The 113,531-nt window shown below is 73.4% G+C and carries 101 protein-coding genes (1 of these 101 running past the window's edge); 49 read left to right on the top strand and 52 right to left on the bottom strand.

The genetic code is table 11. The annotated features are described in order from the left end of the window. Window positions 1-187: 187 nt before the first annotated feature. The 16 genes from ACWFNE_RS12280 to ACWFNE_RS12205 form a co-directional block, all read right to left on the bottom strand. Window positions 188-454, bottom strand: a complete 267-nt coding sequence (locus tag ACWFNE_RS12280; protein ID WP_452122694.1) for a hypothetical protein — start codon at window positions 452-454, stop codon at window positions 188-190. Window positions 455-671: 217 nt separating this feature from the next. Then, window positions 672-4,247, bottom strand: coding sequence for a PIN domain-containing protein (locus tag ACWFNE_RS12275; protein ID WP_452122693.1), 3,576 nt, complete (start codon window positions 4,245-4,247; stop codon window positions 672-674). A gap of 436 nt (window positions 4,248-4,683) precedes the next feature. Then, window positions 4,684-5,991, bottom strand: coding sequence for a hypothetical protein (locus tag ACWFNE_RS12270; protein ID WP_452122692.1), 1,308 nt, complete (start codon window positions 5,989-5,991; stop codon window positions 4,684-4,686). A 435-nt stretch (window positions 5,992-6,426) separates the two neighbouring features. After that, entirely contained in the window at window positions 6,427-9,540 is a 3,114-nt protein-coding gene (locus ACWFNE_RS12265; protein WP_452122691.1) for a LysM peptidoglycan-binding domain-containing protein, read from the bottom strand. Further along, the gene (locus ACWFNE_RS12260; RefSeq protein WP_452122690.1) at window positions 9,537-9,983 is read right to left on the bottom strand and encodes a pilus assembly protein TadG-related protein; all 447 of its coding nucleotides are present in this window, start codon (window positions 9,981-9,983) and stop codon (window positions 9,537-9,539) included. Before ACWFNE_RS12260 ends, ACWFNE_RS12265 begins: the two co-directional genes overlap by 4 nt. Next, entirely contained in the window at window positions 9,980-10,411 is a 432-nt protein-coding gene (locus tag ACWFNE_RS12255; protein WP_452122689.1) for a TadE/TadG family type IV pilus assembly protein, read from the bottom strand. Before ACWFNE_RS12255 ends, ACWFNE_RS12260 begins: the two co-directional genes overlap by 4 nt. Continuing rightward, on the bottom strand, window positions 10,408-10,767 hold the full coding sequence (locus ACWFNE_RS12250) for a TadE/TadG family type IV pilus assembly protein (RefSeq protein WP_452122688.1): 360 nt from the start codon (window positions 10,765-10,767) through the stop codon (window positions 10,408-10,410). The genes ACWFNE_RS12255 and ACWFNE_RS12250 overlap by 4 nt, the downstream gene beginning before the upstream one ends. A 110-nt stretch (window positions 10,768-10,877) precedes the next feature. Beyond that, on the bottom strand, window positions 10,878-11,081 hold the full coding sequence (locus tag ACWFNE_RS12245; protein ID WP_452122687.1) for a hypothetical protein: 204 nt from the start codon (window positions 11,079-11,081) through the stop codon (window positions 10,878-10,880). Window positions 11,082-11,102: 21 nt separating this feature from the next. Beyond that, window positions 11,103-12,008 carry a type II secretion system F family protein gene (locus ACWFNE_RS12240; protein WP_452122686.1) on the bottom strand — a complete coding sequence of 302 codons (906 nt, stop codon included), beginning with the start codon at window positions 12,006-12,008 and terminating at the stop codon, window positions 11,103-11,105. Continuing rightward, on the bottom strand, window positions 12,005-12,646 hold the full coding sequence (locus ACWFNE_RS12235) for a type II secretion system F family protein (RefSeq protein WP_452122685.1): 642 nt from the start codon (window positions 12,644-12,646) through the stop codon (window positions 12,005-12,007). Before ACWFNE_RS12235 ends, ACWFNE_RS12240 begins: the two co-directional genes overlap by 4 nt. 224 nt (window positions 12,647-12,870) lie before the next feature. After that, the gene (locus ACWFNE_RS12230; RefSeq protein ID WP_452122684.1) at window positions 12,871-14,331 is read right to left on the bottom strand and encodes a CpaF family protein; all 1,461 of its coding nucleotides are present in this window, start codon (window positions 14,329-14,331) and stop codon (window positions 12,871-12,873) included. Window positions 14,332-14,444: 113 nt separating this feature from the next. After that, window positions 14,445-15,218, bottom strand: a complete 774-nt coding sequence (locus ACWFNE_RS12225) for a hypothetical protein (protein WP_452122683.1) — start codon at window positions 15,216-15,218, stop codon at window positions 14,445-14,447. Further along, a complete protein-coding gene (locus tag ACWFNE_RS12220; protein WP_452122682.1) occupies window positions 15,215-15,787 on the bottom strand; it encodes an SAF domain-containing protein in 573 nt (190 codons plus the stop codon). The genes ACWFNE_RS12225 and ACWFNE_RS12220 overlap by 4 nt, the downstream gene beginning before the upstream one ends. A gap of 149 nt (window positions 15,788-15,936) precedes the next feature. Next, entirely contained in the window at window positions 15,937-16,857 is a 921-nt protein-coding gene (locus tag ACWFNE_RS12215) for a hypothetical protein (protein WP_452122681.1), read from the bottom strand. Further along, window positions 16,851-17,438 (bottom strand): hypothetical protein, encoded by a 588-nt coding sequence (locus tag ACWFNE_RS12210; RefSeq protein ID WP_452122680.1) that lies wholly within the window; start codon window positions 17,436-17,438, stop codon window positions 16,851-16,853. The genes ACWFNE_RS12215 and ACWFNE_RS12210 overlap by 7 nt, the downstream gene beginning before the upstream one ends. Before the next feature lie 239 nt (window positions 17,439-17,677). After that, window positions 17,678-18,613, bottom strand: coding sequence for a hypothetical protein (locus ACWFNE_RS12205; RefSeq protein WP_452122679.1), 936 nt, complete (start codon window positions 18,611-18,613; stop codon window positions 17,678-17,680). Between the two features lie 327 nt (window positions 18,614-18,940). Here ACWFNE_RS12205 and ACWFNE_RS12200 point away from each other — a divergent pair, with 327 nt between their 5' ends. From ACWFNE_RS12200 to ACWFNE_RS12190, 3 genes are all read left to right on the top strand, one after another. Then, window positions 18,941-20,695, top strand: a complete 1,755-nt coding sequence (locus ACWFNE_RS12200; RefSeq protein WP_452122678.1) for a TerD family protein — start codon at window positions 18,941-18,943, stop codon at window positions 20,693-20,695. A gap of 670 nt (window positions 20,696-21,365) precedes the next feature. Continuing rightward, window positions 21,366-21,656 carry a hypothetical protein gene (locus ACWFNE_RS12195; protein WP_452122677.1) on the top strand — a complete coding sequence of 97 codons (291 nt, stop codon included), beginning with the start codon at window positions 21,366-21,368 and terminating at the stop codon, window positions 21,654-21,656. Further along, entirely contained in the window at window positions 21,626-22,609 is a 984-nt protein-coding gene (locus ACWFNE_RS12190; RefSeq protein WP_452122756.1) for a TIM barrel protein, read from the top strand. The genes ACWFNE_RS12195 and ACWFNE_RS12190 overlap by 31 nt, the downstream gene beginning before the upstream one ends. Here ACWFNE_RS12190 and ACWFNE_RS12185 read toward each other — a convergent pair. The 3 genes from ACWFNE_RS12185 to ACWFNE_RS12175 form a co-directional block, all read right to left on the bottom strand. Then, window positions 22,524-24,809, bottom strand: a complete 2,286-nt coding sequence (locus tag ACWFNE_RS12185; RefSeq protein ID WP_452122676.1) for a LamG domain-containing protein — start codon at window positions 24,807-24,809, stop codon at window positions 22,524-22,526. The genes ACWFNE_RS12190 and ACWFNE_RS12185 overlap by 86 nt on opposite strands. A 130-nt stretch (window positions 24,810-24,939) precedes the next feature. Then, on the bottom strand, window positions 24,940-25,476 hold the full coding sequence (locus tag ACWFNE_RS12180) for a signal peptidase I (protein ID WP_452122675.1): 537 nt from the start codon (window positions 25,474-25,476) through the stop codon (window positions 24,940-24,942). A 74-nt stretch (window positions 25,477-25,550) separates the two neighbouring features. Then, window positions 25,551-26,213 (bottom strand): hypothetical protein, encoded by a 663-nt coding sequence (locus ACWFNE_RS12175; protein WP_452122674.1) that lies wholly within the window; start codon window positions 26,211-26,213, stop codon window positions 25,551-25,553. A 180-nt stretch (window positions 26,214-26,393) separates the two neighbouring features. Between ACWFNE_RS12175 and ACWFNE_RS12170 the strand changes: the two genes are divergently transcribed. The 6 genes from ACWFNE_RS12170 to ACWFNE_RS12145 all read left to right on the top strand — a co-directional run bounded on the left by ACWFNE_RS12170 (window position 26,394) and on the right by ACWFNE_RS12145 (window position 31,041). Then, complete coding sequence (locus ACWFNE_RS12170) at window positions 26,394-26,549, top strand: hypothetical protein (protein WP_452122673.1); 156 nt, start codon at window positions 26,394-26,396, stop codon at window positions 26,547-26,549. A gap of 49 nt (window positions 26,550-26,598) precedes the next feature. Then, window positions 26,599-27,399, top strand: coding sequence for a hypothetical protein (locus tag ACWFNE_RS12165; protein ID WP_452122672.1), 801 nt, complete (start codon window positions 26,599-26,601; stop codon window positions 27,397-27,399). Beyond that, window positions 27,396-28,994 carry a diguanylate cyclase gene (locus tag ACWFNE_RS12160; RefSeq protein ID WP_452122671.1) on the top strand — a complete coding sequence of 533 codons (1,599 nt, stop codon included), beginning with the start codon at window positions 27,396-27,398 and terminating at the stop codon, window positions 28,992-28,994. Before ACWFNE_RS12165 ends, ACWFNE_RS12160 begins: the two co-directional genes overlap by 4 nt. A 325-nt stretch (window positions 28,995-29,319) precedes the next feature. Then, window positions 29,320-30,303 carry an IS481 family transposase gene (locus tag ACWFNE_RS12155; protein ID WP_452122670.1) on the top strand — a complete coding sequence of 328 codons (984 nt, stop codon included), beginning with the start codon at window positions 29,320-29,322 and terminating at the stop codon, window positions 30,301-30,303. Further along, window positions 30,284-30,862: a maleylpyruvate isomerase family mycothiol-dependent enzyme gene (locus ACWFNE_RS12150; RefSeq protein WP_452122755.1), complete on the top strand. Its 579-nt coding sequence runs from the start codon at window positions 30,284-30,286 to the stop codon at window positions 30,860-30,862. Before ACWFNE_RS12155 ends, ACWFNE_RS12150 begins: the two co-directional genes overlap by 20 nt. 26 nt (window positions 30,863-30,888) lie before the next feature. Continuing rightward, on the top strand, window positions 30,889-31,041 hold the full coding sequence (locus ACWFNE_RS12145) for a hypothetical protein (RefSeq protein ID WP_452122669.1): 153 nt from the start codon (window positions 30,889-30,891) through the stop codon (window positions 31,039-31,041). A gap of 341 nt (window positions 31,042-31,382) precedes the next feature. Here ACWFNE_RS12145 and ACWFNE_RS12140 read toward each other — a convergent pair whose 3' ends face one another. Continuing rightward, complete coding sequence (locus ACWFNE_RS12140) at window positions 31,383-31,676, bottom strand: helix-turn-helix domain-containing protein (RefSeq protein ID WP_452122668.1); 294 nt, start codon at window positions 31,674-31,676, stop codon at window positions 31,383-31,385. A gap of 93 nt (window positions 31,677-31,769) precedes the next feature. Further along, window positions 31,770-32,996 carry a tyrosine-type recombinase/integrase gene (locus ACWFNE_RS12135; protein WP_452122667.1) on the bottom strand — a complete coding sequence of 409 codons (1,227 nt, stop codon included), beginning with the start codon at window positions 32,994-32,996 and terminating at the stop codon, window positions 31,770-31,772. Window positions 32,997-33,443: 447 nt separating this feature from the next. On the opposite strand from ACWFNE_RS12135, the gene ACWFNE_RS12130 reads away from it, so the two are divergent. Together ACWFNE_RS12130 and ACWFNE_RS12125 are read left to right on the top strand one after the other, a co-directional pair. Continuing rightward, the gene (locus ACWFNE_RS12130) at window positions 33,444-33,737 is read left to right on the top strand and encodes a hypothetical protein (RefSeq protein ID WP_452122666.1); all 294 of its coding nucleotides are present in this window, start codon (window positions 33,444-33,446) and stop codon (window positions 33,735-33,737) included. A 5-nt stretch (window positions 33,738-33,742) separates the two neighbouring features. Next, window positions 33,743-34,348: a hypothetical protein gene (locus ACWFNE_RS12125; RefSeq protein ID WP_452122665.1), complete on the top strand. Its 606-nt coding sequence runs from the start codon at window positions 33,743-33,745 to the stop codon at window positions 34,346-34,348. Here the strand turns inward: ACWFNE_RS12125 and ACWFNE_RS12120 are convergent. Then, window positions 34,333-35,106, bottom strand: a complete 774-nt coding sequence (locus ACWFNE_RS12120) for a DedA family protein (RefSeq protein WP_452122664.1) — start codon at window positions 35,104-35,106, stop codon at window positions 34,333-34,335. The genes ACWFNE_RS12125 and ACWFNE_RS12120 overlap by 16 nt on opposite strands. 288 nt (window positions 35,107-35,394) lie before the next feature. On the opposite strand from ACWFNE_RS12120, the gene ACWFNE_RS12115 reads away from it, so the two are divergent. After that, window positions 35,395-36,813, top strand: coding sequence for an MFS transporter (locus tag ACWFNE_RS12115; RefSeq protein WP_452122663.1), 1,419 nt, complete (start codon window positions 35,395-35,397; stop codon window positions 36,811-36,813). A 69-nt stretch (window positions 36,814-36,882) separates the two neighbouring features. Here ACWFNE_RS12115 and ACWFNE_RS12110 read toward each other — a convergent pair whose 3' ends face one another. Then, window positions 36,883-37,437, bottom strand: coding sequence for an HdeD family acid-resistance protein (locus ACWFNE_RS12110; RefSeq protein WP_452122662.1), 555 nt, complete (start codon window positions 37,435-37,437; stop codon window positions 36,883-36,885). A 304-nt stretch (window positions 37,438-37,741) separates the two neighbouring features. Here ACWFNE_RS12110 and ACWFNE_RS12105 point away from each other — a divergent pair, with 304 nt between their 5' ends. From ACWFNE_RS12105 to ACWFNE_RS12085, 5 genes are all read left to right on the top strand, one after another. Beyond that, a complete protein-coding gene (locus ACWFNE_RS12105; protein WP_452122661.1) occupies window positions 37,742-38,197 on the top strand; it encodes a hypothetical protein in 456 nt (151 codons plus the stop codon). 130 nt (window positions 38,198-38,327) lie between these two features. Next, complete coding sequence (locus ACWFNE_RS12100; protein WP_452122660.1) at window positions 38,328-39,764, top strand: hypothetical protein; 1,437 nt, start codon at window positions 38,328-38,330, stop codon at window positions 39,762-39,764. 17 nt (window positions 39,765-39,781) lie between these two features. After that, entirely contained in the window at window positions 39,782-41,185 is a 1,404-nt protein-coding gene (locus tag ACWFNE_RS12095; protein ID WP_452122659.1) for a DUF2252 domain-containing protein, read from the top strand. Window positions 41,186-41,356: 171 nt separating this feature from the next. Continuing rightward, complete coding sequence (locus ACWFNE_RS12090) at window positions 41,357-42,799, top strand: glucose-6-phosphate dehydrogenase (protein ID WP_452122658.1); 1,443 nt, start codon at window positions 41,357-41,359, stop codon at window positions 42,797-42,799. A gap of 43 nt (window positions 42,800-42,842) precedes the next feature. Continuing rightward, on the top strand, window positions 42,843-43,307 hold the full coding sequence (locus ACWFNE_RS12085) for a hypothetical protein (RefSeq protein WP_452122657.1): 465 nt from the start codon (window positions 42,843-42,845) through the stop codon (window positions 43,305-43,307). 28 nt (window positions 43,308-43,335) lie between these two features. On the opposite strand, the gene ACWFNE_RS12080 is transcribed toward ACWFNE_RS12085, so the two are convergent. The 3 genes from ACWFNE_RS12080 to ACWFNE_RS12070 all read right to left on the bottom strand — a co-directional run bounded on the left by ACWFNE_RS12080 (window position 43,336) and on the right by ACWFNE_RS12070 (window position 46,841). After that, a complete protein-coding gene (locus ACWFNE_RS12080) occupies window positions 43,336-45,012 on the bottom strand; it encodes an LCP family glycopolymer transferase (protein WP_452122656.1) in 1,677 nt (558 codons plus the stop codon). Window positions 45,013-45,177: 165 nt separating this feature from the next. Further along, window positions 45,178-45,987 (bottom strand): class I SAM-dependent methyltransferase, encoded by an 810-nt coding sequence (locus tag ACWFNE_RS12075; RefSeq protein ID WP_452122655.1) that lies wholly within the window; start codon window positions 45,985-45,987, stop codon window positions 45,178-45,180. Between the two features lie 131 nt (window positions 45,988-46,118). Beyond that, entirely contained in the window at window positions 46,119-46,841 is a 723-nt protein-coding gene (locus ACWFNE_RS12070) for an alpha/beta fold hydrolase (RefSeq protein ID WP_452122654.1), read from the bottom strand. A 265-nt stretch (window positions 46,842-47,106) separates the two neighbouring features. On the opposite strand from ACWFNE_RS12070, the gene ACWFNE_RS12065 reads away from it, so the two are divergent. Further along, a complete protein-coding gene (locus ACWFNE_RS12065) occupies window positions 47,107-48,093 on the top strand; it encodes a LacI family DNA-binding transcriptional regulator (protein WP_452122653.1) in 987 nt (328 codons plus the stop codon). Window positions 48,094-48,223: 130 nt separating this feature from the next. Here the strand turns inward: ACWFNE_RS12065 and ACWFNE_RS12060 are convergent, their stop codons facing one another. Then, the gene (locus tag ACWFNE_RS12060; protein ID WP_452122652.1) at window positions 48,224-51,589 is read right to left on the bottom strand and encodes a glycosyl hydrolase; all 3,366 of its coding nucleotides are present in this window, start codon (window positions 51,587-51,589) and stop codon (window positions 48,224-48,226) included. 567 nt (window positions 51,590-52,156) lie between these two features. On the opposite strand from ACWFNE_RS12060, the gene ACWFNE_RS12055 reads away from it, so the two are divergent. Continuing rightward, a complete protein-coding gene (locus tag ACWFNE_RS12055; protein ID WP_452122651.1) occupies window positions 52,157-52,441 on the top strand; it encodes a hypothetical protein in 285 nt (94 codons plus the stop codon). Between the two features lie 149 nt (window positions 52,442-52,590). Further along, window positions 52,591-54,303, top strand: coding sequence for a metallophosphoesterase (locus tag ACWFNE_RS12050; protein ID WP_452122650.1), 1,713 nt, complete (start codon window positions 52,591-52,593; stop codon window positions 54,301-54,303). 73 nt (window positions 54,304-54,376) lie between these two features. Here ACWFNE_RS12050 and ACWFNE_RS12045 read toward each other — a convergent pair whose 3' ends face one another. From ACWFNE_RS12045 to ACWFNE_RS12030, 4 genes are all read right to left on the bottom strand, one after another. Next, window positions 54,377-54,769: an ATP-binding protein gene (locus ACWFNE_RS12045; protein WP_452122649.1), complete on the bottom strand. Its 393-nt coding sequence runs from the start codon at window positions 54,767-54,769 to the stop codon at window positions 54,377-54,379. After that, window positions 54,766-56,946: a SpoIIE family protein phosphatase gene (locus tag ACWFNE_RS12040; RefSeq protein ID WP_452122648.1), complete on the bottom strand. Its 2,181-nt coding sequence runs from the start codon at window positions 56,944-56,946 to the stop codon at window positions 54,766-54,768. The genes ACWFNE_RS12045 and ACWFNE_RS12040 overlap by 4 nt, the downstream gene beginning before the upstream one ends. 160 nt (window positions 56,947-57,106) lie before the next feature. Then, window positions 57,107-57,634 carry a hypothetical protein gene (locus ACWFNE_RS12035; RefSeq protein ID WP_452122647.1) on the bottom strand — a complete coding sequence of 176 codons (528 nt, stop codon included), beginning with the start codon at window positions 57,632-57,634 and terminating at the stop codon, window positions 57,107-57,109. Beyond that, on the bottom strand, window positions 57,631-59,193 hold the full coding sequence (locus tag ACWFNE_RS12030; protein WP_452122646.1) for a protein kinase domain-containing protein: 1,563 nt from the start codon (window positions 59,191-59,193) through the stop codon (window positions 57,631-57,633). Before ACWFNE_RS12030 ends, ACWFNE_RS12035 begins: the two co-directional genes overlap by 4 nt. Window positions 59,194-59,506: 313 nt before the next feature. Between ACWFNE_RS12030 and ACWFNE_RS12025 the strand changes: the two genes are divergently transcribed. Beyond that, window positions 59,507-60,205: a hypothetical protein gene (locus ACWFNE_RS12025; protein WP_452122645.1), complete on the top strand. Its 699-nt coding sequence runs from the start codon at window positions 59,507-59,509 to the stop codon at window positions 60,203-60,205. 162 nt (window positions 60,206-60,367) lie between these two features. Beyond that, the gene (locus tag ACWFNE_RS12020; RefSeq protein ID WP_452122644.1) at window positions 60,368-61,228 is read left to right on the top strand and encodes a hypothetical protein; all 861 of its coding nucleotides are present in this window, start codon (window positions 60,368-60,370) and stop codon (window positions 61,226-61,228) included. Between the two features lie 7 nt (window positions 61,229-61,235). Here the strand turns inward: ACWFNE_RS12020 and ACWFNE_RS12015 are convergent, their stop codons facing one another. Continuing rightward, window positions 61,236-62,294 carry a LacI family DNA-binding transcriptional regulator gene (locus ACWFNE_RS12015; RefSeq protein ID WP_452122643.1) on the bottom strand — a complete coding sequence of 353 codons (1,059 nt, stop codon included), beginning with the start codon at window positions 62,292-62,294 and terminating at the stop codon, window positions 61,236-61,238. Window positions 62,295-62,406: 112 nt separating this feature from the next. Here ACWFNE_RS12015 and ACWFNE_RS12010 point away from each other — a divergent pair, with 112 nt between their 5' ends. From ACWFNE_RS12010 to ACWFNE_RS11980, 7 genes are all read left to right on the top strand, one after another. Beyond that, the gene (locus tag ACWFNE_RS12010; protein ID WP_452122642.1) at window positions 62,407-63,702 is read left to right on the top strand and encodes an extracellular solute-binding protein; all 1,296 of its coding nucleotides are present in this window, start codon (window positions 62,407-62,409) and stop codon (window positions 63,700-63,702) included. A 17-nt stretch (window positions 63,703-63,719) separates the two neighbouring features. Further along, the gene (locus ACWFNE_RS12005; protein WP_452122641.1) at window positions 63,720-64,712 is read left to right on the top strand and encodes a carbohydrate ABC transporter permease; all 993 of its coding nucleotides are present in this window, start codon (window positions 63,720-63,722) and stop codon (window positions 64,710-64,712) included. Beyond that, window positions 64,709-65,602 carry a carbohydrate ABC transporter permease gene (locus ACWFNE_RS12000; protein ID WP_452122640.1) on the top strand — a complete coding sequence of 298 codons (894 nt, stop codon included), beginning with the start codon at window positions 64,709-64,711 and terminating at the stop codon, window positions 65,600-65,602. The genes ACWFNE_RS12005 and ACWFNE_RS12000 overlap by 4 nt, the downstream gene beginning before the upstream one ends. Window positions 65,603-65,734: 132 nt before the next feature. Further along, the gene (locus tag ACWFNE_RS11995; protein WP_452122754.1) at window positions 65,735-68,056 is read left to right on the top strand and encodes a beta-xylosidase/alpha-l-arabinosidase; all 2,322 of its coding nucleotides are present in this window, start codon (window positions 65,735-65,737) and stop codon (window positions 68,054-68,056) included. Between the two features lie 172 nt (window positions 68,057-68,228). Then, window positions 68,229-68,582, top strand: coding sequence for an L-rhamnose mutarotase (locus ACWFNE_RS11990; protein WP_452122639.1), 354 nt, complete (start codon window positions 68,229-68,231; stop codon window positions 68,580-68,582). Window positions 68,583-68,736: 154 nt separating this feature from the next. Continuing rightward, the gene (locus tag ACWFNE_RS11985; RefSeq protein ID WP_452122638.1) at window positions 68,737-71,025 is read left to right on the top strand and encodes an esterase-like activity of phytase family protein; all 2,289 of its coding nucleotides are present in this window, start codon (window positions 68,737-68,739) and stop codon (window positions 71,023-71,025) included. Window positions 71,026-71,221: 196 nt separating this feature from the next. After that, window positions 71,222-71,458: a helix-turn-helix domain-containing protein gene (locus ACWFNE_RS11980; RefSeq protein WP_034629589.1), complete on the top strand. Its 237-nt coding sequence runs from the start codon at window positions 71,222-71,224 to the stop codon at window positions 71,456-71,458. Between the two features lie 50 nt (window positions 71,459-71,508). Here ACWFNE_RS11980 and ACWFNE_RS11975 read toward each other — a convergent pair whose 3' ends face one another. Next, entirely contained in the window at window positions 71,509-71,664 is a 156-nt protein-coding gene (locus ACWFNE_RS11975; RefSeq protein ID WP_452122637.1) for a hypothetical protein, read from the bottom strand. A 227-nt stretch (window positions 71,665-71,891) separates the two neighbouring features. On the opposite strand from ACWFNE_RS11975, the gene ACWFNE_RS11970 reads away from it, so the two are divergent. Then, window positions 71,892-72,380 (top strand): hypothetical protein, encoded by a 489-nt coding sequence (locus ACWFNE_RS11970; protein ID WP_452122636.1) that lies wholly within the window; start codon window positions 71,892-71,894, stop codon window positions 72,378-72,380. Between the two features lie 94 nt (window positions 72,381-72,474). Continuing rightward, complete coding sequence (locus ACWFNE_RS11965) at window positions 72,475-74,625, top strand: SpoIIE family protein phosphatase (RefSeq protein ID WP_452122635.1); 2,151 nt, start codon at window positions 72,475-72,477, stop codon at window positions 74,623-74,625. 56 nt (window positions 74,626-74,681) lie between these two features. Here the strand turns inward: ACWFNE_RS11965 and ACWFNE_RS11960 are convergent, their stop codons facing one another. The 8 genes from ACWFNE_RS11960 to ACWFNE_RS11925 all read right to left on the bottom strand — a co-directional run bounded on the left by ACWFNE_RS11960 (window position 74,682) and on the right by ACWFNE_RS11925 (window position 84,510). Continuing rightward, complete coding sequence (locus tag ACWFNE_RS11960) at window positions 74,682-76,025, bottom strand: hypothetical protein (RefSeq protein WP_452122634.1); 1,344 nt, start codon at window positions 76,023-76,025, stop codon at window positions 74,682-74,684. Window positions 76,026-76,035: 10 nt separating this feature from the next. Further along, the gene (locus tag ACWFNE_RS11955) at window positions 76,036-76,824 is read right to left on the bottom strand and encodes an amino acid ABC transporter ATP-binding protein (RefSeq protein WP_452122633.1); all 789 of its coding nucleotides are present in this window, start codon (window positions 76,822-76,824) and stop codon (window positions 76,036-76,038) included. Beyond that, window positions 76,811-77,479, bottom strand: a complete 669-nt coding sequence (locus ACWFNE_RS11950) for an amino acid ABC transporter permease (RefSeq protein ID WP_452122632.1) — start codon at window positions 77,477-77,479, stop codon at window positions 76,811-76,813. Before ACWFNE_RS11950 ends, ACWFNE_RS11955 begins: the two co-directional genes overlap by 14 nt. 34 nt (window positions 77,480-77,513) lie before the next feature. Continuing rightward, on the bottom strand, window positions 77,514-78,344 hold the full coding sequence (locus ACWFNE_RS11945; protein ID WP_452122631.1) for an amino acid ABC transporter substrate-binding protein: 831 nt from the start codon (window positions 78,342-78,344) through the stop codon (window positions 77,514-77,516). Between the two features lie 100 nt (window positions 78,345-78,444). Further along, a complete protein-coding gene (uca, locus tag ACWFNE_RS11940) occupies window positions 78,445-82,023 on the bottom strand; it encodes an urea carboxylase (RefSeq protein ID WP_452122630.1) in 3,579 nt (1,192 codons plus the stop codon). Window positions 82,024-82,026: 3 nt separating this feature from the next. Next, window positions 82,027-82,740 (bottom strand): urea amidolyase associated protein UAAP2, encoded by a 714-nt coding sequence (locus ACWFNE_RS11935; protein WP_452122629.1) that lies wholly within the window; start codon window positions 82,738-82,740, stop codon window positions 82,027-82,029. Then, complete coding sequence (locus ACWFNE_RS11930; RefSeq protein ID WP_452122628.1) at window positions 82,737-83,606, bottom strand: urea amidolyase associated protein UAAP1; 870 nt, start codon at window positions 83,604-83,606, stop codon at window positions 82,737-82,739. Before ACWFNE_RS11930 ends, ACWFNE_RS11935 begins: the two co-directional genes overlap by 4 nt. Before the next feature lie 139 nt (window positions 83,607-83,745). Continuing rightward, on the bottom strand, window positions 83,746-84,510 hold the full coding sequence (locus tag ACWFNE_RS11925; RefSeq protein ID WP_452122627.1) for a TetR/AcrR family transcriptional regulator: 765 nt from the start codon (window positions 84,508-84,510) through the stop codon (window positions 83,746-83,748). A 189-nt stretch (window positions 84,511-84,699) separates the two neighbouring features. Here ACWFNE_RS11925 and ACWFNE_RS11920 point away from each other — a divergent pair, with 189 nt between their 5' ends. Next, window positions 84,700-86,235, top strand: coding sequence for a sodium:solute symporter family protein (locus ACWFNE_RS11920; protein WP_452122626.1), 1,536 nt, complete (start codon window positions 84,700-84,702; stop codon window positions 86,233-86,235). Between the two features lie 222 nt (window positions 86,236-86,457). Here the strand turns inward: ACWFNE_RS11920 and ACWFNE_RS11915 are convergent, their stop codons facing one another. Beyond that, window positions 86,458-87,867 carry an endo-1,4-beta-xylanase gene (locus ACWFNE_RS11915; protein ID WP_452122625.1) on the bottom strand — a complete coding sequence of 470 codons (1,410 nt, stop codon included), beginning with the start codon at window positions 87,865-87,867 and terminating at the stop codon, window positions 86,458-86,460. A gap of 338 nt (window positions 87,868-88,205) precedes the next feature. Then, entirely contained in the window at window positions 88,206-88,883 is a 678-nt protein-coding gene (locus ACWFNE_RS11910; RefSeq protein WP_452122624.1) for an SDR family oxidoreductase, read from the bottom strand. Between the two features lie 69 nt (window positions 88,884-88,952). Here ACWFNE_RS11910 and ACWFNE_RS11905 point away from each other — a divergent pair, with 69 nt between their 5' ends. Together ACWFNE_RS11905 and ACWFNE_RS11900 are read left to right on the top strand one after the other, a co-directional pair. Further along, window positions 88,953-89,840 (top strand): pentapeptide repeat-containing protein, encoded by an 888-nt coding sequence (locus tag ACWFNE_RS11905; RefSeq protein ID WP_452122623.1) that lies wholly within the window; start codon window positions 88,953-88,955, stop codon window positions 89,838-89,840. 21 nt (window positions 89,841-89,861) lie between these two features. After that, on the top strand, window positions 89,862-91,166 hold the full coding sequence (locus ACWFNE_RS11900) for a cation:proton antiporter (RefSeq protein ID WP_452122622.1): 1,305 nt from the start codon (window positions 89,862-89,864) through the stop codon (window positions 91,164-91,166). Window positions 91,167-91,326: 160 nt separating this feature from the next. On the opposite strand, the gene ACWFNE_RS11895 is transcribed toward ACWFNE_RS11900, so the two are convergent. Next, window positions 91,327-91,989 (bottom strand): DUF1684 domain-containing protein, encoded by a 663-nt coding sequence (locus ACWFNE_RS11895; RefSeq protein WP_452122753.1) that lies wholly within the window; start codon window positions 91,987-91,989, stop codon window positions 91,327-91,329. A 625-nt stretch (window positions 91,990-92,614) separates the two neighbouring features. On the opposite strand from ACWFNE_RS11895, the gene ACWFNE_RS11890 reads away from it, so the two are divergent. Next, window positions 92,615-93,073 carry an NUDIX domain-containing protein gene (locus ACWFNE_RS11890; protein ID WP_452122621.1) on the top strand — a complete coding sequence of 153 codons (459 nt, stop codon included), beginning with the start codon at window positions 92,615-92,617 and terminating at the stop codon, window positions 93,071-93,073. A 27-nt stretch (window positions 93,074-93,100) separates the two neighbouring features. On the opposite strand, the gene ACWFNE_RS11885 is transcribed toward ACWFNE_RS11890, so the two are convergent. The 4 genes from ACWFNE_RS11885 to ACWFNE_RS11870 all read right to left on the bottom strand — a co-directional run bounded on the left by ACWFNE_RS11885 (window position 93,101) and on the right by ACWFNE_RS11870 (window position 96,147). Then, on the bottom strand, window positions 93,101-93,847 hold the full coding sequence (locus ACWFNE_RS11885; protein ID WP_452122620.1) for an MBL fold metallo-hydrolase: 747 nt from the start codon (window positions 93,845-93,847) through the stop codon (window positions 93,101-93,103). Next, a complete protein-coding gene (locus ACWFNE_RS11880) occupies window positions 93,844-94,014 on the bottom strand; it encodes a hypothetical protein (protein ID WP_452122619.1) in 171 nt (56 codons plus the stop codon). Before ACWFNE_RS11880 ends, ACWFNE_RS11885 begins: the two co-directional genes overlap by 4 nt. Window positions 94,015-94,231: 217 nt before the next feature. After that, a complete protein-coding gene (locus ACWFNE_RS11875) occupies window positions 94,232-95,248 on the bottom strand; it encodes a magnesium and cobalt transport protein CorA (protein WP_452122618.1) in 1,017 nt (338 codons plus the stop codon). A 113-nt stretch (window positions 95,249-95,361) separates the two neighbouring features. Continuing rightward, the gene (locus ACWFNE_RS11870; protein ID WP_452122617.1) at window positions 95,362-96,147 is read right to left on the bottom strand and encodes a class I SAM-dependent methyltransferase; all 786 of its coding nucleotides are present in this window, start codon (window positions 96,145-96,147) and stop codon (window positions 95,362-95,364) included. Between the two features lie 188 nt (window positions 96,148-96,335). On the opposite strand from ACWFNE_RS11870, the gene ACWFNE_RS11865 reads away from it, so the two are divergent. From ACWFNE_RS11865 to ACWFNE_RS11845, 5 genes are all read left to right on the top strand, one after another. Further along, window positions 96,336-97,997, top strand: coding sequence for an ABC transporter substrate-binding protein (locus ACWFNE_RS11865; protein ID WP_452122616.1), 1,662 nt, complete (start codon window positions 96,336-96,338; stop codon window positions 97,995-97,997). A 79-nt stretch (window positions 97,998-98,076) separates the two neighbouring features. Beyond that, window positions 98,077-98,901, top strand: a complete 825-nt coding sequence (locus ACWFNE_RS11860; RefSeq protein WP_452122615.1) for an ABC transporter ATP-binding protein — start codon at window positions 98,077-98,079, stop codon at window positions 98,899-98,901. Further along, window positions 98,898-99,707, top strand: a complete 810-nt coding sequence (locus tag ACWFNE_RS11855; protein WP_452122614.1) for an ABC transporter ATP-binding protein — start codon at window positions 98,898-98,900, stop codon at window positions 99,705-99,707. The genes ACWFNE_RS11860 and ACWFNE_RS11855 overlap by 4 nt, the downstream gene beginning before the upstream one ends. Then, window positions 99,704-100,777: an ABC transporter permease gene (locus ACWFNE_RS11850; RefSeq protein WP_452122613.1), complete on the top strand. Its 1,074-nt coding sequence runs from the start codon at window positions 99,704-99,706 to the stop codon at window positions 100,775-100,777. The genes ACWFNE_RS11855 and ACWFNE_RS11850 overlap by 4 nt, the downstream gene beginning before the upstream one ends. 3 nt (window positions 100,778-100,780) lie before the next feature. Beyond that, window positions 100,781-101,797, top strand: coding sequence for an ABC transporter permease (locus ACWFNE_RS11845; protein WP_452122612.1), 1,017 nt, complete (start codon window positions 100,781-100,783; stop codon window positions 101,795-101,797). 60 nt (window positions 101,798-101,857) lie between these two features. Here ACWFNE_RS11845 and ACWFNE_RS11840 read toward each other — a convergent pair whose 3' ends face one another. Further along, window positions 101,858-102,310, bottom strand: coding sequence for a fibronectin type III-like domain-contianing protein (locus tag ACWFNE_RS11840; protein ID WP_452122611.1), 453 nt, complete (start codon window positions 102,308-102,310; stop codon window positions 101,858-101,860). A gap of 101 nt (window positions 102,311-102,411) precedes the next feature. On the opposite strand from ACWFNE_RS11840, the gene ACWFNE_RS11835 reads away from it, so the two are divergent. Next, window positions 102,412-103,053, top strand: a complete 642-nt coding sequence (locus ACWFNE_RS11835) for a TetR/AcrR family transcriptional regulator (protein ID WP_452122610.1) — start codon at window positions 102,412-102,414, stop codon at window positions 103,051-103,053. Between the two features lie 137 nt (window positions 103,054-103,190). Here the strand turns inward: ACWFNE_RS11835 and ACWFNE_RS11830 are convergent, their stop codons facing one another. Then, on the bottom strand, window positions 103,191-103,700 hold the full coding sequence (locus ACWFNE_RS11830; protein ID WP_452122609.1) for a metallophosphoesterase family protein: 510 nt from the start codon (window positions 103,698-103,700) through the stop codon (window positions 103,191-103,193). Between the two features lie 50 nt (window positions 103,701-103,750). After that, the gene (locus ACWFNE_RS11825) at window positions 103,751-104,878 is read right to left on the bottom strand and encodes a YihY/virulence factor BrkB family protein (RefSeq protein WP_452122608.1); all 1,128 of its coding nucleotides are present in this window, start codon (window positions 104,876-104,878) and stop codon (window positions 103,751-103,753) included. A gap of 282 nt (window positions 104,879-105,160) precedes the next feature. Here ACWFNE_RS11825 and ACWFNE_RS11820 point away from each other — a divergent pair, with 282 nt between their 5' ends. From ACWFNE_RS11820 to ACWFNE_RS11810, 3 genes are read left to right on the top strand one after another with little or no spacing between them, the layout of a single operon-like run. Then, the gene (locus ACWFNE_RS11820; RefSeq protein WP_452122607.1) at window positions 105,161-105,883 is read left to right on the top strand and encodes a TetR family transcriptional regulator; all 723 of its coding nucleotides are present in this window, start codon (window positions 105,161-105,163) and stop codon (window positions 105,881-105,883) included. 18 nt (window positions 105,884-105,901) lie between these two features. After that, window positions 105,902-106,888, top strand: a complete 987-nt coding sequence (locus ACWFNE_RS11815) for an ABC transporter ATP-binding protein (RefSeq protein ID WP_452122606.1) — start codon at window positions 105,902-105,904, stop codon at window positions 106,886-106,888. Then, window positions 106,885-108,522, top strand: a complete 1,638-nt coding sequence (locus ACWFNE_RS11810) for an ABC transporter permease (RefSeq protein WP_452122605.1) — start codon at window positions 106,885-106,887, stop codon at window positions 108,520-108,522. The genes ACWFNE_RS11815 and ACWFNE_RS11810 overlap by 4 nt, the downstream gene beginning before the upstream one ends. A 42-nt stretch (window positions 108,523-108,564) precedes the next feature. Here the strand turns inward: ACWFNE_RS11810 and nhaA are convergent, their stop codons facing one another. Then, window positions 108,565-109,875: a Na+/H+ antiporter NhaA gene (gene nhaA / locus ACWFNE_RS11805; protein ID WP_452122604.1), complete on the bottom strand. Its 1,311-nt coding sequence runs from the start codon at window positions 109,873-109,875 to the stop codon at window positions 108,565-108,567. Window positions 109,876-110,199: 324 nt separating this feature from the next. Between nhaA and ACWFNE_RS11800 the strand changes: the two genes are divergently transcribed. The 5 genes from ACWFNE_RS11800 to ACWFNE_RS11780 all read left to right on the top strand — a co-directional run. Then, window positions 110,200-111,042, top strand: coding sequence for a hypothetical protein (locus ACWFNE_RS11800; RefSeq protein ID WP_452122603.1), 843 nt, complete (start codon window positions 110,200-110,202; stop codon window positions 111,040-111,042). After that, window positions 111,039-111,476, top strand: a complete 438-nt coding sequence (locus ACWFNE_RS11795; RefSeq protein WP_452122602.1) for a phage holin family protein — start codon at window positions 111,039-111,041, stop codon at window positions 111,474-111,476. Before ACWFNE_RS11800 ends, ACWFNE_RS11795 begins: the two co-directional genes overlap by 4 nt. Further along, the gene (locus ACWFNE_RS11790; RefSeq protein WP_452122601.1) at window positions 111,473-112,126 is read left to right on the top strand and encodes a DUF3618 domain-containing protein; all 654 of its coding nucleotides are present in this window, start codon (window positions 111,473-111,475) and stop codon (window positions 112,124-112,126) included. The genes ACWFNE_RS11795 and ACWFNE_RS11790 overlap by 4 nt, the downstream gene beginning before the upstream one ends. A gap of 282 nt (window positions 112,127-112,408) precedes the next feature. Then, on the top strand, window positions 112,409-113,008 hold the full coding sequence (locus ACWFNE_RS11785; RefSeq protein WP_452122600.1) for a DUF2231 domain-containing protein: 600 nt from the start codon (window positions 112,409-112,411) through the stop codon (window positions 113,006-113,008). A 164-nt stretch (window positions 113,009-113,172) separates the two neighbouring features. Next, window positions 113,173-113,531 carry the 5' portion of a nitroreductase family deazaflavin-dependent oxidoreductase gene (locus ACWFNE_RS11780; protein WP_452122599.1) on the top strand. 46 nt of this gene lie beyond the right edge of the window, so 359 of the gene's 405 nt are visible here — the first part of the coding sequence; the start codon lies at window positions 113,173-113,175; its stop codon lies off the right edge, out of view.

The following is a 113,531-nucleotide window of genomic DNA, read 5'->3' as shown; positions in this document are numbered from 1 at the left end:
TGAGCTCCACGAGCCCGTCGAGCACCTTCCCCATCGGAACCACCTGGCTCTCCGGGCCGGCCCTGTGCCGACCGCTGCTGGAATGTCGCACCCGGCACCCACGCCCGAACCCCGAACGGCGCAACGGCAGGGGCTGTTCGGAGGCGGCGCAGCGGCCAGGTCGGGTGGTCTGCGAGAGCGAGTGCGCTCAGCGAGGGGCGTCGAGAGGCACCGCGTCGCCCGCGCGGATCCAGGCGTTCCAGGGCTCCTGGCCGTCGCGCGGCTGGGCGACGAGCACGTGCCCGGGGGCGCGGGCGACGACGTCGAGCTCGAGCATGACGGTCTCGCCGCGGTAGTTCTTCGCGGTGACCCGCGCGCGCCGCGGCGGGCGCAGGAGTTCCGGTTTCCCCTGGGGGTCCCCCACGGTGACGACGAGGTCGTACCAGTCCGGCTCGGGAGTCGAGTCGCTGGTCACGCGCCACAGCATCCCGCACACCGGCGCACGGCTCCGCCCGTGCCGGGCCCAGCGCACGTCGCTGACCGGCACGCCCTGGCTCGATGGAGCGGAAAGACCGTCCTCATTCGCAGCTTGTCGCTATGAAACTCGCTCTACCGCGGGTGCGCCGGTCTCGTCGCGCCGGCGCTCGTCCACCGCGTCAATCTGCCTTTGCCGCCACTGCGAGATTGGCCGTCTAATCAGCGGTAAGCACGACTCGGGCCGCAACTGCCTTGTCGGAATCGGAGGCATATTGGAGGAGGCCTAATAGAAGTATGTGCGCCACCTGGTGTCCGTGCTTGGCTACTAGCGCAACGTGGAGATCTCGTAGTGTCGCTTCTAGCGGGTCTGCGATACCCGGCTTTTGCGCGATCGGAGCGCGGATGCCACTCAGAACCATCGGCACTTGTTCGAGTCTCACCGAGGGCTGAGCGAGGAGTCGCCTTAGCAGGATCTGAAGATTTGACGAAGCCGCGTCATCCGGAAGGTCGGAGGCAACCCCGAGTGCGGCGGCGGTCACCCAACCTTCAAGAATTGCAAGGTCAGGAGCGCGCGCAACGGCCGTCTCGACAAAAGTGATAACGCCATCAGGTTCAACCCACGTCTGCGAACGCGTCAGGGCGAACGCGGAGCCTTCAATCCGCCAACTCGCCAGCTCCGCAGCGTGAATGGCGACGTCTGAGCGGAAGCCGAGATCGACAAAATAGTTGTGCAGAAGTTGCGCTTCAATCGTGTCGGCGATGTCTGTGCTGTAGTCGCCAACAAGTCGGAGATGGCGCACCAGGTCGACGGTGGTGAACACCTGTACGCCCGTCGAGGCCGCGACTCGCGCCAGGACGATATCGTCGCACCAGAGGGGTTGACCGAGATTCGCCGCGAGATCGGCCGGACCCAACCAGACGTGGGCGCTGTCGTGGTCATTCAGTTGCGCGAAAGTAGTGAGGGGTGGCTGCGTCCGCCGACGTGTGCGATGTAGCAGTTCTACCAATCGATCAGCTCGACTAGACAAGGCGCTAGCCGCGGATTCACTGATCGTGCTGACCCGAGGCTGCTCCGTGGCTGGGTCCCAGCCGACGGACATGGTCGAACGCATCGCCAAAGAAGTCTGCGCGGACAGCGCGTCATGGAAGACGGCGTGCGTGCTAATGAGCTCGCTGAAGCGAGCACGCAGATCGTTCACGGTTGCCTGGTCGAGTAAAGTCAAGGTAGCCAGCGCAGTTGCGTCGATCAAGCACGGTCCATTGATAGCAGCCGCTGCGGCAGTTGCTCGTGACTCTTCGCCCAGGCTCGAGAATCCGAAAACTTTACCGGCGAGTCGCCGAAGTAGCGCCTCACTCACCGATCCCGTCTCGGCCGTGAGCATGCCCACCGGGAGTTCACCGTTCGCGACGCGGGTATGAAGTTCAGCAAGCGACTCGTGCCGACGCTTAAGCACAGGCTTCATCTCGCGCAGCGGGTCATCATCGGGGCCGACAGGGATGGCCTGAAGTGTTGGGGAGTCCGAGTGCCGGTCGAGCAAGTCGGCCACTACGGTTCTCACCGCTTCGACGTCCGCATCGTCGAGAGGGTCCGGAAGCAATGTTGTCAGGCCCATCACGAACGCGGGCGTGATCTCAGGAGTATCGGCCCACGTACGCACCACGCTCAATACGCGGGTAGTCAACGACGCCGCCCGCGGGGAGCGCACCACAAGTTGGAGCCAGAGCCTTGCTTCGCTCGGTGTGCGAGGGTCGATCGGCTCGCCGGAGTTCGTCAAAGCAGTCCACGCGCCGCTGATGTCGCCGAGCTGCACCAGTGTCTGCGTCAGCGCCCAAGTTGCCGATGCGTCGGTTGGATCGAGTCCCACGAGAGCTCGCGCCTGCTGCAGAGAATCTTCGGATCTGCCATCGGCTTGGAGAGCCTCAAACATGCAGGCGCGGGCCGTAAACTCCCCGGGCCAACCATTCCCCGCCATCGCGATTGCTGCTTCGCAAAGGCGTATTGCATCCGAAGGTTCACCGTTCTTCATCCGGGTGTTCGCTGATGCGACGAGGAGCCTAGGGAGTGCGAAGTTTCGGCCTGCACGTTCCAGGACCGTCGCAGCCTCTTCAAGTGATCCCTGCGCCGTACACACCTCAGCCAACGTCACGGCGATTGCGGGGTCGTCATCTTGGTGTGACCGAAGGCGTGTTAACCGGTCAGTCCCAGGGGCGAGTACAGCGTGCAGTTTTCGAAGGTCCCGCACTGCGTCCGGGAAGCGTGACTCGAGTTCAGAAAGATCAGGCAGCGTGTCGCTGTGCTCCGATAGAAGGCGTCCAACTCGGAGGCGCTGCATGTCGTCATCAGCCAACTTGTACGCGTCGAGAAGAAGTTCGGCGCCGCGAGATTCATTCGACTCGTTGATGGCAACTATGCCGCTAGCGAGCGCGATCGCGTGCGGGTCGCTCAGACTTCGGATCGCGGCTCGAGCCATCTCCGGTGGTGCCGTCATCGCAAGGAGGACGGCACGCTCCTGACTCACGGTGGGATCCGCCGACTCCGCCGGAGTCGCTTCGCCGTCGGGCTGGGCTGTCACCAGTCCAAGGGCAACTCCGATATCGCCATAGAGCACGATTATCCCCGCTGCAAGCACGACCGCTGCTGCGCTGTCGCCGCCCCATGATCGTCGTGCATTGCGCGCTTGGATAGCGAGACGAAAGGCCACGTCAAGATCGTGGTAAGGGGTCGCGGTCTCTCCAAGGCGGGCACGCCGGGCCAATAGTGCCGCCGCTGACATCGCGGGTCCCGAGGCGTACGGATCGGCAGCGGCTGCTTGACTGAGTACCTCGATCGCATGATCTTGCTCATCGAGCTGGATCAACGACCTCGCCAGTAAGATCGCTTTAAGGGCCACGTCATGAGGTGCCGTGGGATTCCATTCGCGGACCGTTGCTGAAGCGGTCGAATCATCGCCGGCTCGAAGCAGAGTAAGAGTTGCGCTGAGCGGTTCGGAACTTTGCGCAGCGTCGAGTAGCGAATCTGCTCTCGCATCATCGATTCCATCAAGCGCCATAGCGGCACGCGCTAAGACATAGCCTTGCGGCGTTGCTCCTGCTTCGATCGCTTCGTTGAAAAAGTAGGCCGCAGCGTTACCTGCCTTATAGTCGGCAGCGACCCTACCTAGCCACAAGAATCCGCCAGCCCCGGCGTCTTCTAGAATGCGTGGGCGCGAGTCCGCCCATTCGCCGAGGGTCCTCGCCGGATCAGGCGACTCAGCGATTGCTTGCACCATTTCTGCAATCCTGGGCCAAGCTTCTCGAAGCGCGGCAGCCTCAGTCGCTCGCCACGGATGGAGTTGGCGACTGTTCTGATCAAACTTGCTGGCCGGAGAGTAAGCTTGGGCGACCGTCTGACGCGTCGCCTCGTTCTCCTTCACGATCTGGGCCGAGAGTCGGCTCTCGAGATCGGCTAACGCTTCGTTTAACTCCAGCGCGATCGTCGTCTCCCGAATGATGATCGGTAGCAAGCGTTCCGCGTCGGCGCCGCGGTTGCCGCCGCTTATTCGGCGGGACAGGTCGTCAAGCGCTGCGGGGAATGATGAGCTCTGCCCGGTCTGGAGAAGGGTGCGAGTGTCGGGCCGACCGAGCCATCCAAATATTCCACGCACCGTCACACCGATGCCAGCACTTTGCGCTAGGGACGCCGACCGTCGAGCCACGCGCAAGCGGAAGGTTCTCTTACCAACCTCTCGCTTTGCTGGATTGGCCGCGATGGCGGAGAGCAGTCTGATGAGGGTCGGGTCAGGCACGAACACTGATTTCTCCCCTTACTTCGTGCGAGCGAAGGCGGCTCGCCCGTACGCGTAGCGCCGAAGGGTGGTGGGCTGACAGTCGGAGGCCGCCAGATCGCGCAGGAACAGTGGGGCGCCTTCGTGCTCTGCGTCCGGGAACACCACGCGGAAGCGCAGCCCACTGCTCGACTCGACGACCCGCCCCAAGGTGTTCACCACCACGGCACGGTCCCACACGAACCGGACATCCTGGGTCCGACACCCGCAGTCCCAGTCAGACGTCACCGTCCAGTCCCCTCCCGAGTGCTGCCCTCGGCCTCTTGGTCGAGCGCGACCGAACGCGCCCGGATGAAGGAGTTGGGCGGCAGATCTATGCGTCAGTGAGGACGACCACGACGTCCGAGGCGGACCATAGCTCCGCCTGCCTAGCGCCGGCTGCGCCGTAGAGCTCCGACCCGCGTCACGTCGAGGGTCGCCAGACCGCGGCTGTGATGCGGGCCGCGGTTTGGTGGAGATCGACGTCTGAGAGAGAGGCGGTCTCACTGGCTCCGCGCTGAGGCATCTGCAAGGGGGTCACTCCGGGTGGAGCATTGAGGTCGAGGCGCCACCAGTCGAGCACGTCAGCCTCGATAGCGAGTGCCTCATGGCCGTCGGCGACGTCCCAAACGGTGAGGATCGTCTGGTAGGTGGTGGGCAGCCAGCCGTGGCGTGCGTGGTCGGCGAGTCGGGTCGATTTCTGGCTGGTGACGCCGACCTTCACGGCCCCGAGTCTCGGAGAGGTGAGGAGGTAGACGATCGAGGGTGCCTCGACGTTGAATCCGGAGGGTGCGCAGGCGCGGCAGCCGCCTTGGCCGCCGCGAATGCCCGCGTAGCGAGGGCTGACGCGTGCCTCGCAGGTCGTGCACAGGCACGGCCATGGGGTCTTACTGTTGCCTGGATAGGGCACAAGTGGTTCAAGGTTGGCGGCGCGCATGAGGTCGGCGGCGCGCTCGGGGTCGACGATCTGCTCGGCGCAGTGTCCGCAGCCGCGGTGGCCGCGTTGCACGTTGTTGTAGGCGGGGGCCACGGATGCGCCGCAGCGCAGGCAGACGCCGGGCCAGGGCTTGTCGGCCCCGGGCCACGACCCAGTGACGAGGACGCCAGCACGCTCACGCATGAGCTCACGTGCCTCGTCGACGTGGACGGCTCGGCCGCTGCAGTACTTGCAAGGGCCCTGGCCGGCTCGGACGGCTGTGTAGGTCGGCCTAACCTCTCGGGCGCAGCGTTGGCACCGGCTCGGCCATGGGTCGTTGGCCCGCTGGTACGGCTGCTGAGGGTCGACGCCTGCGCGACGCATCAGCGCGGCGGCCTCGAGTGGGTCGACCCTGTTCCCCGCGCAGTACCCGCACGCACCTTGCCCGGACCGCACGCCGTGGTGGGTCGGGGTGACGATCCGGCCGCAGCGCAGACATTCGCATCGCCATCGTTTCTCTGTGCCCGCGTAGCGCTCCAGGGGCCGGGCGCCTGCCGCGAGCATGACCGCCGAGGCCGCCTCGTGCGTGATGCGCTTCTGCTGCGCGCGTCGCCCGATGCCGCACGGCGCGCACCCGCCCGGCTTGCCGCCCAGCTGCTGGATGGTGTTGTACAGCGGGGTGACGACACGGCTGCATGTGTCGCAGCGGCATCGCCAGGGGGTCTTGCTGCCAGGGTAGTCCTCGAGGGGCGTGAGTCCGGCCGCTCGCATGACCTGGACCCGTGCGTCCTTCGGGTTCACCACCTGACCATCCATGTCTCTACCTCTCGCTGCGTCCCGTCCGTGGCGCCGCGCAACGTAGCAGCACCGTCCCACAGCGTGGGCCAGCCTTTCCGGGCGACGTCCTTGGCGAGCCGGCGGGGTCAGCCGAGCCTTTACTGAACCTCTGACTGTGGAGGTCTTGTGACTATGCCAAGAGGAGCGTGGTGGTCGAGGGAGTCGCGTTCTGCACCGCTGACGTCACGGCTGGCGTTCCCAGCCGTGCGCTGCAGGGCTTGCAGGCGATGCGCGCGGAAGCGGGCGACAGCGGTGGGCGCGCTCACCGTCAGATCCTGGCGCCTTGCGGTGTCCCAAGCGTGCATGTCCCCCCTGTCCTGACGTCACTTCAGCATCGATGGCCCGGCACCAATCAGAGGCGGGCCCCGGGGCAGCAGCGAGGGCATCATTGGTGCCTCTGAGGAGTGCTCGTGATCATGACGCGTACTCGGGATCGAGCGCTTCGAGGGTGGCTTGCAGCCGGTCTGATAGGCGGTCTGCTTCGTCCTCCGCTCCTGAGGCTTGTGCAGCTCGGATGGCGTCGTAGTACAGCGTCTCGGAGCATGCTTCGGCTAGCAGACCACGCGTCGCGGCGAGGATCGCGCCCTGCGAGTCGCCGGCGGCGAGGAACTGCCCTGACAGCACGTGCGCGATGTCGACGATCGCGGCGATCATCTGCTGCGCGTCGTGTTCGGCCCAGATGTACTCGTTCCCGGCGATTCCGCAGAGGGGGCGGTCCCGCACGAGTGCGAGCGCCTCGCGCAGCGCCTTGTGGGCGCCGGTGTCCGTCGCGAGCCCTTCTTCCGCGAGATGCCGGAAGTCGCCCCAGTCACAGGCCACGTCAGGGCCGAGGTGGTAGTGGCCGTCGGCGTCGACGGGTGGGAGGTTGTGTGCTCCGACGCGTTGGCGGGTGCGGTAGATGAGGCTGTTGCGGGTTTGATTGTCGACGCGTCGGCCGTGCCAGAGGACGTCGTCGAGCTCGGGGCCGGTGGCTTTGCCGCGCAGGGCGAGGTAGACGAGGAGCTCTGTGGAGCGCTTGCCGAGTGGGCGCGTTCCGGTGGGTAGTCCGAGTACCTCGATGGGGCCGAGGACATTGATGCGCAACCCTGTGCCTTTCCCGACGCCCGTACGGGCGGAGGCGTCCGGGGCCGAGATTGCTGCCAGGGCGCGGGCGGGTTCGTCCTGATCGACGTCGTCGGTCGTCTTTGAGCCGGGCTCCGATCGCGAGGCCGTCTCCGCTTCTGCCGTCGCCAGCAGGTCGGTGATGCGGCTCAAGTCGTCCGCTGTCAATCGAGGCGCCGTGAGCTCTGTCCCCGCTGGCTCGAGCGCGGCGGAGCCGTCGGCCCCCACCGTCAGCGTCCAGGAGCCGTCGAGTGAGCTTGTGGTGAGCAGGACCGAGCCGGACCAGGGCGTCGGTGGGTGCCATCCTGCGTGTCCGAGGGGGGTGTCCAGGTACACGACGGGCAGCCATGTGTCGATGGCGGTGCGGTCCGACCGGGCTTGGAGGGTGTCGTCGATGCCGTTGGCTCCCAGCACCGCTGCGATCGACCGGGCTCGGTCGGCGTGCTCCGCGGGGAGCGCTGTCGTATCGGCGCACTGCAGGCGTGCGGGGTCGGAGGCGGCGGCGAGGCCTGCGAACTCGGGTCCGGTGAGGATAGCGACGCGGCCGGTGAGGTCGCTCGTGGCGAGCTCGGTGATGATCGCGCGGAGGGTGTCGTGGGCGGCGTCCGGGTCGCCGGTGACGGCGAGGGTGCCAGCGGCTTCGAGGTTGGCGATCACGGTGGCGTCGTCGGTATGTCCGAGGGTGACCAGTGCCGGGTAGGGCTCAGGGCGGTCGGGGTCGTCGTCGAGCGGGACGTCGCCCACCAACGCGGCGGTGCTAGCCCTCCAGACGCGGGGTTCGTCTGCGGTGAAGGGTTCAAGTGGTTCGGGGTCGTCGTCGGCGAGGTGGAGCTCGAGGCGCGTGCCGCTCAGGTGGAGCGTGGTGATGCGGGGGAGGTCGCGCTCGGCGCGGTAGGCGCGGGTAGCGAGGTTGAGCAGGGCGGTCTTGAGCTGAGGGATCGACATCGCAGCGGTGGCCGTGCGGAGCGTCCGCTCGGCCGCGTCGGCTGGGCTTCCAGGGGCCGGGAGCGGGATGCGTTCGCCGGTGCGCCGTCGGCGGTGTTGAAGGCGGCGGCGCCGAGTGAGTTCCCCGATGACGCCGGCGGCAGCCAGTCCGGTGAGGCCCAGGACGAGTTTGGTGACCGACGCGGCAGGCTCCGCCTCATCGGTCACACCGTCAGTCTCCGGGGCGTGACCCACTCGGATCTCGTCGCCCTGTACGGCCGGTTCTTCCTCTGTCGGCGGGGTTGAGTCGGGCGACGGGACACCGTCCGCTCCCCGCTGTTGCTGATCGTGCGGTGGTGGCTGGTCGCTTGCGTGCGCCGGCGGTTCGGCGGCCGGAACTCGCGCTGCCACGGCGGATGCGGGCGCCTCGCTGGGCGCAAGGTCCTGTGCCGGCAGGAGGAGTTGCCAGCCGGGGTGGATGAGGTCGGGGTCGGTCAGGGTGCGGCCGTCGTCTTGCGGGACTCCGGCGTTCATGTCGAAGACCGCGGGGTACTGCGCTCCGTCGCCCAACTGCATGGCGGCGATGTCCCACAGCGTGTCGCCGGGGACGACCTCGTAAGGCGTCGGCGCTGCGGCGGGGAAACCGCCGCCCGTCTGCGTCCCCGTCGCGTCGACGGGGAGGTTGACGGCGTCGGCGGGGAGGCGCAGGCGCCAGCCGGGGTAGATCCAGTGGCTGTCGGTGAGGGTCTGTCCGTCGGGTTGGGATAGGCCGAGGTTGAGGTCACGGATTTCGGTATAGCGGTGCCCGGAGGACAGGTGACGCTCGGCGAGGGACCACAGGGTGTCACCGCGCTCGACGATGACGACCGGGTAGTTCGGCGCGTGCCCGGCGCTGATCTCCTCCTGGATCGCAGCGGCCGGTGCTGTCGGCGCCGGCCGCGTCGGTGCGTCCGTGGCCGAAGCCGTCATCGTGGAGCCCGGTTCCGTTGCTGCCCGGTCCGAACCCGTCATCGCCGTTGAGGAACCCGTCATCGAGGAGTCGTGGGTGTCCTGCACTGAGTCGGGTGCGGTCGCGATGACGGGTGGCGTGGCGGTGCTGGAGCCGATGACGGGTGCGGCGGTGGTGAGCAGCAGCCCGGCGGTCGTTACTAGCGTGCCGGCGAGGTGCTGCGCCCAGCTGAGCATCGGCAGTGACGGTGCGGGGACGTGGCGCAGGCTCGCGGCGGCTTCGATGACGGCGCTGCCCGTGAATGCGGCCCAGCCGGTCCACGCGATGATGGCCAGGAGCCCGAGCAGCAGTGACCCGTCATCCGGGCGCATGAGCGCTTCGCTCACGGCGGTCCAGGTGGGCCAGGTCTGCGGGAGGCGCAGCGGGGCGATGACGGCCAGCAGGAGCGGCACGCCGATGACGAACCCGGCCAGCGCGGCGGCCGCGGCGAGGCCGCGGGCGAGGTCGCCGGCGCTTCGGGGTCGGGGAGGGGTGGGCGCGTAGGTGGGGGTCATGGCTGCTCCGCGGAGATGCGGTGGATGAGGCGGGCCTCGCTGTAGCCGGTGGCGGTCACGCTCGGGATGCCGATGAGCGAGACGAACACGGTGGGCGCGGTCGTGGTCACGGTGACCTCGACGGTGGTGCCGTCGGGGCTAATCTGCACGCTGCCGGACTCGCCGGCGGTGGCGAGGTAGGCGTTCGCTGCGTTCACCGCGGCGTTCCGATCGACCCCCACGGTCTGCGTTCCGACGACCGCGGAGAGTGCGACTTCTTGGCCGGCGGCGCGGGCGGCCTCTGCGGCGACGGTGTCGGCGCGTTGCGCGGCGCGGATCTTGACGCCGCCGTCGACGACGAGGCCGATGAGGACCAGGAGCCCGAGCGAGGCGACGGCGACGAACACGCTGATCGACCCGGCCTCCCGGTCGGGGTGTTGGGCGTGGCGCGGGTGGGTGGTCATCGTGCGCGGAACCGGTCGAGCGGCGAGGTGGCCGTGGCGGTCAGGGTCCGCGCACCGGGCAGCCCGGGCAGTGCGAGGTCGGCGAACGACACGGTGCACGTCAGGTGAACGGCGACCGTGGCGGGCTGCCCGACGCGGCGCGTGAGCCCGGAGGTGTCCACCGTCGTGCTGGTCGCTGCGCAGCGCAGGTCCTGCCCGTCGAGCTCGCGCGCGGCGGCGGCGGTGGCTGCGGCGTGCGCCGCGGTGCCGGTGCGCATGAGGGAGGCCTCGCGTGCCGCGGTCGACGCGGCGTGCTCGACGGCGCCCGACGCGACCTGGACGCGGCCACCGACGACGACCAGCCCGAGCACGAGCAGGAGCGCGGGGGTGATGATCGCCAGTTCGAGCGTGGCGCTCCCGCGCTCGCGATCCTGACTCGGCGCCCTCATGGTGTGCCCGCTGTGGTGAAGCGTTCGATCGGAGCCTCGGCGGCCTGCCGGACCGCCGGCCCGGGGACACCGGGGAGGATCGAGATGGCGCGACCGGTGACCTCGACCCCAACTTCGCCGGGGCCTGGGCTCATCGGGGTGGTGGCGACATCGACGAGGGTGTCGGCGCCGTGCGCGTCGACGAACGCTCGCGCCGCGGCGGGCGCCGTGCTGTGGTCGGCGTCGTAGGTGCGGGCGACGCTGACGCCGTGTTGTGCCGCGGCGAGTGCGAGCGAGCGGGCGTGGAACCAGAGCCCGTACTGGACGAGCGAGGTGACCACCAGCAGCAGCGCGGGGAACAGCAGCGCGAGCTCCACGCTCGCCGACCCCCGCTCGGACCCGCTCGCGAAGGCGCGTTGCAGTCGCCTCGACGGCAGGGCCGCCGGGATCACCGGTGCGCGCAGTGTCGTCATCGGGGCGGGGGCGTTCAGGTGATCTGGTCGACGCGTCGCTGCACGGCGGCCGTGACGGCGACGACCAGGAGGGTCGCCACGGCGATCAGGCCGAGGGTGATGATGACGAGCTCGAGCGTCGTGGCGCCGAGCTCGGCATCGGGGACGCGCTCACGGGCGCGCCGGCGGGCGCCGGCGACGTAGCCGTTGAGGATGATCAGGGCGGCGAAGGTGTGCACGGTTCCCTCCTGGTGGTGCGGTCAGCCGAACAGGATGCGGACGAACGCCGGGTAGGCGAGCAGGGCCATGAACGCGACCCCGAGAAGCGTGGTCGGGACGACCATGTGCTCCGAGGCGGCGTTGGCCTTGGCGGTCGCGGCCGTGAGCAGCTGCGTGCGCAGCGAGGCCGCGCGGGCGCGCAGGGTGGCGTAGACGGCCGCGCCGTCGTGACCGGCGAGCGCCATGATGTCGGCGAGGTCGCCGAGCTCGGGGACACCGGTGGCCTCGGCGAGGTCGGCCAGGCCCTGCCAGGAGGGCCGTCCGGTGAGCTCGGCGCGCAGGAGTGCGTCGCGGATGCGGGTGAACTCACGGGTGGTGCCGATGCTGGCAGCGCGGTCGAGGGCCTCGGTGATGCCGGCGTCGGCGGCTCGCTCGAGTGCGACGAGCTCGAGGTACACGCAGGTGGCGCGGCGCAGGTCCGCTCGCGCGATCGCTGCACGGCGCCGCAGGTCGAGGTCGGGAACGACGAAGAGCAGCGCGCCCAGCGCCAGAGCCGCCACCGCCGGGATCACGACGGGCGACCGGACCCCGAGGAGCGCTGCGGCGAGGGTCAGGACCACGGGGAAGGCAACACCGAGGACCGCATGGCCGACCTTGCGCGCCGCGAGCTGTTCGGGTGTCTCGTCGAGCATCCGCAGGTCCGCGGTGAACCGGCGCAGGCCGAGGGTCTCGACGAGGCGTGGGAGCAGTCGACGCTCGAGCTCGCCGGTGAGCCGTGCACCGACTCGCCGCACCGCCGGCCCATCGGGCCGAGACGCAGCAGCCCGAGGGTCGAGCCTGGCGAGGGCGGCGTGCAGGTTCGGCGGCGCCGGTGCGAGGGCCGCGACGAGAGTGATGAGCCCGACGCCGAGGAGGGCGCCGGTGAGCAGGACGGGCCACACGCTCATCGGGCCGCCTCCGTGCGTGCGGTGAGGAACCGCGGCTCGGGCGCCGAGAGCGTCAGGGCGCGCATCCAGGCGAGGCAGCCGACGAACGCCGCTGCGATGAGGGCCAGTACGAGCTGGCCCAGGGGGTCGGCGTACGGGGCGAGATACGTGCCGTTGAACGCCCCGTACGCCAGGACGCCCACGGTGATGAGAGTGATCGCGCGGGCGGTCGTGCGGGGCTTCGCCCGTTCGGCTTCCACCTTGCGTTGAACTGCGACGTCCTCGGCGACGGAGTCGGCCACCGCGGTGAGCACCCGGGCCAGGCCGGGACCGTGGCGGCGCGAGGCGAGCACCAAGGCGGCCACCACGAGGTCGGCGGAGGCGTCGTCGACGTCGTCGGCGAACGCCCGCAACGCCGGCTCGGCGGGCCAGCGCGCCGACAGGCGGGCGACGAGTGCGGTGACCTCCGGCTGGAGCGCCGGTGGGCAGGTGCGCAGGCTCGCGGTGATCGCCTGCTCGAGCCCGACCCCGGCGACGAGGATGTCCGCGAGCCGGCGCGCCCACTCCTCGATCGCCTCCACGCGCGCGATCCGCCGCGCGGCGAGCTTGCTCGTCCCCAGCAGGACCGGCAGGCCGACGACGGCGATCGTCAGCAGCACCCCAGCGACCGGCCATCCCGTGATCGCCCACGCCAGCACGCCGGCCGCGCCCCCGATCGGCCACCGCCACCGCGCCCACCCCGCCCGAGCTCCGCGTGCCGGGCCGTGACGCCAGCGGCGCCGCGACGCGCTTTCGACCGGGACAGCGGTGCGGCGTGCGCCAAGGACGACGAGGAGCAGCCCGGTGAGCGTGCACGCGCCGGCGACCGCGGCCAGGAGGGTTTTCATTGGGTCCTCCGGTCGTCGATGCCGATGGTCCACGTGCCGGCGGTGTGGTCGAGGAATGCCGGGTCGAAGCCGGCGCGGACGAGGTCGTCGAGGCATGCGGGTCGGTGCAGCGGGACCGCGCGCCCGTCCGGACCGGGGCCGAACACCTTGGTCGTCGTAGGTCGCAAGCCTTCGCCGAGTCCGCTGATCTCGACGACCTGGGACACGAACCGGTGCTTCGGCCCACCCGTCGCGGACCGGTCGAGCAGCGTGAGGTGCACGAGCAGGTCGACCGACCCGGCCAGGAGCCGGTAGGCGAAGGCCTCCGTCATGGACACCCCCGCGGACAGGCACAGGGTGACGATGCGGTCGATGGCGTGCTGTGCGGTGCGGGCGTGCAGCGTGCACAGCGACCCGTCGCCGGTGGACATCGCCTCGAGCATGGGCAGGACCTCGGGGCCGCGGACCTCGCCGACGATGATCCGGCGCAGGTTCATCCGCAGGGCGTCGGTGACGAGGTCGGTCAGGGTGATCTCACCGGCTCGGCGCCCGTGGGCGTCCTTCTCGGCTGACCCCTCGCGGGCTTCCATCGCGACGACGCGGGGGTGGCGGTGGGGGAGGTCGTGCAGGTGGAGCTCGTACTCCTTCTCGATCGTGGCGAACCGTTCCATCGGCGGGAACTCGTTGGCCAGCGCGCGGATGAGTGTTGTCTTCCCGGCGTTCTGCAGCCCGGTGACCACGATGTTCTTACCCGCGCCGATCGCGGCCCGCAGGAACGCGGCCAGTGCCGTGTCGAGGGTGCCGAGGCGGACGAGGTCGTCGAGGTCGACGTCGCGGACGCGGTGCCGGCGGATGACCAGGTGCGGGCGCGGGGTCACCCAGGCGATCGCCGCGAGGCGGGAGCCGTCGTCGAGGCGCAGGTGCAGGGCCGGGTGGGCGGAGGAGAAGGTGCGCTCGGCCGACCCGTGGTGCGCTGCGAGGAGCTGCACGATCTCGATGAGCTCGTCGTCGGACTCGGCGACCGGCGCGGCCTGTCGGTCGTGGCCGTCGGCGTAGGACACCCACACGGACTCGTGCCCGTCGACCTCGATGTTCTCCACGTCCGGGTCGTCGATGAGCGGCTGCAGTCGTCCGAGGCCGAACAGTGCGGCCATGACGGCGCGCGCCATGGCCATCTCCGCCTCCACCGGCCACGGGTCCGCGCCCTCACGGACCCGCCGCCGGGCGTGCTCGGCGAGCTCGTCGGCGACCAGCGCCCGCGCCAGCTCGCGCCGGGCGGTGTGGTCGGTGACCTGCTCGACCTGCAGGCGCGCGGCCAGGCGCTCCGCGACGGACCGGCGCACCTGGCGCACGACAGCCGGGTCCGGCGCCGCAGGGCCAGCCTCGACCGAGCCGCTCTCCGGCTCGCTCAGTGACCTCGGGATCGCCGTGGCCGCACCTTCGGCGTCCCGCGTGGCGCCGTTGCGCTGATCTCCCACGCGAGACGAAGCCAGGTCGGCCAGCTCAGCGACCCGAGAGTGGCCGTTCACGGCGGCGGTGCCGTTCGCCGGTCGCGCCACGTGAGGGTCTGGTCCCCACCAGTCCTGCGGACTCATGACCCGACCGCCGACGGCACTGTCGTGGGCGCGATGCGCAGGTGCTGGGCCAGGTCACGGGCCGAGCGCAGCAGGGCTGAGCGCTCGAACCTCCAGCCCGTCGACCCGGCCTCCGCCAGCGCACCCGCCGCCCACCGATCGACCGCGACCGGCGGCAGCGGCTCGAGCTCGAGCTCGGTGCTGATCTCACGCGTCGAGTACGGCCGCCGCTCGCCCACCACCACGGCTGTCGTCCGCGACCCCGGCCCACGGGACGCACGCAGGTCGCGCAGCGCGGCAGCGGTCGTCGTCACGGCACGGAGGCTCGAGGCCAGCACGACCGCGACGGCGTCGGCAGCCTGGAGCAGGACGGCCGGTTCGTAGCGGTGGCCCAGGCGACCGGCATCCACCACCACGTCCACGCCGGCCGCGTCCAACACACGAGCCGCATCGGTCAGCGCCTCCCACACCGGCGTGACTGCCCGAGCCTGCGCGGTCGAGGTGAACCCCAGCAGCACCATACGACTGGCTCCCGGGTCCAGCGCGAGTGCCTCATCGAGGAACGCATTTGGTCCGGGGCGGCTCCGCTCGGCGGCGAGCGCCAGGACACCACCGCCCGCGACGACCCCGGCATGCAGGTAGCCCGGAAGTACCCCGGACCCGGCGGGGTCGGCGTCCACGACGAGCACCCGCCGCTCGGGGTGCACCAGCGGCCAGACCCACCCCAGCCCGAGGGCCGTGGTCGTCACTCCCGGCGCCCCGGACGCCGAGCAGAGCACGAGCAACGTCATCGCTCCTCCCCAGCAGGAAGGATGACGAGCGCGAACCGGCCTGTCGCTGCCCGAGCGGCCAGAGCGGGGCCGTCCTCGGTCGCGGCGACGAGGTCGACGACGACAACACCATTGAGGTCCGGCGCACCGACACGGGCGACGCTCGCCTCGAGCGTCACCGGTGTGCCGTTCGGCGGTTCGGCCTGCGCCGCTGGGGTGTCCACGACCAGCACCCGGTCGCCCGCGGTCAGCCCGCCAGCTGGCATACGAGCCGGCTCGAGGGGGAGCGGGACGAGCACCTCCCCGGGGAGCGGCGGACCGACCGGCTGCACCTGCGCGGGCGCCAGCACCGAGCCGGTCACCAGCGTCGCGCCCGCAACCTCCCCCACGAGCCCCTCGAGCTGGTCAGCGGGGATCGACTCGATCGTCGGGTCCAGCGCCACATCGGCCACGGTCAGGTCCTGTTCGGTCAACGTCGCGCCGTACGGGACGTCGCGCGCCAGGACGACCACTGCGGTGCGGTCGCTGGCCGATGCGACCAGCCACGCCGCCCCGAGTGCGCCGACCAGGGCGAGCACGATGCCGGCCACCATCAGCCCGGGGCGGCGCCGCGCTCTCGGCGGGATGAGGACGGGTGCGCGCAGGGGAGCGGTCGTCCGGCCGTTCGTGGCCGTGGAGGTTGGGGTGGTGCCTGTCGTCATGGTGGTGCTCCGATGACGTGCCCGCGTGGGAGAGGGTCTCAACCGGTGACGAGCACTTGAAGCTCGCCGATGCGCACCGTCGTCGAGGACGAGCGCGTGAGCGTCAGGGATCCGGACGCGCCTCCACCGCTCCAGGTGACGTCCCAGGTGGAGGTCGCGGTGACGGTGTACGCGTCGTTCGGCTGACCGGCCGAGGGCTGCTCGTAGACGTAGTCACAGGTCGGTGACTCGATGCCGCCCTCGTACCAGGGTGTCCCGGCGTTCGGGCACACGACCGCGTTGCCGTCGCCCATGTCCCACCGGATCTCCGACACCTGAGCCGTGGCGGTGACCGACAGCCCCGGGACGGACGCCGTCGCCGAGTTCGGCCCCCACGTCGTGGGCGAGACCTCGGTCCACAACCAGACGGGAACGCCGACCAGCCCCAGCCGGTCCGGCGGAACCGTGATCCCGATCGCCGGACCCGCGAGCTGCATCTGATCGACCGCGCGCGACGCAAGCTCCGCCGGCGTCACGGAGATACCACCGAAGCCGGGAGGCGGCGTCGGCAGCCACGTCCAGCCGCCATTGGTTCCGGGCAGCGTGCCGGTGCAGCTCACCTGGTACATGGCGCCGTTCGGGTAGTTCCCCTCCCACAGAGGGTCATCCGCCGGCGGCTGCGGGTCGAGCAGCCTGTAGTAGCAGTCGTCGGAGTCGTTGAACCAACCAAAGGCGTTGCTACATGGCACGGTCTGACCGGTGAGATCCACTACGCACACGCGCTCGCCGGGCGCGCCTGGAGCAGGCTTGTTGGCACCGATTGGAGCGCTCGGTGCCCCCGGTCGCTCAACAGAGACCGTGCAAGTAGTCACGGTGGGCGGGCAGACAGGCGCGGGGTCACTCGCGGCAGAGGATGCGGCTGCGCAGAGGAGCAGCGCTGCCAGCAGCGCCGCGCCCATCGCCCTTGTGCGCTTCAGCACGGCTGGTCCCGGTGGATGAGCGTCTCTCGGATGACCCACCGGCCGTCGTAGACGATCGCCCACGCCTCGACGACGAGTCGAGGGGATTGGTTCTGGGCCGCGGCAGATTCTCCCGTGTCACGGAAGATCGGCGTCCAGTCGCTCGAGTCAACGCAGTCGGTGACGTGAGCGGTCGAGGTGGCGAGCTCAACGGTGTCGACGACCGGATCGAGTCCGGGAGCCCCGACCATGACTATTCCTTGACGCCTGTACTCGAAGAGCGCCTCACCGACTCCGGCGAATGCCTTGTCGACGGCGTAGACAGCAAGCTCCGCCGGCGGATCCGCCACGGGATCACCGAGGGCGGCCACCTGCGCCGCCCAGAAGCCGCGATACGCATCGAGGATCGCGGTCTGAGCCGCGGCGACTGCGGGATCAGGCGTCGGAGTGGGTGTCTCTGTCGGGCTCGACGGCTCGACCGATGTCGGCGTCGGCGAGGGGTCCGCTTCAGCGTCCCCGGGTGAGCACGACGCGAGCCAGCCCGCGGTCAGGAGGCACACGAGCACCAGCGAGGCGCGAACTGTTCTCGACCGCTGACTCATCGGCGATCACCGCCCCCTGCGGACCGCACATGACCCACACGCTGCCCGTCGACACCGACGGGCTGATTCCCATTGCACACCCAACCCGCGGAACCGGGGAACCCCGTCGTTCCCGCACTTCGGTGCTCTCGCGCAGTCCTCATGACAGCAGGTAGGCGCACGGGAGGGACAACATGCGATGGCCGCGCCTGCATCTGTGGATAACTCCACCCATGTGCCGGCTGTGCATGACGCGCGCTCTACGCCGCCCGGCGTCGCTCGCTCCCAGCATCGGAGGGCCGCGACCGGTCCCGCGTCGCCAGCAGGGCGCTCCGCACACGCTCGTGACGAAGTGCGGACTGACCATCGGTCACCAGAAGCGGCAATACTCCCGGCGCCGCGGCGGTGCCGCGCAGAGCCAGCGCGAGGCGACGAGCCTGCCACGGCGGCACACCCAGGTCGACCGCCAGGAGTCGCCAGCCGACGATGGTGCACCGGGTGTCCGGCGTGGTCGGCATGTACAGCACGGCGTCAACGATCCGAGCCGCTTCATCGGCCGGCCACCCCACGTCGACCAAGGCGCGATCCGCGGATGCGAGCAGCTCGCGCCAGACGACCTCGCCCACAGGTCCGGAGTCGGCGCTCGCGGGCTCGTGGCCTTCGGCCATGACCACCTCGAGCGCGATCGGTGGGCTCAGCTCTCCGGTTCGTACGGCGGCCGCGAGGGTGCGCGCGCGGCGCTCGTTCGTCGCGAACTGCGCCGCCACGACCTCGCCGAGCACGGCGCGGCGAGCCACCTGCCAGAGCACTCCCCATGGGGAGCCCGCAGAGCGCAGCGAGGGCTTCGTCATCGCGACCCACACGGCTTCCCACGCCGTCGCCTCCGCCTGGGACGCAGCGGCGCCGCGCACGCCGAGGTCGATCGCTAGGGGCCGCACCAGTTGCGTTCGGACGTACTGCAGCAGCGCCGTGCCGGCGGGGGAGTCCCAGCCTTCCGCGTCGACGGCGGCGAGGGCGCCGAGCAGCCCTTGCCGGTCACGCGTGATGCGTGGGGCGCACGCCTCGTCCGTCAGTCGCCCTGCATTGGTTCTCATGATGGCCTCCTCGCGTCGCTGGACACGGGAGACAATCCGCACCGGGTGTAGCCGTGCCGATGACGGCGACGAATCGCTGATGACGCGCACGATGACCGCCACGCGCGCGCACGATGACGGCCACGCGCGCGCACGATGACGGCCACGCGCACCTGCGATACGTTCCCCTCGTCATTCGGCCGGGCGTCTTCGGAGGGTGATGACGAGGTGGAGGTGGATCGTGCCTCGTCGGCTTGGGCCTCTCAAGACGGCACGCATCAGTTGTCGGTCGGGTCCTCGAAGGCGGCAGCTCGGACCGGTCCGCTTTCACCCGCGAACCGGACGGGCCCGTCGATGGAGCCGCGTTAGCGTCGCGCCATGACGTTGACTGCTGGAGCTGGTCCTCTACCGGCGCTGGTGGGACAGCGGTACCCGCACGGGTGCGCGGTGGTGGACGTCGAGACGTCGGGGCTGAACGCCTCTGCGGATCGCGTGCTGCAGATTGCAGTCATGCAGCTCGATGCCCATGGCGCGCTCGAGGAGTCCTGGTCGCAGCTGCTCGACCCGGGCTGCGACCCCGGACCGGTGCACATCCACGGGCTGACGCGCGCCCGGCTGGCCGGTTCGCCTCGGTACGACTCGGTGGCGCACCGGGTGCGCGAGATGACGGCCGGGCGGGTGCTGGTCGCGCACAACGCCGCCTTCGACTGGCGATTCCTCTCGGCCGAGGCGACCCGTGCCCGTTCGCCACTGACGGCGTCCGGGCGTCTGTGCACGCTGGCGCTGACCCGTCGCCTCGACGTGCCGGTGGAGAGCCTGTCCCTGGCGTCGGTCGCCCGGTACTGGGGTGTGCAACAGCTCCGCGCGCACGACGCCCTGGACGACACGCGGGTGGTCGCAGAAGTGCTCCGGCACTCCCTGGTCGCTGCTGCTCGACTGGGTCTCCGGCTGCCCGTGGTTGCCCACACGGATGATGCCGAGCGGGTGGTGCACCCAGCGCGAGCACCTCGACGTCCGTGTCCGTGGAAGCACCCCGGGCGCCTCGCTCCTGGCTCAGCCCTGGTCCAGGGGATGACGGTGGTCTTCACCGGGGCGACGACACACCCGCGGGAGGCGCTCGTCCGCGACGCGATCGACGCCGGCCTCGACGTCATGAACTCCGTGAGCAGCCGAACTAGTGTGCTGGTCACGAACGACGCGCAGAGCTCGACAGGCAAGGCGCTGGCGGGCAGGTCGCACGCCACCCCGACCCTGTCCGAGCACGAGTTCGTCCGTCGCCTGTCCCACGTCCAGCCAGGCACACCCAAGGCGACGACCGCGACCCGGCACCACCCGCGGCCGCCCGCCGCGCCCAACGCGGCCCGGAAGGAGCCCCACGGGCGTCTGCACGGACGCCGCGTGCTCGTACTCGGCGGCCCACACGAGCACGCCGCGGCCGTCCGTGCTCGCGTCGCCGAGCTCGGGGGGCAGCCGGCGGTCTACCTGTCGGCGAGCGTCACCGACATCGTGGCGCTGGCCGGCGCGGAGCAGGACGCGAGGTGGAGCCGAGCCGCAGCACTGCCTCTCGGCTGGCTCGACGACGTCAACCTTCAACCTGTGCCACGGCGCACGCTGACGGCAGCGCTCGAGGAACTGCCCGCGGCCGCCACAGCCCCGTCGGTCGCGACGCCCCCGAGCGAGAGCGTGGTTCTCACCCGCGGCGCCGTGACCGACCTGCGCCCGGCGCCGGGCTGGACACTCAGTGTCCAGTGGGACACCACAGGTACCTCGACACTCGAGGTCGACGTCGTGGCGTTCGTCGTGGACGACGACGAGCAGGTCGCGGACGACAGCGACTTCTGCTTCTACAACAACCCCGTCCACCCCACCGTAGCGGTCGAGCTTCTCAGCGACGCCCCCGGCGAGGCTCTGGTGCAGCTACGACCGGACCTCCTGCCCGAGGACCGCACACGGGTCGTCATCGCCGCCGCACTCGACGGTCACGGCACCTTCGGCGAGCTCGGCGCGATCGAGCTCGTCATGCGCACCGACGAGGGCACGGCCGTCGCCCGGTCCACACTCGACGCCGCAAGCACCGAGACCACACTCATCCTCGCCACCGTCTATGACCGCGATGGTGTCTGGAGGCTGCGCGCGGTCGGGCAAGGATTCGAGTCGGGCTTGGCCTCGCTGGCGGTGGGTCACGGCGTCGACATCGACGACTGATGATCGGGCGGAGCCCTTCGCGGCGTAGCGTCCCGACCAGTGGGTCGGGTCGCCCGCGGCGAACCCGGGAGGCGCTGAGCGGACCGGAGGCGCTGGACATCTAATGGACACTTATTGTCAGCGAGGAGGCCCCAGCGGGCGCTGAGTCTGTCTAGCATCGAAGGGTCTGCACCGCACCGATCCTGACGTTTCCGCAGGTCACAGCCGAGATGAGTCGAGATGAGCCGCAGGCCCGTCGAATCGTGAAATCGGCGTTCCGACTCAGGGGGTCAGGGGTTCGAGTCCCCTCAGCTCCACTCTTCGCGCTGGTCAGTGGCCACGTCGGGATCCTGAGCACAGGAGCCGGACGTGGCCACGGGACATTTGCTGGACACTTCGCCGCCGGGCATCGAGCCGTCACGGCTGCCTCTCGGCCCGCCTAGCGGTGGTTGGGCCGCTCCGCGCCCACCTGCTGGCATGGACACCGACGTGACCTCGCCCACGTAGGCGACCATGACCCTGACCGAGCTGGCCATCGGCACGTTCGGTGAGATCGCCGTCACTGACCTCGGTGGCCGCTACCTGGCCCTAACCTGGTACCGCGATCTCGACGGACGGCTGCGCAAGGTGACCGCCGTCGCGAGCACGCCCCGCGCTGCGCAGGCCCGGCGACATCCCGTGCCAGCTCGTCATGGAGCCCGGCGCCGTCCGGCTCGCCGACCAGCACCGGATCGAGCGCCGGGACGCCTCGGGTGCCCGCAACCGGATCACCGGCGACCACAACGACCGCTTCCACCAGGCGTTCAACGCCCAGCTGCAGCAGTGGATCAGCGCCGTCGAGCGCGGCGAGCACACCGGCTCGACGTCGTGGGACGGCTACGCCGCCGCGTTGTGTGCGACGCGGGGGTGCAGTCGCTCGAGAGCGAGGACGGCCGCCTCGTCCCCGTCGCCATGGTCGACAAGCCCCGCCCTCTACGCCTGAGGAGGCATCTCATGGTCACGATCTGCCTCGACCCGCAGACGTACCACGCGCGCATGTCCGTCGCGGAAGAGGTGCGCCACGCGGCGTCGCTCGGCTACGAGCACGTCGAGCTCTCCCCGCGCGCCGATTTCTTCTTCTGGCACCGCTACCCGAAGGCCGACGACGCGGCAATCGAGGAAGTGCGCGGCGCGATGAAGGAGACCGGGACGCGCATCCACACCCTCGTCCCGGTGTTCAACTGGGCGTCCCCCGACGAGCTGGAGCGCACCGCGCAGGTCCGCAACTGGCGCCGGCACGTCCGTCATGAGTCGTATGGCGCCATTCAAGGTGGCACCGGTGCGGCGCGCTTGCGGGTCCGGCGCGTTCGCCCGGCTCGGCCCGGCGAGTGGGGCGATCGCGGAGAGCAGATCTGCCGTCGCGGTCAGGTCAGTGCGCACGTCCTCGTCCGATGGGGCGGAGCTGCGGAAAGTCGCGAGAGAGGCCGAGAGCTGCTGCCAGCGCCGTGCGCGGTCGACCAACCGTGCCGTCGCGGGGCTGGGACCGTGGAACGCGGCGGTGTGGGCGTGCACGGCGACCCCGAGCACGGCCAGGTCGCGGAGCGTCGGGATCGAACGATCCGCGGATGCGGGAAGCTCCCACGAGCGCTGACGCACCCTCATCGAGCCGCTCGTCGTCGAGGTCGCCGCCGAGGCCGCATGAGCCTGATTGGCCTGCGTTCCGCGCATCGCGGCCCGCGGCGGCCCGCAAATGCGAGCAGGTGGCGCTGCAGCGGTTGGGCTCGGGGAGCTGGAGAGGTGCCGAGCCGTACGGGACGTGGAGGTCGGTCCAGTGCTGGGGTGAAGCAGCCCTGTGTTCGGCTACGTACGCCTAGAAGTTGGAGAAGGCGTGGTTGGCGATTCTCCCTGGAGTCAGCGCGTAGGGGTAGATGGCAACCTCGTCGATGCTGCCGGTGAAGGCGTTGGTGGTGGGATCTACGGTCCAGTTCCGCACCTGCGCGGCTCCCCATCGCCAGTAGCCGTTGTAGCTCACGGGGGTGATGGCGGCGCCGATGGTGGATTGAGCCACGGCGACGCCGTCCACGTACAGCGCCGCGCCGGGTTGGTCGGTGGTGGGGGCGTCGGTGAACGTGGCCGCGACGTGGTGCCATGCGCCGTCGTTGTAGGGCTTGTCCGCGGGGCTGCGCAGTTGCGGGACGCCCTCGCCGGAGGTGGCCAAGGTGCCGGAGATGACGAAGTTCAGTCGTCCGTCGTCGGTCATGAACACCATGCGGTCGATCCTGCCGCCCATCACCCCCGACGAACGTTCGCTGAAGCCGATGATCTGTCCGCCGGTGGTGGTCGTGGTCCGGAACCAGCACTCCGCGGTGAACGTCGTCGGACTGGCTAGCGCAGCAGAGGTGCTGGAGCCGCTGTAGCCGCCGTCCACGCCGCGATAAGCGATGGCGGTGCGCGCTGCCAGGCCCTGGAGGGGCGCTGCCAGGTCCTGCCCGGGGCCGGTGAGCGCGCCGGGGACCTGGGCGGTGGAGCGCGAGGCATCGTCGGCTGTGGCGAGGGTGGCGACCTGGGACGCGGTGAGGGCGTGCGGGTAGGCGGTGACATGGTCGACAAGACCGGGGAAGTAGCCCTTCCAGGTGTTGTCGGACCAGGCGCGCCCGACCTGCAGGCCGCCGCTGGACACGAAGGTGCTCGTGTGCGTCGCGGTCGTGGTGCCGACGGCGCTGCCGTTGACGTACAGGGAGAGCGTGCCCGCGGTCGCGTCGTGGACGGCGGTCAGCTGGGTCCAGACGTTCAGCGAGGCTGGTGCTCTCGCCTGGTCGACAGCCGGGTTGGCGCTGTCTGTCCTCGGCATCATGAAGACCCACCGGAAGTCCGTGCCTGTGGTGGAGTCGACGTCGGCGTACCGGAGGATGAACCCGCTCGTGATGCTCCCCTTCTGGCTCAGCACCGTGTGGTCGGCCCCGTCGACTGCCAGGCCGCTGTTCAGCCTCACCAGCGCGGAGACGGTGAAGCTCCTGGACGTGTCCACGGGGTTCGTGGAGGTAGAGAGGTAGCCGTCGGTGGTTCCGTCGAGCCTGACGGCGGCGCTGCTGCGGCCACCGAGATTCCACTGCACACCTGTGGTGCTTCCGAAGGTGGGAGTGACCCCGTTGCCGGAGAGGTCACGTGTGGTGGTGCCCTTCCCCTCGTCGAAGTGCCACTGCACGGTGGGGACGCCGGCGTAGAGAGCGTCGACCTGGGCGCCGGTCAGGGACTGCTGGTAGACGATGGCCTCGTCAAGGCTGCCCTTGAAGTAGTCCCTGGGGCCGCCGCCGCCGGTCTGACGTCCGACGACGAGGTGCCCCGCCGCCTTCCACCCCGTCCACGTGGAGGACTGAGATGTCGCGTTCTGCGCTACGCCGTTGACGTAGAAGGTCTTGGTGCGGGTGTCCTCGTCGTAGGTGACAGCGAGATGTGTCCAGGTCTCCTCGGCCGCGGTGTTCGCGGCGGAGCGCGTGGAGGTCACCCCGGCCGAGGTGTCCGGTGCCGTATCGCCGGTGGTGGTGCGTAGCTCCCAGCACGTGCACGCGCCGCGAAACATGAGCCCGAACCCGCTCTGTGCGGATCCTTCCATCGCCATCGCGGCGTAGTCGCCGTCGAGGTCGGTGAGCTTGGCCCAGATCGCGGCGGTGAAGCTCTGCGCGGTGTCGAGGACCCCGGTGGCGCCCTTGACGTAGCTGCCCGGGCTGCCGTCCAGGTGGAGGCGTCCGCCGGTGCGACCGGCGCTGCCGGAGAGGACGGCGCTGCCCTGCGGTGCCCCGGAGTCGACGGCCCCGGAGGAGTCGGCCGCGAACGTCGTGTCGGCGTTGAAGCGCCACCAAGTCGCCGGCCCGTTCGAGGCACCGTTGAGCTTGCCGACTCGGGCGTTCGACGTTGCGTCGGCCACGTCAGAGGTCGTCGTGGAGGCTCGGAGGTCTTCCATCTGGTGGTAGACGTCTGGGGTGTCCTCGGTGACGGTGTCGGGATAGGTGGGGAAGACTTCTGCGGCTGTCAGGGTGCTCGCCGGCGTGGTCAGTGTCGCGGTGAACGCGGCGGTGGTCGTCTCAACGAGGGCCAGGGACGCGAAGGCCAGTACCGTGGCCAGGACGAGGGGAAGGCACCGCGACGAGATCCGCACCTTGCGCGAGCGTGAGGTGAAGGAGTGGCGCGGGCGGGGCATGTCTCCGTATCGGCGGGCCAGGCTCGGGTCCTGAAGGAACGGCCCACCCCCGCTCCGGGGGATCATGTCGCGCACGTCGCGATGCCGTTCATCGCTCGAGCTCCTTCGGCTGACGTCGGCGGTGAGCGCGTGCTCGCCGGAGCGTCCGGCGGGTCGGCGAGGTGGTGCTTGACCGGTCCGTCAGCGCGCTGACGGGGTCGGGTGCTATGAGGGTCGCAGCTGCGATGAGGGCCGCGGTGAGTGCCACGGTGCCGAAGTTGCCCGCGTGGGCCTCGACGAGTGGGCGTGCGATCTGGGGGATGCGTACGCGCGCCACGCCGAGGACCTGGTCTGGGTGCACGGGCGTGGAGTCGTCGTGCGGGTTGGCGTCCCCACGGGTGGTGAACGTACCGTCCGCGGCAAGGCGCACCACGCGGTGCAGGACGACGCGTCCCGGTCGGGTGGCGTCGGTGAACGCGATGACCTGTCCGGCGGCGACGTCCGCGGGGGCGACGGGGACGGTCACGACGATGTCCCCGGCGTTCACCGCGGGCGCCATCGAGCCCGTGAGCACGGCCCGCGGCTGCCACCCCACCACGACGGGCGTGAGGGACCACAGGATCAGCGTGGCGAGGAGCAACAGCATGAGGCGGGCGAGAGCCTGAGCGGCCTGCGCGGCGACTGCGGTGCGTGTCGCGGGTGCTCGCGCGGCTACGTGCCTCACGTGTTCTGGGCCTCCCAGGTGAAGCTCGCGGTCGCGGTGGTTCCGGCGGCTGCGTTGTCGTCGAGCACGGTCCAGGTGATCCGGTAGGTGCGGGTCTGACCGGCGGTGGCCGGTGCCCACGTGCTGACGCCGTTGCTGTAGTTCGTCTTGGTACCGGCGAACGTGGCCAGGGTCATCGCCGAGTCCGAGCCGTCGGCGCCCGCCGTGGTGGTGCCAGGTGTCCCGGAGTTGTAGAGCCGGGTGACGGTGCCGCCGAAGTCCGCGCAGTCGTCGGCGCTGCCCTGGGTGCCCTCGTCCACGGTGAACCGCAGGTAGCTGCCGAGGCCGGTGCCGGTGAGGTCGCCCGTGGCAACGAACATGCGCACGTTGGCTGCGAGCGACCCGCCGTAGGTGACCCGGATGCACTTTGTGCTCGTGGAGCCGGGCTTGAGGTTGGACGCGGTGCCGGAGCTCCACATCGCCGTGCCCGTCATGGGCCCGCCGCGGCTGTCGGAGAGGTTCACGTTGCCTGCGGCCCAGGAGTTGGCGGGGTTCGTGGTGCGTGCGGAGAACGCGGCGTACGTCGACTGCCACACGAACGCGCTGCCTCCGATCAGGACGGTGGCGGCGAGGACGGCGGACAGCGGGCGCCGGCGGCGGCGTGCGCGGTGGGAGGTCACGGGTTCTCCAAGGGAGGGCGGTTGAAGCCGCCTCTCTGCGGCTTCCGGCCCATCGGCGGGGCGGTCCGGACGCTGAGCCGTGAGCTCGGGGTTCACCCGTCGCGTAGCACCGGTGAAGGGCTTGGGCGGTGAGCGCGGCTGCCGATAGGCGGGACGTCGGACATCACGATGGGGGAGCACATGAGCTGGGCCGAGCGAGCCCTGCGGTTTGTGCTGCCCGCCGTCGCCGTTCTCATGCTCGGGGCCTCACCGGCGGTCGCGGTGACGGCGCGTCCTTGGGTCGAGACCGACGCGACCGGGCCCCTGGTCGAGGCGGACGGCCTCGCCCCCGGGTGAGCTGGCACCCGCCTGCATCACGGTGTCGTGGTCCGGGGCCGAGCAGGCCGTGATCGTGCTCTCGGCGACCGTCGCCGGAACCGGCCTGGCCGAGTTCCTCGACGTGCGCGTCGAGGAAGGCGCCGGCGGCGGCTACGGCGACTGTGCCGCCTTCACGGGGAGGACCGTGTTCGCGGGCTCGCTGGCCGAGCTCGGCGCCGGCCCGCCGGACCCGGCGGCGATGCGCGCGTTCCGGGCGGGGACCGGCGACGGGAGCGTGACGTACCGCTTCACGTTCGCGCTGCGCAGCGACGACGCCGCGCAGGGTCTGACGACCTCCGCCGACCTCGTCTGGTACCTGATGGACGCCCCCCCACCACAACCCCCGACCCCACCACCCGCCGCACCCGGACCCGGACCTGGACCTGGACGAACCGCAGACCCGGCTTCAGATCAGGCGTCGTCAGCGCCCACCTCCGGACCGCCGAGCGTCGGCGCGACGACCAAAGAGGCGTTCCCGGACACCGGCGCGCCGCTCACGGATCCTGCAGCCCGCGCGTCGCGCGCGGCGACGCCCGACTCTGAAGCCGAGATCCGCGCGAGCACCGAGGTCCCGATGAACGGTGGCGGCGCCGCCGCACAGCCGACGTCGCCACCGCCCTGGCCGGTCTCGCGTGAAGGCATCGCGGGCGTGATCGCCGAGGTGGCGCCCCTCATGGGCTTCCCGTTCCTGCTGGCGCTGCTCGTGGCGGCGTACCTCGCGGTGCAGGACCGCCTCGACAGTGGGGACCCCAAGCTCGCGCTCGCGCCGCTGCACGCTGACCCGAACCTGCCCTTCATCGACGACGACGCACCGCGGAGAACCTCATGACCAGCACGCCGCACTCCTCGAGGTTCGGACTGGTGCCGCTCGCCGAGCGCATCGTGTGGTCCACGTGCCTGCGGGTGGGCCTCCTGGGCGCCGTGGTCGCGCTGTGGTTCTTGACGCCAGGAGCACGCACGCCGCCCGGCGGCGCGGGTGTGTGGTGCGCTGCTTACGCGGTGGTGAGTGCGATCACGGCCCTCGCGTCACGCGCCGGGCGGCGGATCGCGGTGCTCGCGGTCAATGGGGCGTTGCTCGTGGACGGGGCGTTCCTCGGGGCGGCGATGCACGCGCTCGGCGGGGTCACAGGTCCGGTGGTCGGGCTGATCGTCGTGCACGTCGCTGCAGTGAGCCTGCTCGTGTCGTTCCGGACCGGCGCGAAGGTGGTCGTCTGGCACGCGCTGGTCGTGCTGTGCGTCCTGTCGATCGAGCGGCTCGACACCGGGGCTGTCGCCGCGGCACCGATGCCGTTCCCCGTCCGGCAGTACACCGCCTTCGTCCTCGTGTCCGGGCTCGCCGCCGCAGCGACATCGACGTTCGCCGCCATCAACGAACGCGAGCTCCGCCGCCGACGGTACGACGCCGAGGTGCTGCATTCCCTCGTCGTCGGGCTGGAGGTGGTGCACGAGCCGCGCGAGATCGCTCGCAGACTCGTCGCCGTGGCCGTCGAGGAGCTTCTGGGGCAGCGTGCCCTTGTCCTTCTGCTGCCCGCAGCCGGGACCGCGCTGAGCCCGCTCGTGGAGACCAGCGCAGCCGTGACCACGCCTCTCGCACCGCCCGAGTCGCTGCACGCCCCGTCGCTGCTCGCGGGCGTCGCACCCGCAGGTGGGCCGGTCCTGCGGCGCGCGATCGACCCGCTAGCTGACCCGTGGCTCACGGACGCCCTGCCCGGCGCGCGCGGCGTGGTGTGCGTACCGATCGGCCTCGACAAGCTCGGCGAGGGGTGGCTCGTGGTCGAGGTGGCGCGCCGGCAGTCCAAAGGCGTCGAGCGGCGGATGGTCGAGACACTTGTCCAGGCGTGCGGTCATGTCGGCCTCGCACTGTCGCGCGCGACCCTCGTCGAGGAGCTCCGGCGTGCGGCGCAGACCGACGGCTTGACGGGCACGCTCAACCGCCGCGCCTTCGACGACGCGCTCCGACGTGAGCTCCTCCGTTCCCAGCGCAGCGGTGCACCCCTCGCCGTCGCGCTGGTCGATCTGGACCACTTCAAGGCCGTGAATGACCAGCACGGGCATGTCGTCGGCGACCAGGTGCTGCGCGGGGCGGCGCGGGCGCTGCGCTCGGCTGCTCGCGGCGCCGACCTCGTCGCCCGCTACGGCGGTGAGGAGTTCGCGATCATCCTGCCGGACACCACGGTCGAGCAGGGACGGGACGCTGCTGAACGCTTTCGGCGGGCCGTTGCCCAAGGCGACACAGGCGTTCGGGTCTCCTGCAGCATCGGCATCGCCGGCAACGAGGACCGCCCCTCGTCCGAGCAGATCGTCCGACGAGCCGACGCCGCGCTCTATACCGCCAAGGAGCAGGGGCGCGATCGCGCCGTGGCCGCCGTCGCACGCATGGACCAGCCCGGAACACCCGGGGACGCCACCGTTTTGCTCATCTGACCTTGGGGGAACGCCCTCGCGGGCTCGTCTGCGAGCCAGTACCACCCACTGGGGTGCACCGCTCGCGCCGGATGTCGTGGCCGCCATAGAGGTGCTCGTCTGCGGCGTACTGTCCGGAGGTGTGACGTCGAATGCCAGGATCGGCTCATGGATGCGTTCTACGAGATCGCCGCCGAGCGGCGGGCACTGGCGGAGCAGCTCGCCGCTCTGACCCCTGAGCAGCAGGCGACTAGGTGTACTGACCAAGATCGTTGTTGACGTAGCGAGAGACCTCCGGGTCGAGTTGGAGCTGTCTAGGAACCGACTCTGACCACGGAGGTCTCTCGTGTCTCACGCTAACGCCCGGCTGACCCCGGCCGGCAGGTTCACGCTCGTCTCGCGGATCGCGGCGGGTCGCCCGGTCGCGCATGTCGCGGCGGAGATGGGGGTCTCACGCACCACGGCGTGGCGGTGGTGGCGCCGCTTCCAGACCGAGGGCCGGCCCGGGCTGGTGGACCGCCCGAGCGTGGCCCGGACCCACCCGCGCCGGACCCCGGCGTGCGTGGAGACCAGGATCCGGGTCGCGCGGATGCTGTCGCGGCGCGGGCCGGTCTGGATCGGGCACCACCTGGGCCTGCCGGCCTCGACGGTCGGGCGGGTCCTGGCCCGTCACCGGGTCCCGGCGCTGCGCGACTGCGACCCGCTCACCGGGCAGGTCATCCGTGCCACCCGGTCCTCGGCGAACCGCTACGAGCACGACCACCCCGGCTCCCTGGTCCACATCGACGTCAAGAAGCTCGGGCGCATCCCCGATGGCGGCGGCTGGAAGGCCCACGGACGGGTCGCCCGGGTCGGTGACCGGCACAAGGCCGTCCCGATCGGCTACGACTACGTCCACACCGCGATCGACGACCACTCCCGCCTGGCCTACGCCGAGATCCACCACGATGAGAAGGGCGCCACCTGCGCCGAGTTCTTGACCCGCGCTGCGGCGTTCTACGCCTCGCACGGCATCACCGTCGAGCGCGTGATCAGCGACAACGCCCAGAACTACCGTCGCGCCCGCGTCTTTCGGGACGCCGCCGCCGAGCTGAGCATCACGCTGAAGTTCATCCGACCGCACTGCCCCTGGACCAACGGCAAGGTCGAACGCCTCAACCGCACCCTGGCCCGCGAATGGGCCTACTCACGCGTCTTCACCAGCAACGCCGAACGCGCCAACGCCTTGCCCACCTGGCTCGACCACTACAACCTAGAACGACCCCACCTCGGCATCGGCGGCGCTCGACCCATCGACCGCGTCAACAACGCTGCTGGTCAGTACAACTAGGAGCCTGTGCGAGGCCTGGAGCGTTCATGACGTGCTCGCGCACCTGATCATGCCCCTGGAGGTGAGCACGCCCAGGGTCGTGCTGACTGTCCTGCTCGCGGGCGGGAACTTCGACAGCGCGAACGAGCGGGTGACCCGGCGCCTCGCGAAGCGTCCCTTCCACGACATCGTCGAGGTGCTGCATCGCAAAGCGGAGGCCCGGTTCACCCCGCCGGGATCGGGTCCGGAGGCGCCGTTGCTGGACGTTCTGGTCCACGGCCTGGACATCCGCTGGCCATTGCAGCTGGACCGCGAGATCCCCGGACCGCGTCTGCGCAGCTCACTGCGGTTCCTCATGACGGCGCCCTCGGGCCTTGTGCCCGAGGGCGCCTTGGCTGGTCTGCGGTTCGAGGCGCACGACATCGACTTCGCTCACGGTGCGGGTCCCGTGGTCAGCGGCACGGCCGAGGCTCTGCTACTCGCCTGCACCGGTCGGACCGCAGCTCTCGGTTCCCTCGTCGGCACAGGCGTCCCCGCCCTGCGCGAGCGGCTTCCCACGAGCAGACACGCGGCGCACTAGCACGTGCCTACGCGAAGGTCTTCTACATGTACTCACAGCCGTGGGTCAGCCGTCGCGGTTGCCGAGTCGTCGAGCCAAGCGCGGATGGTGGCGAGGTCGATGGGTTGCAGGCCGCGGCGCTCGTCCGGAGCGATCAGCAGCGCGACGGCGGCGTCGAGGTGCTCGCGTTCGGGCCCTGAGCGCCAGATGGCTCCATCGTCGGTCCACAGCAGGCGGCGCCCGCTCGTGACGACGTCGAGCGCCGCGGGGCAGGCTGTGCCCGGCGGCCAAGCCGCGGGAGATCTCCTCCCGCTCCGACACGGAAAGCTGCCTGCCCGAGCGGCCTGCTGGTCGCGCCCTGACGCCGCCGGTCGCGGCGAGGTAGCGCCTCCGTCGCTACGAGTCGTGAAACCGGCGTTCCGATGCAGGGGGTCAGGGGTTCGAGTCTCCCGGAGCACTGAGTCCGCAGGTCGGTCGGCGGCGCGGATGAGAGAAGAGGCTGACGCGGACACCGACTCGTGCGACCGACCCAAGGGTGCGCTCAGCCAGCGGAGGGACCGCTCGACGGGCGTGAAGCGAGGAACTCGTCGATCGCCGATACCGGTACCTTGCAGAGCCGTCCGATGTGGATGGTCCGGATCTCGCCGGCGGCGATGAATTGGTAGAGCTTGCTCCGCCCGATGCCGAGCACCGCAGCTGCCTCAGGGACCGAGAAGACCCGCCGTTCGTCCGGTTGCAGTGTGATGTTGATGATGGGCGGCTCGATCTCTCTCGCGCGCGCACGCGTAGGCGTCAAGCTGGTCGCGGTCAGTCTCAGCCCGGCGGTGTCCTTCATGGTCGTCCTCCTGTGTGGTGAGGCGTCCATGCTTGCCAGCGGTGATAGCCGCACGGATGACGGGTCCACGAACTTGTCGACGTCGCGTACCCGTCATCGAGGGTCCGCGGTGCGGCGGCGCTCGTCATTGCGGGTGTCGGGAGTTCGTCGCGGCGCTGCTCGCGACGGCTGAGAACCAAGTTGGCTCATCGCTGCGATGTGACCCGAGCGGATCGGCGCGATCGGGTGTCGGTAGATCTCCGCTGTGACCGTCACGGATCGGTGCCCGAGGGTGTCGGAGATCTCCTCGAGCGGCACGCCGGCGGCGGAGAGAAGGCTCGCCGCGGCGTGCCTGAGCATGTGCGGATGCAGGTGCTCCAGGCCCGCTTGGCGCGCGATTCGCTGGAAGGTGCGTCGCACGTTCGACGGGTCGAGGGGGGTGCCAGCCTCGGTCGTGAACACGAGGTCGTCCTTGTTCGACCAGCTGCGACCGGCGGCGTCTCGCTCTAGGCGCTGCCGCTTCTTCTGCGCCTTCAGCGCATCTACTGCCGCGGGCGGGAGTTCGAGTGTGCGCCGGCTTGTCGGGGTCTTCGGCGGCGCGAGCACCATGACGCCGAGGGGGGTGCGCCGCAGGCTCGCAGCGATGGTCACCCGCGGTCGCTTGCCCTTGAGGTGCACGTGCTCCCACGTCAGACCGGCTGCCTCGCCAGGTCGGAGCCCGAGAAGAAGGGAGACAGTGATCAGACCGCCCAACCGGTCGGTGGACGCAGCCGCCAGCAGCGTCCTGGCCTGCTTCACGGTGAGCCCGTACCGCTCTGCCTTCGGTCCGCGGCGCGGCTGCACCGGCTCTGCGACGTTGCGGAGCACAAGGTCGCGCTGCATGCCGAACGTGAGCACGCGCCTGGTCAGGTTGAGCGCGTGGCGCATCGTCGAGGCCGCGAGTCCCTTGTCAGTGAGCGCGTCGAGCATCGCTTCGACGTCGTCTGCTCGGAGGTCGACGACCCGCTTGCTGCCCAAGGTCTCGAGGACTTGCCCACGCAGGACGCGTTCGTAGTTCCACCGGGTGTTGTCCGACACCTCTACTTGAAGACCCCTCTGGAGCCAGAGGTCCACCAGCTGCTCGAACGTCGTCGACCGACGCGTCAGGTCGACCCCGCGTTCGTGGGCGTCGCGGAGCTCCTGCAGTTGCGCGCGGGCGTCAGCGCGGGTCTCGCAGTACACCTTGGGCCGCAGCCGACGGCCGTCCGGCGAAATGCCCAGGTCGATCTGCCCGACCCAGCGACCGGCGGTGCGGTCGTGGAAGAGCGAGCCGTCCCCCTTGTCGCGCCGGCGCTCGGCCACCAGGTGCACCCCCTTCGAGCGCTGCTGGGCACCACCACATCTCGGCACTGCCGCGTAGAGCCTAAGTTAGAGCCTAACTGGCCAAGAATCCGCTGGGCAAAGGTGGACGCCGCTGGACGTGAATGGCGGCTGACCTGCGGTTTTACCTTTTCATCGCAAGCGGAGGTGGCGCCTGAAGTTCACTGGGGGTCAAGGGGTCGCAGGTTCAAATCCTGTCAGCCCGACAGTGTGTCAGCAGGTCAGAGGCTCGTCCCGGACGTGGGGGCGGGCCTCTTCTGTGCGACGGGGACGTGAGCGGAGCCCACGTCACACCCGGACGAGCGCGCGCCCGCCGGCGCCCCGGGCTGATCGACGTCTGCCCGTGCGAGCAGACGTCGCGGCAGTCCTTGTCGCGGGCGACGGCGCGGTGTGCACTGAGGGGGACCGCCGTCCGCTCGGGAGCACCCCATGGCCGATCAGTCCGAGACCCACCGTGAGCGGGTCAACGAGGAGCTCCGGGAGTACGAGGGCTTCCCGGCCGTGCTGGACCTGCTCCGGCGAGCGGCGGACCGCCCCGCGGACGAGCCGTCACCGCAGCACGCCGGACGGGAGCAGGCGGTCGCGCGCAGCGCCACCCTCGGCGCCGAGCCCGAGCTCGCGGAGCTCGTCCGGCGCATCGACGAGCTCCGCGCGAGGGGCCGCGCGGAGGCCTGGGCGGTCCTGTTCGGCTCCCCGCGCACCGACGACACCGCACAGGAGTAGCGGCGATGCCGTCGGGTGACCTGTGGTGGGCGCGGACCACCGGGACGCTGGTCAACAGCATCTCGCCGGGCTCGCCCGTGCCGGGCTTCTCGTGGCGGTTCGCACCCGGCGGCGTCGAGCTGTCCGGTGTCGTCGTCGGCCCGACCATCTGGGCGACGACGGAGGAGTGGCAGCTCCAGCTCAGGTCCGAGTACTTCCTCGACACCGCGCGGATGCCGGCGCAGGGTGATGCGTTCGTCTCGGTGCCGCGGATGACGTTCAGCGGCGGGCTCGGCCTCGGTGCGAGCACGCAGGCCGGCACGACGTTCGGCGGCGCCTTCGCCCGCGTCACCTTCGAGCAGATCCTCCGGTGGGACGACGACGAGGTGGACCGGGCCGACGTCCTGTGGCCCGTGGGCTTCGTGAACGGCGCGACGCTCGTGCTCGGCAAGCGGCTGCTGCCGCCGCAGAAGCGCGACTACCCGGCGCTGATCTTCAACCTCGACCGGACGCGCACGCTCAGCATCACGCTCCTCACGACGTTCTTCTTCCGTGCGACGCTCGGCGGCATCATCGGCTTCGGGCCGCTGCTCGTCGGGATCCCGCAGTGGAAGGTCTACTCGCTGGACTGACCCACCGATCCGGCCGCGGTCCGAGGCTGCGCGGAGCGACGGCGTCGCCGGACGACGACGAACACTGCAGCGAGACCGACCGTCGTGATCGTCGCGGAGAGCACGATCGAGGCCAGCGGGAAGCCCGCGAGCGCGGTACCGACGAGGTACGCGAGGCAGCAGGTGTAGACCGACCAGAGCGTCCCGCCGATCGCGGACCACAGCACGAACCGCCGGTACGGGTACCGGGCGAGCCCCAGCGAGGCGTTGACGACGAACCGCACGCCCGGGACGTAGCGGCCGGCGACGAGGAGCACCGGGGCGCTCGAGCCCATCGACGCCATCACGGCCGCGACGCGCCGGTCGTGCAGCGTGGCGTCGAGCCGTGGACCGACGGCGGTGCCCGCCCGCCGGGCGATCGCGTAGAGCGTCGAGTCGCCGACGACCGCGCCGAGGGCGCCGGCGAGGACGACCCAGCCGAGGGCCAACACCCCCTGCGCCGCGAGCGTCGCGGCCGCGTTCAGGGTCGTCTCCCCAGGCAGCACGGCGATGACCGCGTCGCCGAGCACGAGGAGGAAGACGGCGACGTACGCCCACGGCTCGGACTCGATGTCCAGGGCGGCGAGCGCGTCGCGGCCGCCGGCGCGGTTGAGGACGGCGACGACGGCGACCAGCGCGAGGGCGACGCCCACCGCGACGAGCAGCCAGCGCCGGGGGCGGCGCGGGTGGTGGGCGTCGGTCGCCCGGCGGGTGCCGTCGTCCGCGCCGCCGTCGACCATCGCGCACCCGCCGTCTCCGCCGGAGGGCCCGCGACGCGGCGGCGGCGGCCCCGCCGGTCACGTGCAGCGTTGCGCGCCGTAGGCGTCCGCGCAACGACCGCGCCAGCGCGTCGACGCCCCGGTCTCGGCGTTTGCCCGGGGGAGGGCGGCCGCGCACCTCATGCGCCGCGGACGATGCCGGGTCGCTCCGGCGCCCGTGAGGCTGGCGGCCAGGGGTCGGTTCCGGGCCCGTCGATCCGCGCGGGGCGACCGAGGCCGTGCCGCGCCGCCGAGGGAAGGAGCGGGACCGTGGCCGATCCTGCCTCGACGCGACCGTCGACCGACCTGCGACGGGTGCTGATCCCCCTCGCCCTGGCGCAGTTCATCTGCAGCTTCGCCGGCTCGAACATGAACGTGATGATCAACGACATCAGCGAGGACCTGGGGACGACCGTCCAGGGCGTGCAGTTCGCGATCACGATCTTCCTGCTCGTCATGGCCGCGCTGATGATCCCCGGCGGCAAGCTGACCGACAAGTACGGCCGCAAGCTCTGCCTCAACGTGGGACTCACCGTGTACGGCGTCGGGGCGCTGATCAGCGCGGTGTCGCCGGGGATCGGCGTGCTCATCGTCGGCAACTCGATCCTGGAAGGCGTCGGCACGGCCCTGCTGATCCCGCCGGTCTACATCCTCACGACGCTGCTCTTCACCGACGTGACCTCCCGCGCCCGCGCCTTCGGGGCGATCAGCGGGATGGGCGGCATCGGGGCGGCGGCCGGACCGCTCATCGGCGGGCTCATCACGACCGCGATCAGCTGGCGGGCGGCCTTCGTCTTCCAGGCCCTGGTCATCGTCGTGATCATTGTGCTGAGCCAGAGGTACGTGCACGACCCGCTGCCCGCCGACCGGACCCGGCCCTTCGACACCGGCGGCGCGGTGCTGTCCGCGCTCGGCCTCGTCCTCGTCGTCCTGGGCATCCTGCTCGCCGACGACAACGTCGTCGCGATGCTCGCCCTCGTCGGCGCCGGGGCGCTCGTGCTCGTGTGGTTCTTCGCGTCGACGCGCGCCAAGGAGCGAGCCGGCAAGGAGCCGCTGCTGTCCACGGCGCTCTTCCGCAACCGCACGTCCAACCTGGGCCTGGTCACGCAGAACGTCCAGTGGATGATGCTCATGGGCGTCTCGTTCGTCGTCTCCGCGTACCTCCAGGTCGTGCGGGGCTACAACGCGATCGAGACCGGCGTCGTCTTCACGGCGGCGACGGTCGGGCTGATGCTGTCGTCGCTGGCCGCCGAGCGCCTCGCGAAGCGGCGTGCGCAGCGGACGCTCGTCCTGGCGGGCTTCGCCGTCACGATCGTCGGCATCGTCGTCTTCCTCGTGGTCGTGGGTCTCTCCGACAGCGTCTGGGCGTTCGTGCCCGGTCTGTTCCTGATCGGGCTCGGCATCGGCGCGATGCTGACCCCCTCGGTCAACATCGTGCAGTCGAGCTTCCCCGAGCACCTGCAGGGCGAGATCTCCGGCCTGTCGCGCAGCGTCTCCAACCTCGGGTCGTCGCTCGGCGCGGCCATCGCCGGGACGATCCTCGTCGCTGCCGTGGCCACGCAGCCGGGCCGCTCCTACGCCGTCGCGATGAGCGTGCTGGCCGTGGTCGGCGTGGGTGGGCTCGTCGCGGCGGCGCGGCTCCCGGCGACGCCGCCGGTACCGACAGATTCGTCGGCCGCCCGGAGCTAGGCGCTCTGCCGGGGCCGGAGAGCGTCGGCGTCCCGCCCTGACCGGAGGGGGCCCGCGCCCCCCTCGCACTCAGACGGCGTGGCGCGGGTCCGCCCGCGCCGGCGAGCTCGCCGGTACCTCGCCGAAGAGGTTCGGGAACACCGCGCCGATGAGGGTGATCGTGCCGTGCACGACCATCCACACCCCGAGGACCCACAGCAGCACCGCGAAGGACTTCCCCGGCCACACGAGCACGGCGATCCCGGCCGCGAGCGTCACCACGTGGGCGACGGCCGGCCACACGGTGCGGTTCCGGACCGCGTCGACGAGCCCGAGCACCGCCTGGGCGACGAGGACGGCCCCGAACGTGACGGCGAGCACCGTCAGGGTCGTGATCGGGACGAGGAGCAGCACGATCGCCGAGGCGATCCAGATCACGCCGACGACCGCGGTGAACGCGCGGGCACCCCGGGCGACGCCCCGCGAGACGGCCGCCTGCACGATCCGCACGACGCCGGTGACCAGGAGGTGCAGGGCGAAGAGCAGGAGCAGGATCTTGGCCGCCGGCTCCGGACGCGTCTGCACGACGATCCCGAGCAGGACCGACACGACGCCGTAGACCGCCGTCACCCATCGTTGCGCCATCGGTCGCCTCACGTCCCGGCCAGCCTGGCCCGACCGCGGTGACCGAGCCCTGTGCTGAGGTCGAGCGTGGCGACGTCTCGACCCGAGGGCCTCACCTGCATCGGGTGAGGCGCGGGCGCCGACCCGGCGACCGGCGGACGTCCGACCCAGGTCGCGGACGGTGGGCCGGCTGCACGGCGGCACGGCGCTCATCCGTCCGGGATGACGCCGGGAGCCGGGGGATGCGCGACGCTGCGAGCGCACCGGTCCGCTCCTGGACGCGCCACGCCGCTCGGGTGCTCGACGACGCAGGGTCCGTCGAGGCGTGGAGACTGCCACCGACGAGGACGACGGAGCCCGCATGATCCGCTTCCTGATCCGTGCGCTGATCTTCCTGGCCTCGTCTGCTCTCGGTCTGCTGGCAGCGAGCGCGATCCTCGGCGACGACTTCGTGCTCACCGCGAGCGGCTTCGTCGCCGCCGTGGTGATCTTCGCCGTCGCGCAGAGCGTGCTGGCCCCGTTCATCGCCTCGGTCACCGCGCGCTACGCCTCCGCGTTCCTCGGGGGCATCGGGCTCGTGTCGACGTTCGTCGCGCTCGCCCTCGCCTCCTGGCTCACCGGCGGCGTCACCGTGGACGGCGCGACGGCGTGGGTCCTCGGCACGTTGATCGTCTGGCTCGTGACGGCGCTGGGCTCGCTGCTGCTCCCGCTCGTCTTCCTGCGGGAGCGGCGCGACGCCGCGGGGAAGCCGCGTGTGGCCGGGCCGCGGGCGTCCCCGTGAGATCCGCTCCTCCCGAGACGGCAGCGCGGGGTGGCGGCCGGACTCGCCCGGCACGGGGGAGGCCGGGCGCCGCCCGGGGACGAACCATGCACTGAGCGACGCCAGCACGACCCTGCGGAAGGACACGAGGATGCCGGACCAGCAGACACCTGCCGGGGGCTCGTCGGCCGACGAGCTCGCCGCGCGCATCGAGCTCCTCGAGCGCGAGAACGCCGAGCTCCGGCACCGTGCCGCCGCGACACCGCACGGTGCCACCGCGCCGGCAGGTCGCCCGGTCCGTCCGCAGCGCCTCCGGGCCGTGGCGGCGGCCATCCTGGTCGTGGGTGGGCTGCTCCTGGCGCCCGTCGCGGTGGTCGCGGTCTGGGCCGAGCGCGAGCTCACCGACACCGACCGGTTCGTCGACACGATCGGCCCCCTCGCCGACGACCCCGTCATCCAGTCGGCGGTCGTCAACCGGCTCACGTCGCTCGTCATGGAACGCGCCGACGTCGACACGCTCGTGCACGACGCGGTCACGGCGATCGGGGGCCAGGAGGGCCTGCCCCCGCGGATCGCGCTCGCGCTCGGCGCGATGGAGGAGCCGTTGACGAGCGGCGTGGAGTCGTTCGTGCGCCGTGCCGCGACCCAGGTCGTCGAGAGCGACGCGTTCGAGACGGCATGGGTCGGCGCCAACCGGACGGCGCACGAGCAGCTCGTCGCCGTCATGCAGGGCCGGGAGGGCAGCGCGCTCCAGGTCGGTGACCAGGGCCAGCTGACGATCCAGCTCGCCGGGGTGATCTCGGCGCTGAAGGACCGGCTCGTCGCCCGCGGCTTCGACGTCGCCGCGAACATCCCCGAGGTCGACGCGTCCTTCACCCTCGTGCAGACCACGCAGCTCGTGAAGGTCCGGAACGCCTACAACACCGTGCGGATCGTCGGGACGTGGCTGCCGTGGGTCAGTCTCGGTCTGCTCGCGGCCGGCGTCCTGACCGCAGCCAACCGCTCCCGGACGCTCGTGGTGGCCGGCCTCGGCCTGGCGATCTCGATGCTCGTGCTCGGGCTCGGGCTCTCCTTCGGGAGGACCGTGTACCTGGGCGAGCTGACCGGCAAGATCGCGCGGCTCGACGCGGCCGAGGTGGTGTTCGACCAGGTCGTGCTGTACATCCGGGCCGCTCTGCGCACGGTCGCCGTCGCGGGCCTCGTCGTCGCGGCGGCTGCGTACTTCGGCGGCGGGAGCGCGTCGGCGCGCACCATGCGGGCCGAGACGTCCCGGGCGTTCGCCTCGTCCCGCACCTGGGCCGAGCGCCGCGGCGTCACCGCCGGGCCGGTCGGCTCGTGGCTCGGCGCGCACAAGGCGTTCGTCCGCGCGGTGATCGTCTCCGTCGCGGGGCTGGTGATCCTGCTGGCGTCGACACCGACTCCTGGGCTCGTCGTCGGTGCTGCCCTGGGCGCCGCCGTGCTCGTCGCGCTGCTCGAGCTCGTCGCCCGGCCGGCGCCGCCGCAACCGGTCGACGCGGCTCCGGGACCGCCGGACGCCGTCGACTCGGCCGCGGGTCCACCGCCCACGCTCGCGACCCTCGCGAGCTGATCCGGAGGTGGTCCCCGGTGTTCCTGAAGCAGCCCTCCCACGGCCTGACCCGACAGCAGCGTGAGGAGCTCGGCCGGTCCGTCCGCGAGAACGTGCCGATCGAGGCGCACGCCTACCTCGACCCGCTCGGGCGGACCGACCCGGTCGAGCTCCTGGAGGGGCAGGCCGGCACACGCGTCCCGGAGCTCGTCCCGATCCGGTACGCCCGCATGCTGGCGTCGCCGTTCGCGTTCCTCCGGGGTGCCGCGCTGGTGATGGCGTCGGACCTGGCGCGGGCCCCGCGGACGGGGCTCGAGGTCCAGCTCTGCGGCGACGCGCACATGAGCAACTTCGGCGTGTACGCGTCGCCCGAGCGCCGGCACGTCTTCGACCTGAACGACTTCGACGAGACCTTCCCCGGTCCGTTCGAGTGGGACGTCAAACGACTCGCCGCGAGCCTCGTGGTGGCGGCGCGCGGGAACGGCTTCAGCGGAAAGCAGGGGAGGAGGATCGCCAGGTCCGCTGCCGAGGGCTACCGGCGCGCGATGACGGACCTCGCGGGACTCGGCAGCCTGGCCGCGTGGTACCAGCACCTCGATGCCGACGAGCTCGTGTCGGAGATCGGGAGCGTGCTCGACGTCCGACGCCAGGCCCGTGCGCGGTCCACGCTCAAGAAGCAGCGCTCCCGGGACAGCCTCCACGCACTGAAGAAGCTCACGTCCGTCGTCGACGGCCACCCGCGCATCCGCAGCATGCCGCCGGTGCTCGTCCCCGTCGAGGAGATGCTGGAGGGCGAGGCGCTCGCCGCGCTCTACGAGCGGATGGACGCGCTGGTCCACGCCTACGGGCGGACGCTGCAACCGAACCACGCCCACCTGCTCGAGCAGTTCCACCTCGTCCAGATGGCCCGCAAGGTCGTCGGCGTGGGCAGCGTCGGCACGCGCGCCTGGGTCCTGCTGCTCCAGGGCCTGGACGCCAGTGACCCCCTGTTCCTCCAGGTGAAGGAGGTGGGTGAGTCGGTGCTGGCCCGCTACTCGCCCGCCCCGGGCTGCGACGACCAGGGCAGGCGGGTCGTGCTCGGCCAACGGCTCCTGCAGGCGACGAGCGACGTGTTCCTGGGCTGGCAGCGGGCGTACGGGATCGACGGCGTGGAACGGGACTTCTACGTGCGCCAGCTGCGCGACGGCAAGGGCTCCGTCGTCGTCGAGGCGATGGCCCACGACGCGATGACGTACTACGCGAGGGTCTGCGGTCAGACCCTCGCACGGGCGCACGCACGCTCGGGCGACCGTGTGGCCATCGCTGCGTACCTCGGGACGACCGACCGCTTCGACCGGGCGGTCGGGGAGTTCGCGGAGGCCTACGCGGACGTGAACGCGCGCGACCACGGCGCGCTGGGCGAGGCGGCAGCCTCCGGGAGGATCACCGCCGGGTCGCCGTGACGGCTCCGGGTCCGGCCGAGGCCCCGGGTCCTCCGCCCGGTCTCCTCGTCGTGGACGTCTCCCGGCTCATCCGTTTCGGACGACGTGCGCCGCCGGGGGCGTCGGCATAGTGGGGGAGCCGCGTGCGCGTGCCCGCGTGCCCGCGTGCCGCGACGAGGGAGGAGCCCGCCGATGCCGACCCACCCGCCGGTCGCGGACCACGGACTCGCCGGCGACCGGCGGACCGAGGCGGCGACCCGGGCGTCCGGCTCGGTCGACGCCCTGGTGCTCTTCGGGGCGACGGGCGACCTCGCCCGGCTCGAGACGTTCCCCGCGCTCGTCGGGCTCGTCGCGCGCGGCGTGCTGAGCGTCCCGGTCGTCGGCGTCGCGCGGAGCGGGTGGCAGCTCGCCCAGTTCCGGGACTACGCCGCGGAGTCGCTCCGGCGGAACGGGATGGACCCCGGGAGCCCGGCGGCCCGCACCATGCTCGACCTCCTGCGCTACGTCGACGGCGACCTCGACGACCCCGGGACGTACGCCGCCCTGTCCGCGGCGCTGGGCGACGGCCGCCGGTTCCTGTACTACCTCGAGGTCCCGCCCGCGCTCTTCGACAGGATCGCGCGGGGGATCGCCGCCGTCGGCCGTGCCGACGGCTCGCGCGTCATGGTGGAGAAGCCGTTCGGGACCGACCTGGACAGCGCCCGGCGCCTCGACGCGACGCTCCACGAGTTCTTCCCGGAGGGAAGCGTCTACCGCGTCGACCACTGGCTCGGGCTTGACCCGCTGGAGAACGTGCTGTTCGCCCGGTTCGCGAACTCCATCCTCGAACCGCTCCTGACCCGGGACCACGTCCGCAGCGTCCAGATCACGATGGCGGAGACGTTCGGGGTGCTCGAGCGGGGGAGCTTCTACGAGCGGACCGGGGCCGTCCGCGACGTGCTGCAGAACCACATGCTGCAGGTCCTGGCGAGCGTGCTCGCCGAGCCGCCGACGGGGGACACCGCCGAGTCCTGGGTCGCCTCGAAGTCCGCCCTGCTCGCCGCCGTGCGCCCGCTCGACGCCGAGCACGCCGTGCTCGGCCAGTACGTCGGGTACCGCGACGTCCCCGGGGTCGCGCCCACGTCGACGACAGAGACGTACGCGGCCGTGCGCCTCGCGGTGGACTCGTGGCGCTGGGCGGGCGTGCCGGTCATGGTCCGCGTCGGCAAGTGCCTGCCTGTCACGGCCACCGAGATCACGTTCGAGTTCCGTCGTCCGCCGCTCGACGTGGTGGGCGGGCTCACGGACGAGCTGGTCAACCGGCTGCGCTTCCGGATCTGGCCCGACAGTGCCGTCGCGCTCAGCCTCGTCGGCAAGCGGCCGGGCCCCGGCTGGTCGGCGGCGGCGGAGGAGCTCTCGTTCGCGCGGCAGGCCGGCACCGACATGCGCCCGTACGACCGGCTGATCGGTGCCGCGCTCGACGGCCGGCGCGGGCTCTTCGCCCGCCAGGACGCGGTCGAGGCCGCGTGGCGCGTCGTGGATCCCGTGACGTCCGCCGGGCTGCCCGTGCACCCGTACGCGCCCGGCTCGTGGGGACCGCCGGAGTCCGCCGGGCTCCTGCCCCCGGGTACGACGTGGCGTGACCCGCAACCGTGAGCACCAGCACGACCCCGTCGCACGACACCCTCGAGGAGGCACCATGGTCGCCCCGACCAGCCCGGACAACCGCACCGCAGGACGCCCCTACGCTTCGCGTCTCTGGGCCGCGGGCTGTGCCACGGCCGCCGTCGCCTTCCTGATCGTCCTCGCCGGCTCCGCCGTGTCGCGCGCGGTGTTCGACGTGACCCTGGTGGCGGTGGACGTCGCGGGTCTGGGGTGGTCCACGACCGCGACCGTCGCCGGTGGCGCGGCGCTGCTCGCCCTGGCGCTCACCGGCGTGCTGCACGCGCTCCTGGCGGCCGTGCCCCGGCCCGTCGCGTACTTCGAGTGGATCGTCGCTCTCGTCGGCGTCGTCCTCGTCGTCGTGCCGTTCGCGTACGACGCCCCGCGGGGGAGCCAGGTGGCCACGTCGGTCGTCTCCGGCCTGGTCATGGTGGCGATCGGGTCCCTGCTGGGGACGCAGGGCGCGCAGATCGACCGCGGCCGGGCACGCGCAGCCCGCTGACCGGGCCGTCGAGGCTCGGTGCCGCAGGTCAGCCCGGTGCCGCGGCCAGGTGCTCGTCGAGGGTGTCGGAGCGCAGCGCGTCCATGAGCGCGGCGAACGGTCCGGGATCCGGCACCACGGTCGGGGAGCCGTCCGCACCGGTGCCGGTCGTCGTCGGGGCCGTGACGACCTGGACGTCCGCGGGCCGCAGCGTGCGCAGGCTCGCGAGCAGGCCGAGCATCGTTCCCCGGTCGAGGCCCTCGTCGACCGCCACCGAGCCCGAGAGCACGTCGAGCACCTCGAGCCACGTCGTCGGGTCGGAGCGGACGTCGTCCTGGCCGAGCCGGTCGAGGATCGCGCGGAGCCAGAGCTGACCGCGCTCGGCCCGTGCGGCGTCGCCGTCGGTGTCCTGCATCCACGCCAGGGCCAGGCCGCCGGTCAGCCGGTGCCGACCGGCCGGGACGGCGACGCGGCCACGGACCACGACGTCGTCCGTGACGTCGAGGTCGACGCCGCCCAGCGTCTCGGTGACGCGCGCGAACGTCTCGGCGTCGGTCAGCGCGACGTGGTCGACGCGCACGCCGGTCAGCTGCTCGACGGCCTGCACCGCACCGGCCGGCCCGCCGAGCTCGGCCGCCGTGCGCAGCGGGGCGGGCTCGACGCCCGGGAGCTCCACGCGGAGGTCCGGCGGCAGTGCGACGACCTGCGCGCTGCGGCGGTCCGCGGCGACGTGCGCGAGCAGCACGACGTCCGCCTCCGCGTCACCGCCCGACCCGGAGCCGTCCCCGGCCGCGCCGTCCTCGCCCGCACCGTCCCCGCCCGCGCCGTCCTGGCTCGCACCGAGCACGAGGACCGTCAGCGCCCCCTCGGCGGTCGACGCCCCGGCCGAGGGAGCAGGCTCGGGCGGCCGCGTGGGCAGGTCCGCGAACGGGTCCGGGAACCGCTCCACCCGGTTGTCGAGGCGGTCGACCGCGACGAGGGCGCCGGTCGTCCCCGCGACGACGAGGAGCAGCAGCGACACGAGGGCGGCGACGACGACGGTCCGCAGGACGCTCCGCCGGGCGCGCACGGCCGGCAGCGGACGCTCGGCGCGCTCCGGGGCGGGGTGCTCGGCGGCGAGCTCGGGGCGGACCGTCTCCGCGATGACCTCGACCGCGGAGAGCACCTGGCGGAACGCGGCGTCGTACGCGGCCTCGTCGCGGCCGTAGGGGTCGAGAACGTCGTCGTCGGCGGCGGCCCGCGGTGCCGTGGGCGTGCGGTGCCGGGCCGCAGCGGCGACGAGCGCAGCGAGACGCTCCGCGACGTCGCCCTCGGGGAGCACCTCGGGACCCAGGGCGCGCGCGACACGGGCGAGCTCCCGCAGCGTGAAGGTGCGCCGGATCGCCGAGGGCACGGCGCGCACGACCGCGGCGCGCTCCTCCCGGGTCGCCGTCAGCACGACGTCCGCCGAGCGCACGAGGTCACGGTCGAGCTCGCGCGCCTCGTGCGGTTCCGCGTCGGCGCCCACGGAGCCGAGGTGCTCGACGAGCGGGGCGGGCAGCTCGCCCTCGGGCGTCGCCGCCGTCCCCGCGCTGAGGACGACGACGTCGCCGTCCTCGCCGAGCCGCGCGCGCAGGAGCCGCTCGGCGGCGGGTGAGCGGCACACGTTGCGCCTGCCGACCACGAGCACCCCGAACGGGCGGGCCGGGGCCGCCGTCGTGGTCGAGACCCCGGAGGACGGGTTCACCCGGCCCATTGTGCGTGAGGCCCCGCGGCGTGGCGAGGCTCCGCCCGAAGGTGCGGACGGTCCGTCCGCGCCCGGTTCGTCGCGTCTCGGCGGCGGACCGGGGACGACGCCGGGCCGTGCACGAGGTCTCGTCGCGGTGGCCCGGCCGGAGGGCCCCGGCGGTGCTCAGGCGCTGCGGTGCGCGGTGACCAGCCAGGCGCGCCCGTCGAACCACACGCCGTCGTCGCGCTGGTGCGCGGCGAGCGTCCCGCGCAGGCGGTCGAGCGCGTGCGTCGCGGCCGCGGCGTCGAGGCCCGCGAGTGCGGACGTCGTGCAGGTGAACCCGCGGACCCAGGCGAGGGACGCACGGACGTCGGGGCCGAAGCACAGGGGTTCGTGCACGTCGGTCAGGGCGACGTCGGCGAAGCCGGCCGCACGCAGGACGGTGCGGACCACGCCGGGCTCGCCGAGCGAGAACGGGTCGGGACCGGACGCCGACCCTGGCCGCGGTGCGTCGGCACGGCCGCTGGGGCCGTCGAGCGCCGCGCGGAGCTCGACGAGCCACGGGTTGCGCTCCGCCTGCTGCCAGACGAGCATCGCGAGCCGTCCCCCGGGGGCGAGAGCGCTGAGCACGTTCCCGAACGCGGCCACGGGGTCGTCGAAGAACATCGTGCCGAACCGGCTGATCGCCACCTCGAAGCCGCCCGGCGGGAGCGGGTGCACCTGGGCGTCGCCCTCCTCGAACGCCACACCGGCCGGCCCCTCCGCGCGGGCGAGCTCCCGCGCCTGCGCGATCGCGGACCCCGACACGTCGACGCCGAGCGCGCGCCCGGTCCCCGAGGCCCGGGCGGCGTCCCGAGTGGTCCGGCCCGTCCCGCAGCCGATGTCGAGCACGCGCTCGCCCGGACGCACCGCCGCGGCGCGGCGCAGCACGGGGTCGTAGCGGCGCAGCTCGGCGTCGTAGCCGCCGGCCGCCGCGGCGTCGTCCGCCGTCACGCCGTCGACCCTGGCAGCTCCGGCCGCCTCCGCAGCTCCGGCCGCCTCCGCCGCCTCCGCCGTCGCCACGTCGCCCGCGGTGGCCCCGGCGCCCGCCCGCCGGGCGTCGTGATCCGCCGGGACGCCGCCCGTCACGCCTGCCCCGGGCGTGGGCCGGTCCCCGCCAGACCCTGCTCGGCGGCGTAGGCCTCCAGGCGGTCGGCGAGCTCGCGGGGGCGGCTCAGTGCCGGGGTGTGCCCGCCGTCGAGCTCGTCCGGCGTGATGCCGAGGCGCTCGCGGGCCACCCGCCGCAGGTACCGGGCCGTGAGCACGCGGTCGTCGCGGCACAGCAGGACGCGGGTCGGCACGTCGGGCCACGCACGCAGCGGTGACGGCTCGCGCATCCGGGCCTCGGACTGCCGGGGTGCGCGGCGCTGCGCCTCGAGCGCGAGCGCGCGCGGCACGTCGGGGTAGAACACCTCGATCTCGTCGCCGTACCCGTCCCACGCGTCGTCGGCGTACCGGGTGTTCTCGGTGTGCTCCGCGGGTACCTCGCCCGGCGCGGGGATCATCGCGGCGACGAGCACGAGCAGGCGGGCCGGGAGGCGCTCGCAGACGAGCGGCGCGGTGAAGCCGCCGAAGGACTGCGCGACGACGACGAGGTCGGGGCTCAGGCCCGCGGGACCCGCCTCCACCCCGGCCCGCTCGACCGCGGCGACCACGGTGTCGGTGTACTCGACGAGCCCCGCCGCGTCGTCGTCGCACGGGAGGTCGGGCGCGACGACGTCGTGGCCCCGTGCGTGCAGCTCCGCCTCGACGAGGTGCCAGTACCAGCCGACGTCGCCGGCTCCGTGGATCAGGACGAACGTGGCCACGTGATCTCCTCCGTACCCGGTGCCCCCACCTCGACGGTGCCAGAGCGAGCCCGTCACGTCACCTCGGCCGACCTCACGACCTTGCGGCCCGGGTGGGGCCGGCCCACGAGCGGGACGGTGGACGCCGCGGCGCGCCCACCCCGGGCCTGCCGCCGCACCGCCGCCGCATCGCCGCCGCACCGGGTGGCGGAACGTGCTGTGCCGGGTGCGGGCTCGACGTTAGGGTGACCGCTGAACGTGCTGTCGGCGGCGTCGAGGAGGATCCGTGCCAGGCGTCACCGGTGCCGACGTGGCACGCGAGAGCGGCGTGTCCCGGACCACCGTGAGCTACGTCCTCAACTCCCGACCCGACGTGGCGATCCCGGAGGCGACGCGCAAGCGGGTCCGCGACGCGGCCGCGCGCCTGGGCTACACCCCGTCGGTCGCGGGCCGTGCCCTGCGCATGGGCCGCAGCGACCTCGTGCTGTGCGTCCTGCCGAACTGGCCGGTCGGCCCGGTCATCGACACGCTGCTCGACCACCTCGCGAGCGAGCTCGCCGACCGGGGCCTGTCGATGCTCGTGCACCACGACCGCGGGCGCCGGCCCATCGCCGAGCTGTGGCGCGCCGTGACCCCGCGCGCGGTCGTCGGGCTCACCGCGTTCACGGAGGACGAGGAGCGGGCGATGCGCCGCGCCGGGATCCAGGTGCTCACGAGCTCGCTCGACGAGGACCCGCACCCCGAGAGCTTCTCGGTGCCGCAGACCGGGATCGGCCGGCTGCAGGTCGAGCACCTCGCGGCGCGGGGTCACCGCGTGCTCGGGTACGCCGCGCCCGCCGACGAGCGCCTCGCCGCGTTCGCGGACCGGCGGCTCGCGGGCGCGCGGCTTGCGTGCGAGGCCCGTGGGCTGCCCGCGCCGCGGCCGCACGAGGTCGAGCTCGACGTCGCGTCCGCGGCCGCCGCGGTGCGGGCCTGGCGCGCGGGGCCCGAGCCCGTCACCGGCGTCGTCGCCTACAACGACGAGGTCGCGCTCGCGGTCCTCGCGGGCCTGCGCGCGAAGGGGCTGCGGATCCCGGAGGATGTCGCGGTGATCGGGGTCGACGACATCCCGGCGGCCGGCCTCGCGGCGCCGGCGCTGACGACGGTGTGGCAGGCGACGGACGCGCAGGCCGAGCACCTCACGCGCGCCGTGCTCGCAGCCCTCGACGGCTCGGACGTGTCGCTGCAGGCCCCGGACGACGTCTTCCACGTGGTGCAGCGCGCCTCGACGTGACCGTGCGCCCGGCGTGCACCGACGCCTCCGCCCGCCGTCTGCCCGCCTCCAGCCCGCCCCGCGGCCCGCACGACGCAGCACCGGCCCGGCAGCACGCGCTGCCGGGCCGGTGTCCTGCGGTCGAGCCGGTCTAGCTGAACGTGAACCAGTTGACGTTGAGGAAGTCGGCCGGCTGGCCGGAGTCGAACGTCAGGTACACCGTGTGCACGCCGGTCGTCGGCTGGATGTTCGCCGGGATCGTGCGCCACGACTGCCAGCCGCCGGTGTTGCCGACGGCGAAGCTGCCGATGGGCGGCGCCGTGACGCTGCCGAGCCGCACGTTCACGAGCCCGCTGATCGCCCCGCCCGCCCCCGACGCGACCCGCGCGCTAAACGTGCCGCGCGGCGTCGACCCGAAGTTGACGTTGTCGAAGCGGACGTGGTCGCCGTTCGCGATCCACGCGATGTTCTCGCCACCGTCGACGTCCTGCGTCGCCTCCTTCTGCACGCCGAGCATCCCGTTGTAGGCCTCGGCCTGGATGCGCGACGTGGCGTCCACGCCGGTGCTCGACGACGCGGTCGTCACGTTCACCGCGGCGCTCGCGGCGGACCGGTTGCCCGCCGCGTCGTAGGCCCGGACCGTGAATGCGTACGCGGTCGCGGGGGACAGGCCCGTCACGGTGAAGGTCCGGCTCGCGGTCGAGCCGATCACCGAGCCGTTCCGGAGCACGTCGTACCCGGTGACGCCCACGGCGTCGGTCGACGCGTTCCACGCGAGCGTCGTCGCCGAGGCGGTCGTGCCCGAGGCCGCGAGGCCCGTGGGGACCGTCGGCGCCGTGGTGTCGCCGCCCGAGGACGGGCTCGTCGTCACCGAGACGGCGCTGCTCGCCGCGGAGCGGTTCCCGGCCCCGTCGACCGCGCGCACCGTGAAGCTGTACGCCGTCGCGGGGGACAGGCCGGTGGCCGTGTACGTCGTGCCGGTCACCGTGCCGACGACCGAGCCTCCGCGCAGCACCTCGTAGCTCGCGACGCCCGTGCCGCCCGAGCCGTCGTTCGACGCGCTCCACGACAGCGTGGTCGCGGACGACGTCGTGCCCGACGCCGTGAGGCCACCGGGCACCGACGGCGCCGTGGTGTCGGCCGGGGCCGACGTCGTGGACGCCGTCACCGACCGGGCCGGGACGTTGAGCGTGACCCCGTTGGAGAACCGCACCGTGATCGGGCTGCTGCTCATGTTGGCCGCCTGGTACGTCCGGACCCCGTTCTTGACGAACACGGCGTGCAGCGGGGTGTTCGCCGTGACCGAGCGGTCGACGGTGCCGAGGCCGGCGAGGCTCTTGAGCCAGTAGAAGGTGTGCGCCCTCGACTCACCCTCCTCGACGGCGTACGAGCCCGCCTGGGCGCGGAACTGGGAGAGCGCCGTCGGGGCGTCGGCCAGGGCCTGGAACTCCCAGATGATGTCCTTCCACACCGTCGCGGGGCCGCCGTTGTTGCGTTCGAGCTCGGCGAGGTTGCGGCCGATGTACGCCGGGTCGTACCCGAGGTACAGGTGGCCCGCGGTGCTGGGCAGCAGGTTGATGCCCTGGATCATCTCGGGCTCGGCGCTGAACCACGTCGAGTACGAGCCGCCGTCGCCCCAGACCATGCCGACCGTCGAGTGGCCGAACGCCGCGGGGAACGCCTCGTCGTCGGTGTCGAACCAGTAGTTCTCGATGGCCGACGCCTGCGTCGTGTACAGGTAGATGCCGAGGTCGCGGACCGCCTTGTTGCCGGTCACCTGCCCCCACTGGATGAGCCCGCTCGCGAAGTTCATGCCCTCCGACGACGACTCCTGGTTGTTGCCCGCCCCGAAGGCGCCGTGGCCGGCCGCCCAGTCGTGACCTGCGTAGATGTCGAAGTCGCGCAGGAACGGGAACCGGGTGTCGCTGCGGTCCCAGTTCGCCGCGTCCTTGATGACGGTGTTGACCATGCCGCCGTACGCCGAGTCGGCCGCCCACGCGGGATCGAACTGCGCGACGGTCGCGGCGCCCACGACGTAGTACCCGTAGTGGAAGTGGTGGTCGTTGAGGTCGGTGTCCGAGCCGTAGGACGCCGGGTACCCGATGAGCGTGCCCCACGCCGGGTTGTACCAGAACGAGCGCGTCGTCTCGCCGGGCGACGCGGTCATCCAGTCGGTCAGGCGCGTCCTCATCGAGCTGACGAGCCGGTCGCGCGCGGAGGTGTTGCCCGTGAGGTTCGCCATGTGCGCGACCTGGGAGATCCGGCCGAACGCCTTGCCCGTCCAGTAGGTGTCGTCGCCGAAGCCCGCGAACGGGTCACCGGTCGCGACCTGCTCGACGTACCCGTCGAGCTGCGTCGCGTCCGCGGAGCCGGCCGGGAAGCCCGTGTTCGCAAGCTGGGGCAGCACGCCGTTGAACGCCGTCACGGTCTGGAACTGCGAGCTGCCGATCACGACGCGCATCGGTCCGCGCGGGGAGACGTAGGAGTACGCGCTCGGCGTGGCTCCGCTGAGGTGGTCGCGCTGGTGCGGGTAGAGCGCGTAGACCGTGCCGGTCCCCGAGCCCTGCCGCGCCGTGGTCGTGAACGCGTAGGTCGCGGTCATCTTCGCGCTGGCCTCGTCGTAGGCCCAGGACACCTTGGTGCCGGTCACGTGGTTGTGCGCGTAGGGCGCGTAGGCGTTGAGCGCCGCGACCCGGTCGGCGTTCGTGCTGCCCGACGACGTGGGCAGCACGGCGACGGAGAAGAACGAGCCGCCGTTGAGGGAGGAGCTCAGGGTGCTGCCCGAGACGGTCCACGTCGAGCCCGAGGGGCCGAACGCCGCGTAGTCGTGCCCGTTGATCGTGTAGCCGACCGCACCGCCGCCGTTGCTCCACACGGTCGGGGCGGCCTTGCCGGTCAGCGTGGCGTTCCCGCCGGTCTTCGTGGCGTACACGAACGGCAGGCCGTGCCCGAAGGTCGTGCGGAGGCTGCTGCTGCCGTTGGTCCACAGCTCGCTGACGGTCCAGTCGGAGTAGCCGTCGACCTTGCCGTCGGAGCTCAGGCCCGCGATGCCGAGCCGGAAGTCCTCGGCGTAGCTGTAGTGGTACTCGCTGACGCCCGTCGCGGTCCCCGAGATGCTCGCCGTGGTCGGGTAGCTGACCCCGAGCCCGTCGGTGTACGCGTGGAACGAGAGCGGGTGCGCCATGAGGTTCTCGGAGATCGACGCGCAGTCGAACTTGCGCCACAGCAGCGACGTCCACCAGTCGTTGGTCGGGACCGCGCCCGTCGGGAAGTTCGCGGTCACGTGCGCCCGGGGGTTCGTCACGGGCGTGCCGTTGCACTCCGTGGGGACGGCCCCGCCGGTGGGGGTGCCCTCGGCGTAGCTGCCGGCGCCGACGGTCGCGGCGTGCGCGCGCGGCGCGACGGCGGCCTGGAGGACGTACGCGAGCAGCGCCGCGAGGACGACGAGCGCGACGAGCACGCGGCCCTGGGGGCGGGCTCGGTGCCAGGTCGGCGTTGGTTCTCTCCCTGCAGACATCCGGATGTCTCCCGATCTCGGTCGTGCACAGGGCGGCCGACGGGTCCGTCGGACGCCACGGGCCGGTGCGGCCCGCTGGTCACCCGCGTCCCCCGGTCAGCGGGTCGTGCCCCGGCGGCGTCGTGCGTGCCGGGGGTGGTGCGTCGGTCGTGCTGCCCGTGGCGGCGGTGCGGGGCGGCGCTGGGCCGGCCCGCGGGTCGCGAGCGGGCGGTGGTTCAGCCCGACCCGGTCCGCGGACGGGGTGGGGCGGCGGCCGGTGCGGCCGCTGGCGAGCTCGTGCTGCCCATGAGGAGTCCTCCACGCTGAGGGTCCGGTAGGTGAATCGTGTCACTAGGTGATGGCTCAGCGTGTGGTCGCCGCCCGCCGAAGTCAATGGGAGTCACACGGTTCACCCGTTCGACGTACGCCCGACACCGGCGCGAAACCTCGCCGCGCCCGTGCGGGGACCTCGACCCGCGCGGCGACGGGTGAAGTCCTGCGGTGTCGTCGCAGGTGGCGCGCGGGTCGACGGACCGGCGCCCGGGCCGTCACGCCGACGACACAGCACGTTCATCGCGCGTCCGTAGCGTGAGCGCCGCCCACCACGACGGCGGGCAGGTCACGACCAGGAGGTCCGCGGTGCCGGAGTACACGTGTCTCGACGGGATCCTCGAAGGCCACGTCTTCAGCTGGCCGACCTCCGTGCGCGCGGGGGAGACCGTCACGGTCGGCGTCACGGACGTCACGCACGACCCCGGTCCCGGCGACGCTCCGGAGGTCGACTACGTGCTTGCGCGCGCGCCCCTCGCCGGCCGCCCGGGTGAGCTCGCGTTCGTCGCCCTCCGCGGCCGGTGGGTCTGCCCCACGGGCTGACGAGCGCGGCCCGCCCGCTCGCCGGCCGGCCCGCTCGCCGGGCCGGCCGGAGCCCGACGGTCGCGCGCTTCACCCCCGCGTGCCGTTCCGCTTCGTGCCGGTTCGTGGTGGTCTGGGTCCTGCGAGTCCCTCGCCGCCCGGAGGCCGTCATGACGCACCGTCCCGCCCTCGCCCCGCTCGTCGCGACCCTCGCGGCGACGGTGCTCACCCTGACGCTCGCGACGGGCGGCGGTGGCGCTCCGACCGGGCTCCCTGCGAGCCCGCCCGTCGCTCCTGCCGCCGACGTCGGAGCCGCCGCGGTCGAGGGTGAGGTGCACTTCACCACGGCGGGCGACTACGGCGCGGGCCCCCAGTCCCGCGCGGTGCTCGGCCTGATCGGCAGCCTCGCCCCGGACCTCAACGTCGCCCTCGGGGACCTGTCGTACGGCGCCGTGGGCGGTGAGCAGGTGTGGTGCGACCTGGTCACGCAGTACGTCGGCGCCGGCTTCCCGTTCGAGCTGCTCGCCGGGAACCACGAGTCCAACGGGCTCAACGGCAACATCAACGACTTCTCCTCGTGCCTGCCCAACCAGCTGCCCGGGCTCGTCGGGACCTACGGCCGCCAGTGGTACGTCGACGTGCCCTCGCAGGACCCGCTCGTGCGCTTCGTGATGATCTCGCCCGGCCTCACGTTCCCCGAGGGCCTCGCGTCGTACACGGCCGGCTCGCCGCGGTACGCGTGGACGGCCGCGGCGATCGACGGCGCACGCACCGCGCAGATCCCGTGGGTCGTCGTCGGCTCGCACACCCCGTGCCTGTCGATGGGCCAGTACCCGTGCGACATGGGCCCCGACCTGCTCAACCTGCTGCTCGCCTCGGACGTCGACCTCGTGCTGCACGGGCACGAGCACCTCTACCAGCGCACCAAGCAGCTCGGGCACGGGACCGGTTGCACGCGCATGACCCCCGGGACCGCCGACCTCGACTGCGTGGTCGACGCCGACGCGAGCATGGTCAAGGGCGCCGGCACCGTGTTCGCGACGGTCGGCACGGGCGGTGTCGTCCAGCGCGACGTCAACCCCGCCGACGCGGAGGCCCCGTACTTCGCGGCGGCCTCCGGGCTCGCGACGTCCACGTGGGGCGTGCTCGACGTGCGCGTGACCGCCACGACGCTCACGGCCGGCTTCGCGCGGGCCGACGGCGGCACGTTCACCGACGCCTTCACGATCGGCGGGACGCCCGACCCCGGCGGCACGCCCTTCGCCGCCGACACCTTCACCCGCACGGTCGCGTCGGGCCTCGGCAGCGCGGAGACGGGTGGTGCGTGGCGCACGAGCGGCACCGGGTACTCCGTCTCGGGCGACGTGGCGCGGGTCCAGCTCGGCGCCGGGGCCGGGCGCGACCTCGCGCTCCCCGTCTCCTCGGCGTCGACCGACCTCACGCTCACCGCCACGACCGACCGCGCCACGACGGGCGGCGGCCTGTACGTCTCCGTCGACGGGCGGCGGGTCCCCGCGGTCGGCGGCTACCGGGCCAAGGTGCACCTCCGCTCGACCGGCGCCGTGGCCGTCGCGCTCACGCGGACCGCGGGCTCGGCCGAGACGACGCTCACGCCGGCGACCCTCGTCCCCGGGCTCACGCACGTGCCCGGCACGCGGCTCCAGGTGCGCGTCCAGGTCACCGGCACGTCCCCGACGACCGCGCGGGCGCGCGTCTGGCGCGCCGGCGACCCCGAACCCGCGACGTGGCAGGTCACGGCGACCGACGCGACCGCCGGGCTGCAGGCGGCGGGGGAGATCGGCGCGAACCTGTACCTGTCGAGCTCCGCGACGGGCACCCCGGTCGTCGTGCAGCTCGACGACCTCGTCGCGCGCACGCCCTGACCCGGACGGTCGAGCTCGAGGCCCGCGAGGTCCGGGCGGCCCGCCCGTGCGTGCGGCGTGGACCGCCCGGCGCTCAGGACTGCGCGTGCACCGTGAACCAGACCGTCTTGCCGCCCGCGTGCGACTCGACGCCCCACGACTCCGCGAGCAGCTCGACGAGCTCCATGCCGCGGCCCCCGAGGTCCTCGGGGGCCGAGCGGTGCACCACGGGCGCCGACGGGTTGGCATCGGTCACCCGGACGGTCACGCGGCTGTCGGCCCAGTCCACCGCGAGCACGATCCCGTGCTCGGCCGACCCGTGCTTGACGGCGTTCGTCACGACCTCGCTGGTGAGCAGCTCGACGAGGTCGACGGCGGGCTCGGGGGCGTCCTGCGCGCGCAGGACGGGCACGACCCAGTGCCGCCCGCGGTGCGGTGCGCTGGGGTCGGCCTCGAGCCGAAGCTCCGCGCGCGCCTCGGTCCTCACCCGGCGACCTCAGCGGCGCGGGCCCGCACGGGGTCGAGGCGCAGCGCGAGCACCACGACGTCGTCCTGCGGTCGGGACGGGAGCATCCGGGCCACGACCTCGTCGCAGAGGCTGTCCAGATCGCGGCCGGCGAGCTCCTCGAGCGTCGCGCGCAACCGTGCCAGGCCCTCGCTGATGCCCTCGTCGCGCCGCTCCACGAGCCCGTCGGTGAACAGCACGAGCGTCGCCCCGGGCTGCAGCGTGAGCGTGGCCTCCGACCGGACGGCGTCCGGGTCGACGCCGAGCAGGAGGTCCGGGCGGACGCCGACGACGTCCTCGACGCTCCCGTCCGGGCCGATGAGGACGGGGGAGGGGTGGCCCGCGTTCGACCACCGGACCGTCGCCTCGCCGCGTCCCGCCTGCTCGCACGAGTGCTCGAGCCGGGCGACGAACGCCGTGGCCATCGTCGGCGTGCGCAGCGTGTGCATCGTCTGGTCGACGACGCCGAGCAGCTCCGCGGGCCCGGCGCCGGTGGCGACCGCGATGCCGCGCAGGGCGGCCCGCAGCTGGCCCATCGTCGCCGCCGCGGCGCTGTCGTGCCCGAGCACGTCGCCGATGACGACGACCGTGTCGCCGCTGCGCTGCGGGAACGCGTCGTACCAGTCGCCGCCGACCTCCGCCGCCTCGGCCGCCGGGACGTAGCGCGCCACGATCTGGACGTGCTCGGGGCCGGCAGGCTCGGCGAGCAGCGACCGCTGCAGCTCCTCGGCGAGGTGCCGCTGCTGCCGGTACAGCCGCGCGTTGTCGAGCGCGAGGCCCGCGCGGCTCGCGAGGTCCTGCGCGGCGCGCAGCTCGGCGCGCGTCATCGGCCCGCGGGCCGGGCTGTTGTAGAGCGTGACGAGGGCGAGCGTGCGGCCGCGGCCTCGCAGCGGCAGCACCGCGCCGCTGCCCGGGGCGAGCCGCGTGACCAGGTCGCGTGCCTCGCCCGGCGCCAGGACCGCCCGCGCCGCCTCGGTCGCGCCGCTGCGCACCTCGACGACCTGCGCGCTCCGCAGCGAGCGCTCGACGTACGAGCCGTCGCGCAGGGACTCGATGCGGCGCGCGGCGTACCGGGACACGAGCGGGAGCTGGCGGGCGTCGCGGTGCGCGAAGCCGACGTCGCGCATCGCCGGGGCCGTACCCGGACCGTCAGGGTGGTCGACGACGGTCACGATGCACCAGTCGGCGAGCGTCGGCACGAGCAGCGGGGCGAGCCGCGAGACCGACTGCTCGACGTCGAGGGTCTCGGTGAGCCGGTCGGTGACCTGCGCCTTGAGCCGCTCGAGCCGCGCCGCGTGCTCCGACGCGCGCTGGGCGCGGTGCCGCTCCGTGACGTCCTGCAGGTAGACCGCGAGGCCGTCGGGCCCCGGCCAGGCCCGCACCTCGAAGATCGCGTCGAGCGGCACGGGGTGGTGCGCCTCGAAGCGGACCGTCTCGCCCGTGTGCGCGGCACGGAGGTAGCCCGTCTCGAACTCGGTGCCGCGGGTCTCCGGGAAGACGTCCCACAGCACGCGGCCCAGGAGCTCCTCGCGGGGCCGGCGCAGCAGCTGCTCGGCCTCGCTGTTGACGTAGGTGAAGCGCCACTCCGCGTCGACCGAGAAGAACGCCGTCGGCATCGCCTCGAGCAGGCGCGCCGTCCGCGCCTCACCCTGCTGGCGTGCCGTCGCGTCGAAGGCCGCCCCCACCGCGCGCTCGGGACGGCCGTCGCCGCCCCGCACGAGCCGCCCGCGCGCGAGCACCCAGCGCGCGTCGGCGTGGGGGACGAGGACGCGGAACTCGATCTCGAGGTAGCCCTGGGACTCGACGGCGAGCTCGAACGCGCGCGCGACGCGGGTCCGGTCGTGCGGGTGCAGCCGTTGGCCGACCGCGCCGATCGTCCCGTCGAACTCACCCGGACCGAAGCCGAACACGGCCAGGAGCTGCTCGTCGAGGGCCAGCTCGCCGGACATCAGGTCCCACGCGTAGGTGCCGATCTGGGCCGACTCGACGCCGTCGCGACCGAGCCCGGACGCGAGGGCCGAGCGGGGTGGGGTGGCGGGTGCCGGCTCCCCGGAGCGGGCGGGCGGGGCGGGCACCGCGGGCGTGGTCCGCCCGGACGGCGCCGTGACGGGCGGGGTGATCGGTTCGGACGGCTCCAGGTGGGACCTGCTGCCGGGCACGGACGCTCCCCTCCGGTCTCGACCCGAGGGACCCCGGGCGTCTGGTCGTCGGACGCGTCGCGGGCGCCCGTGAGGGCGGTGACCTGCGCCGCGTCCCTCAGGCACTATCGGCCGGTGGGGCCCCCGGATCAAGGGATGGCGACGGGGCCGCTCCGCTCGCTCAGTCGTCGTCGTCCTTCTTGCCCTTGTCCTTGGGCCCCCTCGGGGGGTTGGGCGGCTCGTGCTGCGCGGCGCGTGCGGCTGCCGCCTGAGCCGCGGCCTGCTCGGCGGCAGCCTGTGCGGCGGCCTGCGCGGCAGCCGCCTGCTCGGCGGCTGCCTGCTCGGCGGCTGCCTGCTCGGCGGCTGCCTGGGCCGCGGCCTGCTCCGCGGCGCGGGCCGCCGCCTGGCTCTCGAGCGCCGCTGCGACCTCCTCGCCCGTCCGGTCCAGCGCGTCGTCGATCTGCCGGTAGCGCGCGGTCGACACCTCGTCGGCGTCGACGGCCGCCTCGAGCTGGTCGCGGACCTGGACCAACGCGGACTGCGCGGCGTCGTAGCGGCCGGCTGCGGCCTCCTCGGACACCGTGAGCACCGCCTGCTGGAGCGCCTCCGCGCGCCCGGCCTCGAGCTCCGCAGCCTGGCCGCAGCCCGCGAGCACGAGCACGAGGGCGAGCGCCGGGGCCAGCACGGCGCCGGACCGTCCGGCCCTCACGGCTCCACGCTCCGCTGCAGGTCGGCGAGCGCGTCGCCGAGGCCGCCCTCGACCACCGGGTACGAGGGCGGCGCGGGCGGCGCGTCCTCCGACGCCTGGACGGCCACCAACGTCGCGCCGCCCACGCACAGCAGCAGCGCCGTCGCCGCGAGGCGGGTGCCGCGCCGTGCGCGTCGGTCGGCATCGCGGGCCGGGGTCGTCGTGGCAAGGGGGTCGGGTGCGGGGGCTCCGGCCGGTCCCGCTTCCGCGACGGACGGTGCGGGAGAGGCGGCAGCCCGGGTCGCGCCCCGCGTGGCCGCCGGGACGTCGTCCGCTCCGGGCCGCGCGGGGACGCGCGCGCGTGCGCCGCGCTCGGGTGCCACCGGCAGCACGGCGGTCGAGCCGAGCTCCGCGGTCAGCGAGCGGGACTCGGGCGGCGCAGCCACGGTGGCCGAGGGCTCGACCGGCGGCGGGTCCTGCGGGGAAGCCGCGCTCGGCGAGCCCGCGGACGGTGGCGTGACGGCCGGCGCGGTGGTGCTCCGGGATGCCGTGCGGGAGGGCGTCGTGCTCGGCAGGTCCGTGCTCGGGGCGGCCACGGTCGCCGAGGCCACGGCGGACGAGCCCGCGGTGGGCGCGGGGACGACCGGCGAGGCCATGGTCGGCGCGGGCGTCGCACCGGTGCCCACGGGCTCCTCGGCCAGCACCGCGAGGCGCACGGCGACCTCAGCCGCTGTGGGGCGGTCGCGGGGCTCGCGGGCCGTCATCGCGACGAGCAGGTCGGACCACGCGGCGCCGAACCTGCCCGGGACCGCCGGCGCGCTCGTCAGGCGCGCCGCGACCGCCTCGAGCGCGGTCCCCGTGAACGTACGTTCGCCCGTGAGGCACTCGAGCAGCACGAGCCCGAGCGAGTAGAGGTCGCTCGCCGGCCCGACCGCCGAGCCCGTGGCCTGCTCGGGGCTCAGGTAGCTCGCGGTGCCCAGCGTGGTCCCCGTGACCGTCAGCCGCGCGCCGTCGGACAGGCGGGCGATCCCGAAGTCCGCGAGCTTCGCCCGGAGCTCGCCCGCGCCGCGGCCCGCGTCGTCGACCAGGCGTGCGTCCCCGAGCCGGTCGACCGGGTCGTCGCCGGCGAGCAGGACGTTCGCGGGCTTGATGTCACGGTGCACCACGCCCGCCGCGTGCACGACGACGAGCGCGTCCGCGACCTGCCGCCCCAGGTGTGCGACGTGCGCCGGCGGCAGCGCTCCGGGGAGGAGGCGGTCCGCGAGGGTGCGACCCGGCACGAGCTCCATGACGAGGTAGGTCTGCCGCAGCGGGCCGCCCGCGGGCACGCTTCCCGCGTCGTGCAGCGTGACGAGGCCGGGGTGGTTGAGCCGGGCGAGGACCCGCATCTCGGCCTGGTGCCGCTGCAGCTCGTCGGCGCCCTCCGCGACGGGCGGGAAGAGCTTGACCGCGACGTCGCGCCCGAGGACGAGGTCGTGCGCGCGGTGGACCGTCGCCATGCCGCCCTGCCCCAGCACGCCGTCCAGCCGGTAGCGGTCGGCGAGGACGGTGCGGGTGTCGAGATCCGGTGCTGCTCCCACGGTGCTCCTCCTCCTGCGCACGGGCGACCGACTCCGGCGCACCCCCGTGCGAGTCGTGCCCCCGAACGTAGGCGGGGCCGGCGCGGTCCGCACGTCGGCCGCGCCCGTCCGCGTGCGTGCCTACCGGGCTCGCGAGCGGCGCGGGTGCACGCGCGCCGCTCGCGGGCGGGGGCGGCGAGCGCCTCGAGCACGGCCTTCGACCGTGCGGCCTCGCGGTCGACCTCGGGGACCGCGCCGTAGGCTGCCGGGATCCGCCCCGGCGCGCCGCGCGCCGACGGGCACCGACCGCGAGCCGACGCCCAGGAGGCGCCCGATGACCCCGCGCGCGCACGCCCCGCTGCCCGACGAGTGGGCCGGCCCGATCCTCGAGCTCGTCGACCGCACCCGGGCCGCCGCCGCGCCCGCGACCGGCGACGACGGCGCCTGGGCCACCGCCGAGGCCGGTCAGGAGCGCCCCCGGACCGGGCACGGTGCGGCGCGGCGCACCGCCTCCGCGGGGCAGAGCGCCGCGCACCTCCTGCGGTTCCGCGCGATCGAGGCGGTGCGGCACGGCCACGACGAGCCGTGGACGCTCGCGCTGGCCACCTCGACCGAGGCGGTCGGCTCGTGGGACTGGGACACGCGCATGCAGGTCGCGCTCGACCTGCGCCGCACCTTCCGGCACCTGGCCGCCGCCGACGACACCGACGCCCGGCGCGGGACGCGGCTCGTCGCCGCGTGGCTCACCCACTCCGACGGGCCCGGGCTCGTCGCGACGACGGGCGAGCTGTGCCGCGCGGTGCTCGACCTCGAGCCGAGCCGGACCGACCTCGCCGCCGCCTGGTACGCGACGCACGGGGACCGCCTGCTGCGCGAGCTGGCCGCGCGCGGGGCGGCGGTCCACCCGGACCTCGTGCGCGAGGCGGTGCGGGGCGTCGACGCCGCCCGCGTCCTGACGCGCACCCACATCGCCGACCACGTCGGCATCACGCGCGAGGAGCTCGAGACCCATCTCGACGGCGCCGGGTCCTGACGAGCGGGCCGCACGCCGGCCGCCGCCCGTGTCGCCCGGCCGGGTGACTCCCGCCCGCCGCACCGCACGGGCGGCGCGGCACACGGGGGATTCGTCCGCTCGGTCGGCGTCCGGGCGTTTACGGTCGAGCTGTCCGAGTTCCCGTGCGGAGGCGAGGCCCCGGTGTACACGCTCTCGTCGCCGACCGTGCTCGCGACCGACGCGGCGTGCCACCCCGCCGCGCGCGACCTGCTCGGCGCGCTCAGCGCGACGTTCCGCCTGACCGACGCCGCGGTCACGCACCTCGGGCTCGCGGCCCTCGACGCCCCACCGGGGGACCGTGCCGCGGCCTGGCGGTCGGTCGAGGAGGTGGACGCCCGCACCCGCACGACGCCCGCACTGCTGCGGGACGCCGCGCACGGGGGGCCGGGCACCGCGCGGACGCTCGCGCGGAGCCGGCTCGGCCGCGTCGCGGACGTCGTCCGCCTCGTGACGCGCGAGGCCGCCGCGTGGCCGGGCGCCCCCGGTGTCGCGGTGGCGGGTGGCGACGTCGTGCCGGCACCCGCCGCCGCTGCCGCGGGCGTCGTCGGCGTGTGGTGGGCGTCGCCCGACCTCGCAGCGCGCGACGCGCTCGTGCTCGGTGGGCCCTGGCACGCGGCGCTGGGGGAGACCGAGGCGCCGCTCGTCCCGGCGGAGAGGTCGCACGGACCCCGGGCCGACGCGGTCGCCGACCTGTGCGCGGCCCTGGTCCGACGCGAGGTGACGCTCGACCGGCTCGCGCGCGTCGGGTGGCCGCCCGGGCGGTGGGCCGACGCGATGCACGCGGGCGCGTGGGCCGCCTACGGCACCGGACGGCTGCACGCCCAGCTCGTCGCGGTCCTCGACGTCACGGCCGCGCTGGTCGGCGCCGAGCCCGATCCGGACCCGGTGCTCCTGCGCGCGGCACTGCCCGCGCTGCACGCGCTGACCGTGGCCGCCGTGGTCGGCGACGTCCTCGACGCCGAGCCGCTCGCCGAGCTGCACCTGGGGGCGGCCGGCCTCTGAGCCCGCGTCAGCGCCTGCGGGCGCCCGGCGGCGCCGTCGAGCCGCGCCGGACGAGGGACGTCGGCAGCCGCACGTGCGTGCTCGACCCCGGCTCGCCGTGCACGAGCCGCAGCAGCAGGTGCACGGCCTGCGCCCCCATCTCCTGGAGCGGCTGCTGCACGGTGGTCAGCGGGGGCTCGGTGAGGGCGGACTCGGGGACGTTGTCGAAGCCGACGACCGAGAGGTCCGCCGGCACCGAGAGGCCCAGCTCCCGTGCGACGTCGAGGACGCCGATCGCGGAGAGGTCGTTCGCCGCGAAGATCGCGGTCGGCCGGTCGGCGAGGGACAGCAGCTCGCGCGTGGGCGCCGCGGCGACCGACCGCCGGTAGCCGCCGAGGCGCACCAGGTCCGCGTCGACCGGGATGCCCGCGGACGCGAGCGCGTCGCGGTAGCCGTCCTCGCGCAGCCGCGCGGAGTCGAGGTCGGGGCGCCCGCCGAGGAAGCCGATGCGCCGGTGCCCGAGCTGGAGGAGGTGCTCGGTGGCCAGGACGGCGCCCGCGTAGCTGTCGGCGTCGACGGTGGGGCTGTCCGCGGGGCCGGCGTGCGGGTCGATCGCGACGACAGGCACGGAGCCGGCGGTCCGGACCACCGTGGGCGTCATCATGATCGCGCCGTCGATCAGCGTGCCGCTGAGCCGCGAGAGGTAGCGCCGCTCCCACCCGACGACCTCACCCGCCCGGCCGCCGCCCGAGTAGGCGAGCAGCTCGTAGCCCGTCCCGGTGATCGCCCGGGACGTGCCCTTGAGGACCTCGGTGCTGAACGGCTCGAACTCGGGCACGAGGATGCCGATCACGTGCGTCTTGTGGCTGCGCAGGCTCCGGGCGACGAGGCTCGACTCGTACCCGAGCTGCTCGATCACGCGCTGCACGTGCTCGGACGTGCGGGCGGCGACGCCGTAGCGCTCGTTGATGACCTTGGACACGGTCGCGACGGACACCCCCGCCGCGCGTGCGACGTCGGTGATCGTCACGCGGTGGAGGTCCCCGGCCCCGGGAAGGGGCTGCTGACGCCGCTGAGGCTCCGTCACGGACGGTGATGCTACCGGTACGAAAACGTTATCGATAACGATTGACCGTGGGCGAAACGGTGTGGCATGCTCGCCGCGAATTACCCAGTCAACGACGACGAAGGAACTCACTATGGCGAGGAACCGACTGCTCTCGGCTGTTGCGATGACTGCCGGAGTGGCCCTGCTGGCCGCCGGTTGCAGCGGCGGCGGGAGCGGCAACACCCCCGACGACTCCGCGGACGGCACCACGCTCACCTGGTGGCACAACTCCAACAACGAGCCCGGCAAGGGCTACTACGAGAAGGTCGCGGCCGACTTCGAGGCCGCCAACCCCGGCGTGACGGTGGAGATCAGCGCACTGGCGCACGAGGACATGCTCACCAAGCTCGACGCGTCCTTCCAGACGGGCGACACCCCCGACGTCTACATGGAGCGCGGCGGCGGCGAGCTCGCGGCGCACGTCGAGGCCGGCCTCGTCCAGGACCTGTCCGACGGCTCCTCGGAGGCCATCGACAAGATCGGCGGCTCGGTCGCGGGCTGGCAGGTCGACGGCAAGACCTACGCGCTGCCCTTCTCCCTCGGCGTCGTGGGCTTCTGGTACAACAAGGCGCTCTTCCAGGAGGCCGGCATCACCGAGGCCCCCGCGACGATGGCCGACCTCGTGGCGGCGTCGGACAAGCTCAAGGCGGCCGGCATCGAGCCGATCTCCGTGGGCGCGGGCGACAAGTGGCCCGCCGCGCACTACTGGTACTACTTCGCGCTGCGGCACTGCAGCGAGCAGGTCCTGACGGACGCCGTCACGCTCAAGGACTTCTCGGACCCGTGCTTCGTCGCGGCCGGCGAGGACCTCGAGAAGCTCATCGGCGCCGAGCCGTTCAACGCGGGCTTCCTCGCGACGCCGGCGCAGACCGGCCCGACGAGCGCGTCCGGCCTCCTCGCGACCCGCAAGGTCGCCATGGAGCTCGCCGGTCACTGGGAGCCCGGCGTCATGCAGGGGCTCACCGAGGACAAGCAGGGCCTGGGCGCGGACACCGGCTGGTTCCCGTTCCCGTCGGTCGAGGGTGGCGAGGGTGACCCCGCCGCGGCGCTCGGCGGCGGCGACGCGTGGGCCTGCTCGGCGGAGGCCCCGCCGGAGTGCGTCGACTTCGTGAACTACCTGCTGAGCGACGAGGTCCAGATCGGCTTCGCGGAGCAGAGCATGGGCCTGCCGACCAAGCCCGCCGCGACGGGTTCGGTGGCCGACCCCGCGCTGGCCGAGCTCCTCACGTTCCGTGACGAGGCGCCGTTCGTCCAGCTCTACTTCGACACCGCCTTCGGTGAGAACATCGGTGGCGCGATGAACGACGCGATCGCCCTGCTCTTCGCCGGCCAGGCGTCCCCGCAGGACATCGTCGACGCCACGCAGGCTGCGGCCGAGAGCGAGTGAACGAGGTGGCAGACGACGTGACCGAACGCCCGACGCGCACGGACGTCGCTGCCACCCCTCGCGACACCGCACGTGCCGCGGGCGGGCGGCCGCGTGCGACGGTCTCCGTGGAGTGGCGCAAGCGGCTCGAGATCCTGTTCTTCGTCACCCCGGCGCTCGCGCTGTTCGTCCTGTTCGTCGTGACGCCGGTCCTCCAGGCCGTCCGCTACTCGACGTACAAGTGGAACGGCCTCGGCCCGATGGACGACTTCGTCGGGCTCGAGAACTACGCGAAGGCGCTGCAGGACCAGGTCTTCACCGACGCGGTCATGCACAACCTGATCATCATCGTGCTGTCGATCGTGATCCAGCTGCCCCTGGGCCTGGCGATCGCGCTGCTGCTCAACCGGGAGATCCGGGGCCGCGCGGCGATGCGCGTCATCATCTTCGTCCCGTACGTCCTCGCCGAGGTCGTCGCCGGTGTCGTGTGGCTCATGCTGCTGCAGCCCGGCGGCCTCGTGGACGCCGTGTTCGACGGGCTCGGGCTCTCGGGCGCCAAGCAGCTCTGGCTCGGCAACCCGGAGATCGCGCTCTACACCGTGATGGTGGTGCTGACCTGGAAGTACCTCGGTCTCGCGATCATCCTGTTCCTCGCCGGCCTGCAGGGCGTCCCCACGGACCTCTACGAGGCGGCCCAGCTCGACGGGGCGTCGTGGTGGCAGGTGCAGCGCCGGATCACGATCCCGCTGCTCGGCCCGACGATCCGCACGTGGGGCTTCCTGTCGATGATCGGCTCGCTGCAGCTGTTCGACATGGTCTGGATCCTCACCAAGGGCGGCCCGGCGAACTCGACCATGACCATGGCGACGTACCTGATCAACCAGGGCACCAACCGGAGCCTCTACGGCTACGCGTCGGCCGTCGCGGTGCTGCTGTTCGGCATCTCGCTCGTGCTCGCGGCCCTGTACCAGTACGTCGTCCTGCGCCGTGACAACCAGGACGCCCCCAAGCCGAGGAAGGTGCAGCGATGAGCGCCCCCGCCGTCACGCCCGCCCCGGGCCGGCCGGCCGTCCTGGAGACCCCGCGTCGCCGGCGCGGCTCGTCCGCCACGGGCGGCAACCCGCTCGTCTACGCTGCGGCCCTCGTCGTCGCGGCGGCGACCCTCGGGCCCGTGCTCTACGCGATCCTCGGCGGCTTCCGCTCGAACGCGCAGCTCGCCGCGGAGCCGGTGGGCCTGCCCGACCCGTGGGTCGTCAGCAACTACGTCAACGTGCTGACGTCCGCGAGCTTCTGGCGCTACGCGTTCAACTCGACGGTGATCTCGCTCATCACGACCGTGATCGTCGCGGTCTTCGGGGTCATGGCGGCGTACCCGCTCGCGCGGTACCGGTTCCGGGGCCGGGCGATGCTCACGACGGTCTTCACGATGGGCCTGCTGTTCCCGCTGACGGTCGCGATCATCCCGCTGTTCCTGATGATCCGGGACCTCAACCTGAACAACACGTTCTGGGGTGTCGCGCTCCCGCAGGCGGCGTTCGCGCTCCCGATGACGATCGTGATCCTGCGGCCGTTCCTCATGGCGCTGCCCAAGGAGCTCGAGGAGGCGGCCATGATCGACGGCACGTCGCGCGTCGGGTTCTTCTGGCGGATCCTCCTGCCGCTCTCGGGCCCCGGCCTCGTGACGGTCGGCGTGCTCGCGTTCGTCGCGTCGTGGAACGCGTACCTGCTGCCGCTCCTGATCCTCAGCGACCCGACGACGCAGACGCTGCCGCTCGGCGTCGCGAGCTTCTCGAGCGAGCACGCGCAGGACACCGCGGGGGTGCTGGCGTTCACGTCGCTCGCGATGATCCCGGCGCTGGTGTTCTTCCTCGCGATGGAGAAGCGCATCGTCAACGGCCTGCAGGGCGCGGTCAAGGGCTGACGCCCGCCCGTCCGACCACCACGGCCCCCGGCCGCGCGCACGTCACCGGACGCGCGCCCGGCCGGCGGGCCGCCGCCCGGCGTGCGTCCGCCACCGGGTGCTCCTCCAGTGAGGACACGAACCGTGACAGACATCGACCTGGGCGTCGCGCGCCCGGACACCACCACCGACGGGCCCTGGAGCGACCGGGTCGTCGCCCTCCTGCAGCAGATGACGCTCCGGGAGAAGCTCGCGCAGCTCGTCGGCCTGTGGGTCGGCGCCGGGGCGGACGGCGAGGTCGTCGCTCCGCTGCAGGACGCGATGATCGGGGAGCAGGCGCCGCCGTTCGAGGAGTTCGCCGGCGAGGGGCTCGGTCACCTGACCCGGATGTTCGGCACCCGTCCCGTCGAGCCGGAGGCCGGTCGGCGCGCGCTGCGCGACGCCCAGCGCTGGCTCGTCGCGAACACCCGCCTCGGCATCCCGGCGATCGCGCACGAGGAGTGCCTCACGGGGCTCGCGGCGTGGAAGGCGACGACGTTCCCGACGCCGCTCGCGTGGGGGGCGAGCTTCGACGCCGAGCTGGTCGAGCGCATGGGCGCCGCGGTCGGCTCGAGCATGGCGGACCTCGGCGTGCACCAGGGGCTCGCTCCCGTGCTCGACGTCATCCAGGACCCCCGCTGGGGCCGGGTCGACGAGTGCATCAGCGAGGACCCCTACGTCGTGGGCACGATCGGCACGGCGTACGTGCGCGGGCTGCAGAGCGCGGGCATCATCGCGACGCTCAAGCACTTCGTCGGCTACTCCGCGTCGCGGGCCGGGCGCAACCTCGCGCCGGTCCACGCCGGGCCGCGCGAGCTCGCGGACCTGCTGCTGCCGCCCTTCGAGATGGCGGTCCTCGACGGCGGCGCCCGCTCGGTCATGCACTCGTACGCGGAGGTCGACGGCGTGCCGGCCGCGGCCGACCGCACCCTGCTCACCGCGCTGCTGCGGGAGCAGTGGGGCTTCGACGGCACGGTCGTCGCCGACTACTTCGGCGTCGCGTTCCTGCACACCCTGCACGCCGTCGCCGGCGACCTCGCGGACGCCGCGCGCCAGGCGCTCGAGGCGGGCGTGGACATCGAGCTGCCGACGGGGAACGCGTACCTCGAGCCGCTCGCGATGGCCGTCGAGAGCGGCGACGTGTCCCCGGGCCTCGTGGACCTCGCCGTCCTGCGGGTGCTGACGCAGAAGGAGGACCTCGGGCTGCTCGACGCCGACTTCAGCGCGGAGCCCCGCCGCGCCGGCGTCGACCTGGACCCGGCCGAGCACCGTGCGCTCGCGGCGCGGCTGGCCGAGGAGTCGGTCGTGCTGCTCACCAACGACGGCGTGCTGCCGCTGCGCAGCCCGGCCCGTGTGGCCGTCGTCGGGCCCAACGCGGACCGCCCGGAGGCGCTGTTCGGGTGCTACTCGTTCGTCAACCACGTGCTCCCGCAGCACCCGGGGACCGAGCTCGGCATCGACGTCGCCACGGTCCTCGACGCGCTGCGCGGCGAGCTCACGGGTGCCGAGGTCACGTACGCACGCGGGTGCGAGGTCGACGACGAGGTGCGCGACGGCATCGCGGACGCGGTGTCCGCCGCCCGCGGGGCCGACGTCGCGGTCGTGGTCGTCGGCGACCAGGCGGGGCTGTTCGGGCGCGGGACGGTGGGCGAGGGGTGCGACCGGGACAGCCTCGAGCTGCCCGGCGTCCAGCGCGAGCTCGTCGAGGCCGTCGTCGCGACGGGGACGCCGGTCGTGCTCGTCCTGCTCACCGGGCGCCCGTACGCGATCGGGTGGGCGGTGGAGGGCTGCGCGGCCGTGGTGCAGGCCTTCTTCCCGGGCGAGGAGGGCGCCGCGGCGATCGCGGGCGTCCTGTCGGGCCGGGTCAACCCCTCCGGCCGGCTCCCGGTGAGCCTGCCGAACTCGGCGGGCACCCAGCCGTACTCCTACCTGCACCCGCCGCTCGGCGGTGCGTCGTCGGTCAGCAGCGTCGCCACGGCGCCGGTGCTGCCGTTCGGCCACGGCCTGGCGTACACGACGTTCTCCTACCCGGGTCTCGTGCTGCGGGACTCCGAGGTGGCGACGGACGGGACGATCCACGTGGCGGTCGACGTGCGCAACGACGGCGACCGCGCCGGGGCCGAGGTCGTCCAGCTGTACGGGCACGACGTCGTGGGCTCGGTCACGCGGCCCGTCGCGCAGCTGCTCGCCTACGCGCGGGTCGAGCTCGCGGCGGGGGAGCAGGCCACGGTGCACCTCGCCGTGCCGGCGACGCGGCTCGCGTTCAGCGACCGCAGCCTGCGACGCGTCGTCGAGCCCGGGGCCGTGGACGTCTGGGTGGGCCGCTCGTGCGAGGACCGCGTGCTCGAGGGGCGGGTGACGCTCGTGGGGAGCGTGCACCCGGTCACCGTCGCGGACCCTCGCTGCGCGCAGGTGGACGTGGTGCGCGCGTCGTAGCAGGCGCCGCGCGGCAGCGTCCCCTCCGCGGGCGGCGGGCACCCGGTCACCGGGTGCTCGCCGCTCGTGCGTGACGGCGTGGTTCCGGTGCGGGCATCCTCCTGGTGCGGGCCGCCCCGTGCCCGCTCGCCCACGCCGCGCCGCACGCGCGCCCGTCCGCACCGGAGGTCCCATGGCCCGCGTCTGCTTCCTCTCCCGCATCCGTCCCGACCGGATCGACGTCTACCGCGCCCGCCACGCGGAGGTGTGGCCCGAGATGCTCGAGGCGTTGCGCGCGACGGGGTGGCGCGACTACACGCTGCACCTCGCGCCGGACGGGCTGCTCGTGGGCGTGGTCGACGTGGACGACTTCGACGCCGCGCGCGAGGCGATGGCGGCGCGCGAGGTCAACGCACGGTGGCAGGCGCAGATGGCCGAGCTGTTCGGGTCCGACGGTCCGCCCGACGAGGGGTTCGTCGTGCTCGAGTGCGTGTTCGACCTCGACGCGCAGCTCGCGGCGCTCGGTCGGGGCGGCACCCCGCGCTGACGACCGCGACTGCTCGGTGCGGTGCCGTGCGGTGCGGTGCGGTGCGGTGCGGGGTGGCGCCCGCACTGCCCGAAGGTGCCGGTTCACCCGATCGTCACCCGGGCCACGCCCGCAGTTGTGGCGTGAGTCGGCGACCGGGAGTTCGATCGAGAGCATGAGACGCAGAGCAGGCCTCCCTCGCCTCGCCGTGCCCGTGTGCCTGACGCTCGCGGTGACCTTGCTCGCCCCCGCGGCGGCAGCCGCGACCACGGCAGCCGCCGCGGACGAGCCGTCCACCGCGACGTCCCGCGGCACGTCCGGCATCGAGCGCGGCGACCGCCGCACGACCACCACGCCGACGCTCGTCGCACGCGCGACGCTGTCGGCCGACACCGTCACCGAGGGCCCGCCCTCCGGCGCGCTCGCGACGCCCGCCAACGGGCGGCAGGGCCCGTTCCCCGGGCAGGTCGTGCCCGGCTTCTCGGGGATGGTCGACGCGGGCGACGGCACGTTCTGGGCGCTGCCCGACAACGGCTTCGGCACGAAGGCGAACTCCGCCGACTTCCTGCTGCGCCTCTACCGCGTCACACCGCAGTGGCAGACCGCGGACGGCGGACCGGGCGCCCTCGAGCTCGGCGAGCACCTGTCGCTGCGCGACCCCGAGCACCACGTCGACTTCCCGATCGTCAACGACGCGACGCCCGAGCGGCTGCTCACGGGCGCCGACTTCGACGTCGAGTCGATCGTGCGGGCGCCCGACGGCACGTTCTGGATCGGTGAGGAGTTCGGGCCGTTCGTGCTGCACGTCGACGCCGACGGTGCGCTGCTCGCACCGCCCGTCCCGCTGCCCGGGGTGAGGTCGCCGCAGAACCCGTACCTGGCACCGGGCGAGACTCCCCGGCTCCGCGCGAGCAACGGCTTCGAGGCTCTCGCCGGCTCGCCCGACGGGACGTACCTCTACCCGGTCACCGAGGGTGCGTTCGTCGACGACGCCGACCAGCGCCGCCGCACGGTCTACCAGCTCGACACCCGGACGGGGGAGTACACGGAGCGCACGTGGTCGTACCAGACGGACCGTGCCGCGAACGTCGTCGGGGACGCGTTCATGACGAGCCGCCACGAGCTGCTCGTGGTCGAGCGGGACAACCTCGACGGTCCCGCGTCGGTCACCAAGCGCGTGTACGGCGTCGACCTGCGGCACCGCGAGCGCGACGGCTACCTCGAGAAGACGCTCGTGCTCGACGCGCTGAAGATCGCGAACCCCGACGGCATCGGTGCGGGCGACGGCTACGGCACGGGCGACCCGTTCGCGTTCGCGGTGCAGTCGTTCGAGACGGTCGTGCGCCTCGCGGACGGGCGGCTCCTGATCGCGAACGACACCAACTACCCGGGCAACGCAGCGCGCGTGCCGGGAACGCCCGACGACACCGAGGTCGCGCTCGTCGAGCTCCGGAAGAGCCGGGCGGAGCGTCCGGGCGACGTCACCGTCGTCGGGCACCGCGGCGCGTCCGGCTACCGGCCGGAGCACACGCTCGCCGCCTACGAGATCGCGATCCTGCAGTGCGCCGACTTCATCGAGCCCGACCTCGTCCCCACGAAGGACGGGGTTCTCGTCGCCCGGCACGAGAACGAGATCGGCGGCACGACCGACGTCGCGACGCACCCGGAGTTCGCGGACCGCAGGGTCACGAAGACGATCGACGGCGTCGCGCTCACGGGCTGGTTCACCGAGGACTTCACGCTCGCGGAGCTCCGCACGCTGCGGGCGAAGGAGCGCATCCCGGCGACCCGCCCGGCGAACACCGCGTTCGACGGCCTCTACGAGATCCCGACGCTCGACGAGGTCCTCGACCTGGCCCGCCGGTCCACGACGTGCGACGGCGAGCAGGTCGGCGTGTACCCGGAGACCAAGCACCCGACGTACTTCGACTCGATCGGGCTGTCCCTGGAGGAGCCGCTCGTCGCCGAGCTGAAGGCGGCGCGGCTCGACGGGCGCAGGGCGCCGGTGATCGTGCAGAGCTTCGAGACGGGGAACCTGCGGGAGCTCGACCGGATGACCGGCGTGGGGCTCGCGCAGCTCGTGAACTGCTCCGGGGCGCCGTACGACCTCGTCGCCGCGGGCGACCCGCGGACCTATGCCGACCTCGTGACCCGCGCCGGGCTGCGCGACGTCGCGCGCTACGCGGACGGCGTGGGCCTGTGCAAGGACGTGATGATCCCGCGCGCGGCCGACGGGACCCTCGGCGAGCCGACGCGCGTGATCGCCGACGCGCACCGCGCGCGCCTGGTCGTGCACGGGTGGACCTTCCGGGCGGAGAACCAGTTCCTGCCCGCCGACCTGCGCAGCAGCGCCGACCCGAACGCGTACGGCGACCTCGCCGGGGAGATCCGGGCGTTCGTCGACGCGGGCATGGACGGGTTGTTCAGCGACCACCCGGACCGCGCGGTGGCCGCGGTCGGCTGACCGGTCGTGCGCCCGGGGGGCGGTCGGCGGCAGACGCCACCGACCGCCCCCGGACGGGTGCGTGGACGCGCTCACGAACAGGTGAGAACACGTTCACGAAACCGCGTCATAGCGGTGACGGTGGTGCCTCTCATCGGGTGACAGACGCTCGAGCGCGACCCGACGGACCGGGTCGCGCCGCTTCCGGAGGATCACCATGAGCACGATCGAGGCCACGCGCACCCTCATCACCCCCCTCGCCGAGCCGCTGACCCGGCGCGAGCGCGTGGTCCTGGCCGAGCTCTCGGAGGACGTCACGCTCGAGGAGATCGCGGCCCGGCTGTGGGTCTCGCGCAACACCGTGAAGTCCCAGGTGCGCAGCGCCTACCGCAAGATCGGCGTCTCGACGCGTGCCGAGGCGGTCGCGTGGGCGCGGGCAGCCGGCCTGAGCTGACGCCCGCCCGCCGGCACCTGCACCGCCACCGGCACGCCCGGCGGGTCGGGCTAGAGGCTGGTGAGCCCGGCCACGAGATCGAGCGCCGCAGGACCGGCGAGGAAGACGGCCGCCACGAGCACGACCGAGGCGACGAGCCGGCGGCCACCGGCGGCAGGGTTCTCGCCCGCGCCGGAGAACATCGTGTAGGGATGCGTGTCGTGCATGAGGGTCCCCCTCCGTGCTGCCCCGTCCTCGTCGACCGGGCACTTGCGACAAAGCGTACGACCTCACCGGCCGTGCCCGTGACAACGCCGACCCCGCGCGTCGTTCGCCGGGGTGCCCGCGCGTCGTGACGTCTGCGGGTGCAGGCGCGCCCCGGTGCGAGCACCCTGGGACCGACCCCGCCGGGCTCGCACGGGCGGGCCGGCGGCCGAGCGAGGGGTGATGGGGCATGGCAGGACGTTCGGAGCTCGCGGGATCGACGTGGCGCGCGGTCGCCGAGCAGTGGCCGCGCGTCGTGCAGACGTGGCGCGCGGTCGACGACTTCCTGCGGCAGCACCCCGAGCTGCCCGCTGCCGCGCAGCGCACCCTGGAGGCCGGGCGGGCGCGGCTCGCCGCCGCCCAGCAGCAGCGCTCGCCCGAGGCGCGCGTGCGGGCCACGCTCGCCACGGTCCGCCGCCTCGCCGACGAGTGCGCCGGGCAGGCAGCGGACGACGCCGCGCTCGCGGAGCAGGTCGCGGCATGGCGCCGGGGTGCGGACCGCATCGACCAGGCGCTCACGATCGTCGCCGGCCAGCGCGGCCTGACCCGGCGGAGGATGCTCGCCCGCGTCGTGGCACGCACCGACGCGCTCGCCGGCGAGGCGTTCGACCAGCTCGTCGCCGACGCGGGCCGCCGGCAGCGGCCGCCGGGCGCAGCGCTGGACGTCCCGACCGAGTGACGTGCGTCGCACAGCGTCGGCGTACGCGTGATCGTCGGGGATGATGAGACCTCACGCTGCGGGTCCACCGTCCGGCGCACACGCAGGAGGTCGGATGGTCAGCCCGGGTGCGCGCGGGGACGACGGGCACGAGGCGGTCCCCGACCCGGCGCTCCTGCTGGGCGAGCTCGCGATCGAGGCCGCCGGGATCGGGACGTACGACTGGGACCTGCGCACCGGCCGGATCCGGTGGGACGCCCGGATGCTCGAGATCTTCGGGCACGACGAGAGCACGTTCGACCAGACGTTCCGCGGCTTCCAGTCCCGCGTCCACCCGCACGACCGCGGCATGGTCGAGAGCCTCCTCGACGAGGCGATCACGGCGTGCAGCGACTTCGAGATGCAGTACCGGGTCGTGCTCGAGGACCGGACGACGCGCTGGGTCGCTGCGCGCGGCCGCGTGCTGCCCGGCCCGGACGGGACGGCCGGGCGGGTGCTCGGGGCGGCGTACGACGCCACGGAGCGCCAGGACGGCGAGGCGCGCGTCGCGCGCATCCTCGAGGCGATCCCGACGGCGTTCTTCTCCGTCGGCGCGGACTGGCGCTTCACGTACGTCAACGCCGAGGCCGAGCGCCTGCTCGGGCGCGCGCGCGAGGAGATGCTCGGCGGAGACCTGTGGGAGCTGTTCCCCGCCGCCGTCGGGTCCGAGTTCGAGCGGAACTACCGCGGGGCCGCCGCGTCCGGCGAGGCCGTGGTGTTCGACGCGCACTACCCTGCGCCGCTCGACGCCTGGTACGAGGTGCGGGCGTGGCCCGGGCTCGACGGGCTGGCCGTCTACTTCCTCGACATCACCGAGCGCCGGCGCGCGCAGGAGAGCGCCGAGAACGCCGTCGCGCGCGCCGCGCTGACCGCCGCCGTGACGTCGAGCCTCGCCGAGACCCTCGACGCGGAGGAGGCCGTGGCACGGCTCGCGCAGCTCGTGGTGCCCGCGCTCGCGGACTGGTGCGTCGTGACGCTCATCGAGGACGACGAGTCGCGTGGACCGCGCCGGCGGCTGCGCGACGTCGGGTCGTGGCACGTCGACCCGCAGGCCCGCGCCCTCGCGGCGCGGTACTCCGAGGTGCGGCTCTCGGCGCTCGCGGACTCCTCGTTCCTCCTGCGGGCGCTCGGCACCGGCGAGGTCGTCGACGTCCCGCACGGCGCGACGGAGGCCGTGCGCGGGGTCCTCGCACCGGGGGAGGCCCACGACCTCGTCGGGCGGCTCGCGCCCGAGAGCGCGACGGTCCTGCCGCTGCGCGGGCGCGGGCGGACCGTCGGTGCGGTCAGCCTCTTCAACGGTGCCGGCCGGGGACGGATCGGCGACGAGGACCGGGCGACGGCCGTCGAGGTCGCCGGCCGGGCCGGGCTCGCGCTCGACAACGCGCGGCTGTACCGGCGCCAGCGGCAGGTCGCCGAGGAGCTCCAGCGCTCGCTGCTCACGGCGCCGCCCGAGCCCGACCACGTGCAGATCGTCGTGCGCTACGAACCCGCCGCGGAGGCCGCGAAGGTCGGCGGGGACTGGTACGACGCCTTCCTGCAGCCGGACGGTGCGACGGTCCTCGTGATCGGCGACATCGTCGGGCACGACATCACCGCCGCGGCGGCCATGGGCCAGGTCCGGTCGATCCTGCGCGGCATCGCGGTCGCGACGGGCGCCGGCCCCGGCGAGCTCGTCACCAAGGTCGACCGGGCGCTGCGCACGCTCCAGGTCGAGACGCTCGCGACCGCGGTGGTCGCGCGCATCGAGCAGACCGACGACGAGCGCGCCCGCGGCGTCACGCACCTGCGCTGGTCGAACGCCGGGCACCCGGCGCCGATGGTCGTCAACCCCGACGGGACGGTGCTCGTGCTCTCCGGCCTCGGGCCCGACATGCTCCTGGGCGTGCAGCCGGACTCCCGTCGCACCGAGTCGGAGGTCGCGCTCGACCGCGGCTCGACGGTGCTGCTGTACACCGACGGGCTCGTCGAGCGGCGCGACCGGGGACTCAAGGAGGGCATGGCGCTCCTGCGCGACACGCTCGAGGAGGTCGCGGCGCTCGGGCTCGGCCTCGACGAGCTGTGCGACGAGGTCGTGCGCCGCATGCTGCCCTCACGTCCCGGCGACGACGTCGCGCTCGTCGCCGTCCGGCTGCACCGCCAGGACCGGCCGCGGCCGGCGGAGGCCGGCCCCAACGTCGTGCCGCCCGACGTCCCCGACACACCCGAGATCACGCCTCTGCCGGGCTGATCGTGCGGGCCCCTCGTGCGGCTGTCGGAGCGGGCTGACCCGCGCTCGACGAGCAGTCAGCCCGCCGAGGGGTCGTCGAGCTCCTCGCGGAGCCGGTCGACAACGCCCTGCGCGTCGTCGCGCGCTGCCGCGGCGTCGTCCGCCGCCTCGCGCGCGGTCCCGAGCTGCGCGTCGAGCTCGGTCCGCCGGGCCCGCAGCCGGGCGAGCCGCTGCTCCGCCTCCGTGATCTCGCGGACCGTCTGCTCGTGCCGGGTCTCGACGTCCTCGACGGTCTCGTCGGCCGCGACGAGGCCGCGCTCGGTGGCGGCGAGCTGCTTCTCCGCGCGGGCGAGACGTCGGCCGACCTCCGCGCGGCGGCGTCGCTCCGCGGCGGCACGCTCGCGCTCCGCCGCACGTTCGGCGGCGACCCGCTCCCGTTCCGCGCGCTCCTGTTCCGCGCGCTCCTGCTCGGCGCGTTCCCTTTCGGCGCGCTCCTGCTCGGCTCGCTCGCGTTTTCGCTCCGCCTGCTCGCGCTCGGCGGCCATGCGCTCCCGCTCAGCCCGCTCCTGCTCGGCCCGCTCCCGCTCGGCCCGCTCCTGCTCGGCCCGTCGCCCGCCCGCCTCCTCAGCGGCGTCCCGGTCCGCCTGCGTGGCCGCGTCATGGCCTGTCGGCGCGGCGTCCTCCCGTTCGGCACGCTCGGCGGCGCCGCGTTCGCCGCGTTCGGCCGCGTCGCGCTCGGCAGGCGCGCCGGCCGCCCGCTCCTGCTCGACCCGCCCCTGCGTGCGCCCGCCCGGCCGTCCCGGTGCGCGCCCGGCGGCCGCGCGACGGCGGCGTGCGGCCTCGAGCTCGTCGACGTCCGCACGCACCCGGTGCCGCGTCGGCTCTGTGGGATCGGCGTCCACCTCGTCCGCGGGCGCGTCGACCGGCGCCACGGCCCCGTCGACGTCGACGGGGCCGAAGCCGGTGCTCTGCAGGTCCGCGACGAGCAGCCCGGAGCGGACCGCCTCCGCGGCATCGGGGTCGGCCATCGCGGCGTGCAGGGTCGCGTGCACGTTCTGCGCGATCGCCGGGCTCAGCGGGTGACCGGCGTCGCGTGCCGCAGCCTCGGCGCGGCGGCGGACCTCGACGAGGAGCTGGTGCTGCTGACGGTTGAGGTCGCGCAGGTCGGCCCCGGACAGCGACGCCTGCGCCTCGCGCAGCGCGGCGCCCATCGACAGGAGCTGGTCGACGAGCCCGGGGTCGCGGCGCACGAGCAGGTTGACCGCCCAGGCGGCGGCGCTGGGGCGGGGGAGCGCCGACAGCCGGGTCGCGAGCGCCCGGTCCTTCGCTGCGCGGGCCTCCTTGGCGCGCGTGTTCCGGGCCGCCGTGAAGTCGGCGGGCGCGAGCCCGTACAGCTCGTGCGCGACGTCCCGGAGCTCCACGCGCGCCGCCTCAGAAGGGGTGCAGCAGCCGGCGCAGGAACTGCTGCGTGCGCTCGTGCTGCGGCGCCCGCAGCACCTGCGCCGGGTCGCCGTGCTCGACGATCGTGCCGCCGTCGACGAACGCGACCTCGTGCGCGACCTCGCGGGCGAACTGGAGCTCGTGCGTGACGATGACCATCGTCCAGCCCTCGAGCGCGAGCTCCTTGATGAGCCCGAGCACGTCACCGACGAGCTCGGGGTCGAGCGCCGAGGTCGGCTCGTCGAACAGCAGGAGTCGCGGGCGCAGGGCCAGCGCGCGGACGATGCCGACGCGCTGCTGCTGCCCGCCCGAGAGCTCGAACGGGTAGGCGTCGCGCTTCTCGGAGAGCCCGACGCGCTCGAGCAGCGCGAGCGCCTCGCGGGTCACGTCCGCGATCGGGCGCCGCTGCACGACGACGGGCCCCTCGAGCACGTTCTCGAGGACCGTCTTGTGGGGGAAGAGGTTGTAGTGCTGGAAGACCATCGCCGAGCAGTCGCGCAGCGTCGCGAGCGCACGCGGCGACGGCGCGCTGGCGAAGTCGAGCCGGACGTCGTCGCCCACGGTGATCGTGCCGCCGTCGGCGGTCTCGAGGCCGTTGAGGCAGCGCAGCGCGGTGGTCTTGCCCGAGCCCGACGGGCCGATGAGCGCGAGCACGCGTCCGCGCTCGACGGTGAGGTCGACCGACCGGAGGACGGGGTTGTCCCCGAAGCTCTTGCGCAGGCCGCGCACGGTCAGCAGCGGCTCGCCGGCGCGGGCCTGCGGGCGCTCAGTGGGCGACATAACGGTCCAACCTCGTCTCGATCCGGGTCTGCGCGGCGGACAGCGCGAGGCAGATGACCCAGTACACGAGCGCCGCCTCCAGGTAGAGCAGCATGAACTCCTGGCTGAAGGCGGCGACCTCCTGCGCCTTGCGGAACAGCTCCGTCACGAGGATGAGCGACGCGAGCGACGTGTCCTTGACGAGGCTGATGAACGAGTTCGACAGCGGCGGCACGGACACGCGCGCGGCCTGCGGCAGGACGATGCGGCGCAGCGCGAGCCGGCGTGACATCCCGATCATGTAGGCCGCCTCCCACTGCCCCTTGGGCACCGAGAGGATCGCGGCCCGGATCACCTCCGCGGCGTAGCCGGCGACGTTGATCGTGAAGGCGATGACGGCGCTGGGCCACGGGTCGAGGACGATCCCGATCGAGGGCAGGCCGTAGAAGATCACGAACAGCTGCACGAGCAGCGGCGTCCCACGCACGACGGAGATGTACGCGCGCGCGATGCCCGAGAGCACGGCGCGGCGTGACAGCCGCATGAGCGCGAGCACGAGCGCGAGCGCGAGCCCGAGCACGAACGAGACGATCGTGAGCGGGATCGTCCCGGTGATCGCGCCCGAGACGATCGGCCACAGCGAGGACCAGAACAGCTCCCACGACGACTCGCTCATCGGGCGCTGCTCCCGCTGGTCCTGGGGGGCGTCGTCAGCGCGTCACGTCCTCGCCGAAGTACGTCGAGGAGATCTCGGCGAGCGTCCCGTCCTCCGCGAGGGCCGCGAGCGCCTCGTCGATGCGCTCCGTGAGCGCGTCCGCGCCCTTCGGCAGCGCGAAGGCGCTCTGGGAGGACTCCTCGGTCTCCGCGGCGATCTTCAGGCCGTCGGCGCCGCCCTCCTGCTGGGCGTCGAGGAACGTGAGCGTGTCGTTGATCGTGGCGTCCACCCGGCCCTGCTGGACGAGCGCCGCAGCCTGGGCCCAGCCCTCGACGGCCTCGATCGTCGCGCCCGACTCCTGCGCGAGCGTGTACCAGTTGCTCGTGAGCGACTGCGCGGTCCGCTTGCCCGCGAGGTCCTCGAAGGAGGTGATGTCGGTGTTGTCCTCGGGGACGACGACGACGCCCGTCGAGACCGTGTAGGGCGTGGAGAACGTGTACGTCTCCTCGCGCTCCGGGGTGATCGAGACCTGGTTGGCGATGACGTCGAACCGCCCGGCCTCGAGGCCCGCGAAGATCGCGTCCCACTGCGTCTCCTCGAACTCGACCTCGACGCCCATCTCCTCGCCGACCGCTCGGGCGACCTCGACGTCGAACCCCGTGAGCTCGCCCGAGCCGCCCTCGTGGAACGAGAAGGGCCGGTACGTGCCCTCGGTGCCGACCGTGAGCGTGCCGGAGTCGAGGACCCGCTGGAGCGAGTCGTCGGCGCCACCCGTCGCGGGGCTCGTCCCGGAGCCGGCCTCGGGCTCGGCGGACGAGCACGCCGCGAGGGACAGCGTGACGGCGGTGGCGACTGCGGCGGTCCGGATCAGGGCGTTCATGCGCATGGTCCGATTCGACCACACCCGCGGGGGTGCCGCCGGGGATGCTCGACTGCCGGTCGCGTGCGGATCCTCACGTCGCTCCCGGGGAATACCGGCGCGGTCGTCAGGCGGCCACCTCCGCACGGACGACGACGAGCGCCTGGCCCGGACCGACCTGGTCGCCGGGGGTCACGGCGACGTCGACGACGACCCCGGCGGTGAGCGCCGTGACGGGAGCCTCCATCTTCATGGCCTCGAGCGCGAGCAGGACCTGCCCGGCCTCGACGCGGTCGCCCGGCGCCACGTCGACCCGGAACACCGTGCCGACGAACGGCGCGTCGACGCTCGCGCACCCGGCGGGGAGCGCGGCCGCGGGCGGGGCGACGGCGAGCGCCGGCTCGGGGCGGGGGTCGAACTCGCCGGCGGCCTCCCACGCGGCTCGCTCGTCCGCGAACGCCGCCGACTGCCGCGCCCCGAACTCCGCGATCGAGCGGGCCTCGTCGCGCAGGAAGCGCTCGTGCTCCGCGAGCACGAACTCGCCCTCGTCGATCTGCACGTCGAGCCGCCCGGCGGCCATGTCCGCGCGCATGTCGAGGAGCTCGTCGGCCTCGACCGGGAACCACCGGATCCGGTCGAAGAACCGCAGCAGCCACGGGGTGCCGGGCTCGAACGGCCCGCGCTGGCGGTGCGTGTCCCAGACCTGCACGGTGCGCCCGACGAACTGGTAGCCACCCGGGCCCTCCATGCCGTAGATGCACAGGTAGGCGCCGCCGATGCCGACGGCGTTCTGCGGGGTCCAGGTCCGCGCCGGGTTGTACTTCGTGGTGACGAGCCGGTGCCGCGGGTCGAGCGGCGTCGCGACGGGGGCTCCGAGGTAGACGTCGCCCAGCCCGAGCACGAGGTACTCCGCGTCGAAGACGGTGCGGTGCACGTCGTCGACCGAGTCCAGGCCGTTGACGCGCCGGATGAACTCGATGTTCCACGGGCACCACGGGGCGTCGTCGCGCACGCCCGCCATGTACCGCTCGGTCGCCTCGCGTGTCGCCGGGTCGTCCCAGCTGAGCGGGAGGTGGACGGTCCGCGACGGGACGACGAGGTCGCTCGTCGGGGGCAGCCCGTCCTCGGCCTCCTGCACGAGGTCGAGCATCGTGCGCAGCGGGAGCACGTCGGGGTCGAGGTGCACCTGGAGCGAGCGGATCCCGGGCGTGAGGTCGACGACGCCCGCGCGGCCGTCGGCGGAGATGCGCTCGGCGAGCGCGTGCACCCGCAGGCGCGTCGCGAGGTCGAGCTGCATCGGGCCGTACTCGACGAGCAGGTTGTCGTCGCCCGAGCGCCGGTAGGTCACCGCCGGCCGGTCCGCCGACGCGTCGAGCCGGCCGAGCACGCCACCGTCGTGGTGCGCGGGACGCGTGGACACCGGCACGGTCAACGGCGCCCGGCGCAGGGACTCGGCCTGCGGCTCGTCGACGGGGACGAACTCCACGGTGTCGCCCGGCCGCAGCTGCCCGAGCTTCCAGAGCTGACCGACGGCGACGGTCGCGGGGCACGTGAACCCGCCGAGGCTCGGGCCGTCCGGACCGAGCAGGATCGGCACGTCGCCCGTGTAGTCGACCGCGCCGACCGCGTACGGGGTGTCGTGGATGTTCGACGGGTGCAGGCCCGCCTCGCCGCCGTCGGGTCGCGCCCACGTCGGCTTGGGACCCACGAGCCGGATGCCGGTGCGGGCCGAGTTGAAGTGCACGGACCAGCGCGCGGCGTAGAACTCGGTCACGTCCTCGGGGGTGAAGAACTCCGGTGCCGCGTGCGGGCCCTCGAGCGCCCCGACCCGCCACGAGTCCGTGAACGCCGGGCGCCCGTCCGCAGGGACGCCGGCGGGTGCGGGCGCCGCCGCGTCGGGGGTCCCGAGGGCCAGGAGGTCGCCGGGCCGCAGCGGACGTCCCGTCGCGCCGCCGATCTCCCCGAGGTCGAACGTCGCCGCCGAGCCGAGCACGTGCGGGACGTCGAGCCCGCCGCGGACGAGCACGTACGCCCGCATCCCGGCGCTCGCCGTCCCGACGTCGAGCACGCCGCCCGCGGGCACCTCGACGGGCTCCCACTGCGGCACGGGCTCACCGTCGAGCGTCACGGGCGTCGGGGCCCCGGTCACGAGCACCGTCGCCGGCGTCGCGAAGCGCAGCGACGGTCCCGTCATCGTGCACTCGAGCCCCGGTGCGCCCTCGGGGTTGCCGAGCGCGCGGTTGCCGAGCCGGAACGACAGGTCGTCCATGGGACCCGACGGCGGGATGCCGACGTGCCAGTACCCGGTGCGCCCGGGCCAGTCCTGCACGGTCGTGAGCATCCCGGCGCGCAGCACCTCGACGCGCGGCGAGGCGTCGCGCACGTGCGCGAGCGTCGCCGTGGTGTGTGTCGCGGCGAGCACGTCGCCGTCGCGCGCGATCGAGCGCAGCAGCCCGACGTTGGTGGCGACCCCGTCGACGCGGGTCCCGGCGAGCGCGTCGCCGAGCGCGGCCCACGCGGCGGAGCGGTCGTCACCCGCGACCACGACCTTCGCGAGCAGGGGGTCGTAGTGCGTGCTGACCTCGCTGCCCGCCTCGACCCACGTGTCGACGCGCACGCCCTGGGGCGTCCGCACGCACGTGACCGTCCCGGCGCTCGGCACGTGGTCGTGGTCGGGGTTCTCGGCGTAGACCCGGGCCTCGACGGCGTGGCCGCGCGCGACGAGCGGGGTCTCGACCACTGTCGTTTCGCCCTGCGCGAGCCGCAGCATCCACGCGACGAGGTCGACCCCGTAGACCGCCTCGGTGACCGGGTGCTCGACCTGCAGGCGGGTGTTGACCTCGAGGAACGCGACCTCCTCACGCTCGGCGTCGTACACGTACTCGACGGTCCCGGCCGAGCGGTACGCGACCGACGCGCACAGGTCGCGCGCCGCCGTCGCGATCGTGCTGCGGACGTGGTCCGGGAGCGCCGGCGCCGGGGCCTCCTCGCACACCTTCTGGTTGCGGCGCTGCAGGGAGCAGTCCCGGTCGCCCAGCGTCACGACCGTGCCGAGCCCGTCACCGAACGCCTGGACCTCGACGTGCCGGGCCGCGGTGATGAGCCGCTCGAGGAAGACCCCGGCGGTCCCGAAGCTCGCGCCCGCGACGCGGCGCACCGCCTCCCAGGCGCTCACGAGCTCGTCGGGCCCGTGGCACGCGCGCATGCCGATCCCGCCGCCGCCGGCCGTCGCCTTGAGCATGACCGGCCACCCGATCGTCTCCGCGGCGGCGAGCGCCTCGTCGAGCGTGCCCAGCAGGCCCGTCCCGGCGAGCATCGGGACGCCGACGGCGCCGGCCGCGTCGCGGGCGGTGTGCTTGGACCCGAAGAGCTCCAGGTGCTCGGGGCGGGGGCCGACGAACGCGATCCCGGCGGCCTCGGCGGCGCGCGCGAAGCCCGCGTTCTCCGAGAGGAACCCGTACCCGGGGTGGATCGCGCCCGCGCCGGTCGCGAGGGCCGCCTCGACGATCCGGTCGCCGCGCAGGTAGCTCTGCGCGGCCGGCGCCGGCCCGAGCAGGACCGCCTCGTCCGCGAGGTGCGTGTGCGCCGCGCCGGCGTCCGCCTCGGAGTACACCGCGACCGTGCGCAGGCCGAGCTCGCGCGCGGTCCGCAGGATCCGGACGGCGATCTCACCGCGGTTCGCGACGAGCAGCGTGTCGAACGTCATGGCTCAGCCCTCGCTCGGGTCGGTGGGGTCCGTCACGACCATGCGGACGGGCGTCGGGTCGAAGCCGTTGCACGGGTTGTTGACCTGCGGGCAGTTGGAGACCACGACGAGCACGTCCTTCTCGGCGCGGAGCGTGAGGCTGACGCCCGGTGCCGAGATGCCGTCGACGATGCCGAGCGCGCCGTCGGGGTCGACCGGCACGTTCATGTACCAGTTGATGTTCGAGACGAGGTCGCGCTTGCCCAGCCCGTGGCGGCCTCCCTCGGCGAGGAAGTTCTCGACGCACGCGTGCTGGCTCGCCGTGTGGTGGCCGTAGCGCAGCGTGTTCGACTCCTTCGAGCACGCGCCGCCGAGCGTGTCGTGGCGCCCGCAGTCGTCCGCGACGAGCGTCATCATCGGCGCGTGCTCGCAGTCGCGCAGGACGCTGCCCGTCGTGAGGAACACCGAGTCCTGCGCCTGGATCGTGTCCGGCGCGCTGTACCGCAGCGACGTGTCGTGGGCGTCGAACGCGAGGAAGTCGACGGCCTGGTTGCCGCCCAGGTCGACGACGGTGAGCAGCTGGCCGCGCCGCACCACCGCGGACCACGGGGCGCGCGCCGGGACGACCGCGTCGAGCACGACGGCGCCGACCGCGGCGGGCGGGAGGTCCGCCGTGGCGCGCGGCGCGACGTCACCGGGTGCGCCCGACGGCTCGGTGCGGGTCTCGGTCGTGGTCATCGGGCTGCTCCTGCCGTCGGGCGGGCGGTGCGGGTTGCGAGGTGCGCCGCGGTGTTGGTCAGCGCACGCCGGCCCTCGGGCGTCGTGTCCCATAGCGGGTCGGTGGGCGCGGTCGCCTCGCCTCGCCACGCCACGACCTCGAGCGGCGTGCAGGTGAAGCGCTCACGCGGGTCGAGCGGGTGCGCGGTGTTCGCGACCAGGAGGACCAGCGCGGTCTCGGCCACGAGCGTCACCTGCGCACCGGCGCCGGCCGAGCCGCGGTGGTGCGGTGCGCCGTGCTCGTCGACCCGCACGCCCTGGAAGAACGAGAGGCTCGGCGGCAGGTCGCGTCGCGTGAGCCCGTGCTTGGCGGCGGCGAGCGCGAAGAGCTCACGCCCGGCGGGCGAGGGCCCGTGCGCCGCTCCGTCGCCGTACCGGGCCTCGTTGCGCGCCCGGGTGCTGGTCCCGAACAGCGCGTCGTGGTGCCCCGAGGTGTCCTCGACGACGCTCGCGAGCGCCCGGCCCTGGTCCGAGAGCAGCAGGTGCCCGGCGGTCAGGTAGACCTGCCACTGGACCTTGACGGTGTCCGCGACGTTGAGGCGCTCCCACGGCTGTGCGGCGTCGTACGCGAGCAGGTGCGCGCACGCGTCCCCGTCGACGTCGGTGAGCCGCACGTGCGTCCCGCGGGCGACCGACAGGTGCGTGTACCCGCCGCCCGCGACCGTCTCCGCCCACACCAGGTCGTCCCGTGCGACGCCAGCCGGTGGCGTGGGCCAGGCGCTCGCCGGCAGGACGGGGCGGGCGCCGACCGCACCGGCGGCCGCTGCCTCCTGCGCGCGGGCGTGCTCCCGTGCTCCCGCGGTCGTGGACGTGCTGGATGCCGTCATGGCGGCCCTCCCGATGGTTCCTGTCGTCTGACAGGAACACACTGCGAGGCCCGCGTTCCCCCGTGGTCACCGGCATGTGTCCGCGGCGTAAACCCTCGCAGCCGGCAGCCGTGAGCCGGCAGCAGTCGGGCGGCGGCTGTCAGGCGGGCAGGCGCTCCGCCGACGCGCGCTCGACCCGGGCGAGCCCGTCCTCGTCCCAGCCGAGCACGCGGAGCACCGAGCGCGCGACCGTCGTCACGAGCGCCTCGCTGTCGGGGAGGGCGCGGGTGCGTTCGTGGCCGCCGCCAACGTCGGCACCGCCACCGCCGGCCGCGGCGCCGCCACCGCCGACGTCTGCGGCCTCCTCGCCGCCGCCCGGCTCGCGCCCGCGCACGCCGATCACGCTCTCCACCAGCCCGAAGACGACGTCGGTGAGCACGTCGAGCGGTCCCAGCGCCGCGCCCGGTGCCGCGGCCTGCTCGACGAGCGTCCCGTACGCGTCGTGCAGCCGGGTCCGCTGCGCCCGGAAGTCGGCGAAGCGCTCCGCCCGCACCTCCGGCAGCAGGTAGAGCGCGCCGACGTTGGCCGGTGCGTCGAGCAGCAGCCGGCAGTCGACGGTGACGAGCCCGTGCAGCCGGACAGCCGCGTCGCCGTCGTCCGCGAGCAGGCGCTCCGCGGCGTCGAGCGAGGGTGCGACCGTCCGGCTCAGGAGCTCCGCGAGGATGTCCGCCTTGCTCGCGAAGTGGTAGTAGAGCGACGCCTGCCGGATCCCGACGGCCGCGGCGATCGCGCGGGTCGACGTGGCGTCGTAGCCGCAGTCGACGAACAGCTGGGCGGCCGCGCGGAGGATCTGCTCGGGTGCGGGGAGGTCGGGGTGGGCCGAGACGCCGACGCGGGGACGGCCCTTGGCCGGTGCGGGTGCCACGGTCGCCATGCTAGGTGCAGCGGAGGGGCCTCCCGCGGGCTGCGGGGACGGCCGGCGGGTGGCAGAGCGGTCGGCGGCGCGGGCGTCGGGGGCGTTAACACGCTTGTTTCGTGGCGGCAGCACCGTCGACACGGTCCGGGTGGTCAATGTTCCTGTCACTTGACAGGCACACGTCCCCTCGGAGGACCCATGATCATCGCCGGTGTCGGCCTCAGCGTCCTCGCAGTCGTCCTCGTCGGGATCGTCGTCGCCCGCAAGGTCGACGGCGACAGCGCCAACTACCTCGTCGCCGGCCGCCGCCTCGGCACCCCGCTCGTCGCGGCGTCGCTCATGGCCGCCGCCGTCGACTCCAACGCGACGGTCGGCAACACCGACCTCACCGCCTCGTTCGGGTTCTGGTCCGGCGCCTCGCTCGCGCTCGGCCTCGCGCTCTGCCTGCTGCTGACCGGGCTGTTCCTCGCCCGGCCGATGAACCGCATGGGCCTGTTCACGCTCGCCGACTTCTACCGGCTGCGGTACGGGCGTGGCGTCGAGGTCGCCTCGTCGGTGCTGATGATCTTCGCGTTCGCGATCCTCATGGCCGGCAACCTCGTCGCGTGCGGGTACCTGCTCGAGCGCTTCCTCGGCCTCGACTACACCGTCGGGGTCCTCCTCGCCGTCGCGCTCGTGCTCGTGTACACGGTCGGTGGCGGCATGTTCTCCGACGCGTACACCGCCGCGATCCAGATCGCCATCACCGCCGTCGCCACCGTCGCGCTGCTCTGGTGGGTCGGGGCGACGATCGGGTTCGAGATCGCCGAGGGCATGGGGCCGCTCGACCTGGGTCAGCTCACGTCGACCGACCAGGGCGCCCCGATCAACTGGGCGACGCTGGTCTCGCTCGGCATCGGCGACATCGTGGCCATCGACTTCATGCAGCGCATCTTCGCCGCGAAGAACCCCGACGTCGCGCGCCGCTCGTGCCTGACCGGAGCCGCGGGCACGGCGCTCGTCGGAGTCGCGTACGCCCTCGTCGCGCTCACCGCCGCGTCGGCGCTCGGGCTCTCGACGCAGGACGGTCCCGTGCTGTTCCAGCTGCTCGACGGCTACGCGCCGACCGGGCTGACGATCCTCGTGCTCTCCGGGATCGTCGCGGCGTCGTTCTCGACCGCGTCCGGGGCGATCCTCGCGACCTCGGCCGTCGCCGTCCGCAACATCCTCGGTGTGCGGCGCGTCGTGGACGCCGGGCCGGACCCGCTGCTGCGGTGGACCCGCGTGGCGATGGTGCCGGTCGTGGTCGCCGGGGTGCTGATCGCGCTGCGCGTCGCGCAGACCGGCATCCTGCTCACCCTCGCGTTCGACCTCATGCTCGCGGGGCTCGTCGTGCCGTTCCTGCTCGGGATGTTCTGGAAGCGCGGCGGCACGCGGGCGGCGGTCGCGGCGCTCACCGCCGGCCTCACGGTGCGGGTCTCGCTCTTCGTGCTGACCCCGACGATGTACGGCGTCCCGAACGACGTGCTCTACGTGCCGAACTCGCTCGTCGACGCCTCGTTCGACGGGTGGCCGACGTTCTACGGGGCACTCGCGTCGCTCCTCGCCTACGTCGTCGCGGCGCTCGTGTGGCCGCGGACCGTGACCGAGGAGGCGTGGGCGCTCGCGGACGGGCTGCCCGTCGAGGCGGACGCCACCGCCGAGCGGGACGCCGTGCCGGCGGCCGCGAGCCCGGCGGCCACCGCGACCGCCTGAGCGCGCGGGCCGCGGCGGCGAGGGTGCCGGTGCGACCCGCGCCGGGCTCGGTGGGCCGACCCGGCGTCCCGCTGCGGCACCGGACCTCCGTGCGGTCCCGACAGGACGACGGGCGGGTCGGCACCTCTCGGTGCCGGCCCGCCCGTCCTTCAGGTGCTCACGTCAGCCCGCGGGACCTGTCCCGTCGCGAGGGCCCGTGAGGTTCGGGGTGACCCGGGTGCCTCAGGAGGCGCTGCAGGTCACGCGCGGCCAGGTCCAGTCACCGCCGTGCAGCACGGTGAAGCCGAAGCTCGTGGTCTGGCCCGCCGCGAGCGTGCCGTTGCCGGCCGGACGCATCGTCATGACCTTGCCCGAGCTGTCCCAGCTGGGTGTGCCGCTCCAGGTCGAGGTGATCCGCTGCGCCTGGCTGACCGTCACGGTCGACGTCCAGCTCGTGATGGCGCTGTTGGCCCGGACCGTGACGACCCCGTTGAAGCGGTCGCCCCACTTCTGGCCCTCCGAGTACGTCGCGGTGCAGCTGCCCGTGCCGGTGACCGGGGGAGTGGTCGTGGTGGGCGTCGGCTGCGGCGTCGTGGGGTTCGGCTCGGGCGTCGTGGTACCGCCCGCGTTGAGCGCGTTGAGCGTCGAGGTGTAGGCGGCCTTCTTGTTGCCCGAGCCGTCGAAGAGCAGCGGGGTGCCCGACGCGCGCCACGAGTCGGTGTCCCGGACGCCCCAGACGGTGACGCCGGTGCAGCGCGCGACCGAGAGGCACGCCTGGTGCACGCCGGCGTACTGCTGCGCCTGCGAGCTGCCCGAGCCCTCGATGTCGAGCTCGGTGATCTGCACGTCGACGCCGAGCGCCGCGAAGTTGCGCAGGGTCACGTCGTAGTTCGACGGCACCGGGTTGCCCGAGTTGAAGTGCGCCTGGAAGCCGACGCAGTCGATCGGGACGCCCCGCGACTTGAAGTCGCGCACCATGGTGTAGACGCCCTGCGTCTTGGCATGGCTCCAGTTGTCGGTGTTGTAGTCGTTGTAGCAGAGCTTGGCGGCCGGGTCGGCGGCGCGGGCGGCGCGGAACGCGGCCTCGATCCAGTCGTTGCCGGTGCGCTGCAGGTTGGAGTCGCGGCGTGCGCCGCTGCTGCCGTCCGCGTACGCCTCGTTGACGACGTCCCAGGCGTAGATCTTGCCCTTGTAGTGGGTCGCGACCTGGGTGACGTGGTTGAGCATCGCGTTGCGGAGCTGGGTGCCGGACATGTTCTGCATCCAGCCCGGCTGCTGCGAGTGCCAGGCCAGCGCGTGACCGCGGACCCGCTTGCCGTTCTGCAGCGCCCAGTTGACGATCCGGTCGCCGTTGGAGTAGCTGAACTGGTTCTGCGACGGCTCGGTCGCGTCCATCTTCATCTCGTTCTCGGCCGTGATCATGTTGAACTCACGGTTCGCGATCGTCGAGTACGTCGAGTCGCTGAGCCGGCTCGCCGCGATCGCGGTGCCGTAGTAGCGGCCGCTCTCGGCGGCGGCGGCCTGCAGGGTGCTGCCGGCTCCCTGTGCGGGCAGCGTGGCGCCGGCGAGGGTGACGGCGAGCGCGGCGACGAGGACGGCTCCCGTCCGGCGGCGGTGGGTCGAGCTCGGGGGGCGGAGCCCTGATCGGTTCATCGATTCCTCCATCTGTACCGCCGGGGACGACGATGACCCCGGCGGGGACGACAGAGTTGTGCACGCTCACAATTCCCGTCAATAGCGGCGAAAGTTGCGACAACGAGGTCAGGGGTGGCCCGTTCGCCGGTGGGAACCTTCCCAGGGTCTGTGACCTGCAGGGTTACCTGACCTGCGCGAAGAGTGGCTTAAACGTTTTTGCGCCGGAACTCGTCGTCGGCGAAACTATCGATGCGCTGCCTGGCCTGCGCGTTCGCCGACGGCACGCCGGCCACGCCGCACACGAGGAGCGCGCGCCGTTGCGCGGACGTGCGCGGGCCGGGCGCGCGGCGGGGGTGTCAGAGCGACCCGTCGCCGGGCTCCGACCGGCCGGCCGCCTGGACGGCGGCGTCGACCACGTCGTCGCCGCTCACGAGCTCGAGGACGAGCCCGATCGTCGACGCCTCGTCGAGCAGGGACAGCAGCACCGCGGCGACGTCGTCGCGGGGGACCGAGCCGCGGTCGACCGTCGGCTCGAGCCGAACCCGTCCCGTCCCGGGGTCGTCGGTCAGCCCGCCGGGACGCAGCACGGTCCAGTCCAGCGGACGGCGACGCACCTCGTCCTCGGCCGCGGCCTTCGCACGCAGGTAGGCGGCAAAGCCCTCGTCCTGCACGGCGTCCACCGCGTCGACGCCCATCGACGAGACGAGCACGTACCGGCGCACGCCCGCGAGCACCGCGGCGTCCGCGAGCAGCACCGCGCCGCCGCGGTCCATCGAGTCCTTCCGCGCCGCCCCGCTGCCCGGACCGGCGCCCGCCGCGAAGACCACCGCGTCGGCCCCCGCGACGTGCGCCGCGAGCTCCTCGACGCTCGCGCGCTCGAGGTCGAGCACCACGGGGACGGCGCCGTCGGCGCTCACGTCCGCGGTGTGGTCGGGGTTGCGGACGAGCGCGACGGGCTCGTCGCCGCGGGCGGACAGGAGACGGGACAGGCGGCGGGCGATCTGGCCGTGACCACCGGCGAGGACGATGCGCATCCGGCCACGCTATGCCGCACCGGGCGGCCGTGCTCGGTGGTGGTCCGCGGGTACGGCACGATGGTGCGGATGGACGCCGACCCCGCCGCAGCCGCCCCGCCGCTCTCGCTGCGGGCCGACTGCGCCCGGTGCGCGGGCCTGTGCTGCGTCGTCCCGGCGTTCGTCGCGTCGTCCGACTTCGCGTTCACCAAGCCTGCGGCGACCCCCTGCCTGCACCTGCAGCCGGACGCGCGCTGCGGCATCCACGCCCGGCTGCGCGAGAGCGGCTTCCCGGGGTGCACCGTGTACGACTGCTTCGGCGCCGGCCAGGACCTCGTCCAGCTGACCTACGGCGGCCGGGACTGGCGGGCCGACCCCGCGGTCGCCGAGGAGATGTTCGCGGTGTTCCCGGTCGCGCGGCAGCTCCACGAGCTGCTCTTCTACCTCACGGCGGCGCTCGCCCTGCCCGGCGCCGCCCCCGTGCACGCCGAGCTCACCCACCGCCTCGCCGAGACCGAGCGGCTCGTGCGGTCCGCGGCGCCGGCGCTGCGCGCCCTCGACGTCGGCCCCCATCGTGACGCCGTCGCCGCGACGCTGCGCCGGGCGAGCGCGCTCGTGCGCTCCGCCGCGGGCACCCGGACCGCCGACCACCGCGGCGCGCAGCTGCTCGGCGCCGACCTGCGCCGGGCCGACCTGCGCGGCGCGACGTTCGCCGGCGCGCTGCTCGTCGGCGCCGACCTGCGCGGCGCGGACCTGCGGCTCGCGGACCTCGTGGGTGCGGACCTGCGCGGGGCCGACCTCGCCGGGGCCGACCTCACCGAGACCCTGTTCCTGACCCAGTCCCAGGTGAACGCCGCGCGCGGGGACGCCGCCACCCGGCTCCCGGCCGGGCTCGAGCGGCCGGCGCACTGGTCGGCGGAGCGTCTGCCGGTCCCGCCGCGCGCGCAGGCACGCCGCTCCCGGCGCGCGCCGCGCTGAACCCGCGCCTACGCTCGCGCGGTGATCGAGTTCGAGGGCCCGGGCGGCCTCTTCGCAGCCATCGGCCTCGCGACCCTGGCGGCGGCCCTCCTGCCCCGGATCCTGGGCCGGGCACCCGTGTCGATGCCCATGGTCTTCCTCGCCGCGGGCTTCGTCGGCTTCGGGGTCCTGCCCGGGCTGCCCGACCCCGACCCGCTCGTGCACGGCAGCATCACCGAGCACCTCACCGAGGTGTGCGTGATCGTCTCGCTCATGGGGGCGGGCCTCGCGCTCAACCGGCCCCTCGGCTGGCGCAGCTGGTCGACGACGTGGCGCCTACTCGCGATCGCGATGCCGCTGTCGATGCTCGCGGTGGGGGTCCTCGGCTGGGCGGTCCTCGGGCTCGGGGCGGCGAGCGCCGTGCTGCTCGCCGCGGCGCTGGCCCCGACCGACCCGGTCCTCGCGACCGAGGTGCAGGTCAGCGAGCCGGTCACCGACGGCGAGGCAGCGGACGACGAGGCCCGCTTCGCCCTCACGTCCGAGGCGGGCCTCAACGACGGCCTCGCGTTCCCGTTCACGTACGTCGCGATCGCGCTGAGCGCGGCCGCCGCGACGCGCGAGGGTCCGGGTGCGTGGGTCCCGGAGTGGCTGCTCGTCGACGTCGTCTGGCGGCTCGGTCTCGGGGTCCTCGTGGGGATCGGCGTCGGGTGGGTGCTCGGGCGGGTGTTCTTCTCGACCGTCGCGGACAGGCTCGGGCTGACGGAGAAGGCCGAGGGGTTCGTGGCGCTGGCCGCGACGTTCCTCGCGTACGGCGCCGCCGAGCTCGTGGAGGGCTACGGGTTCGTGGCGGTGTTCGTGTGCGCCTGCACCGTGCGGACCGCCGAGCGCCAGCACGGGTACCACGCCGTGCTGCACAAGTTCGTCGAGCAGATCGAGCGGCTGCTGACCGTCGCGGTCGTCGTGCTGCTGGGCGGTGCCGTCGCGCGCGGGCTGCTCGACGAGCTCGGGTGGGCGGAGGTCGGGGTCGCGGCGGCGTTCCTGCTCGTCGTCCGGCCGCTCGCCGGGTGGATCGCGCTGACGCCCGGCAAGACGGGGCCGGGGGAGCGGGCCGTCATCGCGTTCTTCGGGGTGCGGGGCGTGGGGACGCTGTACTACGTCGCCTACGCGCTCGAGCACGCGACGTTCCCGCGCGAGGCCGAGCTGTGGGGGATCGCGGGCCTCGTCGTGGTGGGGTCGATCGTGCTGCACGGCATCGGGGCGACCCCGGTCATGGCGGCGCTCGACCGCCGCCGGGCGCGCGCCGCGGACGCGAAGGACCAGGTCACGATCGCGGGCACGCCGGTCTGACGCGGGGCTCGCCAGTCCGACTCGGGCACGGGAGGTGGGCGCTCCGGGCGGCTCACGCCGCGACGGCCCGCTCGTGCCGCTAGCCGGACGCACCGACGCGGACGGTCGCGCCGGCGCCGGGGCGCATGGTGCGCGCCGAGCGGCCGCGACGCCCCGGGACTCAAGGGGACGACGACGCGACGAGCGTCGGGTGCGGGACGAGCTCGCCGGCCGGCACCGGCGCCGCGAGCGTGTTCTCGGGCGGCGCGAGCGGGCACGCCCACGCCGGGTCGTAGGCGCACGAGGGGTTGTAGGCGAAGTTGAGGTCGACGACCACACGGGCCGGGTCGTCGCCGGTGCTCCCGAGGTCGGCGCCCTTGATCGTGTCGAGGACGTACCGCCCGCCGCCGTACGTCCCGCCCGGCCGCCCCGCGGTGGCGTCCTTGACCGGCACGAACAGCCCGCCGCCGTAGCTGCGCAGGGCCCAGAGCGAGACCGTCCCGAGGTCGCCGAGACCCACCCGGCCGACCTCCTCGAACGGGACGACGCCGTCCGTCCCCGTCGGCACGTCGAGCCGGCGGCCCTGCGCCGGGAGGACCTCGGCCTCGAAGCGGAACGCCGGGTCGTACGGCGCGACGTCCAGGCCGGTGAACGCGGCGCGCGCATCCGGGTCGAGCGGCGACGCGGGGTGCTCGGCGAACAGCTCGTCGCGCCCCGTGACCCAGAGCGCGTGCGCGACGAGCGGGTCGTCGACCGCAGCGTGCCGCACCTCGGCGTAGAGCCGGGCCACGCGCCGGCGCCAGTCGACGACGTGCAGCACGTCACGTGCGGGGGAGGAGGTCATCGGCCCACGGTGCCACGGCTCCTGCCGCCCCGCGCTGCGCCGCACGCGTCGGCCGACCGCGGGACGGCGGGCAGCGACGGCGCGGTAGGTCGCCGCGGCGCCCTGCACGTCGACCAGCGTCACCGCCGTGTCGACCGGCAGCAACGCGAGAGCACGCATGACGCCCAGGTCGACCGGGACGTCGAGGTGCCCGACGAGCACGGTGCTGCCCGCCGGTGCCCCTGTTCCCGGCCCCGACCGCCACCAGCCGAGCACGTCCGGGTCGTCCGGCACGACGAGCGCGCCCGTCGGCCCGACCCCGACCGGCTCGGTGGTCGTCACCGGGGTCGCCGGGCCGTCGCGCGCGGGCGCACCGGGACCGGCGCCCTCGGACCGGCCCGCCGTCGGCACCGCACCCGGCATGCCTGGCGTCCCGGCGGCCTGGGGAGCGCCCGCGGTCGCCGACGAGCCGGGGACGACGCCACGTCTGCCCGAGCGACCCGTCCACTGTGCAGCGGGTCCGGGCTGAGCGCTCGTCGCGCGGGTGCTGTCCGCCGCCGCGGAGCCGGGTCGTCGCGGCTACCGTGGGCGCCGACGGCGTAGCGGCACGCTGGACGACGGCATTGACTGGACGGGGCGGGACGTGGTGACGAGCGCGGGACTGCTGCTGCACCGCCGCGTCGACGGCCGGGTCGAGGTGCTCCTCGGGCACATGGGCGGGCCGTTCTGGGCGCGCAAGGACGCGCGCGCGTGGACGATCCCCAAGGGCGAGTACGTGCCGCCGGAGGACCCGCTCGACGCCGCGGTCCGGGAGTTCACCGAGGAGGTGGGCCAGCCGCCGCCGCCCGGTCCGGACGTGCCGCTCGGCGAGGTGCGCCAGCGCGGCGGCAAGGTCGTCGCGGTGTGGGCGCGGGAGGGCGACCTCGACCCCGGTGCGGGCACGCCGGGGACGTTCACGATGGAGTGGCCGCCGCGCTCGGGCCGGCAGGCGACGTTCCCGGAGCTCGACGTGGTGCGCTGGTGGCCGCTCGACGAGGCGCGGCCGCGGGTCGTGGCCGCGCACGAGGAGCTGCTCGACCGGCTGGCCGCGCACCTCCAGGGCTGACGGCCCGGCCCGCGGGGCTCGCCGCCGTCACGACGGCCCGGCGGACCTCGCCTCCGCCGCAGCCCCCCGGATCCCGCCGGTCCACGGCTCGCCGTGCCCCGGCAGCACGAGTCCCGCCCGGGTGTGGGCGAGCGCGTCGAGCGACCGCAGCGCGAGCCCGCTGTCGGCGGTCGCCGCGCCCGCGATGATCCGCGGGCCGGTGTGCGCGGTGTAGGGGTCGAGCGTCACGAGCGCGTCGCCGGTGAACAGCACGTCGCGGTCGTGCACGTGCAGCGCGCAGTGGCCCCACGTGTGCCCCGGGCTGAACACGACCTCGGGCTCGCCGGGCACCGGCAGCCGGGTGCCCGTCGGCATCGGGCGCACCTCGCGCACCGCCCGGACCTGGAGCGCACCCGCGCGGACCATGCCACCGAGGATCGGCACCGCCCGCGGGTAGCGCAACGGGTAGGACGCTCGGGTCCGCTCGTGGCTGTAGCGGTACGGGTGCCGCGCGAGCTCGTGCTCGTGCAGGTGCCCCCACACGGTGACGCCGCGCCGGCGCAGGCGCTCGGCGACCCCGAGGTGGTCGAAGTGCGCGTGCGTCAGCACGACGGCGTGCAGGTCCTCGGGCCGGCGTCGCAGCTCGCGCAGCGCCCTGCCGAGCTCCGGCCAGACGGCGGGGAGCCCGGCGTCGACGAGCGTCAGGCCGCCGCCCGCGCCCTCGAGCAGGTAGCAGCTCACGTGGCCGACGTCGAGCCGGTGGACGCCGTCGGCCACGTCGCGGTGGAACGTCATGGTGCGAGCACCGACCGCACGCACCCGCCCTGCTCCGGCGCGAACGGCCGGCCGATCGTGGCGACGTGCCGGCGGTCGGGGACGGTGCCGCTGCGGTTCCGCGCGGCGGCGAGGGCGGCGGTCGCGAGGACGCCGGCGACGGCGCCCAGGGTGGTCCTGCGGGTCATGGAGCTCCTCCGAGCGTGGGCCGGACGTGGGCCTCCGCGCTGCAGGAAGGACTCCTCACGCTGCCACCGGGCGTCCCGTGCTGCAACCGAGGCGCGGGTGCGCTGCCGGCGGGCCGCTCCTGAGCCGGAGGCACCGTGGCACCCCGACGTCCCCGCGGGTGACCGGCTCGTGCCCGCCCACTCGCGCACGGGCTGCGTTCTGCTCGGCGGACGCCCGTCAGAGCCAGCGGCGCGCGCGGAAGACCGCGAACAGCGCGAGCGACCCCGCGACCATGAGCGCGAGCGCGAGCGGGTAGCCGTAGGCCCACCCGAGCTCGGGCATGTGCTCGAAGTTCATCCCGTACACGGTCCCGACGAGCGCGGGCGCGAACAGGATCGCCGCCCACGAGGAGATCTTCTTGACCTCCTCGTTCTGGTCGAGGCTCGCCTGCGTCATCGCGCGCATCTCCTCGTTCTGCCGCTCCGCGACGACCGTCGCGTTGACCGTGAGGGCGTTCTGCAGCAGCGCCCGGAACGCGTCGACCCGCTCCACGACGCGCACCACGTGGTCCTGGACGTCGCGCAGGTTCCGGCGCAGCTCCTCGTCGACGTCGTACTTCGACGCGCCGGCGGCGAGCCCCTCGAGCATGTCGAGCAGCGGGTGCGTCGCGCGCTGGAACGCCATGACCTCCCGGAAGAGCTCGTAGATGCGTCGCGAGACGTTCGGGTCGCCCGCGAACAGCTCGTCCTCGATCTCGTCGATGTCGTTCTGCAGGCCCGCCACGACGGGCGCGTACTCGTCGACGACCTCGTCGAGGATCGCGTAGAGGACGGCCTCCGAGCCGAGCCGCAGCAGCCCGGGTGTCGCCTCCATGCGGCGGCGCACGCGCGCCAGGTCGGGCGACTCGGCGTGCCGGACGGTCAGCACGAAGTCGCGCCCGGTGAACACGTGCAGCTCGCCGAACTCGACGCGCTCCTCCGAGTCGAGGTACCGCGCGGGCCGCAGCACCGTGAACAGCACGTCGCCGTAGCGCTCGAGCTTGGGGCGCTGGTGGGCCTTGACGGTGTCCTCGACCGCGAGCGGGTGGATGTCGAACTCGTGCGCGACGGACGTGATCTCGAGCGCGTCGGGCCGGTACAGGCCGATCCACGCCATGCCCTTCGCCTCGCGCAGCGTCTCGTACGTCTGGGTCAGGGAGCGCGGCTCGCTGTGCCGGCGCCCGGCCACGTAGACGGCGTTGTCGACGACGGTCATGGTGCTGCCTCCCTCGCGGCGCGCGACGCTGCCGGCTGTGCTGACGGCCGGCCCGGTGCCGGCGCCCCATCATCCCCCGTCCGTGTGCCCGGGGTCGGGCTCGGCGGGTCGGGTCAGGCAGGCCGGACGAGCCGGGCGCTCAGGTACCGCAGGCTGCCGTCCGCGAACCCCTCGTGGTTGCGCGTGCCCTCGAGACCGGCGAACGGCCGGAACACGCGGTGGAACGGTCGCGGGATCCACGCGCGCACGAGCGCGGCCTTGCGGGCGTCGTCGAGGCGGAGCGCGTGCAGCACCTCGGCGGTGATGTCGCGCTCGCGGACCGGCACGAGCCCGGTCGACGCGAGCTGCGCACGGGTGGCGGCGACGTCGCCGGCACCGCGCAGGTCCGCCCACACGAACGTCCCGCCCGGGCGCAGGACGCGGTGCACCTCGCCGACGAACGCCTCGACCGAGCCGTAGCAGTGCGAGGACTCGATGTTGACGACGACGTCGAACACGGCGTCCGGGAACGGCATCGCCTGGGCGTCCCCGCGCACGAAGCGCAGTCCGGGACCGCGACGGTCGCGCCGGGAGAGCCCGACCGCGGCGCCCGAGAAGTCGAGTCCCGTCGTCGACCGCGGGCCGAGCGACCGGGCGACCCACGACGCGCCACCGCCGCGCCCCGAGCCGACCTCGAGGACGTCCGTGCCGGCGACGTCGACGCCGTCGAGCGTGTGCGCGTAGAGCTGGACGCAGAGCCGGTCGACCTCGTCCGCGGGGTCGAGCGCGAGCGGCGGCGCCGCGTCCTGCGCGGGGTCGAGCGGGGCGTACCCGTAGTTCATGAACGCCCACTCGGGGCGGCGCACGCGGGCCGCGAGCAGCTCGTAGCACGCGCGCCAGGCGAGCTGTCGCAGTCGCATGCCGGGCACGCTACCCCCGGCCGACGTCGCCGCGCCGAGGTCACGATCGTGCATCGACGTGAGGGCGGGGCGACGGGGGCATTTACATACTTACTGACTCATCGGTAAGTTCACGCCGCGCACCCTCATCGTGGAGAGCGCCCCGGGGCTGTGGCCGCACCGCACCCCCGCACATCGAAGGAGAAGCAATGAAGCTACGGTCCTCCCTCGTCACCCTGAGCGTCGCGACGGCGCTCGCGCTGACCGCCTGCTCGTCAAGCCAGGACGGCACCAGCAGCACCCCCGCCGGAGGGGGCGCCGCGCTGACGATCGCGAAGCCGGACGGCGCGATCACCACCGAGTCGCACAACCCGTACCTGGGGGACTCGTCGGCCGCGAAGTACGGCTACGCCAAGGTGATCTTCGAGCCGCTGGCGCTCGTCAACCCCACGGGCGACCTCGGCACCACGCCCTGGCTCGCCGAGTCGGTGGAGTGGAACGACGACTACACCGCGCTCACGGTGGTCCCGCGCAGCGGCGTCACGTGGAGCGACGGCACCGACTTCACCGGGGACGACATCGTCTTCACCTTCGACCAGTACCTCGACGGCAGGCTGACCGACACCGCGGGGCTCGGGTACCAGGGTGCGACCGTCGACGGCGACGCCATCACGCTCACGTTCGCCGAGTCGAAGTACACCGCCCAGTCGCGCGTGCTGCACACCCCGATCGTGCCGAAGCACATCTGGGAGGGCATCGCCGACCCCAACACCGACCCCCTCACCGAGGACGGCCTGGCCGTCGGCACCGGTCCGTACGTGCTCGACTCGTGGTCGACCGAGTCCGTCACGCTCACCGCGAACCCGACCTACTGGGGCGGCGAGCTGGCGGTCCCCGAGCTGCACTACATCTCCTACGGCGACAACGCCGCACTCACCACCGCGCTCGTCTCCGGCGAGGCCGACTGGGCGCAGGCGTTCATCCCGCAGATCGAGGACAGCTACCTGTCCGCCGACGAGCACAACCAGTTCCTCGCCGCACCCACCGCGGGCGCCGGCACGCTGTTCATGAACCTGCAGACCAAGCCGTTCGACGACGTGGCGCTGCGCACGGCGCTGGCCTGGACCATCGACCGGCAGGCGTACGTCGACATCGCCCGCGAGGGCGCGAGCGAGGTCGTCTGGAACGCCACCGGGCTGAGCGGCGTGCTGGAGGACGAGATCGTCCCCGAGTACCAGGACCAGGACTACGCGGTCGACGTCGACAAGGCCCGGCAGGTCCTCACCGACGCCGGCTACACCTGGCAGGACGAGGCCCTGGTCGACCCCGACGGCGAGAAGGTCTCGTTCACGATCTCCGTGCCCGCCGGGTGGAGCGACTGGAACACGGAGCAGGCGCTGATCGCCGAGGAGCTCGACGAGGCGCTGGGCATCGAGGTCGTCGTCGACCAGCCCGACTGGGGCGGCTGGGACGCCGCCCGCCAGGAGGGCACCTTCCAGGCGATCATCCACTGGCTCGAGGACACCGGGAACGCGTACGGCCTCTACACCTCGACGATGGACCCGAAGTGGGTCGTCGACGGCAAGGCGCAGTTCAACTTCGGCCGCTTCGCCGACCCCGCGGTGACCGAGGCGCTGAACACCTACGCCACCGCGTCCTCCGACGAGGACCGGGCGGCCGCGTCGGCCGTCCTGCAGAAGGCGTTCGTCGAGCAGGTGCCGGCCATCCCGCTCGGCTCGCACCCGCTGCTCGGTGAGTTCAACACCCGCAACTACGTCGGGTGGCCGTCGGAGGAGGACGCGTACGCGTCCGCCGACCCGACGCAGCCCGGGATCGTCCAGGTGCTCGTGAACCTGGAGCCCGCCGAGTAGATCCGGGTCCACCGGCGGGGCGGGTGCCGCGCGCACCCGCCCCGCCCTCACCGACACCCACGAGAGCGAGCCCGCACCCATGCACGATCCGTTGCTGAGCGTCCGCGACTTCTCGGTCGTGTACGACGTCGACCCTCCCGTCGAGGCGGTGAAGAACGTCACCCTCGAGCTCCGCCGCGGGGAGATCCTCGGCCTCGCCGGGGAGAGCGGCTGCGGAAAGACCACCCTGGCCTACGGCCTGCAGCGCCTGCTCAAGGCGCCCGCGGTCATCACGAGCGGATCGGTCGTGTTCCACGACGCCTCGGGCGAGGACGTCGAGATCGGTCGTCTCGACGCCGAGGGGATGCGCCGGTTCCGCTGGGACAAGGTCTCGATGGTCTTCCAGGGGGCGATGAACGCGCTGAACCCCGTGGCGACCATCGGGTCGCAGCTCGAGGACGTCTTCGAGGTGCACCGTCCCTCGATGCCCCGGGCGCAGCGACGCGCCGCCGTCGACGAGCTCCTCGAGATCGTCAGGGTGGGCCGGCAGCGCAGGCGCTCGTTCCCGCACGAGCTCTCGGGCGGCATGCGCCAGCGCGTGATGATCGCGATGGCGCTCGCCCTGCGCCCGCAGCTCATGGTGATGGACGAGCCGACGACCGCGCTCGACGTCCTGGTGCAGCGCGAGATCCTCCGGCAGATCTCCGAGCTGCGCCACGAGTTCGGCTTCACCGTCGTCTTCATCACGCACGACCTCCCGCTGCTGCTCGAGATCAGCGACCGCATCGCGGTCATGCGTGCCGGCGAGATCGTCGAGCTCGACACCGCGGAGAACATCTGGACGAGCCCGCGGGACGCGTACACGCGGACGCTGCTGTCGTCCTTCCCCCGCCTGACCGGAGAGAGAGGAGTGGTCGCGCGATGACCGTCCTGGAGCTCGACCACGTCACCAAGACCTACCCGGTCCGCGGTGCAGGCCAGATCACGGCGCTCGACGACGTGAGCTTCACCCTGACCTCCGGTCGGACGATCGGGCTCGTCGGCCAGTCCGGCAGCGGCAAGTCGACGATCGCGAAGATCCTCACCCAGCTGGAGACGCCGACGAGCGGTGAGGTCCGCCTCGACGGTGAGCCGATCCCGCGCCGCGGCGCCGGGCTGCGGGCCTACCGCCAGATGCTGCGCATGGTCTTCCAGGACCCGTTCGCGTCGCTCAACCCGTACCACTCCGTCCGCTACCACCTCGAGCGTCCGCTGCGCCTCGACCGCGTGGTGCCGAGGGCCGGGCTGGACGACGAGGTGCGGCGGCTGCTCGAGCGAGTGCGCCTCGAGCCCGACGTCGTGATCGACCGCCGGCCGCACGAGCTGTCGGGCGGCCAGCGGCAGCGCGTCGCGATCGCCCGGGCGCTGGCCTCCCGGCCCCGCCTCCTCGTGGCCGACGAGCCGGTCTCGATGCTCGACGTCTCCCTGCGCCTCGGGGTGCTCAACCTGCTCGCCGACCTGCGACGCGAGGAGGGTCTCGGCGTGCTCTACATCACCCACGACCTGGCGACCGCCCGGCACTTCAGCGACGAGATCATGGTGCTGAACCAAGGAAGGGTCGTCGAGCGCGGGACGGCCGACGACGTCATCCTCCGTCCGCAGAACCCCTACACGCGCGAGCTGCGCGCGGCGTCCCCGGACCCCGAGCGGCACTTCGCCTCGCTCTCCGGCGAGCCCGGAGGCGCGCGGTGACCGCCGTCCAGCCCTCGCTGCCGACCCAGGACGCCCTCGAGGTCGGCAGCACGGCGACCACCGCCGTCCACGGCCGCTCCCGGGTCCCGTGGCGGTTCCTCTCCGGGCGCGCCGCGTTCTACCTGTTCACCTTGTGGGCCGCGGTCACCCTCAACTTCTTCCTGCCGCGCATGATGAAGGGCGACGCGGTCGACCAGTACCTGTCCCGCAACCGCAACGTCAGCCCCGAGGCGGCCGATGCGCTGCGCTCGCTGCTCGGACTCGACACCGACAGGACCTTGCTTCAGCAGTACGTCGACTACTGGGCCCTGCTGGTCCGGGGGGACCTCGGCGTCTCGCTGCTGCACGGGCTGCGCCCGGTCACCGAGGTGATCAGCCAGGCGCTGCCCTGGACCGTCGGTCTCGTGGGCTTCGCAACCGTCGTCTCGTTCGCGGTCGGGACGATCGGCGGCGCGGTCGTCGGCTGGCGCCGGGGGAGCCGGCTCGACGCCCTCGTCCCCGTCACCACGTTCCTCGCCACGATCCCCTACTTCTGGCTGGGGCTCCTGGGGATCGCGCTGTTCTCCGTGAACCTCGGGTGGTTCCCCATCGGCAAGGCGTACGGCGTCGGGATGCGGCCGGAGTGGTCGGCGGAGTTCGCCGGCCAGGTGATCCACCACGGCACCCTGCCCGCGCTGACCATCGTCATCGCCTCGCTCGGCGGCTGGATGCTCGGCATGCGCAACATGATGCTCACGGTGCTCGACGAGGACTACGTGACCGTGGCGCAGGCCAAGGGCATGCCGAGCAGCCGCGTGCTCTGGCGCTACGCCGCCCGCAACGCGGTGCTCCCGCAGATCCAGAGCTTCGCGCTCTCGATCGGGTTCATCGTCGGCGGCACGATCGTCATGGAGATGGTGTTCAGCTACCCCGGCGTCGGGAAGCTGCTCCTCGACGCCACCAACGCGAAGGACTACGCCCTGATGCAGGGCGTGTTCCTCGTGATCACGCTGTCCGTGCTCGTCGCCAACGTCCTGGCCGACGTCGCCTACGCGTTCCTCGACCCGCGCACCCGCCAGACGGAGGCCTGAACCGTGACCACCGACCTCCGCACGGAGCGGGCGCCCGAGCTGCCCGCGGAGCGCACACCGCGTCCGCGGGCGACGGCCCGGGCCCGCCTGGCCTCCGCCTTCGCGATGTTCCGCAACCGCAAGTCGGTCGCCGGCCTGGCGATCCTCGGGTTCTTCGTGCTCGTCGCGGTCCTCGCCGACGTCCTCGCGCCGTACTCGCCGACCAAGGTCGACAGCACGGCGCGCCTGCAGCCGCCGTCGGCGCAGCACTGGCTCGGCACCACCCACCTCGGCGAGGACGTGCTCAGCCAGGTCGTCTACGGCACCCGCGGGGTGATCGTCGTCGGCTTCCTCGCCGCGATCATGGCGACGGTCGTCGCGGTCGTCGTCGGGGTCGTCGCGGGCTACCTGCGCGGCTGGCGCAGCGAGAGCCTGTCCGCGCTGACGAACGTCTTCCTCGTCATCCCCGGGCTGCCGCTGATCATCATCGTGGCCTCGATGTTCGACGACCCCCCGCTCGTGGTGATCGCCGCCGTGCTCGGGCTCACCGGCTGGGCGTGGGGTGCCCGGGTGCTGCGCGCGCAGACGATGTCCCTGCGCAACCGCGACTTCGTGCAGGCCGCCCGGGCGAACGGCGAGCCGCTGCACCGCATCATCGGCCACGAGATGCTGCCCAACCTCATGGCGCTCATCGCGGCGAGCTTCGTCGGCACCGTGACCGCCGCGATCCTCGCCCTGACGACGCTCTCCTACATCGGGGTGATCCCGGTGAACACCTACAACTGGGGGACGATCCTCAACTGGGCCGGCGCGCAGGGGGCGTTCCGGCAGAACCAGTGGTGGTGGTACCTGCCGCCGGGGCTGTGCATCGCCGCCATCGGCGTGGCGCTGTCGCTCCTCAACTTCGGCATCGACGAGTACGTCAACCCGCGCCTGCGGTCGGCCGGGGAGCGCGCCCGCGCGATGCGGAAGCGGGGCCTCGACGTCAACGACACCGTGACCGCCGTACGGACCGCGCCGTCCACCGGGGAGAGCGCGTGACCGCGGCCGACCTCGGTGCCGCCCCTCACCTGCCGCGTGCGGGCGGGGGGCGGGGCGGGCTCAGCGGCGAGCGCGTCCTGTGCCCGCGCCGCTGAGGCGCGCGGGGGAGACGCCGAGGGGGACGACCTCAACGGTCAGCGGCAGCTCGCGCACGGAGCGACCGATGCGCGCGCGGTACCGCACGGGCGGGGTGGTCCACCGGCCGCGGGCCGCGTCCCAGACCTCGAACGCGCGCCGGGGCAGCCGCACGGTCGCGGCGGCACGGGCCCCGGGCTCGGCGGTCACGGTGGTGAACCCGGCGAGCCAGCGCGGCGGGCGGTCCAGCCCGCCGACCGGGTCCGCCTCGAGGTGCACCTGGACGATCGCCGTGCCGCGGCGCGTGCCGGTGTTGGTGAGGTCGATCTCGAGGCGCACCGCGTCGGTGTCGGCGGCGAGCACCTGGTGCGCGTCGTCGTACCGCCACGTCGTCCAGCCGGTCCCGAAGCCGAACGGGGCGGGTGGGTGCGTGGTCATCGACAGGGTCTCCGATGCGGGCGTCGTCGTCGGACTGGCCCATCGAAGCACGTCATTACTTACAAGTCAGTAATGATCGCGGTCACAGTATGGTGACGGTCATGTCGACACGTGCGCCCCGACGCGCCCAGCGGCCCCGCGAGGAGACCGCCCGACGGCGCGAGGACATCCTGCGCGCCGCCATCACGACGTTCGGCAACCGCGGGTACAAGAACGGCTCGCTCGCCGAGATCGCCGACCAGGTCGGCATGACGCACGCGGGCGTGCTGCACCACTTCGGCTCGAAGGACCTGCTGCTCCTCGAGATGCTCGACTTCCGCGACAGGACGGACGTCGAGCACCTCGAGGGCCAGCACATCCCGGGTGGCCTCGAGCTCTTCCGGCACCTCGTGACGACCGCGCGGCTCAACGCCGAGCGCGCCGGCATCGTGCAGACCTACGCCGTCCTGTCCGCCGAGTCCGTGACCGAGGGGCACCCCGCCAAGGACTGGTTCCGGCACCGGTACGCGCAGCTGCGCACCGACGTCGCCGCCGCGCTGCGCGAGGTATGCAGCCCCGACGACCCGCCGACCGGCCCCGACCTCGACGCCGCGGCGGCCGCGATCCTCGCGGTGATGGACGGGCTGCAGGTGCAGTGGCTGCTCGACCCCGAGGCGGTCGACCTCGCGCACGCGTCGGCGTTCGCCATCGACGCGATCCTCTCGGCGGCCGTGGCGGGGCGGAGCCGGCGCTCGCTGCTCTGAGGCCGGGCCGGCCTCCCCGTCCGGCTCGCGTGCCGGGCCGGACCTCGGGCGGGAGCCGTCTCGCCCGGAACAGGAGCAGACGTGGGTGCCGGGCGTGCGCTGCGGTCGGCGTGCGATGGGGTCGGCGTGCGCTGCGGTCAGCGCGCGCCGCGCACCGGCAGCCGGTGGAGCTCGACGTCGTGCAGCCGACCGGCCTCTGCGCGTGCGGTCAGGTACGTGCACGCGGGCTGGCGGCGGCGGTCGGTGGGCGATCCCGGGTTGAGCAGCCGGAGGCCGCGCGGGGTCGTGGTGTCCCACGGGATGTGGCTGTGCCCGAACACGAGGACGTCGAGGTCGGGGTAGGCCACGTCGGCGCGCGCCTCTCGACCCGTCGACGCGCCCGTCTCGTGCACGACCCCGACGCGCAGCCCGGCGAGCTCGACGCGGGCCACCTCGGGGAGCCGCGCGCGGAGCTCGGGCCCGTCGTTGTTGCCCCAGCACCCGACGAGCCGCCGGGCCCGTCGCTCGAGCACGTCGAGCAGCGCGACGTCGACCCAGTCACCGGCGTGCAGCACGACGTCCGCCGCGTCGACCTCGTCCCAGACCGTGCCCGGGAGGTCACGCGCCCGGGTGGGCAGGTGGGTGTCGGCCAGCAGGAGGAGCTGCACGCCGGCGTCCCGTGGTGCGCCGGGTGCGGACCCCGGTCCGCCGCGCGGGATCAGCGGCGCTCCCGGCGCGTGTCGCCCCCGGATCCCTTGCCGGAGCCCGTTGCCGAGTCCTTGCCCTGCTCCTCGAGCTCGGCGGCGCGGCGGCGGCGCAGCGACCGGCCGCGGTCGACGTCCTCCTCGGCCTTCTTCGCCTTCTTGTCGCTCGCCCGAGTGTCGCGCGGCGGCAGCTGGATCGACTCCTCGGCGGCGATCCCGGCCTCGAGCTCGCGCCCGCGCTCGACCTCCGCGTCGAACTCGGCGCCGAACAGCAGCGCGAGGTTCGTGATCCACAGCCAGAGCAGGAAGATGATGACGGTGGCGAGCGAGCCGTACGTCTTGTTGTAGCTGCCGAAGTTCGCCACGTAGAAGCCGAACGCGGCCGACGCGAGCGCCCACACGAGGATTGCGATGAGTGCGCCGGTGCTCATCCAGCGGAACTTGGGCTGCCGGACGTTCGGGGTCGCGTAGTACAGGATCGCGATGACGACGACGACGATCCCGAGCAGCACCGGCCACTTCGCGATGTTCCAGATCGTCACGGCCTGGTCGCCGAGCCCGACGGCGTCGCCGATCGCCTGGGCCACGGGCCCGCTGACCGCGAGGATCAGCGCGGCGATCGCGGTGAGGAGGACGCTGACGAGCGTCACCACCAGCACCACGGGGCGCAGCTTCCAGATGGGGCGTCCCTCGTCGATCTCGTACATGCGGTTCATCGCGCGGCTGAACGCCCCGACGTAGCCCGAGGCGGACCACAGGGCTCCCGCGAGACCGAGCACGAGGCCGAGACCGGCGCCCTGGTTCGACTGCAGCCCGTCGATGACGCCCTTGATCGTGTCGGTCGTCTCCTCGGGGCCGAGCCCGCCGGCGAGCTCGACGAGCGCGTCAGTCGTGCTCTTGCCCTGGCCGAACACGCCGAGCACCGAGATGAGGGCGATGAGCGCAGGGAAGATCGCGAGCACCGCGTAGTAGGTGAGCGCCGCGGCCAGGTCGGTGCACTGGTCGTGGCTGAACTCCCGCACCGTGCGCCGCAGGGAGTACTTCCACCCCGGCTTGCTCATGTCCGTCGGGTCGTCCGGCTTGCGCGGGTCCTCGGGGTCCGGGGCCGTCTGGGCCTTCGTGGTGCTGCGGCGCTCGCTCATCGTGCGTCCCCTCGCTCCGGTGCGACTCGTCCTTCGTGCTGCGTGGTCATCGGAGCTCTCCTCTCGCCCGCAGGCGGAGCACGCCGCCCGGCCGCGGTCCCGGGCCTGCGGTGTCGTACGACCGATCCTGCGGTGGGGGCGCGGTGTCGGCAACCGCGGGGCCGTCGCAGCGATCGCGGCGCTGCCGCGGCGCGCCCTCGGAGTGCGCACCGGACCGGCGCTGCCTGAGGGGGCACTGAGAGCCGCTTGAGACGCCCTGAACGACCGTTTAGAGTACTGAACATGCGTTCAGCGCGCTCGGGTTCCTCGGAGCCGGGAGGCGCGGCGAGCCGACCGGCCGCCGAGGCCGACCTGACCGCTCGCACGCGCATCCGTGACGCCGCCGTCCTGCACTTCGGGACCCACGGGTTCGCCGCCGGGGTCCGCGCCATCGCGGCGGAGGCCGGCGTCAGCCCGGCGCTCGTGCTCCACCACTTCGGGTCCAAGCACGGCCTGCGCGAGGAGTGCGACCGCCACGTCCTCGCCGTCATCCGCGCGCAGAAGTCCGCGGTCGTCGGCCCCGCAGGGCCGCAGCACGTGCTGCTGAGCCTCGCCTCGGTCGACGAGCTCGCGCCGCTGGTCGGCTACACGCTGCGCAGCCTCCAGGCCGGCGGCGAGCTCGCGCTCCGCTTCGTCGAGCACGTCGCCGCCGACGCCGAGGAGTACCTCGCCGAGGGCGTCGCCGCCGGGACGATCCTGCCCAGCGCCGACGAGGCCGCGCGCGCCCGCTACCTGACGGTCCAGAGCCTGGGAACGCTCCTGCTCGACCTGAGCCTGCACCCGCCCGAGGACCCCGGCGACGTCGTGGCGCTGGTGCACGGCTACCTCGACCGCACGGGCGGACCCTCGCTCGAGCTGTTCACGCAGGGCCTGCTGGCCGACCGCTCGATGCTCGACGCGTACCAGGGGTACGCCGCCGAACCGCCCGAGGCTGCGCCCCGCGGCGACCCCGCACCGCCGTCCTGATCTCCGGGAGGACCCGTCATGAGTGCCGCCGTCGACGTCCAGCAGCTCACGAAGTCGTTCGGTCGCGTGCGCGCGCTCGACGGTCTCGACCTGACCGTCGAGCGCGGCGAGGTGCACGGGTTCCTGGGCCCGAACGGCGCGGGGAAGTCCACGACGCTGCGCGTCCTGCTCGGGCTGCTGCGCGCCGACGGCGGAGCCGCTCGCGTGCTCGGCGGTGACCCGTGGGCGGACGCCGTGTCGCTGCACCGCCGGCTCGCCTACGTGCCCGGCGACGTGAGCCTGTGGCCCTCGCTCACGGGCGGCGAGGCGATCGACGTGCTCGCCGGGCTGCGCGGGCCCGTGGACCCCCGGCGCCGCGCCGAGCTCCTCGAGCGGTTCGACCTCGATCCCGGCAGGAGGACGCGCACCTACTCCAAGGGCAACCGGCAGAAGGTCGCCCTCGTCGCGGCGCTCGTCAGCGACGTCGAGCTCTACGTGCTCGACGAGCCGACCTCCGGGCTCGACCCGCTCATGGAGCTCGTGTTCCAGGAGTGCGTCGGCGAGGTCGTGGCCCGGGGCGCCACCGTGCTGCTGTCGAGCCACCTCCTCGCCGAGGCGGAGCGCCTCTGCGACCGGGTCACGCTCGTCCGCGCGGGCCGGGCCGTCGAGAGCGGGACCCTCGCCGACCTGCGCCACCTGCACCGCACGGACGTGACCGTCGTGTGCACGGCGCCCGCGGCGCAGGTCGTCGCCCGGGTCGAGGCCGCGGCGGGCGTGCACGACGTGCGCGTCGACGGCGAGGACCTGCGGTTCGCGGTGGACGACGGGGCGATGTCGACGGTCATGGCGCTCCTCGCGGAGTGCGGCATCGTGCACCTCGCGGCGGCCCCGCCGAGCCTCGAGGAGCTGTTCGTGCACCACTACGAGCCGGCCGGCGACGGCGCCGCCCGCTCGGGGACGCACGCGGCGTCCGCGTCGTCCGGGGCGGGGGCCGGGTCCGGCGCGCACGTGCGCGGTGCGCGATGACGGCGACCGTGGCCGGTCCGCGGACGCAGGCCGGGGCGGGGCTCGCCGCCGACGCCGGCGCCGCGCGCCTCCTGCGGTTCGCGCTGCGCCGGGACCGCGTGAGGATCACCGTCTGGGCGCTCAGCCTCGGCGGGCTCGTCGCGTACTTCGTCGTCGCGCTCCCGCGCGTCTACCCCGACGCGGCCGCCCGACAGACGCGCGCCGCGATCATGGCCGAGCCGTCCGGGGCGTTCCTCGGCGGGCCGCGGTACGGCCTCGAGGACTACACGCTCGGCGTCATGGTCGCGAACGAGCTGGTCGGGATGCTCGCGGTCGCCGCGGCGCTCATGTCGATCTTCCTCGTCGTGCGGCACACGCGTGCCGAGGAGGAGTCCGGCCGGGCCGACCTCGTGCGGGCCGGCGCGGTGGGACGGCGGGCGCCGCTGACCGCCGCGCTCGGGGACGTGCTCGTCGCGAACCTCGTCGTCGGGACGGCCGTGGTGCTCGCGCTGCTCCGAGCGGGGCTCGCGGCGCCCGACTCCGCCGCCGCCGGTGCCGGGATCGCGCTCGTCGGCGGCGTGTTCGGGGCGCTCGCGGGCGTCACGTCGCAGCTCGCCCGGCACGCGCGCGCGGCGTCGGGCGCCGCCGGTGCGCTGCTCGGGCTCGCGTACGTCCTGCGCGGGCTCGGCGACGCGCGCGAGGTCGGCGGCAGCGCCCTGTCGTGGGCGTCGCCGGTCGGGTGGGTCCAGCAGAGCCGGGCCTTCGTCGACCTGCGCTGGTGGCCGCTCGCGCTGTGCGCCGCGCTCGGGCTCGCGCTCACCGGGCTCGCCTACGCGCTCGTGCACCGCCGCGACGTGGGTGCCGGGCTGCTCGCGACCCGGGCGGGACGCACGCACGCGCGCGGTGCGCTCGTCTCGCCGTTCGGCCTCGCGGTGCGTCTCGGGCGGGGCGGGCTGCTCGGGTGGGCGGCCGGCCTGGGCGCGTTCGGGCTGCTCACCGGCTCGCTCGCGCAGAGCGAGGTCGCGAGCTTCGAGGCCCGGCCCGAGCTCGCGGAGCTCGTCGGTGGGGGCGGCGGCGACCTCGCGCGGGCCACGGTCTCGGCGTTCCTGTCGTTCTTCGCGATGGGCGTGGTCGTCCACGCCGTCGTCGCCGTGCACCACCTGCGCCGCGAGGAGGGCGGCGGCCGGGCGTCCGGCGTCCTGGCGTCCGGTGCGAGCCGGTCCGCCTGGCTCGGGCAGCACCTGCTCGCAGCGCTCGCCGGGTCCGTGCTCCTGCTGCTCGTGACCGGGCTCGCGCTCGGCGTCGGTGCCGCGGCCTCGCTCGGCGACCCGGGGCTGGTCGGCGAGCTCACCCTGGCGAGCCTCGCCTACGTGCCGGTGCTCGCGTGCTTCGCCGGCCTCGCGGTGCTCGCGTACGGGCTCGGCGCGCCGGCGTGGGGGGTGTGGGTCGTGCTCGTCGCGTCGATCCTCGTCGGGGTCTACGGCCCGCTGCTCGACCTCCCGCGGGCCGTGCTCGACGCCGCGCCGTTCGGGCTCGTCCCCGCCGTGCCGGACGCGCCGCTCGACGTCGCGCCGCTCGCCGCGATGACGGTCGTCGCGCTCGCGCTGACCGTGGCGGGTGCGGCGGCGTTCCGGCGCCGCGACCTCGTCGCGTGACGCACGCGCCGTGCGACCGTGCGGGCGCCGGCGCCTCGGGGCTCAGTCCTCGGGGTGCTGGTAGACGTCCGGGATCCCGTCGGCGTCGAGGTCGGCGGTCTCGAGCTCGTGGATCCGCCGGTACGCCCGGTTGCGCGCACGCAGCAGCACGGACGCCAGCAGCGCCGCCAGCACCGAGCCCGTGAGCACGCCGACCTTGACGTGCTCGTCGCGCACGCTGCCCGCACCGAACGCGAGGTCGCCGACCAGTAGCGACACCGTGAAGCCGATGCCACCGAGGACCGCGACGCCGAGCACGTCGAGCCAGCTCAGACCCTCGTCGAGCCGCGCGCGCGTGAACCGCGCGACCAGCCACGTCGTGCCGAGGATCCCGACCGTCTTGCCGACGACGAGCGCGACGACGATCCCGAGCGCCACGCGGTCGCGGAGCGAGTCCACGAGCCCGCCGAGCCCGCCGATGGTCACCCCGGCGGCGAAGAAGGCGAACACCGGGACGGCGAACCCCGCGGAGATCGGCCGGAACCGGTGCTCGAGGTGCTCCGCGAGGCCCGGCCCGGCGTCGGGGCCGCCGGCCGCGTGGCTGCGGACCACCGGGACGGCGAACCCGAGCAGGACGCCCGCGACCGTCGCGTGCACACCGGACGCGTGCATGAGCGCCCACGTCGCGAACGCGAGCGGCAGCAGCAGCCACCACGCGCGCACCCGGCGCTGCACGGCCACCGTGAACAGCGCGAGCGGCACGAGCGCCCACAGCAGCGCGTCGACGTGCAGCTCGCTCGTGTAGAAGATCGCGATGACCGTCACGGCGAGCAGGTCGTCGACGACGGCGAGCGTGAGCAGGAACGTGCGCAGCGCGGTCGGCAGGTGGGTGCTCACGACCGCGAGGACCGCGAGGGCGAACGCGATGTCGGTCGCGGTCGGGATCGCCCAGCCCCGCAGCGCGCCGCCGCCGGTGCCCGCATTCAGCGCGACGTACACCAGCGCGGGCACGACCATCCCGCCGACGGCCGCGAGGATCGGGAGCGCCGCGCGCCGCGGGTCGCGCAGGTCGCCCGCGACGAACTCGCGCTTGAGCTCGAGACCGACGACGAAGAAGAAGATCGCGAGCAGGCCGTCCGCGGCCCACGTGCCGAGCGAGAGGTGCAGGTGCAGCGCCTCGGGGCCGACCTCCAGGTCGCGCAGCGCGGCGTACGAGCCGGCCGCCGGCGAGTTCGCCCAGACGAGTGCCGCGACCGTGGCGACCAGGAGCAGCGCGCCCCCGACGGTCTCCTTGCGCAGGACCTCGGCGACGCGGGACGCCTCGGCCCACGAACCACGGGAGAGCAGCGGCAAACGGGGGGAGCGCGGTGTCATCGAGGACCTCTCGGCAGGGTCGGCAAGGACGTTGCCGACCAGACTTCCCGGCGCACCCGAGGCCTCATCGTACGGGCCGGGGTGCACCCCGTCCGGGTGACGCCACGACGTCGCCGGGCGGCTCTCCGGTGGCGGACGCCTGCCGGTGTGCATAGCGTCGTCAACGTCCCCGGGCAGCGTCCCACGGCGCTCGACCGGGCGGCACGAAGCACCGACGCAGGCAAGTCGTCGGCGCCACCCAGGGAGGGTTCGGGTGGGTGTCCCGCATGCCGCGGCGACGTCTCCGGCCCCCCAGCACACGACGGATCCCGTCGACTCGGAGGGATGACGATGACGAACGACTACGGAACTGCTCAGCCGGCGGACGGCTCGCAGGGATCGACGGCGCAGGCCGTCCGCGAGGAGGCGTCGGGCGTCGCCCACAGCGCCGCGGAGAGCACGCAGCACCTCGCGCAGGAGGCGAAGAGTCAGGCCCGTGAGGTCGCCCACGAGGCGAAGTCCCAGGTCAAGGACGTCTTCGGCCAGACGCGGGCGGGGCTGGTCGACCAGGCGAGCACGCAGCAGAGCCGCGTGGCGGGCGGCATCCGCACGTTCGGGACCGACCTCGGGTCGATGGCCGACGGCGCGCAGGGCGGCCTCGCCGCCGACATCGCCCGGCAGGTCGCCGGCCGGACCGACTCCGTCGCGTCCTGGCTCGAGGCACGGGAGCCGGCCGACCTGCTCGAGGAGGTCAAGACGTTCGCCCGCCGCAACCCGGGCACGTTCCTCGCGATCGCGGCCGCCGCCGGCGTCCTCGCGGGGCGTCTGACGCGGGGTGCGAAGGACGCGGCCAAGGACACCACGACGGGCACGGCCTCGTCCACGGACACCACGGCGTCCTACCCGGCGACGACCGAGTACGCGACGACCGGTACGGGCTACGGCCTGACGGACACCGCGGCCACGACGACGGGCTACGAGACCGCCGGCACGACGACCGGCTACGAGACGTCCGGTGGCACCTACGGGACGACCGCCTCGACGTACGGGACCGGACCGGTGTACGGCACCGAAGAGGTCGACGAGACCTCGGGCGCCCACCGCGCCCCCGGCGCACCCTCGACCGGGCTGGGCGGGACGGCCGCGGGTGACCCGCTCGGCGGGGTCACGGTGGAGGACGGACGATGAGCGTCGACCCCAGGACCGGGATCGACCCCCGGGCCGCCGAGGGGCCGACCAGCGGTCCGTCGCTGGGCGAGATGCTCGGTGAGATCACGAAGGACCTCTCGACGCTCATGCGCCAGGAGGTCGCGCTCGCGAAGGCGGAGCTGGCCCAGGAGGGCAAGAAGGCGGGCAAGGGCGCCGGGATGGGCGGGGGAGCGGCCGTCGCCGGCCACATGGCTCTCGTGTTCCTGTCCGTGGCCCTGTGGTGGGCCCTCGGCGACCAGATCGGCCACGGCATCTCCGCCGTGATCGTCGCGGTCGTCTGGGGCGTCGTCGCGGCTGTGCTGGCCGCGCGCGCCAAGAAGGAGTTCCAGCGGATCCAGGGCGCCCCCCAGACCGCCGACACCGTCAAGAAGATCCCCAACGCGCTTCAGGGACACGAGGAGAGGAACGCATGAGCAACGACCCGGACCAGATCCGAGCGGACATCGAGCGCACGCGGGCCGAGCTGAGCCAGGACGTCGACGCGTTCGGCGAGCAGGTGCGTCCCAGCGCGGTCGCCAGCCGTCAGGTCGAGAAGGTCAAGGGCTCGGCCCTCGGCCTCAAGGACCGCATCATGGGCTCGGCGTCCGACGCCAAGGACAAGGTCGCCGGCTCCGCGCACGGCGCCGCCGACCGCGTGAGCGGCACGGCGCACGGCGCCACGTCGTCGGTCTCGTCGACCGCGTCGAGCGCCGCGCACGCCGTGGGGGAGACCCCGCAGCTCGTCCGTCGCCAGACCGAGGGCAACCCGCTCGCGGCCGGTCTGATCGCCTTCGGCATCGGCTGGCTCGCGTCGTCCCTCCTGCCGTCCACGCGCGTCGAGCAGGACGCGGCGCGCCGTGTGCAGGACTCGACGTCGGGCCTCGTCGACGAGGTCAAGTCGGCGGCGCAGGACGTGGCGCAGAACCTGCGCGAGCCCGCGCAGGACGCGGTGCAGGCCGTCAAGGACCGCGCCACCGAGGCGGCCTCGTCGCTCAAGGACGAGGGCACCACGCAGGCCCAGGGCCTCGCGGAGGAGGCCAAGGGTGCCAAGGACTCCGTGCAGGAGTCCCGCCAGCAGTACTGACCGACCCGCACGACCGGTCGCCCGCACCGCCGGGTGACGGGACGCACGCCCCCGTCGGCCCCTGCCCCAGCGGCACGGGGCCGACAGGGGCGTGCACCCCGGGCCACGAGCCCGGCACCCGGCGTCGGGGCACGCGCGCGGCGCCTCGGCACAGCTCTGGACGGAGAACCACCATGACGTCTGCCGCGACGGCCCCCCGGGCCCGCACCGTCGGCCGGACCCCCGCGCTCCCCGTCGGGGCGGCCTGCCTGCCACGCCACGACGCTACGGGTCGGCGCTGACGTGCCGCACGCGAGGAGCAGCGCGCTCCAGGGGCGGCCCGTGCTCGTCCGGGCCACGGCCGCCCTCGAGCGCCTCACCGCGCTCGACGGCGCCGTCGACGCCGCGCGACCGCTCGCGGCACGGCTCGTCGGCGGGCCGGCCCGCCGGTGGGTCCTGCACGGCCGAGGCCTGGGGCACGCCGTGCACCCCTTCCTCACGGACGTCCCGCTCGGTGCGTGGATGTCCGCGTCGATCCTCGACCTCACGCCGGGGGTGCGGGGCGGGCGCGCGGCGCAGACGCTCGTCGGCGCGGGGCTGCTCGCCGCGGTGCCGACGGTGCTCACCGGGCTGGCCGAGTGGGCGGTCGCGGACCGGGCCACGCAGCGCGTCGGGGTCGTGCACGCCGGGGCGAACACCGTCTCGGTCGTGCTCTACGGAGCCTCGTGGCTCGCGCGGCGCCGGGGGAGCCAGGCGACGGGCTCGCTGCTCGCGCTCGCCGGGGGGACCGTGAGCGGGGTCGGCGGCTACCTCGGCGGTCACATGGCCATCGCCCGCAACGCCGGGACGCGTGACCGCGCGTTCGTCCCCCCGGGGCACGGTGCGGCGCACCACGACGCCTGACACGGCCCGCCGCGTGCAGCCGGTCCGACGCCGAGCGGCTCCCGGCGGGGGCGCGCCGTCGGTCGGGCGGCGGCCCGGTGCCGGGACCACGCGGCCGCGACGCGGGTAGCCTCGGCAGCCTGGGGACGCCACCGTGGGTGTCCCGCGACCGAGGTGGCGACGCGATGGACCTCCGGGAGACGAACGAGCGGGTCGTCGAGCAGTTCCGTGCCGGCGGACCCGTCGAGGGGATGCACCGGGAGCGGCTCCTGCTGCTCACGACGACCGGTGCGCGCTCGGGCCGACCACACACCACCCCGATGATGTTCCACCGCGAGGGCGACCGGCTCCTCGTGGTCGCGTCCGCGATGGGCGCGCCCGCGCACCCCGACTGGTACACGAACCTCGTCGCCGATCCCCGGGTGCGCGTCGAGGTCGGGGACGAGGACCACGACGCCGTCGCGACGCCCCTCGTCGGCGGCGACCGGGAGGACGTCTGGTCGCGGCTCGTCGCGCTCTACCCGTTCTTCGGCGAGCACGCCGC

The sequence above is a fragment of the Cellulomonas sp. NPDC055163 genome (assembly GCF_053607065.1).
The sequence above is the reverse complement of the archived record's forward strand: the minus strand, read 5'-3'. Positions and strand labels throughout refer to the sequence as shown.

Bases quoted from the DNA above. Each gene is read 5' to 3' on its own strand.
- ACWFNE_RS12270 (WP_452122692.1), bottom strand. From the start codon at position 5,991: ATGGATGGTCAGGTGGTGAACCCGAAGGACGCACGGGTCCAGGTCATG.
- ACWFNE_RS12265 (WP_452122691.1), bottom strand. From the start codon at position 9,540: ATGACCCCCACCTACGCGCCCACCCCTCCCCGACCCCGAAGCGCCGGC.
- ACWFNE_RS12260 (WP_452122690.1), bottom strand. From the start codon at position 9,983: ATGACCACCCACCCGCGCCACGCCCAACACCCCGACCGGGAGGCCGGG.
- ACWFNE_RS12255 (WP_452122689.1), bottom strand. From the start codon at position 10,411: ATGAGGGCGCCGAGTCAGGATCGCGAGCGCGGGAGCGCCACGCTCGAA.
- ACWFNE_RS12240 (WP_452122686.1), bottom strand. From the start codon at position 12,008: ATGAGCGTGTGGCCCGTCCTGCTCACCGGCGCCCTCCTCGGCGTCGGG.
- ACWFNE_RS12225 (WP_452122683.1), bottom strand. From the start codon at position 15,218: ATGACGTTGCTCGTGCTCTGCTCGGCGTCCGGGGCGCCGGGAGTGACG.
- ACWFNE_RS12210 (WP_452122680.1), bottom strand. From the start codon at position 17,438: ATGAGTCAGCGGTCGAGAACAGTTCGCGCCTCGCTGGTGCTCGTGTGC.
- ACWFNE_RS12195 (WP_452122677.1), top strand. From the start codon at position 21,366: ATGGAGCCCGGCGCCGTCCGGCTCGCCGACCAGCACCGGATCGAGCGC.
- ACWFNE_RS12190 (WP_452122756.1), top strand. From the start codon at position 21,626: ATGGTCGACAAGCCCCGCCCTCTACGCCTGAGGAGGCATCTCATGGTC.
- ACWFNE_RS12180 (WP_452122675.1), bottom strand. From the start codon at position 25,476: ATGCTGTTGCTCCTCGCCACGCTGATCCTGTGGTCCCTCACGCCCGTC.
- ACWFNE_RS12170 (WP_452122673.1), top strand. From the start codon at position 26,394: ATGAGCTGGGCCGAGCGAGCCCTGCGGTTTGTGCTGCCCGCCGTCGCC.
- ACWFNE_RS12160 (WP_452122671.1), top strand. From the start codon at position 27,396: ATGACCAGCACGCCGCACTCCTCGAGGTTCGGACTGGTGCCGCTCGCC.
- ACWFNE_RS12145 (WP_452122669.1), top strand. From the start codon at position 30,889: ATGTACTCACAGCCGTGGGTCAGCCGTCGCGGTTGCCGAGTCGTCGAG.
- ACWFNE_RS12140 (WP_452122668.1), bottom strand. From the start codon at position 31,676: ATGAAGGACACCGCCGGGCTGAGACTGACCGCGACCAGCTTGACGCCT.
- ACWFNE_RS12130 (WP_452122666.1), top strand. From the start codon at position 33,444: ATGGCCGATCAGTCCGAGACCCACCGTGAGCGGGTCAACGAGGAGCTC.
- ACWFNE_RS12125 (WP_452122665.1), top strand. From the start codon at position 33,743: ATGCCGTCGGGTGACCTGTGGTGGGCGCGGACCACCGGGACGCTGGTC.
- ACWFNE_RS12120 (WP_452122664.1), bottom strand. From the start codon at position 35,106: ATGGTCGACGGCGGCGCGGACGACGGCACCCGCCGGGCGACCGACGCC.
- ACWFNE_RS12110 (WP_452122662.1), bottom strand. From the start codon at position 37,437: ATGGCGCAACGATGGGTGACGGCGGTCTACGGCGTCGTGTCGGTCCTG.
- ACWFNE_RS12100 (WP_452122660.1), top strand. From the start codon at position 38,328: ATGCCGGACCAGCAGACACCTGCCGGGGGCTCGTCGGCCGACGAGCTC.
- ACWFNE_RS12090 (WP_452122658.1), top strand. From the start codon at position 41,357: ATGCCGACCCACCCGCCGGTCGCGGACCACGGACTCGCCGGCGACCGG.
- ACWFNE_RS12085 (WP_452122657.1), top strand. From the start codon at position 42,843: ATGGTCGCCCCGACCAGCCCGGACAACCGCACCGCAGGACGCCCCTAC.
- ACWFNE_RS12060 (WP_452122652.1), bottom strand. From the start codon at position 51,589: ATGTCTGCAGGGAGAGAACCAACGCCGACCTGGCACCGAGCCCGCCCC.
- ACWFNE_RS12050 (WP_452122650.1), top strand. From the start codon at position 52,591: ATGACGCACCGTCCCGCCCTCGCCCCGCTCGTCGCGACCCTCGCGGCG.
- ACWFNE_RS12025 (WP_452122645.1), top strand. From the start codon at position 59,507: ATGACCCCGCGCGCGCACGCCCCGCTGCCCGACGAGTGGGCCGGCCCG.
- ACWFNE_RS12010 (WP_452122642.1), top strand. From the start codon at position 62,407: ATGGCGAGGAACCGACTGCTCTCGGCTGTTGCGATGACTGCCGGAGTG.
- ACWFNE_RS12000 (WP_452122640.1), top strand. From the start codon at position 64,709: ATGAGCGCCCCCGCCGTCACGCCCGCCCCGGGCCGGCCGGCCGTCCTG.
- ACWFNE_RS11990 (WP_452122639.1), top strand. From the start codon at position 68,229: ATGGCCCGCGTCTGCTTCCTCTCCCGCATCCGTCCCGACCGGATCGAC.
- ACWFNE_RS11985 (WP_452122638.1), top strand. From the start codon at position 68,737: ATGAGACGCAGAGCAGGCCTCCCTCGCCTCGCCGTGCCCGTGTGCCTG.
- ACWFNE_RS11980 (WP_034629589.1), top strand. From the start codon at position 71,222: ATGAGCACGATCGAGGCCACGCGCACCCTCATCACCCCCCTCGCCGAG.
- ACWFNE_RS11975 (WP_452122637.1), bottom strand. From the start codon at position 71,664: ATGCACGACACGCATCCCTACACGATGTTCTCCGGCGCGGGCGAGAAC.
- ACWFNE_RS11970 (WP_452122636.1), top strand. From the start codon at position 71,892: ATGGCAGGACGTTCGGAGCTCGCGGGATCGACGTGGCGCGCGGTCGCC.
- ACWFNE_RS11965 (WP_452122635.1), top strand. From the start codon at position 72,475: ATGGTCAGCCCGGGTGCGCGCGGGGACGACGGGCACGAGGCGGTCCCC.
- ACWFNE_RS11955 (WP_452122633.1), bottom strand. From the start codon at position 76,824: ATGTCGCCCACTGAGCGCCCGCAGGCCCGCGCCGGCGAGCCGCTGCTG.
- ACWFNE_RS11950 (WP_452122632.1), bottom strand. From the start codon at position 77,479: ATGAGCGAGTCGTCGTGGGAGCTGTTCTGGTCCTCGCTGTGGCCGATC.
- ACWFNE_RS11945 (WP_452122631.1), bottom strand. From the start codon at position 78,344: ATGCGCATGAACGCCCTGATCCGGACCGCCGCAGTCGCCACCGCCGTC.
- uca (WP_452122630.1), bottom strand. From the start codon at position 82,023: ATGACGTTCGACACGCTGCTCGTCGCGAACCGCGGTGAGATCGCCGTC.
- ACWFNE_RS11935 (WP_452122629.1), bottom strand. From the start codon at position 82,740: ATGACCACGACCGAGACCCGCACCGAGCCGTCGGGCGCACCCGGTGAC.
- ACWFNE_RS11930 (WP_452122628.1), bottom strand. From the start codon at position 83,606: ATGACGGCATCCAGCACGTCCACGACCGCGGGAGCACGGGAGCACGCC.
- ACWFNE_RS11920 (WP_452122626.1), top strand. From the start codon at position 84,700: ATGATCATCGCCGGTGTCGGCCTCAGCGTCCTCGCAGTCGTCCTCGTC.
- ACWFNE_RS11915 (WP_452122625.1), bottom strand. From the start codon at position 87,867: ATGAACCGATCAGGGCTCCGCCCCCCGAGCTCGACCCACCGCCGCCGG.
- ACWFNE_RS11910 (WP_452122624.1), bottom strand. From the start codon at position 88,883: ATGCGCATCGTCCTCGCCGGTGGTCACGGCCAGATCGCCCGCCGCCTG.
- ACWFNE_RS11905 (WP_452122623.1), top strand. From the start codon at position 88,953: ATGGACGCCGACCCCGCCGCAGCCGCCCCGCCGCTCTCGCTGCGGGCC.
- ACWFNE_RS11895 (WP_452122753.1), bottom strand. From the start codon at position 91,989: ATGACCTCCTCCCCCGCACGTGACGTGCTGCACGTCGTCGACTGGCGC.
- ACWFNE_RS11885 (WP_452122620.1), bottom strand. From the start codon at position 93,847: ATGACGTTCCACCGCGACGTGGCCGACGGCGTCCACCGGCTCGACGTC.
- ACWFNE_RS11880 (WP_452122619.1), bottom strand. From the start codon at position 94,014: ATGACCCGCAGGACCACCCTGGGCGCCGTCGCCGGCGTCCTCGCGACC.
- ACWFNE_RS11875 (WP_452122618.1), bottom strand. From the start codon at position 95,248: ATGACCGTCGTCGACAACGCCGTCTACGTGGCCGGGCGCCGGCACAGC.
- ACWFNE_RS11870 (WP_452122617.1), bottom strand. From the start codon at position 96,147: ATGCGACTGCGACAGCTCGCCTGGCGCGCGTGCTACGAGCTGCTCGCG.
- ACWFNE_RS11865 (WP_452122616.1), top strand. From the start codon at position 96,336: ATGAAGCTACGGTCCTCCCTCGTCACCCTGAGCGTCGCGACGGCGCTC.
- ACWFNE_RS11860 (WP_452122615.1), top strand. From the start codon at position 98,077: ATGCACGATCCGTTGCTGAGCGTCCGCGACTTCTCGGTCGTGTACGAC.
- ACWFNE_RS11855 (WP_452122614.1), top strand. From the start codon at position 98,898: ATGACCGTCCTGGAGCTCGACCACGTCACCAAGACCTACCCGGTCCGC.
- ACWFNE_RS11840 (WP_452122611.1), bottom strand. From the start codon at position 102,310: ATGACCACGCACCCACCCGCCCCGTTCGGCTTCGGGACCGGCTGGACG.
- ACWFNE_RS11835 (WP_452122610.1), top strand. From the start codon at position 102,412: ATGTCGACACGTGCGCCCCGACGCGCCCAGCGGCCCCGCGAGGAGACC.
- ACWFNE_RS11825 (WP_452122608.1), bottom strand. From the start codon at position 104,878: ATGAGCGAGCGCCGCAGCACCACGAAGGCCCAGACGGCCCCGGACCCC.
- ACWFNE_RS11820 (WP_452122607.1), top strand. From the start codon at position 105,161: ATGCGTTCAGCGCGCTCGGGTTCCTCGGAGCCGGGAGGCGCGGCGAGC.
- ACWFNE_RS11815 (WP_452122606.1), top strand. From the start codon at position 105,902: ATGAGTGCCGCCGTCGACGTCCAGCAGCTCACGAAGTCGTTCGGTCGC.
- ACWFNE_RS11810 (WP_452122605.1), top strand. From the start codon at position 106,885: ATGACGGCGACCGTGGCCGGTCCGCGGACGCAGGCCGGGGCGGGGCTC.
- nhaA (WP_452122604.1), bottom strand. From the start codon at position 109,875: ATGACACCGCGCTCCCCCCGTTTGCCGCTGCTCTCCCGTGGTTCGTGG.
- ACWFNE_RS11800 (WP_452122603.1), top strand. From the start codon at position 110,200: ATGACGATGACGAACGACTACGGAACTGCTCAGCCGGCGGACGGCTCG.
- ACWFNE_RS11795 (WP_452122602.1), top strand. From the start codon at position 111,039: ATGAGCGTCGACCCCAGGACCGGGATCGACCCCCGGGCCGCCGAGGGG.
- ACWFNE_RS11790 (WP_452122601.1), top strand. From the start codon at position 111,473: ATGAGCAACGACCCGGACCAGATCCGAGCGGACATCGAGCGCACGCGG.